Annotated in this window: 93 protein-coding genes, 8 tRNA genes, 12 rRNA genes and 2 pseudogenes (2 of these 115 running past the window's edge); 25 read left to right on the forward strand and 90 right to left on the reverse strand. The window is 56.0% G+C overall.

The window, feature by feature from the left end:
- Positions 1 to 1,154: the 5' portion of a tyrosine--tRNA ligase gene (gene tyrS / locus RF819_RS19975; RefSeq protein WP_078366573.1), read on the reverse strand. Its footprint begins 91 nt before the window's first position; only the first 1,154 of its 1,245 coding nucleotides appear in the window; it begins with the start codon at positions 1,152 to 1,154; the stop codon falls past the left edge of the window.
- 142 nt (positions 1,155 to 1,296) lie between these two features.
- Between tyrS and RF819_RS19980 the strand changes: the two genes are divergently transcribed.
- Both RF819_RS19980 and RF819_RS19985 read left to right on the forward strand, forming a co-directional pair.
- Positions 1,297 to 2,667, forward strand: coding sequence for a peptidoglycan DD-metalloendopeptidase family protein (locus RF819_RS19980; RefSeq protein ID WP_143541779.1), 1,371 nt, complete (start codon positions 1,297 to 1,299; stop codon positions 2,665 to 2,667).
- Between the two features lie 47 nt (positions 2,668 to 2,714).
- Positions 2,715 to 3,851: an anhydro-N-acetylmuramic acid kinase gene (locus tag RF819_RS19985; RefSeq protein WP_078367090.1), complete on the forward strand. Its 1,137-nt coding sequence runs from the start codon at positions 2,715 to 2,717 to the stop codon at positions 3,849 to 3,851.
- Positions 3,852 to 3,915: 64 nt separating this feature from the next.
- On the opposite strand, the gene erpA is transcribed toward RF819_RS19985, so the two are convergent.
- From erpA to rplM, 5 genes are all read right to left on the reverse strand, one after another.
- Positions 3,916 to 4,281 (reverse strand): iron-sulfur cluster insertion protein ErpA, encoded by a 366-nt coding sequence (gene erpA, locus RF819_RS19990; RefSeq protein ID WP_078366574.1) that lies wholly within the window; start codon positions 4,279 to 4,281, stop codon positions 3,916 to 3,918.
- A gap of 57 nt (positions 4,282 to 4,338) precedes the next feature.
- Complete coding sequence (locus RF819_RS19995) at positions 4,339 to 4,749, reverse strand: bactofilin family protein (RefSeq protein ID WP_078366575.1); 411 nt, start codon at positions 4,747 to 4,749, stop codon at positions 4,339 to 4,341.
- Positions 4,750 to 4,759: 10 nt separating this feature from the next.
- The gene (locus RF819_RS20000; RefSeq protein ID WP_242472690.1) at positions 4,760 to 5,479 is read right to left on the reverse strand and encodes a hypothetical protein; all 720 of its coding nucleotides are present in this window, start codon (positions 5,477 to 5,479) and stop codon (positions 4,760 to 4,762) included.
- 94 nt (positions 5,480 to 5,573) lie between these two features.
- A complete protein-coding gene (rpsI, locus tag RF819_RS20005; protein ID WP_078366577.1) occupies positions 5,574 to 5,966 on the reverse strand; it encodes a 30S ribosomal protein S9 in 393 nt (130 codons plus the stop codon).
- 9 nt (positions 5,967 to 5,975) lie between these two features.
- Positions 5,976 to 6,404 (reverse strand): 50S ribosomal protein L13, encoded by a 429-nt coding sequence (gene rplM, locus RF819_RS20010; RefSeq protein ID WP_078366578.1) that lies wholly within the window; start codon positions 6,402 to 6,404, stop codon positions 5,976 to 5,978.
- Positions 6,405 to 6,602: 198 nt separating this feature from the next.
- Here rplM and RF819_RS20015 point away from each other — a divergent pair, with 198 nt between their 5' ends.
- Positions 6,603 to 7,601, forward strand: a complete 999-nt coding sequence (locus RF819_RS20015; RefSeq protein WP_078366579.1) for a 23S rRNA (adenine(2030)-N(6))-methyltransferase RlmJ — start codon at positions 6,603 to 6,605, stop codon at positions 7,599 to 7,601.
- A 1-nt stretch (position 7,602) separates the two neighbouring features.
- On the opposite strand, the gene RF819_RS20020 is transcribed toward RF819_RS20015, so the two are convergent.
- The 5 genes from RF819_RS20020 to RF819_RS20040 form a co-directional block, all read right to left on the reverse strand.
- Positions 7,603 to 8,229 carry a 2-hydroxychromene-2-carboxylate isomerase gene (locus RF819_RS20020; RefSeq protein ID WP_078366580.1) on the reverse strand — a complete coding sequence of 209 codons (627 nt, stop codon included), beginning with the start codon at positions 8,227 to 8,229 and terminating at the stop codon, positions 7,603 to 7,605.
- Complete coding sequence (locus tag RF819_RS20025; RefSeq protein ID WP_078366581.1) at positions 8,226 to 8,474, reverse strand: DUF1289 domain-containing protein; 249 nt, start codon at positions 8,472 to 8,474, stop codon at positions 8,226 to 8,228. Before RF819_RS20025 ends, RF819_RS20020 begins: the two co-directional genes overlap by 4 nt.
- Positions 8,474 to 8,989 (reverse strand): YbaK/EbsC family protein, encoded by a 516-nt coding sequence (locus tag RF819_RS20030; RefSeq protein WP_078366582.1) that lies wholly within the window; start codon positions 8,987 to 8,989, stop codon positions 8,474 to 8,476. Before RF819_RS20030 ends, RF819_RS20025 begins: the two co-directional genes overlap by 1 nt.
- Positions 8,986 to 9,897 (reverse strand): hydroxymethylglutaryl-CoA lyase, encoded by a 912-nt coding sequence (locus RF819_RS20035; protein ID WP_078366583.1) that lies wholly within the window; start codon positions 9,895 to 9,897, stop codon positions 8,986 to 8,988. The genes RF819_RS20030 and RF819_RS20035 overlap by 4 nt, the downstream gene beginning before the upstream one ends.
- A gap of 109 nt (positions 9,898 to 10,006) precedes the next feature.
- Positions 10,007 to 10,570, reverse strand: a complete 564-nt coding sequence (locus RF819_RS20040) for a helix-turn-helix domain-containing protein (protein ID WP_078366584.1) — start codon at positions 10,568 to 10,570, stop codon at positions 10,007 to 10,009.
- 63 nt (positions 10,571 to 10,633) lie between these two features.
- On the opposite strand from RF819_RS20040, the gene RF819_RS20045 reads away from it, so the two are divergent.
- On the forward strand, positions 10,634 to 11,332 hold the full coding sequence (locus RF819_RS20045; protein WP_078367091.1) for an AzlC family ABC transporter permease: 699 nt from the start codon (positions 10,634 to 10,636) through the stop codon (positions 11,330 to 11,332).
- Between the two features lie 5 nt (positions 11,333 to 11,337).
- Positions 11,338 to 11,643: an AzlD domain-containing protein gene (locus RF819_RS20050; RefSeq protein ID WP_078366585.1), complete on the forward strand. Its 306-nt coding sequence runs from the start codon at positions 11,338 to 11,340 to the stop codon at positions 11,641 to 11,643.
- A 9-nt stretch (positions 11,644 to 11,652) separates the two neighbouring features.
- Here the strand turns inward: RF819_RS20050 and RF819_RS20055 are convergent, their stop codons facing one another.
- The 5 genes from RF819_RS20055 to RF819_RS20075 form a co-directional block, all read right to left on the reverse strand.
- Positions 11,653 to 12,582: a 2-hydroxyacid dehydrogenase gene (locus RF819_RS20055; protein WP_078366586.1), complete on the reverse strand. Its 930-nt coding sequence runs from the start codon at positions 12,580 to 12,582 to the stop codon at positions 11,653 to 11,655.
- Between the two features lie 109 nt (positions 12,583 to 12,691).
- Positions 12,692 to 13,282 (reverse strand): GNAT family N-acetyltransferase, encoded by a 591-nt coding sequence (locus RF819_RS20060; RefSeq protein ID WP_242472689.1) that lies wholly within the window; start codon positions 13,280 to 13,282, stop codon positions 12,692 to 12,694.
- A gap of 127 nt (positions 13,283 to 13,409) precedes the next feature.
- Complete coding sequence (locus tag RF819_RS20065) at positions 13,410 to 15,422, reverse strand: acetyl/propionyl/methylcrotonyl-CoA carboxylase subunit alpha (protein WP_078366587.1); 2,013 nt, start codon at positions 15,420 to 15,422, stop codon at positions 13,410 to 13,412.
- Between the two features lie 55 nt (positions 15,423 to 15,477).
- Positions 15,478 to 16,254, reverse strand: a complete 777-nt coding sequence (locus RF819_RS20070) for an enoyl-CoA hydratase/isomerase family protein (protein ID WP_078366588.1) — start codon at positions 16,252 to 16,254, stop codon at positions 15,478 to 15,480.
- A 23-nt stretch (positions 16,255 to 16,277) separates the two neighbouring features.
- Positions 16,278 to 17,900, reverse strand: a complete 1,623-nt coding sequence (locus tag RF819_RS20075) for a carboxyl transferase domain-containing protein (RefSeq protein ID WP_078366589.1) — start codon at positions 17,898 to 17,900, stop codon at positions 16,278 to 16,280.
- A gap of 127 nt (positions 17,901 to 18,027) precedes the next feature.
- Between RF819_RS20075 and RF819_RS20080 the strand changes: the two genes are divergently transcribed.
- On the forward strand, positions 18,028 to 19,083 hold the full coding sequence (locus RF819_RS20080; protein WP_078366590.1) for an AraC family transcriptional regulator: 1,056 nt from the start codon (positions 18,028 to 18,030) through the stop codon (positions 19,081 to 19,083).
- A 33-nt stretch (positions 19,084 to 19,116) separates the two neighbouring features.
- Here RF819_RS20080 and rbsK read toward each other — a convergent pair whose 3' ends face one another.
- From rbsK to deoC, 7 genes are all read right to left on the reverse strand, one after another.
- Positions 19,117 to 20,049, reverse strand: a complete 933-nt coding sequence (gene rbsK / locus RF819_RS20085) for a ribokinase (protein WP_078366591.1) — start codon at positions 20,047 to 20,049, stop codon at positions 19,117 to 19,119.
- 16 nt (positions 20,050 to 20,065) lie between these two features.
- On the reverse strand, positions 20,066 to 21,163 hold the full coding sequence (locus tag RF819_RS20090) for an aldose 1-epimerase family protein (protein WP_078367093.1): 1,098 nt from the start codon (positions 21,161 to 21,163) through the stop codon (positions 20,066 to 20,068).
- The gene (locus RF819_RS20095; RefSeq protein ID WP_078366592.1) at positions 21,163 to 22,170 is read right to left on the reverse strand and encodes an ABC transporter permease; all 1,008 of its coding nucleotides are present in this window, start codon (positions 22,168 to 22,170) and stop codon (positions 21,163 to 21,165) included. Before RF819_RS20095 ends, RF819_RS20090 begins: the two co-directional genes overlap by 1 nt.
- Before the next feature lie 13 nt (positions 22,171 to 22,183).
- The gene (locus RF819_RS20100; RefSeq protein WP_078367094.1) at positions 22,184 to 23,161 is read right to left on the reverse strand and encodes an ABC transporter permease; all 978 of its coding nucleotides are present in this window, start codon (positions 23,159 to 23,161) and stop codon (positions 22,184 to 22,186) included.
- Positions 23,162 to 23,171: 10 nt separating this feature from the next.
- A complete protein-coding gene (locus tag RF819_RS20105) occupies positions 23,172 to 24,740 on the reverse strand; it encodes a sugar ABC transporter ATP-binding protein (RefSeq protein ID WP_200223973.1) in 1,569 nt (522 codons plus the stop codon).
- A 5-nt stretch (positions 24,741 to 24,745) separates the two neighbouring features.
- Complete coding sequence (locus RF819_RS20110) at positions 24,746 to 25,798, reverse strand: autoinducer 2 ABC transporter substrate-binding protein (protein WP_078366594.1); 1,053 nt, start codon at positions 25,796 to 25,798, stop codon at positions 24,746 to 24,748.
- A 183-nt stretch (positions 25,799 to 25,981) separates the two neighbouring features.
- The gene (deoC, locus tag RF819_RS20115) at positions 25,982 to 26,650 is read right to left on the reverse strand and encodes a deoxyribose-phosphate aldolase (RefSeq protein WP_207160699.1); all 669 of its coding nucleotides are present in this window, start codon (positions 26,648 to 26,650) and stop codon (positions 25,982 to 25,984) included.
- Positions 26,651 to 26,992: 342 nt separating this feature from the next.
- On the opposite strand from deoC, the gene RF819_RS20120 reads away from it, so the two are divergent.
- Entirely contained in the window at positions 26,993 to 27,763 is a 771-nt protein-coding gene (locus tag RF819_RS20120; protein ID WP_158081318.1) for a DeoR/GlpR family DNA-binding transcription regulator, read from the forward strand.
- 194 nt (positions 27,764 to 27,957) lie between these two features.
- Here the strand turns inward: RF819_RS20120 and RF819_RS20125 are convergent, their stop codons facing one another.
- From RF819_RS20125 to RF819_RS20180, 12 genes are all read right to left on the reverse strand, one after another.
- Positions 27,958 to 28,617: an HAD family hydrolase gene (locus tag RF819_RS20125; RefSeq protein ID WP_078366596.1), complete on the reverse strand. Its 660-nt coding sequence runs from the start codon at positions 28,615 to 28,617 to the stop codon at positions 27,958 to 27,960.
- A 48-nt stretch (positions 28,618 to 28,665) separates the two neighbouring features.
- Positions 28,666 to 30,045, reverse strand: a complete 1,380-nt coding sequence (locus tag RF819_RS20130) for a patatin-like phospholipase family protein (RefSeq protein WP_143541780.1) — start codon at positions 30,043 to 30,045, stop codon at positions 28,666 to 28,668.
- A gap of 11 nt (positions 30,046 to 30,056) precedes the next feature.
- Positions 30,057 to 30,983, reverse strand: a complete 927-nt coding sequence (locus RF819_RS20135; protein ID WP_078366597.1) for an MBL fold metallo-hydrolase — start codon at positions 30,981 to 30,983, stop codon at positions 30,057 to 30,059.
- A gap of 68 nt (positions 30,984 to 31,051) precedes the next feature.
- On the reverse strand, positions 31,052 to 31,669 hold the full coding sequence (locus RF819_RS20140) for a retropepsin-like aspartic protease family protein (protein WP_143541781.1): 618 nt from the start codon (positions 31,667 to 31,669) through the stop codon (positions 31,052 to 31,054).
- Between the two features lie 269 nt (positions 31,670 to 31,938).
- On the reverse strand, positions 31,939 to 33,069 hold the full coding sequence (locus RF819_RS20145) for an acyl-CoA dehydrogenase family protein (protein ID WP_078366599.1): 1,131 nt from the start codon (positions 33,067 to 33,069) through the stop codon (positions 31,939 to 31,941).
- 30 nt (positions 33,070 to 33,099) lie between these two features.
- Positions 33,100 to 33,783 (reverse strand): SDR family oxidoreductase, encoded by a 684-nt coding sequence (locus RF819_RS20150; RefSeq protein WP_078366600.1) that lies wholly within the window; start codon positions 33,781 to 33,783, stop codon positions 33,100 to 33,102.
- 41 nt (positions 33,784 to 33,824) lie between these two features.
- Positions 33,825 to 35,006: an acetyl-CoA C-acyltransferase gene (locus RF819_RS20155; RefSeq protein WP_078366601.1), complete on the reverse strand. Its 1,182-nt coding sequence runs from the start codon at positions 35,004 to 35,006 to the stop codon at positions 33,825 to 33,827.
- 73 nt (positions 35,007 to 35,079) lie between these two features.
- Positions 35,080 to 36,930, reverse strand: coding sequence for a bifunctional isocitrate dehydrogenase kinase/phosphatase (gene aceK / locus RF819_RS20160; protein WP_078366602.1), 1,851 nt, complete (start codon positions 36,928 to 36,930; stop codon positions 35,080 to 35,082).
- 84 nt (positions 36,931 to 37,014) lie between these two features.
- Positions 37,015 to 37,668 carry a carbonate dehydratase gene (gene can, locus RF819_RS20165; protein ID WP_078366603.1) on the reverse strand — a complete coding sequence of 218 codons (654 nt, stop codon included), beginning with the start codon at positions 37,666 to 37,668 and terminating at the stop codon, positions 37,015 to 37,017.
- 151 nt (positions 37,669 to 37,819) lie between these two features.
- Positions 37,820 to 39,001 (reverse strand): isovaleryl-CoA dehydrogenase, encoded by a 1,182-nt coding sequence (locus RF819_RS20170; RefSeq protein ID WP_078366604.1) that lies wholly within the window; start codon positions 38,999 to 39,001, stop codon positions 37,820 to 37,822.
- A gap of 26 nt (positions 39,002 to 39,027) precedes the next feature.
- Complete coding sequence (locus RF819_RS20175; RefSeq protein WP_078366605.1) at positions 39,028 to 39,474, reverse strand: PaaI family thioesterase; 447 nt, start codon at positions 39,472 to 39,474, stop codon at positions 39,028 to 39,030.
- Positions 39,471 to 39,929, reverse strand: a complete 459-nt coding sequence (locus RF819_RS20180) for a MerR family transcriptional regulator (protein WP_078366606.1) — start codon at positions 39,927 to 39,929, stop codon at positions 39,471 to 39,473. Before RF819_RS20180 ends, RF819_RS20175 begins: the two co-directional genes overlap by 4 nt.
- A gap of 494 nt (positions 39,930 to 40,423) precedes the next feature.
- Between RF819_RS20180 and RF819_RS20185 the strand changes: the two genes are divergently transcribed.
- The gene (locus RF819_RS20185; RefSeq protein ID WP_143541782.1) at positions 40,424 to 40,840 is read left to right on the forward strand and encodes a hypothetical protein; all 417 of its coding nucleotides are present in this window, start codon (positions 40,424 to 40,426) and stop codon (positions 40,838 to 40,840) included.
- 139 nt (positions 40,841 to 40,979) lie between these two features.
- Positions 40,980 to 41,714 carry a hypothetical protein gene (locus RF819_RS20190; RefSeq protein ID WP_143541783.1) on the forward strand — a complete coding sequence of 245 codons (735 nt, stop codon included), beginning with the start codon at positions 40,980 to 40,982 and terminating at the stop codon, positions 41,712 to 41,714.
- A 349-nt stretch (positions 41,715 to 42,063) separates the two neighbouring features.
- Here RF819_RS20190 and RF819_RS20195 read toward each other — a convergent pair whose 3' ends face one another.
- The 8 genes from RF819_RS20195 to RF819_RS20230 all read right to left on the reverse strand — a co-directional run bounded on the left by RF819_RS20195 (position 42,064) and on the right by RF819_RS20230 (position 50,955).
- On the reverse strand, positions 42,064 to 42,939 hold the full coding sequence (locus RF819_RS20195; protein ID WP_078366609.1) for a M48 family metallopeptidase: 876 nt from the start codon (positions 42,937 to 42,939) through the stop codon (positions 42,064 to 42,066).
- A 23-nt stretch (positions 42,940 to 42,962) separates the two neighbouring features.
- Complete coding sequence (locus RF819_RS20200; protein WP_078366610.1) at positions 42,963 to 43,697, reverse strand: lysophospholipid acyltransferase family protein; 735 nt, start codon at positions 43,695 to 43,697, stop codon at positions 42,963 to 42,965.
- A gap of 97 nt (positions 43,698 to 43,794) precedes the next feature.
- The gene (gene gmhB / locus RF819_RS20205) at positions 43,795 to 44,364 is read right to left on the reverse strand and encodes a D-glycero-beta-D-manno-heptose 1,7-bisphosphate 7-phosphatase (RefSeq protein ID WP_078366611.1); all 570 of its coding nucleotides are present in this window, start codon (positions 44,362 to 44,364) and stop codon (positions 43,795 to 43,797) included.
- Positions 44,365 to 44,387: 23 nt separating this feature from the next.
- Positions 44,388 to 46,535: a glycine--tRNA ligase subunit beta gene (gene glyS, locus RF819_RS20210; protein ID WP_078366612.1), complete on the reverse strand. Its 2,148-nt coding sequence runs from the start codon at positions 46,533 to 46,535 to the stop codon at positions 44,388 to 44,390.
- Positions 46,532 to 47,554 carry a glycine--tRNA ligase subunit alpha gene (gene glyQ / locus RF819_RS20215; protein WP_242472953.1) on the reverse strand — a complete coding sequence of 341 codons (1,023 nt, stop codon included), beginning with the start codon at positions 47,552 to 47,554 and terminating at the stop codon, positions 46,532 to 46,534. Before glyQ ends, glyS begins: the two co-directional genes overlap by 4 nt.
- A gap of 129 nt (positions 47,555 to 47,683) precedes the next feature.
- Positions 47,684 to 49,264 carry an apolipoprotein N-acyltransferase gene (gene lnt / locus RF819_RS20220; RefSeq protein WP_078366613.1) on the reverse strand — a complete coding sequence of 527 codons (1,581 nt, stop codon included), beginning with the start codon at positions 49,262 to 49,264 and terminating at the stop codon, positions 47,684 to 47,686.
- 18 nt (positions 49,265 to 49,282) lie between these two features.
- Positions 49,283 to 50,149 carry a CorC family transporter gene (locus RF819_RS20225; RefSeq protein ID WP_078366614.1) on the reverse strand — a complete coding sequence of 289 codons (867 nt, stop codon included), beginning with the start codon at positions 50,147 to 50,149 and terminating at the stop codon, positions 49,283 to 49,285.
- A gap of 83 nt (positions 50,150 to 50,232) precedes the next feature.
- Positions 50,233 to 50,955 carry a GNAT family N-acetyltransferase gene (locus RF819_RS20230; RefSeq protein WP_078366615.1) on the reverse strand — a complete coding sequence of 241 codons (723 nt, stop codon included), beginning with the start codon at positions 50,953 to 50,955 and terminating at the stop codon, positions 50,233 to 50,235.
- Positions 50,956 to 51,068: 113 nt separating this feature from the next.
- On the opposite strand from RF819_RS20230, the gene RF819_RS20235 reads away from it, so the two are divergent.
- A complete protein-coding gene (locus RF819_RS20235; RefSeq protein ID WP_078366616.1) occupies positions 51,069 to 51,770 on the forward strand; it encodes an FFLEELY motif protein in 702 nt (233 codons plus the stop codon).
- A 52-nt stretch (positions 51,771 to 51,822) separates the two neighbouring features.
- Here RF819_RS20235 and rrf (RF819_RS20240) read toward each other — a convergent pair.
- From rrf (RF819_RS20240) to RF819_RS20370, 27 genes are all read right to left on the reverse strand, one after another.
- Positions 51,823 to 51,935, reverse strand: a 5S ribosomal RNA gene (rrf, locus tag RF819_RS20240).
- 159 nt (positions 51,936 to 52,094) lie between these two features.
- A 23S ribosomal RNA gene (locus RF819_RS20245) occupies positions 52,095 to 54,973 on the reverse strand.
- A gap of 377 nt (positions 54,974 to 55,350) precedes the next feature.
- Positions 55,351 to 55,426, reverse strand: a tRNA-Ala gene (locus tag RF819_RS20250).
- 48 nt (positions 55,427 to 55,474) lie between these two features.
- Positions 55,475 to 55,551, reverse strand: a tRNA-Ile gene (locus RF819_RS20255).
- A 104-nt stretch (positions 55,552 to 55,655) separates the two neighbouring features.
- Positions 55,656 to 57,190: ribosomal RNA gene (locus RF819_RS20260) — 16S ribosomal RNA — on the reverse strand.
- A gap of 335 nt (positions 57,191 to 57,525) precedes the next feature.
- Positions 57,526 to 57,638, reverse strand: a 5S ribosomal RNA gene (rrf, locus tag RF819_RS20265).
- A gap of 159 nt (positions 57,639 to 57,797) precedes the next feature.
- Positions 57,798 to 60,676 (reverse strand): 23S ribosomal RNA (locus RF819_RS20270).
- Between the two features lie 377 nt (positions 60,677 to 61,053).
- Positions 61,054 to 61,129, reverse strand: a tRNA-Ala gene (locus RF819_RS20275).
- A 48-nt stretch (positions 61,130 to 61,177) separates the two neighbouring features.
- A tRNA-Ile gene (locus tag RF819_RS20280) sits at positions 61,178 to 61,254 on the reverse strand.
- A 104-nt stretch (positions 61,255 to 61,358) separates the two neighbouring features.
- A 16S ribosomal RNA gene (locus RF819_RS20285) occupies positions 61,359 to 62,893 on the reverse strand.
- A 335-nt stretch (positions 62,894 to 63,228) separates the two neighbouring features.
- Positions 63,229 to 63,341: ribosomal RNA gene (gene rrf, locus RF819_RS20290) — 5S ribosomal RNA — on the reverse strand.
- 159 nt (positions 63,342 to 63,500) lie between these two features.
- Positions 63,501 to 66,378 (reverse strand): 23S ribosomal RNA (locus tag RF819_RS20295).
- Between the two features lie 377 nt (positions 66,379 to 66,755).
- Positions 66,756 to 66,831: transfer RNA gene (locus RF819_RS20300), tRNA-Ala, on the reverse strand.
- Between the two features lie 48 nt (positions 66,832 to 66,879).
- A tRNA-Ile gene (locus tag RF819_RS20305) sits at positions 66,880 to 66,956 on the reverse strand.
- A 104-nt stretch (positions 66,957 to 67,060) separates the two neighbouring features.
- Positions 67,061 to 68,595 (reverse strand): 16S ribosomal RNA (locus RF819_RS20310).
- Between the two features lie 335 nt (positions 68,596 to 68,930).
- Positions 68,931 to 69,043: ribosomal RNA gene (gene rrf, locus RF819_RS20315) — 5S ribosomal RNA — on the reverse strand.
- 159 nt (positions 69,044 to 69,202) lie between these two features.
- A 23S ribosomal RNA gene (locus RF819_RS20320) occupies positions 69,203 to 72,081 on the reverse strand.
- Between the two features lie 377 nt (positions 72,082 to 72,458).
- Positions 72,459 to 72,534 (reverse strand) — tRNA-Ala (locus RF819_RS20325).
- A gap of 48 nt (positions 72,535 to 72,582) precedes the next feature.
- Positions 72,583 to 72,659 (reverse strand) — tRNA-Ile (locus tag RF819_RS20330).
- 104 nt (positions 72,660 to 72,763) lie between these two features.
- Positions 72,764 to 74,298, reverse strand: a 16S ribosomal RNA gene (locus RF819_RS20335).
- The 16S, 23S and 5S rRNA genes sit together here with 8 tRNA genes alongside, the layout of an rRNA operon.
- 316 nt (positions 74,299 to 74,614) lie before the next feature.
- On the reverse strand, positions 74,615 to 75,709 hold the full coding sequence (locus tag RF819_RS20340; protein WP_078366617.1) for a protein-glutamate methylesterase/protein-glutamine glutaminase: 1,095 nt from the start codon (positions 75,707 to 75,709) through the stop codon (positions 74,615 to 74,617).
- A 6-nt stretch (positions 75,710 to 75,715) separates the two neighbouring features.
- Positions 75,716 to 76,390 (reverse strand): chemoreceptor glutamine deamidase CheD, encoded by a 675-nt coding sequence (cheD, locus tag RF819_RS20345; RefSeq protein ID WP_143541847.1) that lies wholly within the window; start codon positions 76,388 to 76,390, stop codon positions 75,716 to 75,718.
- Positions 76,391 to 76,481: 91 nt separating this feature from the next.
- A complete protein-coding gene (locus RF819_RS20350) occupies positions 76,482 to 77,345 on the reverse strand; it encodes a CheR family methyltransferase (protein WP_078366619.1) in 864 nt (287 codons plus the stop codon).
- Between the two features lie 21 nt (positions 77,346 to 77,366).
- Positions 77,367 to 77,861, reverse strand: a complete 495-nt coding sequence (locus RF819_RS20355; RefSeq protein WP_242472955.1) for a chemotaxis protein CheW — start codon at positions 77,859 to 77,861, stop codon at positions 77,367 to 77,369.
- A 20-nt stretch (positions 77,862 to 77,881) separates the two neighbouring features.
- On the reverse strand, positions 77,882 to 80,065 hold the full coding sequence (locus RF819_RS20360; RefSeq protein ID WP_078366621.1) for a chemotaxis protein CheW: 2,184 nt from the start codon (positions 80,063 to 80,065) through the stop codon (positions 77,882 to 77,884).
- Positions 80,066 to 80,109: 44 nt separating this feature from the next.
- Positions 80,110 to 80,472, reverse strand: a complete 363-nt coding sequence (locus RF819_RS20365; RefSeq protein ID WP_078366622.1) for a response regulator — start codon at positions 80,470 to 80,472, stop codon at positions 80,110 to 80,112.
- 16 nt (positions 80,473 to 80,488) lie between these two features.
- Positions 80,489 to 80,929 (reverse strand): hypothetical protein, encoded by a 441-nt coding sequence (locus RF819_RS20370; protein WP_078366623.1) that lies wholly within the window; start codon positions 80,927 to 80,929, stop codon positions 80,489 to 80,491.
- Positions 80,930 to 81,002: 73 nt separating this feature from the next.
- Between RF819_RS20370 and RF819_RS20375 the strand changes: the two genes are divergently transcribed.
- A complete protein-coding gene (locus tag RF819_RS20375) occupies positions 81,003 to 82,109 on the forward strand; it encodes a hybrid sensor histidine kinase/response regulator (RefSeq protein WP_078366624.1) in 1,107 nt (368 codons plus the stop codon).
- A 7-nt stretch (positions 82,110 to 82,116) separates the two neighbouring features.
- Positions 82,117 to 82,746 carry a response regulator gene (locus tag RF819_RS20380; RefSeq protein WP_078366625.1) on the forward strand — a complete coding sequence of 210 codons (630 nt, stop codon included), beginning with the start codon at positions 82,117 to 82,119 and terminating at the stop codon, positions 82,744 to 82,746.
- 9 nt (positions 82,747 to 82,755) lie between these two features.
- Here RF819_RS20380 and fliR read toward each other — a convergent pair whose 3' ends face one another.
- From fliR to fliF, 13 genes are all read right to left on the reverse strand, one after another.
- Positions 82,756 to 83,523, reverse strand: coding sequence for a flagellar biosynthetic protein FliR (gene fliR / locus RF819_RS20385; protein WP_078366626.1), 768 nt, complete (start codon positions 83,521 to 83,523; stop codon positions 82,756 to 82,758).
- 13 nt (positions 83,524 to 83,536) lie between these two features.
- Entirely contained in the window at positions 83,537 to 83,806 is a 270-nt protein-coding gene (gene fliQ / locus RF819_RS20390; protein WP_078366627.1) for a flagellar biosynthesis protein FliQ, read from the reverse strand.
- Between the two features lie 9 nt (positions 83,807 to 83,815).
- Entirely contained in the window at positions 83,816 to 84,553 is a 738-nt protein-coding gene (gene fliP, locus RF819_RS20395) for a flagellar type III secretion system pore protein FliP (protein ID WP_078366628.1), read from the reverse strand.
- A 49-nt stretch (positions 84,554 to 84,602) separates the two neighbouring features.
- Positions 84,603 to 84,914, reverse strand: a complete 312-nt coding sequence (locus RF819_RS20400; protein WP_078366629.1) for a FliO/MopB family protein — start codon at positions 84,912 to 84,914, stop codon at positions 84,603 to 84,605.
- Between the two features lie 6 nt (positions 84,915 to 84,920).
- Positions 84,921 to 85,358 carry a flagellar motor switch protein FliN gene (gene fliN / locus RF819_RS20405; RefSeq protein ID WP_078366630.1) on the reverse strand — a complete coding sequence of 146 codons (438 nt, stop codon included), beginning with the start codon at positions 85,356 to 85,358 and terminating at the stop codon, positions 84,921 to 84,923.
- Positions 85,348 to 86,352, reverse strand: a complete 1,005-nt coding sequence (fliM, locus tag RF819_RS20410) for a flagellar motor switch protein FliM (protein WP_078366631.1) — start codon at positions 86,350 to 86,352, stop codon at positions 85,348 to 85,350. Before fliM ends, fliN begins: the two co-directional genes overlap by 11 nt.
- 18 nt (positions 86,353 to 86,370) lie before the next feature.
- On the reverse strand, positions 86,371 to 86,955 hold the full coding sequence (locus RF819_RS20415) for a flagellar basal body-associated FliL family protein (protein ID WP_244899936.1): 585 nt from the start codon (positions 86,953 to 86,955) through the stop codon (positions 86,371 to 86,373).
- A gap of 109 nt (positions 86,956 to 87,064) precedes the next feature.
- A complete protein-coding gene (locus tag RF819_RS20420; RefSeq protein ID WP_078366632.1) occupies positions 87,065 to 88,177 on the reverse strand; it encodes a flagellar hook-length control protein FliK in 1,113 nt (370 codons plus the stop codon).
- Positions 88,174 to 88,638 (reverse strand): flagellar export protein FliJ, encoded by a 465-nt coding sequence (gene fliJ / locus RF819_RS20425; protein WP_078366633.1) that lies wholly within the window; start codon positions 88,636 to 88,638, stop codon positions 88,174 to 88,176. The genes RF819_RS20420 and fliJ overlap by 4 nt, the downstream gene beginning before the upstream one ends.
- A gap of 3 nt (positions 88,639 to 88,641) precedes the next feature.
- Complete coding sequence (gene fliI, locus RF819_RS20430; RefSeq protein WP_420853877.1) at positions 88,642 to 90,057, reverse strand: flagellar protein export ATPase FliI; 1,416 nt, start codon at positions 90,055 to 90,057, stop codon at positions 88,642 to 88,644.
- On the reverse strand, positions 90,044 to 90,739 hold the full coding sequence (locus RF819_RS20435) for a FliH/SctL family protein (RefSeq protein ID WP_078366634.1): 696 nt from the start codon (positions 90,737 to 90,739) through the stop codon (positions 90,044 to 90,046). Before RF819_RS20435 ends, fliI begins: the two co-directional genes overlap by 14 nt.
- 2 nt (positions 90,740 to 90,741) lie before the next feature.
- Positions 90,742 to 91,740, reverse strand: a complete 999-nt coding sequence (fliG, locus tag RF819_RS20440; RefSeq protein ID WP_078366635.1) for a flagellar motor switch protein FliG — start codon at positions 91,738 to 91,740, stop codon at positions 90,742 to 90,744.
- 48 nt (positions 91,741 to 91,788) lie between these two features.
- Positions 91,789 to 93,486: a flagellar basal-body MS-ring/collar protein FliF gene (fliF, locus tag RF819_RS20445; protein WP_078366636.1), complete on the reverse strand. Its 1,698-nt coding sequence runs from the start codon at positions 93,484 to 93,486 to the stop codon at positions 91,789 to 91,791.
- Between the two features lie 226 nt (positions 93,487 to 93,712).
- Between fliF and fliE the strand changes: the two genes are divergently transcribed.
- On the forward strand, positions 93,713 to 93,979 hold the full coding sequence (gene fliE / locus RF819_RS20450) for a flagellar hook-basal body complex protein FliE (protein WP_420853878.1): 267 nt from the start codon (positions 93,713 to 93,715) through the stop codon (positions 93,977 to 93,979).
- A gap of 72 nt (positions 93,980 to 94,051) precedes the next feature.
- On the opposite strand, the gene RF819_RS20455 is transcribed toward fliE, so the two are convergent.
- The 4 genes from RF819_RS20455 to RF819_RS20470 all read right to left on the reverse strand — a co-directional run bounded on the left by RF819_RS20455 (position 94,052) and on the right by RF819_RS20470 (position 97,212).
- The gene (locus RF819_RS20455; RefSeq protein ID WP_078366638.1) at positions 94,052 to 94,351 is read right to left on the reverse strand and encodes a flagellar protein FliT; all 300 of its coding nucleotides are present in this window, start codon (positions 94,349 to 94,351) and stop codon (positions 94,052 to 94,054) included.
- Between the two features lie 10 nt (positions 94,352 to 94,361).
- Positions 94,362 to 94,799: a flagellar export chaperone FliS gene (gene fliS / locus RF819_RS20460; protein WP_078366639.1), complete on the reverse strand. Its 438-nt coding sequence runs from the start codon at positions 94,797 to 94,799 to the stop codon at positions 94,362 to 94,364.
- A 63-nt stretch (positions 94,800 to 94,862) separates the two neighbouring features.
- Positions 94,863 to 96,278 (reverse strand): flagellar filament capping protein FliD, encoded by a 1,416-nt coding sequence (gene fliD, locus RF819_RS20465; protein WP_143541784.1) that lies wholly within the window; start codon positions 96,276 to 96,278, stop codon positions 94,863 to 94,865.
- A gap of 124 nt (positions 96,279 to 96,402) precedes the next feature.
- Positions 96,403 to 97,212 carry a flagellin N-terminal helical domain-containing protein gene (locus RF819_RS20470; protein WP_078366641.1) on the reverse strand — a complete coding sequence of 270 codons (810 nt, stop codon included), beginning with the start codon at positions 97,210 to 97,212 and terminating at the stop codon, positions 96,403 to 96,405.
- A gap of 313 nt (positions 97,213 to 97,525) precedes the next feature.
- Between RF819_RS20470 and RF819_RS20475 the strand changes: the two genes are divergently transcribed.
- The 3 genes from RF819_RS20475 (at position 97,526) to RF819_RS20485 (ending at position 106,457) form a co-directional block, all read left to right on the forward strand.
- Positions 97,526 to 98,329, forward strand: a complete 804-nt coding sequence (locus RF819_RS20475) for a flagellin N-terminal helical domain-containing protein (RefSeq protein ID WP_078366642.1) — start codon at positions 97,526 to 97,528, stop codon at positions 98,327 to 98,329.
- Positions 98,330 to 98,343: 14 nt separating this feature from the next.
- Positions 98,344 to 105,345: an O-linked N-acetylglucosamine transferase family protein gene (locus tag RF819_RS20480; RefSeq protein WP_078366643.1), complete on the forward strand. Its 7,002-nt coding sequence runs from the start codon at positions 98,344 to 98,346 to the stop codon at positions 105,343 to 105,345.
- A 125-nt stretch (positions 105,346 to 105,470) separates the two neighbouring features.
- Positions 105,471 to 106,457, forward strand: a complete 987-nt coding sequence (locus tag RF819_RS20485) for an IS481 family transposase (RefSeq protein ID WP_078366644.1) — start codon at positions 105,471 to 105,473, stop codon at positions 106,455 to 106,457.
- 35 nt (positions 106,458 to 106,492) lie between these two features.
- Here the strand turns inward: RF819_RS20485 and RF819_RS20490 are convergent.
- Positions 106,493 to 106,699, reverse strand: a pseudogene (locus tag RF819_RS20490) (transposase); the annotation flags it as partial.
- A gap of 49 nt (positions 106,700 to 106,748) precedes the next feature.
- Between RF819_RS20490 and RF819_RS20495 the strand changes: the two are divergent.
- Positions 106,749 to 106,901, forward strand: a pseudogene (locus RF819_RS20495) (transposase); the annotation flags it as partial.
- 196 nt (positions 106,902 to 107,097) lie between these two features.
- Here the strand turns inward: RF819_RS20495 and RF819_RS21175 are convergent.
- Entirely contained in the window at positions 107,098 to 107,796 is a 699-nt protein-coding gene (locus tag RF819_RS21175; protein ID WP_143541785.1) for a glycosyltransferase family A protein, read from the reverse strand.
- Positions 107,797 to 107,952: 156 nt separating this feature from the next.
- Complete coding sequence (locus RF819_RS20505) at positions 107,953 to 108,735, reverse strand: FkbM family methyltransferase (RefSeq protein ID WP_078366646.1); 783 nt, start codon at positions 108,733 to 108,735, stop codon at positions 107,953 to 107,955.
- Positions 108,736 to 109,277: 542 nt separating this feature from the next.
- On the opposite strand from RF819_RS20505, the gene flhD reads away from it, so the two are divergent.
- The 8 genes from flhD to flhA form a co-directional block, all read left to right on the forward strand.
- Positions 109,278 to 109,604: a flagellar transcriptional regulator FlhD gene (gene flhD / locus RF819_RS20510; RefSeq protein ID WP_078366647.1), complete on the forward strand. Its 327-nt coding sequence runs from the start codon at positions 109,278 to 109,280 to the stop codon at positions 109,602 to 109,604.
- Between the two features lie 11 nt (positions 109,605 to 109,615).
- Positions 109,616 to 110,161, forward strand: coding sequence for a flagellar transcriptional regulator FlhC (flhC, locus tag RF819_RS20515; RefSeq protein WP_078366648.1), 546 nt, complete (start codon positions 109,616 to 109,618; stop codon positions 110,159 to 110,161).
- 167 nt (positions 110,162 to 110,328) lie between these two features.
- Positions 110,329 to 111,186: a flagellar motor stator protein MotA gene (motA, locus tag RF819_RS20520; RefSeq protein ID WP_078366649.1), complete on the forward strand. Its 858-nt coding sequence runs from the start codon at positions 110,329 to 110,331 to the stop codon at positions 111,184 to 111,186.
- A gap of 18 nt (positions 111,187 to 111,204) precedes the next feature.
- Positions 111,205 to 112,155, forward strand: a complete 951-nt coding sequence (gene motB / locus RF819_RS20525; protein ID WP_078366650.1) for a flagellar motor protein MotB — start codon at positions 111,205 to 111,207, stop codon at positions 112,153 to 112,155.
- A gap of 69 nt (positions 112,156 to 112,224) precedes the next feature.
- A complete protein-coding gene (gene cheY, locus RF819_RS20530; RefSeq protein WP_078366651.1) occupies positions 112,225 to 112,614 on the forward strand; it encodes a chemotaxis response regulator CheY in 390 nt (129 codons plus the stop codon).
- Positions 112,611 to 113,273 (forward strand): protein phosphatase CheZ, encoded by a 663-nt coding sequence (locus RF819_RS20535; RefSeq protein ID WP_078366652.1) that lies wholly within the window; start codon positions 112,611 to 112,613, stop codon positions 113,271 to 113,273. The genes cheY and RF819_RS20535 overlap by 4 nt, the downstream gene beginning before the upstream one ends.
- A 96-nt stretch (positions 113,274 to 113,369) precedes the next feature.
- Positions 113,370 to 114,524, forward strand: a complete 1,155-nt coding sequence (locus tag RF819_RS20540; protein ID WP_078366653.1) for an EscU/YscU/HrcU family type III secretion system export apparatus switch protein — start codon at positions 113,370 to 113,372, stop codon at positions 114,522 to 114,524.
- On the forward strand, positions 114,521 to 115,343 hold the 5' portion of the coding sequence (gene flhA / locus RF819_RS20545) for a flagellar biosynthesis protein FlhA (RefSeq protein WP_078366654.1). The gene runs 1,265 nt beyond the window's last position; 823 of the gene's 2,088 nt are visible here — the first part of the coding sequence; the start codon lies at positions 114,521 to 114,523; its stop codon lies off the right edge, out of view. Before RF819_RS20540 ends, flhA begins: the two co-directional genes overlap by 4 nt.

The following is a 115,343-nucleotide window of genomic DNA, read 5'->3' on the forward strand; positions in this document are numbered from 1 at the left end:
TTGGCGTCGATGCGGACACCACCACCGTCGATCAGGCGGTTGCCTTCACCACTCGATGCGGCCAGCCCGGCCGATTTCAGCAAGGCACCAATGCCCAGCGCCGCACCACCTTCGCCCAGTGGCAGGCTGATTTCGGGGATCTCATCCGGGATACCGCCTTTGCTGCGGTTGATGAAGTCCTGTTCGGCCGCGTCGGCGGCGGCGGCCGAGTGGAAACGCGCGGTGATTTCTTTGGCCAGCGCCACCTTGGCGTCCTTGGGGTTGCGCCCGGCAGCCACCTCGGCCTTGAGGGTCGCAATCTGGGCCTCGGACTTGAAGCTCAAGAGCGTGTACCAGCGCCACATCAACACGTCGGAGATGCTCAGGCACTTGGCAAACATGGTGTTGGCGTCTTCGGAAATGCCGATGTAGTTGTTCTTGCTCTTGGACATCTTCTCGACGCCGTCCAGGCCTTCGAGCAGCGGCATGGTCAAAATGCACTGTGGCTCCTGGCCATACTCGGCCTGCAGCGTGCGGCCCATCAGCAAATTGAACTTCTGGTCGGTGCCACCCAGCTCCAGGTCACTCTTCAACGCCACGCTGTCATAACCCTGCATCAGCGGGTAAATGAACTCGTGCACGGCAATCGGCGTGCCGGCCTTGAAGCGGTCATGGAAGTCGTTGCGCTCCATCATGCGCGCCACGGTGTAACGGCTGGCCAGCTGAATCAGGCCACGAGCGCCCAGCGGGTCACTCCATTCGCTGTTGTAACGAATTTCGGTTTTGCTCGGGTCCAGCACCAGCGAGGCCTGGCGGTAATAGGTTTCGGCGTTGACCTTGATCTGCTCGGGGGTGAGTGGCGGGCGTGTGCTGTTGCGTCCCGACGGGTCACCAATCATGCTGGTGAAGTCACCAATCAAGAAGATCACCGTGTGGCCCAGGTCCTGCAGCTGGCGCATCTTGTTGAGCACCACGGTGTGGCCGATGTGGATGTCAGGCGCGGTGGGGTCCAGCCCGAGCTTGATGCGCAGTGGTGTGCCATTGGCGTGGGAACGCGCCAGCTTCTTGACCCACTCCTCTTGGGGGATCAATTCTTCACAGCCGCGCAGCGTCACCGCCAGCGCCTCACGGACGTGATCAGAAACGGTAAAGTCAGGGGTTTGGGTCGTAGTCATAAGGGTTTTCCCGCATGCATCCTGCGGGTAGGGGTTTATACTCAGTCGCTGTTTTAAGCGTGATTTTAAATGGGTGTTTTTCGGGGGTTTGAGCAGCTTTTGGTTGCACGCAATCCACGTACGCCAACAACAGGATGCTCCCTTGATCAACTCAGCCCTGAATCGTGGCCACGCCTTGCTGGTGAGCTCCGTGGCCACCGCCACCAAATACCCCAAACACCTTACCGCGATTGTCACTGCCACCTTGCTGGCAGGCGGCGGCGGCGCTTGGGCGCTGGCCTCGCTCGGGCCGGATGTGTCCGAGCTGCCAGTGCAGATGGTGCTGGAGGCGGTGCAACCCCAGTTGCCAACTGAGACGGCAGAACTTGGCGCCGCCTCCCTGAATCTCTACCGCTCAGACCTCACCCGCACCACCGACACCGCCGACACCTTGCTCAAGCGTTTGGGAGTGGATGATCCGCAGGCCGCGCAGTTCTTGCGCAGCAACCCGATGGTCAAGCAGGCTCTGTTCAGCCGCAGTGGCCGCCACGTCAGTGTTGAAACGGTGGACACCCACCGACTTGGCAAACTCAGCGCCCGTTGGAGCCCCGACGAGGGCACCCATTTCCAGCGCCTGGTGGTGGAGCGTGATGCCAAGGGGTTCAGCGCACGCCTGGAATCTGCTCCTCTGGTGGCCAGCACACGCTTAGCCAGTGGCACCATCCAATCCTCTCTGTTTGCGGCCACCGATGAAGCGGGCTTGCCCGATGTGGTGGCCAGCCAATTGGCTGAACTGTTCTCAGGCGACATCGATTTCCGCCGCGCACTGCGCAAAAATGACCGCTTCAACGTGGTTTACGAGGTGCTCGAAGGTGACGGTGAACGGCTGCGCACGGGACGCGTCCTGAGCGCCGAATTTGTCAACGCGGGCAAGGTGTTCCAGGCCATGTGGTTTCAGCCACCGGGCAAGGACAGCGCCGGGCAAGCCTACCGAGGCGGCTACTATGCCCTGGATGGCCGCAGCCTGCGCCGTGCTTTCCTGAGTGCACCCGTGGCCTTTTCGCGGGTCAGCAGCGGATTTGCCATGCGTTTTCACCCGATCCTGAACCAATGGCGACGCCACCTGGGCACTGACTTTGCAGCCCCCACCGGCACCCCAGCTCGCACCGTGGGTGATGGTGTGGTGAGTTTTGCGGGTGTTCAAAAAGGTTATGGCAATGTGATCTTCGTCCAGCACCGCAATGCCACCGAAACCGTGTATGCCCACTTAAGCAAAATTCTGGTCAAGCGCGGCCAGGCAGTGACACAAGGTGACACGATTGGTTTGGTTGGCTCGACCGGTTGGGCGACCGGCCCCCACCTGCATTTTGAGGTGCGTGTCGCCGGGGTGCAGCATGACCCGATGACCATGGCGCAAAAGAGCGAGACCGTGCCCGTACCCGCCGCCGCCCTGCCGGTCTTCAGACAGGTCGCCAACAATGTGAAGGCCCAGTTGCAGGCAGCGGCCAGCATACAGTCCACCCGCTTTGAGTGAGTGTCAGGGCGCGAGCCTGGCTTGATACCTTGGTGATTCGCAGCAGCATGGCAGAGTATTACATCGGCCTGATGTCGGGCACCTCGCTGGACGGGGTCGATGGTGTTCTGGTGGATTTCTCCGGCACCAAGCTCCGCATACTGGCACGCTCATCCCAAGCATTTGACGCCCAGTTCCGCACCGAACTGCTGGCACTCAACAGCCCGTCAGACGACGAACTGCACCGAGCTGCCCGCGCTGGCAACCAGATTGCGGCAGCCTATGCCCAGGTGGTCAATACCCTGCTCAGCCAAGTTGCCGCATCTGGAATAGGTGCCACCAACGTCTGCGCCATTGGCGCGCACGGCCAGACCGTGCGTCACCAGCCCCACAGGATATCCAACGAGGCATCGGGTGCGGGCTACACGCTGCAACTCAACAACCCGGCCCTGTTGGCCGAACTGACTGGTCTCACCGTGGTGGCCGACTTTCGCAGCCGCGACATCGCCGCCGGGGGCCAGGGCGCGCCGCTGGTGCCGGCATTTCACCAGCATGTGTTTGGACAGGCCAACACCATGGTGTCGGTGCTGAACCTGGGTGGCATCGCCAATGTGACGGTGCTGCCTGCCGACCCAAGCGAACCGGTGCTTGGGTTTGACTGTGGCCCGGGCAATGCCTTGATGGATGCCTGGTGCCAACAGCAGACCGGCCAGCCCTTTGACACCGGAGGCGCATGGGCCGCCAGCGGGCAGTGTCTGCCCGAGCTGTTGGCACAACTGCGTGACGAACCTTACTTCAACCAGGCCCCACCCAAAAGCACGGGCCGTGACCTGTTCAGCCTGAACTGGTTGCAGACCAAACTGCAGGGCTTTGCCAATGCACGCGGCCAGGATATCCAAGCCACCCTGACAGAATTGACCGCCAGCGCTTGTGTGGACTGCATCAACAACTATGCAAAAGAGAGCAAGTTGCTGGTTGTGTGCGGCGGCGGGGCCTTCAACACCGAGCTCTTGAGGCGCCTACAGGCCGGACTGCCTCAGCTACAGGTCGACACCTCGGACCATCTCGGCCTGCCTGCGCTCGACGTGGAGGCAGCCGCTTTTGCTTGGCTGGCTCGCCAGGCCATCCAGCGCCAAGCAGGCAACCTGCCCAGCGCCACCGGTGCTGCGGGCCCCAGGATCCTCGGGGCCATTTACCCGGCCTGAGCAGCACAGCCAGGCATAAAAAAACCGCCGAATAAGGCGGTTTTTTTGGGCCGTCAGGGCTTGATCAGGTCGAAAAGCTCGAGCCACAGCCACAGGTGCTGGTGGCATTGGGGTTCTTGATCACAAATTGGGCACCTTGCAGGTCTTCCTTGTAATCAATCTCGGCCCCGACCAGGTACTGGTAACTCATGGCATCGATCAACAACGACACACCGTTTTTGGTCATGGTGGTGTCGTCATCATTGACAATTTCATCAAAGGTAAAACCGTACTGAAAGCCAGAGCAGCCACCGCCCTGCACAAACACCCGCAACTTCAGATCAGGGTTGCCTTCTTCAGCAATCAGGTCAGCCACCTTCGCGGCCGCGCTGTCGGTGAACAGAATCGGGGCGGGCATTTCGGTTTGAATGGCTTCAGCAACAGCGCTCATACAGGTCTCCAGGAAATTGAGTGGGGCAATCCTACAACAAGTTGATCAACAGCAGGCTCACGGATTGTTTGCCGTCAATTTGAGTGTGGGCTTTTCCTCCAGCAGCTCCTGCACATCGTCGACGATGGGGCACAGACGTCCGTCCACCATGGCACCCTGGTGCATTTCGAGTATCTTGTAGGTCACATCACCCGTGATACGTGCCTTTGGCTGCAGCTCCAGCAAAACACGGGCATGCACCGGCCCACGTACCTGCCCGTTGACAATGACATGGTCCGCCAGCACTTCTCCGGTCACCACCGCCGACTCCGAGATCACCAGGATGCTGGGCTGCTCCGCCACACCTGTGACATTGCCCCGGATCTCACCATCCACACGGGAGCCGTCGCTGAAACTGAAATTGCCATCCAACTGGCAGCCCTGGGCAATCAGACTTTTGATGGGCGGTTGCTTCTTTTTATTGAACATGAGACACCTTTTAGGGGATGGGAGTGGTTTGCTGCGCACGCACAGTTTGCCCATTCAGCACTTTGACGGTGACCGATTTCACCAAGGTCTGTGCAGGCGGCGAATACACACCCTCAACCCGTCCGTATTGTTTGATTTTGACATTCAGAGCACCACCGACTGGGCTGCCCGTCCAGGCTTTGCCATCGGCCAGGCCTGCAAACACCAGCTCCAACCGACCTTCAAATTCAACCGGGTTTTTCACCCCTTGAATCACCAACACCTGCCACTTGAGATCACCAGAGGCCAAGCGCTCAGCCTGCAGCCCACGGATGGCCAGTGCGCCTGCGTTGCCGTCCACGGTTGGGATCAATTTCTCAAAAAAGCCCAAATCATCTTTGAGCCGCTGGTTCTCCAGCATCAATTGCCGGGTGGTCTCGGTCAGCTTGTCACTGGCGACCTTGGCCGTGGTCAACACCGTGTCGGCCGTATTGGCCACCGACTGGGCCTGATCACGCTCTGAGGTCAGGATCTCAATGCGTGCTTTGAGGGTTTCGTTCTCGAACTGCAGCTGTTGCAGTTGCGCCTTGCTGCCGTGGTCGACGCCAGCGATGTCCTTGCCAAGTTCAAACGCCCACAGGCTGATGGCGGCGCAAAATCCTGCCACCAGCGCAAACACCGCCCAGCGAAAGGGCCAAGGCAGCGCGCTGCGCACCGCCATGCGTGGCGCACTGACGGTGAGTCGTCGCATCAACAGTTTGAATCGCATCAGACTGACCCGGACATCAAAATGCAAACAGCCGCCAGAACTTGCATCCAGGCGGCTGTTGTGATCGAAGCAGAGATTAACGCTTGGAGAACTGCTTGCGACGGCGAGCACCGTGCAAACCGACCTTCTTACGTTCCACTTCGCGGGCATCGCGGGTCACGAAACCGGCTTTGCTCAACTCAGACTTGAGAGTCGCGTCATAGTCGATCAGGGCGCGGGTGATACCGTGGCGCACTGCACCGGCTTGACCCGACTCACCGCCACCAGCCACATTGACCATGATGTCAAAGGTTTCGGCGTGGTTGGTCAGCATCAGGGGCTGCTTGCAGATCATGATCGAGGTTTCGCGGCCAAAGAACTTTTGGATGTCTTTGCCGTTGACGACGATTTGGCCGGAGCCCTTCTTCAGGAAAACGCGGGCGACGCTGGATTTGCGACGGCCGGTACCATTGTTCCATTCACCAATCATGTGAGCTCCTTAGATTTCCAACACTTTGGGTTGCTGGGCAGTGTGCGGGTGCTCTGCACCACCGTACACCTTGAGCTTCTTGATCATGGCGTAGCCCAGGGGACCCTTGGGCAGCATGCCCTTGACGGCTTTTTCCAAAGCGCGGCCAGGGTGCTTGGCTTGCATGTCACGGAAGTTGGTGGAGCTGATGCCACCAGGGAAACCGGAGTGGCTGTAATACATTTTGTCGAGGGACTTGGCACCGGTCACGCGCAGTTGAGCTGCGTTGGTCACGATGATGAAGTCGCCGGTATCGACGTGAGGCGTGTAAATGGCCTTGTGTTTGCCGCGCAAACGGAGAGCAACTTCGCTGGCTACTCGTCCGAGGACCTTGTCGGTCGCGTCAATCACAAACCACTCGTGCACGACCTCAGCGGGTTTTGCGCTGAAAGTTGACATGAGATTTCTCTTTTCTACAGAGGGTTTGGAGGGCTCTTTTCCACGGTCGGCGTTCTTCTGATGAGAATCTCTTAGGTGGGGAATCACTCGGCACACGGCCCGTTGGGACGCTACTGAGACGCTTCGCCGCGGAGCCACAAAAGCGCTGCGAAGCCGAGCATTATACAAATTTCCTGGGCAACGCGGTAACATCGAAGGATGTTCAGTTATCGCCACGCCTTTCACGCCGGCAACCATGCCGATGTTCTCAAGCACACTGCCTTGCTGGCGGTGCTGCGCCACATGACCCAAAAGGACACGGCGCTCAACGTGTTTGACACCCATGCCGGAGCGGGCCTGTACCGACTGGACGGCGACTACGCCCAAACCAGCGGCGAGGCGGCCGATGGTTACCTCAAACTGCTGGCCGCCCTCGCGCCCTCGGCCTCTACAGAAAACAAGGCGCCAGCCCCCACCCCTCAAGGACAGGCCGCTACGAATAGTGCAGCAGCCAAACCTGGCGCAACCAAAAGCGCCAAGCCAGCCACCGTGGCCCCGGCGTTGCAGGACTACCTGGACCTGGTCGCCAGCTTCAACAAGGCCGGCAGCCACAAGGTGTACCCGGGCTCACCTTTCATCATCCACCACCTGCTGCAGGAGCGTGACCGGGATCGCCTCAAGTTGTTTGAGATCCACCCGACCGATGCCAAAACCCTGGGCGCCAACATCGCGCAGCTCAATGCCGGGCGCTCGATCGCGGTACTGCAGGAAGATGGTTTTGAAGGTCTTAAGAAGTTTTTGCCGCCACCGTCGCGCCGGGCACTGGTGCTGTGTGACCCGAGCTATGAAATCAAGAGCGACTACCCACGTGTGGTGGACATGCTGACCGACGCGGTCAAACGATTTGCCACCGGCACCTACATGGTCTGGTACCCGATCATCCCGCGCCCCGAAGCACACGACCTGCCGCGCAAGCTCAAAACCCTGGCCAACCGCGAAAAGCTGCCCTGGCTCAACGCCACACTCACCGTCAAATCCAGCAAGCTGGGCCACGACGAGGCCGGTGAGGTGGTGCGCCCCGGCCTGCCCGCCAGCGGTGTCTTTGTGATCAACCCGCCCCACACACTCAAAGCAGCGTTAACTGCCGCGTTGAGCCAAGCTGCGCAGTTTCTGGCGCAGGGCAAACACAAGGCGTTTGAGGTGGAGTCGGGCAACTAGCTTAGGGCCAGCTGCGAACCTGATCGGTAGCCGCCCAGGCACTGTTGAACCAGGCATTACCCTGCAGATAGGCCTTGAGCATCGGCAAGGCGTCCAGACCCCAGAACAGTTTGCCATCCACCTCGAAGGTGGGCACCCCGAACACCCCTTTGGCAATGGCATCGTCGGTATGGGCGCGTAACTGGGTTTTGACCAGCTCTTCATTGGCATCACGCTTGGGAGCCAGCTGCCCGGTCAGCGTCTGCAGGCGGTCTGCATCCGCCGCATCAGCCCCCCCTTGCCAGACATGGCGAAAAATCGTTTCGCACACATAACGGTTGGGTAAGCCGGACTCGCTGCAGGCCAGCGCCAAGCGCAGCAAGCCAATCGGGTTGAACGGATGCTGCGCTGGCAGTTGCAGCTCCAACCCATGTTGATGCGCCAGCCACAACACATGGCGGTAGGTCCATTCGCGTTTTCCGGGAATCTCGGCCGGACCCAGCTGGCCATGGTGTTTGAGCAGCGCGGCGAACAGCACCGGTTTGTAACTGACGCTGTAACTCTGCCCCATCAGCGCCTCGGGCAGGGTCTCAAACGCCAGATAGGCGTAAGGCGAGATGAAGTCCAGGTAAAACGTGATGTGTTTCATGCGCTGTGCTGCGCCAGGCGCGCCTCGATGTTGAGCCAGATGGCGCGGCGTTGCTGGCTGTCCGCATTGCCCCATACGCGGATTTCGTCCAGGGTACGCAGGCAACCCTGGCACAGTGCGGTGTCCTCGTCCATCTGGCACACCGACAGACAGGGCGACGGCACAGGATTGGGGTCATTTTGGCCTCTAGCCCTTATATCTAAAGCGCTAACAGCTAAAAACTTCATAGCATTCTGAGACAGCATCAAAGCACCTCCTGCAGCGCAATGTCAACGATGGGCGCGCCGGTCAGATGCGCCAGGTCATCGGGATGCAACTTGAACACCCCGTGCGGGTGGCCCGCTGCGGCCCAGATCTCTTCAAAACGCAGCAGGTCGCGGTCGATCAGTGTCACAGGCAACGTGGCATGGCCCACGGGGGACACACCACCAATCGAGAAGCCGGTGCTGGCCTTGACAAAGTCGGCGTCGGCGCGGCCGAGCTTCTGACCCTCAGCACACACCAGCGCCTGCACCTTTTTTTCATCAACCCGGCGGTCGCCCGAGGTGATGACCAACACAGCAGCGGCGTCGGGTTTGCGCTTGAAGATGATGCTTTTGGCGATTTGCCCGAGCTGGATGCCCAACGCGTCAGCCGCCTGCTGGGCGGTGCGGGCGGCGTCACTGAGCATCACTGGCGCATGCGGGTGGCCTTTGTCGCGCAGTACCTGGGTCACGCGTAACACGCCTTCGGGCAGGGGTTGGTGACGGGAGTTATTCATGATGTCAATCGTTTAGTGAACAGCGCTTTGCCAGCGCGTGAGTTGCTTGGGCGGCCCAGGTAATCGCTGATGAACTGGCCCGCGTTGATGAGTTGGTCCAGGTCAATGCCGGTCTCGATGCCCATGCCGTGCAACATATACACAACATCTTCAGTCGCTACATTCCCAGTAGCGCCTTTGGCATAGGGGCAGCCGCCCAGACCCGCCACCGAGGTATCAAACTGCCAAACACCCATCTGCAGGCAAATCAGGCTGTTGGCCAGCGCCTGGCCGTAGGTGTCGTGGAAATGGCCCGATACCTGGTTGATGTCAAAGTGCTTCAGAGTCGCCTCCACCGCACGCTGCACTTTCAAGGGGGTGCCCACCCCAATGGTGTCGGCCACACCCACATGCTGCACGCCGATGCCTTTCATGAGCCCGGCCAGGTAGTCCACCCGCTCGGGCGCTATCTCACCCTCGTACGGGCAACCCACAGTGCAACTCATGGCGCCGCGCACAAAAATGCCAGCCTCACGGGCGGCAGCCACCACCGGCGCAAAACGATCGATGCTTTCGGCCATGCTGCAGTTGATGTTTTTCTGGCTGAAGGCCTCGCTGGCGGAGCCAAACACCACAATTTCATCGGGCTTGGACAACAGGGCCGCCTCAAAACCTTTGAGATTGGGGGTCAGCACCGAGTAGCGCACACCCGGCTGGCGAGCGATGCCCGCCATGACCTCAGCGTTGTCGGCCATCTGAGGTACCCATTTGGGGCTGACAAAACTGGTGACTTCGATCTCTTTCAGGCCAGCGGCCTGCAGGCGGTGCACCAGCTCGATCTTGACCGCAGCGGGCACCAGCTGTTTTTCGTTCTGCAGGCCATCGCGTGGGCCCACATCGACCAGTTTGACTCGGAGAGGATAGGACATAAACAAATGCTCAAGCAAAGACGGACACGACAGCCCCGTCCAGTGACACCAACCGATGCAGTGTAGCCATGCGCCAACCGAGGTGTTGCCCGCAACAACCCTAGGCCCCCTAGGTGTAGTCCATCATCAGGATAGCGCGGGTATTGGGCTCCAACGCCTCGTAAGAATGGGCCGTGTCTGCGGGGTAGGACGCATAGTCCCCTGGCAGCAGCTCAATGGTTTTTCCGTCAGGACCGACGCTGGCTCGACCGCTCAGCAGCATCACATGCTCCACCGTTCCTGCCGCATGGGGGAGCGATATTTTGGAGATGCCGGGCTCGAAATCGATGCGGTAAATGTCCCGGCGAACCCGTGGGGGACACGCCGAGAGCAGAACCGCCTCGTACGCAGCATCTGTCGCACGCGTCGCCATCCCCTGCGAAGCACGGATCACTTGCACCGGCACAACTGGCGGGTCCAGCAAGCGGCTGAACGGCAGGTTCAAACCCATCGCCAGCGCCCACAGGCTTTCCAGCGATGGGTTGCCCACGCCCGCCTCCAGCTGGGAAAGGGTGGACTTGGCCACACCAGCCTTGCGGGCCAGCTCTGAAATCGACAACCCGGCCTGTTCCCGCTCACGTTTGAGCGCCGCTGCAATGGCTGGCAAAGGGCTTGTTTCAGATTCTTTTGACATGTTTTTTATAAAAAACGATTGTTCTGTTTGACATTAAAGATCGGTTCGTTCATTATATTGAACATGCGATCTTTATTCAAAACACTTGACCGCGCCACGCTGGGCGACATGGGTCTGGTCTGCCTGGCAGACGGCGTTGTGGGTATGTCATTTGGCGCCATTGCGGTCTCTGGCGGCTTGCCCCTGTGGTTTCCCGTGGCGCTGTCGATCCTGGTTTTTGCCGGTGGGGCGCAGTTTGCAACGGTAGGTGTGCTCTTGGCGGGCGGCGACCCTGTGACGGCGGCCATGACAGGCCTGGCGCTCAACGGCCGCCTGCTGGCTTACGGCCTGACCGTGTCCGAGTTGCTTGGCCAAGGCTGGATGGCGCGCCTGCTGGGGGCCCATTTCATTCTGGACGAGTCGGTGGCCTTTGCGATGAAACAAACCGACCCAGCAGCCAAACGCGCGGCGTTCTGGGTCTGCGGCATCCTGATTTTTGTGGTGTGGAACCTCGCAGTCCTGGCGGGAGCACTGGCGGGGCAAGCCATTGGCAGCGCCAGCAGCCTGGGTCTGGACGCGGCTTTCCCCGCCCTGTTGTTTGCCCTGGTCTGGCCTGCACTGTCCAACGGGACAACCCGTCGTCGGGTGTTGACAGGGGGCGCGCTGGCGCTGGCCAGCGCCCCGTGGGTGGCACCCGGCTTACCGGTGTTGGTGGCGCTGCTGGTGATCGTGCCATCTGCGCTGCGATCAGGCCAGTCCGCCACACCCCCAACGAAAGCGTGAACCCAATGCAGCAAGCCCTCTGGCTTCTGGCCATCGGCACACTGTGTTGTCGCGTGGCAGGCCCTTTTTTCGCCGATCAACTTCGCTTGACAACGCGTTGGCAAGCCTTGCTCTCAGAGGCGGCCATCGTGCTGCTGTGTGCGCTGGCCGCGGTGTCCAGCCTCTGGGATGGCGACCACTTTGCGGGATGGGCACGGCCCATCGGCGTTCTGGTCGGCATGCTCTTGGCCATGAGGCAGGCCGCTTTTCCCGTGGTGGTGGTGGCCGCTGCCTGTGTCACGGCAGGCTTGCGCTGCTGGGGTTTGGCCTGACGGATCCCGTCAATACCCCCGCCCTGGATCCACCACGCCTGTCACAGGCTGGCCTTGGCGCAGAGCCAGCATCTTCTGCATGATCTGTGCAATGCTGTCCATGACCAAGGTACGCGCCGAGGTGTGTGGTGTAAGGGTGATTTTGGGCTCGCGCCAGAACGGGTGCTCTGCGGGCAGCGGCTCGGTGCGAAACACATCAAGCAGTGCGCCAGACAGGTGGCCGCTTTGGATGAGCGCGAGCAGGTCCTCGTCCACCAGATGGGCGCCACGCGCCACGTTGATGACATAGCCCCCGGCTTGCAGGCGACTGAGCCGGTCGTGGTTGAGGATGTTGAGCGTGTCGGGGGTGAGCGGCAGCAGGTTGACCAGCACACGGCTGCTGGCCAGAAAGTCGTCGAGCTGCGCCGCACCCGAAAAGCCGCGCACACCAGGAATCGGCTTGGGTGAGCGGCTCCAGCCGTTGACCGGAAATTCAAAGTGGCACAACGCCTGCGCGACCCGCTCCCCCAACACACCCAGGCCCATCACGCCCACCGGAAAATCGCTGCGCTGACGCGGCTTGTAGTAGGTCCAGTGGCCAGCGCGGGCATCGTTGTCGTAGGCATTGAGGTCACGAAAGTGCCGGATGACACCCTGGCAGACGTACTCGGCCATCTGCACCGCCATGCCCGCGTCTTCCAGGCGCACCACCACAGCCTGGGGCGGCAGGCGCAATTTGAGCAGTGCGTCCACGCCAGCGCCGATGTTGAACACCGCTTGCAGCTGCGGCTGCTCGTCAAAAAACTGCTGTGGTGGCGCCCAGACCACCGCGTAGTCGGCGGGTGCGGCGCCGGGCTGCCAAACGGTGACCTCAGCCTGCGGAAAACTCGCACGCAAACCGGCCAGCCAGGGCTCAGGCTCGGTGTTGGTACAGCAAAAAGTGATTTGAAAGGTCGACATAAATACTCTGAATTTGATAGCTACTTACTGTTTATTGATAAGGGCTGCACCGCAAAAACTCACACAAACTCAACTGCAGAGTGAAAATCAGACAAACTTTTAGCTGATTTCAACTTCTGCGCTGCTTGGACCAGTTACGACGGGACAACCGGTAAAGCATTTGTCGGCGCAATGGGTTGCCCTCGGGCACCAACGGATGCTCGAAGTCGTCAGCAGGCTCACTGGACATCCCCAGTTTCGCCATCACGCGACGCGAATTGTGGTTGGATGGCACGGTATTGGCGACGATCTCCGTCAGCCCCAGATGCTCAAATCCGAATTGGAGCGCCGCCCCGGCAGCCTCTGGGGCGTAACCCTGGCCCCAGAAGCGGCGTGCCAGGCGCCAACCAACTTCCACAGCAGGTGTGAAATGTGCTTTGTAAGAGATACGCAGCAGACCAGCCGCCCCCATAAAGGCACCCGATTCTTTGGACTCAATGGCCCAAAAACAAAAGCCGTTTTCTGCCAAATGCATTTGTTGACGATTGATCCAACCCGTGATGGCCTGCGGTGAGGCGAAAGGCAGAAGATGCGCCATAACTTCTGGATCCACTGACATCGTAGAGAACGGGGCGTGATCCGAATCTTGCCAAGGACGCAAGATAAGGCGTGTTGTTGTCAGCACTTTTGGGCCTAGCCCAGTCATTGCGGGTTCTTGCATGGAACTATTGTCACGAGACTGGTCGATGTTAGACGAGGTAGATCAGCGCCAGTAGCGAAATAGATGCAGGAACCACATGCTCGCTTGCCCCCCTTTCACGCCACCCAAAACAACCTTACGTTGTCAGTCACACCGCAGCCACAGTCAGCCGGAGCAACTCCGCGCCCTCCACCACCTGGTCACCGGGGGCGTAGAGCAACTCGGCCACCACACCGTCCACCGGCGCGGTGATGGTGTGCTCCATTTTCATCGCATCCATCACCGCCAGGGCTTGGCCCTTTTTAACCGTTTCACCCGCCTGCACCGCAAACGACACAACTTTGCCAGGCATCGGTGCGGTCAGGCGGCCCACTTCGGCAGGCGCCTCACCGGCGTGCAGGAGCAAATCAATCGATATGATTTGTGTAGCACCATGCGCAGTGAATATATGGGCTACCTCGCCTTTTCTATATACATTCACAAGTAGCCGCTGGCCGCCAAACTGCAGATCAATGCCTTGTGGCGTGGCTGTGAAACTGAGCACACCCGCTGTCTCACCCACCTGCAAGGACAACGCGCCGTCGTGTAAATAGGTGAGCCCGGCCAACACTTGCTGACCGCCAAACGCAAACACAAAGCGGCGCGTGAAGACCCCATGGCTGCGCCAGCCGTCCGTTTTGCTGAAAGGGTCGGCCGTTTCGGTTGCCCGCTCGTCGATCAGGGTCTGTGCCACATCGGCGGCCGCGGCCAGGGCCAGGCCCACACGCTCCTGATGGAACAAGACCGCCGCCTCGCGCGGGATCAGGCCGGTGTCGAGAAGGGCCTGGGCAAAGGCGTCACTCTGCAGGACATGCCGCAAGAACTGCACATTGGTGCTCAAGCCAACGATGTGGGTCTGCGCCAGTGCGGTATCGAGCTGGGCCAGCGCCTGTTCGCGGGTATCACCATGCACGATGAGTTTGGCCACCATCGAGTCGTAAAACGGGCTGATGACATCCCCCTGGCGCACGCCGTCATCAAACCGCACCGGGCTGACGGCGAAGCTGCTGTGCGCAGGCTTGTGGTAAACGTCTAGGCGGCCGGTGGCGGGCAAGAAGTTGTTGTCGGGGGTCTCGGCGCAGATGCGCGCCTCGATCGCGTGGCCGGTGATGCGCAGCTGATCCTGGCGCAGCGGCAGCGGCTCACCACAAGCCACACGCAGCTGCCATTCAACAAGATCCAAACCGGTGATAGCCTCGGTGACCGGGTGCTCAACCTGCAGGCGGGTGTTCATCTCCATGAAGTAGAACCGCATGTCCTCAGGCCGCCCGTAACCACCGGGATGCTCGACGATGAACTCCACCGTGCCTGCACCTACATAAGCCACCGCCCGCGCGGCGGCCACCGCCACCTCACCCATGGCGCGGCGCAGCTCGGGCGTCATACCGGGCGCCGGGGCTTCTTCAAGCACCTTCTGGTGGCGGCGCTGCACCGAGCAGTCGCGCTCGAACAGGTAGACGTAGTTGCCCTGTGTGTCGCCAAACACCTGGATTTCGATATGGCGCGGGTTCTGCACGTATTTTTCGATCAGCACGACATCGCTGCCAAAGCTGTTGATGGCTTCGCGCTGGCAGGATTCGAGCGCAGCTTTGAAGTCCTCGGACCGGTCAACCACCCGCATACCCTTGCCACCACCACCCGCACTGGCCTTGATCAAGACGGGATAACCGATGTGATCAGCCTCATGCTGCAGCAGCGCCGTGCCCTGGGCGGTGCCGTGGTAACCCGGCACCAACGGCACCCCGGCCTTGTCCATCAGCTGTTTGGACTCGGCCTTCAAACCCATGGCCTGGATGGCCGATGCGGGCGGGCCGATGAACACCAGCCCGGCAGCCGCACACGCCTTGGCAAAGTCCTCGTTCTCGCTCAGAAAACCGTAACCCGGATGCACCGCCTGGGCGCCGGTGGCCAACGCAGCGTCAATGATGCGTTGCCAGCGCAGGTAACTGTCCTGCGGTGCGCTGCCGCCGATGTGGACGAACTCGTCACACGCCGCCACATGTTTGGCGTTGGCATCGGCATCCGAATACACCGCCACGGTTTTCACCCCCAGGCGGCGCGCGGTGGCGGCCACCCGGCAGGCGATCTCGCCTCTGTTGGCGATCAGGATTTTTGTGAACATCTACGTCTCCTTGGCGCCGCCGCCAAATGGTCAAAAAAGTGGCCAACTGCCCCGACTAACTGAGCCAGGACGGCTTTCGTTTGGCCAGGAAAGACGACACCCCTTCCCGACCCTCGTCACTCGCGCGGATGTCGGCAATACCGGCCACCGTGCGTGCGATCAAGGTAGCGTCAATGTCTTGGCCTGCCACCTCGTGCAGCAGCGTTTTGCAGGCCTTGACAGCATTCGGGCTGGCGTTCAGCAGCGCCTGGGTCAGTTCCGTCACCTTGGCATCAAGTTGCTCGGCGCTCGCCACCGCGTGCACCAGGCCGATGCGCAGCGCTTCAGCAGCGTCAAAACGCTCGGCGGTCAGGAAGTAGCGGTGTGCGGCACGTGCGCCCATGGCGCGAACCACGTACGGGCTGATGGTGGCGGGGATCAGGCCGAGCTTGACCTCGCTGAGGCAAAAGCCTGCCGTGTCCACACTCACCGCCATGTCGCAGGCGGCCACCAGGCCCAAACCGCCTGCGTAGACATCGCCCTGAATCCGCGCCACCGTCGGCTTGGGGCAGGTATAGATCACCCGCAGCATCTCGGCCAGCTGCGCAGCATCAGCCAGGTTCTCAGCATGGCTGTAGTCGGCCATACGGCGCATCCAATTCAGGTCGGCGCCCGCGCAAAACGCCGGGCCAACGGCTGCCAGCACGATGGCGCGCACCTGCGGGTCTTGGCTCAGTTGGGTGAAGGCTTGGGTGAGGTCGACAATCACCGCGTCGTTGAAGGCGTTACGAACCTCTGGGCGGCTCAGGGTGACGGTGCTCACCACACCGGTTTGAATGGTCAATGTGCTCATATTGGGTTTCTTTGTGGCGCTGATCACATCCGGAACAAGCCAAATTTGGTGTCCTCGATCGGCGCGTTGCGGCTGGCGCTCAGGCCCAGCGCCAGCACACGGCGCGTGTCAGCCGGGTCGATGATGCCGTCGTCCCACAGGCGGGCGGTGGCGAAATAGGGGTGGCCTTGGTCTTCGTATTGGCGGCGGATCGGGGCTTTGAAGGTTTCTTCGTCCTCCATGCTCCACTGGCCACCTTTGCCTTCGATGCCGTCGCGCTTGACGGTGGCCAGCACGCTGGCGGCTTGTTCACCACCCATGACGCTGATGCGGGCGTTGGGCCACATCCACAAAAAGCGCGGGCCAAACGCGCGGCCACACATGCCGTAGTTGCCAGCGCCAAAGCTGCCACCAATGATGACGGTGAACTTGGGTACGGCGGCGGTGGCCACGGCGGTGACCATCTTGGCGCCGTGGCGGGCGATGCCTTCGTTCTCGACCTTGCGCCCAACCATGAAGCCAGTGATGTTCTGCAAAAACACCAGCGGGATCTTGCGCTGGCAACACAGCTCGATGAAGTGGGCGCCTTTGAGCGCCGACTCACCAAACAGGATACCGTTGTTGGCGACGATACCCACCGGCATGCCTTCAATGCGCGCAAAACCGGTGACCAGCGTGGTGCCAAAACGCGCCTTGAACTCGTCAAAGTCCGAGCCATCAACGATGCGGGCGATGATTTCGCGCACATCAAAGGGTTTGCGGGTGTCAACCGGGATCACGCCGTACAACTCCTCTGCTGCGTATTTGGGAGCTACTGGCGCTTGATCAAAAAGGGCTTGAGGCTTGTTTTGATACAAATTCCTGACCGATTGCCGCGCCAGCGCTAGCGCATGCATGTCGTTTTGCGCCAGATGGTCGGCCACGCCTGACAGCCGCGTGTGCACATCACCGCCGCCCAGGTCTTCGGCGCTGACCACCTCACCGGTGGCGGCTTTGACCAGCGGCGGGCCACCCAGAAAAATCGTGCCCTGGTTCTTGACGATGATGGCCTCGTCACTCATGGCGGGCACATAAGCGCCGCCCGCGGTGCAGCTGCCCATGACCACCGCAATCTGTGCGATGCCCTGGGCACTCATGGTGGCCTGGTTGTAGAAGATGCGGCCAAAGTGGTCGCGGTCGGGGAACACCTCGTCCTGGTTCGGCAAATTGGCGCCGCCCGAGTCCACCAGGTAAATGCAGGGCAGACGGTTTTGCTGGGCGATCTCCTGCGCACGCAGGTGCTTCTTGACCGTCATCGGGTAGTAGGTGCCACCTTTGACAGTGGCGTCGTTGCAGACCACCATGCAGTCCACACCACTGACCCGACCGATGCCAGCCACGATGCCTGCGCCTGGGGCGCTATCGGAGCCATCGCGGTCAGGGTACAGACCCAGGGCAGCCAGCGGAGCGATTTCCAGAAACGGTGTGCCAGGGTCCAGCAGCATCTGCACCCGCTCGCGCGGCAGCAACTTGCCGCGCGCTGTGTGTTTGACGCGCGCCGCCTCACCGCCGCCCAGGGCGACCTGCGCGATCTTGGTCGTCAGATCATCCACCAGGCCACGCATGGCCAGGGCATTGCGCTGGAAATCGGCAGAGCGGGTGTTGAGTTGGGTGTCCAGAACCGGCATGGTTGTCCTTCACAAAGGCGGCAGTGACCCACACGCAGTGTGCAGGTGCGCCAGCATAGGCCAACGACGCAGCCCGCGCCAGCCAGTCAGGTTGCAAATACTGCCAACTGTGGTGATACTGCAAGGCATGAGCACCCACCTTGATGCCAAGCCACAGGCTCGCGCCATCACCCCCGGCCGTGCCGCAAAGGCGCTGACACCGATCGCCTTTGTGAATGCCATTGTGCTGGCCTACAGCCGCGCTGGTATGGACCCGTCACAGGCCCTGGCAGCGGCACAAATTGCGCCAGAACTTCTGGACGATCCAGCAGCCCGCATCACCGCCGCGCAGATGGAAAACATCTCGGGGCTGGCCATGCAGGAACTCGATGATGAAGGCCTGGGCTGGTTCAGCCGCCGCCTGCCCTGGGGCAGCTACGGCATGCTGGCGCGCGCCTCGATCAGCGCGCCCAACCTCGGAGTGGCTTTAAAACGCTGGTGCCGCCACCATGGGTTGATCACCGACGACATCACACTGAGCCTATCGGTCAGCGGCCACAGTGCCAGACTGACGATCACCGAAAACCGAGACCTGCAGGACTTGCGCGAGTTCTGCCTGGTGTCGGTGCTGCGCAACATCCACGGGCTGGCCTGCTGGCTGATCGACTCGCGCATCCCGCTCACCGGCGCGCAGTTTCCATTTAAACCGCCTGCCCACCAGGCTGTGTATTCAGTGCTTTTTTCGGCTCCAGCCCTTTTTACATCAGGGCCAGCAGCTATTGAATTTGATGCAATGTACCTGGCACAGCCGCTGCGCCGCGACGAGGCCGCTTTGCGCCAAATGCTCCAACGCGCGCTGCCGCTGACCGTGCTGCCCTACCGGCGCGACCGCCTGCTGGTGCAACGGGTGCGCCAGGCGCTGAGCAGCCAGCCCGAACACAGCCACAACGCCGAGGCTCTGGCCGCGCTGCTGCACCTGTCGGCACGCACCCTGCACCGCCAGCTCAAGGACGAAGGCGCGTCTTTGCAGGCGCTCAAGGACGAGGTACGCCAGGCCCGCGCCATCGAGCTGCTGCAACGCAGCCAGCGCCCGATCAAACAGGTGGCGCAAGCGGCCGGGTTTCAGAACGAGAAAAGTTTTATCCGCGCCTTCAAAGGCTGGACCGGGCGCTCGCCCGACCAGTTCAGGCGCGCAGGGCCTTAAAACTGCGGCTGCCTCAGAGGTGCAGCCCGGCGTTTACACACCGTATTTCTGGCAAAACGCAGCAAATCCCTCTGCACTGGCGTAGGACTTCTGGGTGCCCGGCTTGGTCACCGCATCTGCCGCATACAGTGCGGCCTTCTTGAGCGAGGACAACACATCGCCCGAAGCCACATAAAAATGGGCAAAACTGCCAATGTAGGCGTCTCCCGCACCGGTGGTGTCGATCGCTTTGATGCGGTCAAACCCGGGGATGAAATCTTGACGGTCTTGCGTCACCAGCATCGCGCCTTTTTTGCCCATCGTCACCACCACGGTCTTGATGCCTTTGGCAATCAGCACACGCGCTGCAGCGACCACTTGTTCGGTGTTTTCCGTTGGCATCTGGGTCAAGGTGGCCAGCTCGGTTTCGTTGGGGACAAGGAAACTGGCCTTGAGGCATTTGCTCAATTCGAGGTCCGGAGCCGCAGGCGCCGGGTTCAGCAGCGTCTCAATGCCATGGCGGGCGCCAAACTCAATGGCGTGGTAGACCGTCTCCAGCGGAATCTCCAGCTGCAAAATGATCAGCTTGCAGGTCTTCAGGTCGGCCTCAGCACGGTCCACATCGGCGGGCATCAGCTGGCCGTTGGCGCCTTTGATGATGAAAATGCAGTTCTCTGCGCTGGAGTCCACAAAAATCGGCGCCACACCACTGCTGGCACCCGGCACGGTGTCAACATAGCGCGCATCGATGCCGTTGTTGATGTAGTTCTGGCGTGTGTTGGGGCCAAACATGTCGTCACCCACCTTGGTCAGCATCAGCACATCGGCACCCAGGCGCGCTGCGGCGACCGCCTGGTTCGATCCCTTGCCGCCAAACCCCATGGAAAACTCGGGCGCTTCGATGGTTTCGCCTTTACGCGGCATACGGTCCGTGTAGGTGACGAGATCAACCATGTTGCTGCCAATGACTGCAATACGTCCTGCCATAACAATCCCCTTTTGGTTAAGCACTCGGTGTGTTCAGGCTGGTTATGGCCGCCTGAACCCCATCCGCCCCTTGGCGATCCAGATAACCCAGCCTGACCTTGAAATGTGCGGTCTCACCGCCAGCCAGGCTGCGCACATTGCCCTTGGCTTTCTCCGCCAGATAACCTTCGGGCTCGCAGCTTCCTGGCAACGCAAAGGCGCCCACCTCCTGGTCGGAATTGCACAGAATCCATCGGATCGTTTTGGGCATGTCCTTGGGTGACCAGGACATGTAGAAACCGTCTTGCTCAGGCCGACGCACCATCATGTGGGTCAGCCCGTTTGGGTCTGACTTGAGATGGCGGATGAAAAAAACCTGTTCCGGGTTGTACTGCGCGACGTCGTGCAACACCTCGGAGCGGTCCGGGTGTTTGGCCAGTTCGTCAATGAGGGCTTGGTACACCGGTGTCGGCTGAATGTGCCCTGGAATCGAGGTTCTGACACAGGTGTCGCTGGGGCTGAAATCTGCCGCCTGAAAGATCTTGCCGTCCTTCACTAGGCCGAAATTGACATGGCTGATGTACATCAGGTCCATGGGTGCACCAGACAAATTCTGGACCTTCATTTCCAGATCAAACAAGCTCTCGTTGGGGCGCAAAACAATCCGTGGTGTGGCCAGGTAATGGTTGCCAAAGCCCATGGCGTACTCCCATTCACTGACCAGCGCCACATAAAAACCGCCCTGGTCTTCACCACAGAGAATATGCGCCCGGTCCATCGGCGCACAAGGCATTTCGCCGTGCAACGCATGGGTGTCCTCGGGGGATGGGCAACCGTTGCGCAGCAGCCCGCTGTGGTAGGCGAAGCAGCCATAAGTCTGCAAAATGTCAGTGGCCGGGCGGGGCTGTTTGAACATGCTTTTCATGCCCAGGCTAACCCCGTCAAACACCGCCTCCCAGACCATCTGCCCCATGAACGGCAGCACGATCAGGTGGCCACGGTTGTTCTTCAGGCGCAGGGCTTCCACACCGCTGTCATACCTGAACAGGCTGACCGACATGTCACCAGCGGAGAAAACTTCCTGCTCGCTCGCCGTAAAAAACGATTTTTTCAGTTCAATGCTGATGTTTTGCATCATGATTTCCCCCGCCGTTTTTCCAGAACCATGTTGAGAATGATGACGCCCACGAGGAACGCCCCGAAGATGAAGTCGATCAGATGGATGCTGAAACGCATGATCTGGAACCCGCTGGAGAGGAACATCAGCGCCAGCACCGCGATGCAAATGCCCAGAACCCGCCCTTTGCCGCCCGCTGGGTTGGTTCCCCCCAAAACCGCAATCAACAGTGCCTGCAACAGGTAAGACGTGCCGTAGTCGGACTTCGCCGCATTCACCCGGGCAGAGAGCAGTATCCCCGCCATGCTGGCCAGCACGCCGCTCATCATGTAACTCAGGAACACCATCTTGTCGCGTTTGAGCCCTGCGAACAATGCCGCCTTGGCATTGGTGCCAATCAACATCAGGTTGATGCCAAAAACCGTTCTGGACAGAAGAAAAGCGATGGCGGAAGCGATCACCACAAAAATCAGGAACGGAATCGACACACCAAAAACAGTGCCCCCGCCGATCTCGGCCCAATACTTCGGAAACCCGGTGATGGCTGGCCCGCCGGTGATGACCAAGGCAAAACCCGTGAACAGCTGGCCGGTGCCGATGGTGGCCAGGATCGGCGTGATGCGCATGCGTGTGATCAGGAACCCATTCAAGGCACCTGCCAGTGTTCCGACTCCCAGCGCCAGGACCACTCCCACACCCACATGCATCAATTGCTGGCTGTCGGACATCGAGGTGTCGCTGCCAATGGTCTTTGAAAAATAGACACCCGCCAGAATCGCAGACAAGTTGGCGATGCCGATGATCGACAAATCAATGCCCCCGGTGAGCATGGCAATCATCATGGCGATCGACAACAGGCCGATTTCGGGAAACAGGAAAGAGATGGACTGAAAGTTGTAGTACCGCAGGAACTTGTCCGGCGACACGATGCTCATGGCCACGAAGATAAACACCGTGATCAGCACCAGCTGAGTCAGGTTGCTGTCGTGCTTCAAGAATCTGCGTGAATCAAAATCTGTAGTCATTTGGGCACCTCAATTACGTGCGACTCTTGCGGTCACGCTTGGCGGAGAAAGCTGTCGCCACGATCAGAATGGTCCCCAGGACCACCAGCTGCCAGGTGGTTTCGACCTTCATGAGGATCAGGCTGTTCTTGACCATCACCAGCATAAAAACACCCATCATGGTGCCGATCACGCTGCCGCTGCCGCCAAAAATCGAAGCGCCGCCCAGCACCACCGCCGCAATCACCTGCATGTCCATGCCAACAAAGTCACGCGGGTTGCACAGCCAGATCATGGAGGAATGCAACATCCCGGCGAAGCCAGCCAGAGCGCCACAAGCGCAATACACAAAGAAGGTGGTTTTTTTCAGGCTGAAGCCCACCCGGCTGGCCGACTCGGCCGAGCCCCCCATCGCATACACACTGCGCCCGAGCATGGTGTATTTCAGGATGATGTGAATCAGCAGCGCGACGCCGAGGTAGATCAGCAACATGCTGGTCATCCCTGAGGTGGTTCCGTCGGGTTTGACCACCGTGTAGATGTCCGACTTCGTGAAGTTGATCAACACCTTGGGAAACCGGTCAATGTTGATCATGCTGGTGCCAATGATGCCCAGAATCAGCCCGCGCACGATGCTGGCGGTGCCCAGCGTCACGATCAACGGGATCATCTTGAACCGGTAAACCAGCAGCGCATTGAATGCCCCCAGGGTCAAACCGATCAGGGTCGCGACGACAAAAGGAAGCAGCACTCCGTCGTATTGGGTCAGCAGCATGCCGTGGACCGTGAGAAACATGCCGGCCACTGCCACGGCCGGGAATGAGACATCAATCCCCCCGGAGATCATGACCAGCAACACGCCAAGCGCCATGATGCCAATGATGATGTTGCTCTGAAGCAGGCTGAACAGGTTGTCAAGATCCCAAAACGCCGGGTTCACGGCGCCAATCAAGATCATGGCCGCGATGATGATCAAACCAATGACGGCTTCGGAATTGCGGAAAAATTTCATGCTGACCACCTCAACCGAAGGATTTCAATTTGGCGTTGATCTCGTCTTCCGAAGTCTGGCTTGCCACCAGTTCCTCCAGGAAGCGCCCTTTGTGCATCATCACGATGCGGTTGCAGTTTTGGATCAACTCGGGAACGTCGTCGGAGATCATGATGACGCTCAAGCCGTTCTCCTGTTGGGTCAGGGCCCGGATGATCTTGTGAATCTCGGCTTTGGAGCCGACGTCCACACCAACTGTCGGACCGTTGAGGATCAGCACTTCTGCACCGGTCATGAGCCAGCGTCCAATCACCACCCGCTGGGCATTGCCCCCGGAGAGCTGATTGACCGGTTTTTCACCACTGGGCGTGGCGATCGTCAGTTTTTTGATCATCTCTGCGGCCAAGCTGGCAGCCTTCTCTCGGTCGATGACCAGATAACGCGACAGCCGCTCGTACATGGTCGACAACATGTTGCGGTTGATCGACTGGGTCGGAAAGATGCCTTCACTCAGGCGATCTTCCGGCACGTAAGCGATCCTGTGGTTGATCGCGTCCTGCACCGAACCGATCTTGACCGGCTGGTCGTTGAGACGGATCTCGCCGCTGAAACCCGTCATCAGACCAAACAAGGACAGCGCAAACTCGGTCCGCCCAGAGCCCAGCAGGCTAGAAATGCCCACAATTTCGCCTGGGAATATCTTGAAATTCAGATCTTCATAACTGCCGGGCAGGCTCAGATGGCGCACTTCCAGTCGCGGCACGACAGCGGTTGTTGCAGGCTTCCATTCAAAGTGATTGACTTCAATGTCGTGCCCGGTCATGTGTTTGGTGATCAGCGCTTCGGTGAAATCACGGGTCTGGCCGTCGGCAATCTTTCGCCCGTTGCGAATCACCGTGATGCGTTCACTGATGTCGAGCATTTCGCGCATCTTGTGACTGACAAACAGGATGGCGATACCTCTGCGCTGGATGTCGCGCACGATCTCAAACAGGGTCGTGATTTCTTTGCCGGTCAGGGCGGTTGTCGGCTCATCCATGATGATCAGACGCACGTCGTTCATCATCGAGCGGGCAATTGCAATCAGCTGTTTTTGCGCCGTTGGCAGGGTCTCGATCTTGGCATCCAGATCAATGTCCACCCCGAGGCGCTGCAAAGCTTCCGACGCCAGTTGGCGCGACTTCTTCCAGTTCACCCAAGTCCGCTTTTCGCGCAACTGGGTATTGATCGACAGGTTTTCCGCCACGGTCAGGTTGCCGAACAACGAAAAATCCTGATAGATCACCTGCACGCCGCTTGCAATCGCATCGACTGGTGATTTGGCAAAAAATGGCTTCCCATCGATCAGCATCTCGCCTTCATCCGGCTGGTAAACCCCGGAGATGACCTTGATGACGGTTGACTTCCCTGAACCATTCTCACCAGCAAGACAATGGATTTCACCCGGCATGATCCTGAGCGAAATCTGATCGAGTGCTTGCACCCCCGAGAATCTCTTGCTAACGTTTCTTAACTCGAGATAGGCATCTGACATTGATATCCCCCGGCTAACAGATCCAACGAAAACTGTGGGGCACTTCCCAACCGAAGCGCCCCACACACGGGTTAGAAGTTGTATTTGCCCATGTTTTCTTTGGTAACACCCACCCAGCCTTGTCCGTACAGCAGGTTAGGCTTCTTGGCATCCGGGCTGCTCAGGTTGCCATACCCTTCCAGGCCGAGGTTCAGACCAGCCTTGATCTGTGCCTTCTTGCCAGACAGTGTCATGACTGCCAGCTCATTCATCGCATAACCCGCAACAGCCGGGTCCCAGAACTGGATGTACTGGATGTTGTTGTTTTTCAGATATTCACCAGCCACCGACACCAGACCGGTCCCGGCGAAGAAGATCTTGCCGTTCAAGCCACGTTCAGCGATCAGACGGCCCGCGCCAGCCGAGGTGGGCATAGGACCACCGAGCACACCCTTGAGCTTGGGATACGTGGTCAGTGTTTCCTTGAGCTTGGTGTAGTCGGTGTTGGCGTCATCAGACGTTTCAAGGCGTTTGGTCACTTCCTGCATCTTGGGGAAGTTCTTCTTCTGGTAGGCCACGCCACCGTCAATCCACTCGTTTTGCGACTTGGAGGTTAGGCTGCCGACGGTGGCCACATACTGGCCTTCACCGCCCATCGACTTGGCCAGCACTTCCATCAGTTTGGCGCCATAGGCCAAGTTGTCAAAGGCTTCTAGTGTGAAGTCCGAGTTTTGCAGGTTGGAGGCTTCGTGCGCGATCACCACAATGCCACGATCACGTGCCTTTTTGAGAACAGGCTCAAGGGCTTCGACCGAGAAAGGCACAACACAAATAGCGTCCACACCTTGAGCAATCAGGTTTTCGATGATCTGCACCTGGGCAGCGGCATCAGCCTGAGAGGGACCCACCATCCAGGTGTCGTGGCCGGTATCGGCCTTGAACTGGTTGACGCCGTTGCGCATGCGGTCAAACCAAGCGATGCCATCCACCTTGACAACCGTGGCGATCGTGAATTTTTTCTTGGTGGCCGCCGCCGTGATGTCCTTACTGACTTTGCTGACGTCGACAGGTCCATTGCCAGCCGCATAAACAGAACTAGCACCCAGCATGGTGATTGCTGTAACGATGGAAAACAACTTCTTCATGTGTACCCCTCTATAGTTTGTCGGACATAAAAACTCAACTCACACTCAGCAGGAATACATCCTGTCGTCTACGACGGATGTACACGTCCACCAGCGCAAAAACAAGCGCAGATGAAGTCGTGTTGAAGTGCCCCAACCCGGAACAGGATGGATGGCAGAAATTTCACTTTGGACTCGCTCGGCTCAAGCGCCGATGATGGTCACGCTCAGACTGGCGCCAACCCTGGAAGCCCCGGCTTCAATCATGGCCAGCGCATCGGCCTGGCTGCGAACCCCACCCGAGGCCTTGACACCCACCAGCGGCCCCACCGTTTGGCGCATCAACGCAATATCTGCCACGGTGGCACCCGACTTACCAAAACCCGTGGAGGTTTTGACAAAATCCGCCCCAGCTTCAACGCTGAGTCGGCAAGCAGTTTCTTTTTGGGCGTCTGTCAACAAGCAGGTTTCAATGATCACCTTGAGGGTTTTGCCTGCGCACGCTTTTTTTACCAAAGCGATGTCATCTCGCACCAGGTCAAGATCACCGTCTTTCAGAGCGCCCACATTGATGACCATGTCGACTTCATCGGCACCGTTTTGGATGCAGGCCTGGGTTTCCTGAGCCTTGCACTCACTGAGCGTGGCGCCCAGCGGGAACCCCACCACACAACAAGTCAGAACCCCACTGCCTTTGAGTTTCTGGGCAACCAAAGGAACCCAGTAGGGATTCACGCACACCGAAGCAAACTTGAAGCGAATCGCCTCATCACATAAACGCTCCACTTCCACCCGCTGGGCGTCGGGCTTCAGGATGGTGTGGTCAATATAAGAGGCCAAGCTACGGTCATTCACCATCACTGTGTTTGTCATGCGCCACCTGTCAAATGTTGGGTTCAATGCATCTTTATTGAGATAAATGATACATCTAATGTTTGGATCTTCACATTTTTTGTTGAATGTTATTCACATTGATCGTAAAGTGCAAGCCATGCTTATTTTTCGAGGAAAGGCCCCACGACCAGACGCGTCGTTAGTGGCTCAGAATTTGCATGCCATGGTCTCCTGAAGAGGGTCCATATCAGAAGGGAAAAATGATGAATAAAAATGGCCAGGAAGTTTGTGCCGAGGTCCTTCGCAGCTGCAACGTCAGAGATACACACACGCCTGCTCTGTGCGTCGGACTCTGTTTTCTTCAGATGAAGGATGTCTGCCATGTTTGAGAAAAGGCGACAACGCATTGACAAGATATTGGCCCTGCTGGAAGTCAATCAGTCACTCCACATCCGCGATGTCGCTCAAATGCTCGAAGTGTCCGAGATGACACTTCGGCGCGACATCGCCCATGGGGACAACCGACTCCTCTATCTCGGTGGTTATCTGGTCAAGCCAGGAACGAACAAGGCCTCCCAGTACAGTCTGGACAGCGAAAAGGGCGTCGGGCTCAAGAACAAGCGTTGGGTCGGTCGCCTTGCAGCCGAACAGATCCAGAGTGGGGACTGCATCTTCATCGACTGCGGTACCACAACACCCCACATCGTGGCTGCCATGCCCAAAGACATCGAGTGCACGGTGATTTGTTATGCAAAGAACATTGCCTACCCACTCTCCAGCTTTCCCAACGTGACCTTGGTGCTGCTGGGCGGTGTCTACTACCCGTCATCAGCCACCTTTTACTGCGAAGAGAGTGTGGGTTACCTGAACAAATTCGGCATCAACAAAGCCTTTCTGTCCGCAGGCGGGGTCAGCCTGGAGCGAGGCATCAGCTGCTCACACCTGCACGAGGTGAAGATCAAGCAAGCCATCCTGGGTATCGCCATCAAGAAGATTCTGGTGGTGGATTCAGGCAAGTTCGGCCAGTTCCGTTCTGCCTTTTTCGCCGATTTTGCGCAGATCGATAGCGTGGTCACCGATTCAGGGATTGATGCCGAGACCGCTGCCAAGATCACCGACAGCCACACCGAGTTGCTGATCGCACAAGCCTAGTCCAACAAATCTCGTTGCGAACGTGCTTACAAAATCCTTACCACAAGTTTTTTCCCGAGCAACTCACAGTTTGTGTGGATAACTTTGTGCACCAGTCACAGAACAACCCGGCAAAGCCTTGTCTGGTGCGGCCTGCAACGCGATGCCAAAAAAATAAGCAGCAGGGACAAGTGCCAAAAATTAATAAAAAAATATCAGCTTGTCCCCAGCAAAACAGCCAGCTCAGTCATGTTAGGAAACAGCCGGTGCGCACCGGCCGCCAGCAAAGCCGGCCCCGCTTCCGGCAGTGGGCAGTAGGCCCAGACGGTGGCCCCCGCCGCCACACCAGCGGTGATACCGACCGTGGTGTCTTCGATCACCAGGCAATGCTCGGCGGGCACGTCAAGGTGCCGGGCCGCTGCCAGATACACGTCCGGCGCGGGTTTGGAGCGTGGCATTTCATGCCCGCTGAAAACGCGCCCCGCAAAAAAGTCCAGCAAGCCGACCTGGCCCAACATCATCTCGACCTTGAAACGATCCGCCCCTGAGGCGCACGCGATCTGACCGTCAAAGCGCGTGTGTGCGGCCTGCACCGCCGCGTCAGCACCGGCGATGATGGTCGCCCGGGCGCAAAGCGCCTCGTTACGGCGCTGGTAAAAGCGCTGCATCCAGTCTTCGGTCAACGGCTGGCCGGTGCGGCGTTCAATCTCGGCATGCTCCTCACGCACCGCCTTGCCGATGAAAAAAGCCATACATTCGGCCAGCGTCATGGACCAGCCACTCTCATCCAACATGTCACGCAACACACCACAGGTGATGGCCTCGCTGTCCACCAACACACCGTCACAGTCAAACAGAACCGCCTTAAAACTCATAGCTACTAACCCTTTAAATACGTGGGCTCTCGCCCAACTTCTCACAAATCACGGGACAACAGGTGTCGCCCCCAGATCCTTCAACAAGGACTGAAATTCCTTGGAACTGCGCAGCACCCGCCCACCCGCAGCCACCAGCCGCGTGACATCGTCGTTGGGCAGTGAAAACGCGGTGGGAATCTGCAGCAACACCCGGCGCTCGGCCATCTCGGGCGCGTCACTCAGGTTAACGTTGATGACATAAATCTTGGCATCTGGCGCAAACGGGTCGTCAGCACTGCGCTTGCGCAGCTCCTGGCGCCAGGCTTGGACGGTGTCGCGCAGCAGCTCCAGCGTCTCCTGGGTGGCGCGCCCGCCGGTGCCAAACAGCAGCGCGTCCATCACCTGCAAGGTGGTGGGCACCTCGTCGTGCGAGTCGATGTTTTCCGAGGCAGCCCGCTCGGCATTCACCGCGATGATCACGAGCTTCTCGATCGGTGTATCCGTCATCGGGCCGACCGCGCTGCGCAGGCCACCGTCGGCTTGCGAGCGATCCAGCAAACTGCGCAGGCCCAGGTTGTCAACCAGACCACCGTCCACCAGATGGATGTAGGGACGGGTGGAGGCGTCCAAGTAGGAGCGCTGGCTGTCACGCAACAGGCGCACGCGGTAGGCATCGGCCTCGGAGCTGGTCAGCGTCACCGGTTGGGCACAGGTGTCGCTGTAGTTTTTGAGTGTCATCGGGCTCAACGCAATCGGCACCGCGCTGGAGGCCGCCACCGCAAACGACAGTGGCACGCTGTTCAAATCGGAGCAGATCAGCGAGAACTGTCGCCAGCTGAACTCGAACCCAGAGCCCAGCGACAGGTCGGTGGCAGAGACCAGCAGCCCGGGATGGCCCGGGCGTTCGGTCAGGTCACCAAAGGTTTTGCCTTTGAACAGCTCGTCCAGGCGCCGCTCCAGCAGGTTGGACCGGCCAAACCAGGGCGAGGTCAGGTCGTACAGGTTGCGCACTTTGAGGGCGTAGCTGACCAGGTTGTCCTGGAAGTTCTTGCGCAGGAACTGGTTCTCAAAAGCCGGAAAAGTCTCACTGCCAAAGGCCGCGTAATACGCCGCCACGATGCTGCCGCCCGACACCCCACTGATCAGGTCCAGCTCGTCAATCAGACTGATGCTGTTGCCCTGCCATGGCACCTGAGTCTGGCGCAAGGCATCGAGCACGCCATAACCAAAGGCAGCGGCACGTGCGCCACCGCCCGAGAGGCTCACCAGCATCAGCATCTTGCGGTCTTGCGCGGGAGCCGCGTCACGCAGCGCTGCCTCACGGTCACCATACATTTTCATCGGCTGGTTCTGCCAGGGTCGCAGGCTGGAGCAGCCGCTCAGCAGCACCAGCACCATCAGCGCCAACATCCAGCGCCGCAAGGGTTTGACAATCACATCGGTCATCTGTGTCTGGGTCAGGTATTGAACAAGTGGGGGCCTTGCTGCCTGGCCGCGCCGGACGCCACCAGCTCGTCCACCAGCAACGCCAGCGCCTGCGCCAAAGGCAACTCGGCAAATTGCTGGTGCACCAATCGGGCCAGGTAGGGCGTGGCTTGCGCCCAGGCCAGCAGCTCGGATTGTTCCAAAGATTGGGCCTCCAGCAGCTTGAACTTGAGCAAGACCTTGGTGGCGTAGCGCAGATGTTGCTGCGGGTGGGCCACAAAACGCGCCAGCCGCTGGCGCGCCACACCCAGCGCCTGCGCCACATCGGTGAACGGCGCGCCGTGGCCGGGCACCACCCAGCGCGGCGCCAGCGCCTCGATCACATCGAGCGTGGCGGCCACCTCGTCAAAGGCGCCGTCGCCATCCAGCTCGGGGAACACCACGCCAAAACCTCGCTGCCACAAGGCGTCGGCCGACACCAGGGTGCGGCTCATCGGCTCAAACAAAATCACCGAATAGGTGTCGTGCCCCGGCGCGGCATGCACCTGCCACACCGCGTCACCCAGGGACAACTCGGAGCCCGGCACCAGCACCGCGTCAAAACCAAAACGCGGGCAGCTTTGCCCGGTGGGGGTGTAGCTCAATGCGTGCGGGTTCCAGTCGCGCACATACGCGGCCTGCCCGGGCGGGATCAGGGTGCGCAGTTGCGGGTAGGCCGCTTGTAATGCCACATTGCCACCACAGTGGTCACTGTGCAAATGGGTGTTGATCAGCACATCCAGCGCCCGGCCCTGCAGGCTGGCGGCCAGCAGGGCCAAGGTTTGCGGCGCATGGGTGCAGTAACCACTGTCGATCAACGCGGTGCCCGCCGCGCCCTGGATCACGATGTTGTTGGACGACAACCAGCCGCGCTCCAGCACAGTCAGCCCCGGGGGCAAGCCAGTGGCTGAGTTACTCATAAACAAAAATGGCCTCCAGCCCTTATAAAACAAGCGCAGATAGCTATCATTTTTTAAAAATGCAGAACCTAGCGCGCCCGCAGCACCATCTGCTTCTGGCCCAGGCTGATGTCAAATTTGGACAGGAACGACTGCCCCAGCAGCGCCTGCTTGTCGTCCCCCAAACTCAAGCCCACACCCACCTTGACGTTGCTGACACGCAGTGGGCCCAGCACCACCGTCACGCCGTCCACCACCCGGCCCGCTCGCTCGCCGTTGGCCGTGTGGAAGGTGGTGGGTACACCGCCGTTCACGCCTGCGGCCTGGGCCAGCGGCTCACTGACACTCACCAGCGAGGCACCGGTGTCCACCAGGAACATCACCTCGCGCCCGTTGATGCTGCCAGGGCTGTAGAAGTGGCCGTCTTGCGCCCGTGGGATGACCAGATCACCATTGGCCAGCACCTGCGACTGTTTGGGTTTGAGGTAATACGTCATCAAGCCATACACCAGGCCCATGACAGCAAACCAGAACAGCAGCATCGGGATCAGCCCGGTTTGGCGCGGCGCGGATGGTTTTGACGTCGCTTGGTGGCGCAGGTTGTTGTTCGAGAACGATCTGAACTTGTGGCGGGTGTCATTGAGCTGACGTTGTTTGTCGCGCTCGCGCTGCGCGTCCCGAAACCAGTCGCGGTCTTCGACACCCATGCTCAGGCAGCGCCCCGGCCAAGCAACCACCCTGCGGTGGCCATCGGCGCGCACACTTCAGAGAAAAAAATCTGCTTCATCACCCGCCTTGTCATGTGGTTGGGAGCTGAGCATTCTAGAAGTGCCACGGCGCCCTGGCCGACCACCAGGATGTCAACCTGGTTAACGCCCTGGGTGTCATTGACTTTGAACTCCGGCGACGGCCAGCAGACATTGCTTGCGACGTGTCTTGAGGACCAGAGACGCCCACCCGCTGAGCAGGCCCGCCCTCAGCCCAGCGCCCGCTGGATGATGATTTTTTGCACGTCACTCGTGCCTTCGTAGATCTGGCAGACGCGCACATCGCGGTAGATGCGCTCCACGGGGAAGTCGCTCACATAACCATAACCACCGAGCGTCTGGATGGCGGCGCTGCAAACTTTTTCAGCCATCTCGCTGGCAAACAGTTTGGCCATGGCCGCCTCCTTGAGGCAGGGGCGACCCGCATCACGCAGGCTGGCGGCGTGCCAGATCAGCTGGCGAGCCGCTTCGAGTTGGGTGGCACATTCGGCCAGACGGAAACCCACCGCCTGGTGGTTGAAGATGGCTGTGCCAAAGCTGCTGCGGTCTTTGGCGTAGGTGATGGCGACCTCCAGTGCACTGCGCGCCATGCCAACACTTTGTGCGGCGATGCCGATGCGGCCACCTTCCAAGCCACCCAGCGCAATGCCGTACCCCTCGCCCTCTTTGCCAATCAGGTTCTCTGCGGGCACACGGCAGTTGTCGAAGTTGATCTGCGCGGTGTCGCTGCTGTGTTGGCCCAGTTTGTCCTCCACCCGCGCCACCACATAACCCGGGGTGTTGGTCGGCACCAGGAACGCACTCATGCCCTTCTTGCCCGCGCCCTTGTCGGTCACCGCAATCACAATGGCCAGATCACCGTTTTTGCCGCTGGTGATGAACTGTTTGACACCGTTGATCAGATAACTGTCACCGTCTTTGACCGCCGTGGTGCGCAAGCCCGACGCGTCACTGCCGACATGCGGCTCGGTCAGGCAGAAGGCGCCCAGCATCTGGCCCTGCGCCAGCGGCTCCAGCCACTGCTTCTTTTGGGCAGCGTTGCCGTACTTCATCAGGATGGCGTTGACCGGGCAGTTGGTGACACTGATCACGGTGCTGGTACCGCCATCACCAGCGGCAATTTCCTCGAGCACCAGCGCCAGCGTCAGGTAGTCCATCCCGGCGCCACCGAGCTCCTCGGGCACACAGATGCCATAACAACCCAGCGCGGCCAGCCCTTGGTGCGCGGCTTTGGGAAAGGTGTGTTCCTTGTCCCAGCGGGCGGCGTGGGGCCAGAGTTCGGCTTGGGCAAAAGCGCGCACCGCGTCGCGCACCATTTCCTGGTCTTGGGTCAGCAGCATGGGGTCTCCGTTGCTTGTGTTGTGGGCTGTTTACCAACCCGCGAAGGGGCGGCCATCCCATTGCAGGTAAGGCACGTCGTCACAGCCGTGTATCGTCTTGCTGCTTTTGTGCTTGGCCAGCGTCTGGCGCAGGGCGGACACACTGTCTTGCACCGTCAGCGCCGCCGCCGATGTGCCCATGTCGGTCTGCACCCAGCCGGGGTGTAGCAGCAGAAACTGGGCACGCGGGTAGTCCGGCTGGGCGGCCACCACGGCCATGTTGAGCGCGGCCTTGCTGACCTTGTAGAGCCAGCCCCGGCTGCTGCGGCTGTCGCCGATGTGGCCCATGTCGCTGGACAAAAAGGCAAACTGCCCACCCGCCTCCTCGACCCAGGGCGCCACCTGGGGCAAGGCCTGCATGACCCCCAACACGTTGGTGTGCATCATCACGTCAAAGTCCTGCTGCGTTGGCGGCGAGATGGCGCCACCGGTCGAGAACACCCCGGCCACATACAGCGCCAGGTCCAGCTTCTCACCATCGAGCAGCCAGCTCAGGCCGCTGACACTGGCCGGGTCGGCCACATCCAGCTGGATGGTCTGCGCGCCCACATCCTTGAGCCGCGCCAGCCCGTCTGCGTCGCGCGCGGTGGCGATCACACGCTGGCCCGCATCCAAGTACTGGCGCACCAGCTCCAGGCCAATACCGCGCGAGGCGCCTATCACCAAAACATTCATGCCTCAAGCCCTTATTTTGATTGGGTCAGCAACTATCAAATTTATAACAATTCAAGCGCCACTGCGGTCGCCTCGCCGCCACCAATACACAGGGTGGCCACGCCCTTTTTCAGGCCACGTGCCTGCAAGGCATACAGCAAGGTGACCATGATGCGCGCGCCACTGGCGCCAATCGGGTGGCCCAGCGCGCAGGCGCCGCCGTTGACGTTGACCACCTCGTGGCCCAGGTTCAGCTCGTGCATCAGCGCCATGGCCACCACCGCAAAAGCTTCGTTGACCTCCCACAGGTCGACGTCGGCCACGCTCCAGCCCGCCCGCGCCAGCACCTTGTGCACCGAGCCGACCGGCGCGGTGGCAAATTTGGCCGGCTCCTGCGCATGAACCGCGTGTGCCACCAGTCGTGCCAATGGCTGGCAGCCGAACTTGGTGGCGGTGCTTTCCCGCATCAGCACCAGTGCGGCCGCGCCGTCGTTGATGCTGGAGCTGCTGGCGGCGGTGATGCTGCCGTCTTTTTTGAACGCGGGTTTGAGCGTGGGGATCTTGTCGAGTTTGATGCGGCCCGGCCCTTCGTCCACGCTGATCACCGTGTCGCCGTGGCGGCCCTTGACCGTGACCGGGGTGATCTCGGCGGCAAACGCACCCGATTGGATGGCATGTTGTGCACGGCTCACGCTGGCAATCGCATAAGCGTCCTGCTGGGCGCGGGTGAAGCCGTATTGGGCGGCGCAGTCTTCACCAAACGTGCCCATGGAGCGCCCGACCTCGTAGGCGTCCTCCAGGCCATCGAGCATCATGTGGTCAAAAATCCGGTCGTGGCCAATGCGGTAACCGGCCCGGCCTTTTTGCAGCAGGTAGGGGGCATTGGTCATGCTCTCCATACCGCCGGTGACCAGCACATCGGCGCTACCGGCCAGCAGCATGTCGTGGCCAAACATGGTGCTGCGCATGCCCGAGCCGCAGATTTTGGACAAGGTCACCGCGCCCGCGCTGATCGGCAAACCCGCCTTCAGTGCAGCCTGGCGCGCCGGTGCCTGGCCCTGGCCGGCGGGCAACACATTGCCAAACAGCACCTCATCCACCAGCGCCGGTGCAATCGCGGCGCGCTCAACCGCCGCGCGGATGGCGGCCGCACCCAGGTCATGCGCGGCGAGCGTGGCAAAGTCACCCTGAAAACTGCCCATCGGCGTGCGCGCGGCAGCCACAATCACAATCGCATCCGTCATAGAGTCTCCTTGGTATAAAAAGTGCCTCTAGCCCTTATTCAGTCAGGGCGAACAGCTATTAAAAACAAAGTTGCTACATCGACTCCGGCAACTCCGACTGGCGCGGGCTGACCACAAACCGTTTGCTCTGGTCATACGGGAACACGTCAAACATATGGCCTTGCTGGATGCGGTCCTTGTTTTTCTGCCAGAACGCCGGGTCCAGCAGGTTGGCATGGTGTTTCATGAACACCTCACGCACCGCCGGGTTGCCCAGCAGGAACGGGCCAAAGGTCTCGGGAAACACATCGTGCGGGCCAACCGTGTACCAGACCTCGCCCGACATCTCGTCTTCCTCACAACGCGGTTTGGGCACCTTGCGGAACACGCAGTCGGTGATGTATTCGATCTCGTCATAGTCGTAAAACACCACCTTGCCGTGGCGGGTGATGCCAAAGTTCTTCCACAACATGTCGCCCGGGAAGATGTTGGCGGCAATCAGGTCTTTGAGCGCGTTGCCGTATTCGATGACACCGTGCTCCAACTGGGCGCGGGCACTCTGGGCGGCGGGGCTGCTGTTGCTGGGGTCGGCACCACCGGCGTCAAAAGCGTCCTGCAAGTAGATGTTGAGCGGGATCATGCGCCGCTCGATGTAGACGTGTTTGAGGATGACCTCCAGCTGGCCATCCCCATCGCGGTCGCTGATCTCGAGCTGGCTGGGCGCCAGCTTCTCAATCTCGGCGATCAGCTCGTCGGTGAAACGGTTGCGCGGAAAAGCCACACCGCTGTACTCCAGCGTGTCGGCCATGCGCCCCACACGGTCGTGTTGTTTGACCAGCAGGTACTTGCCCTTGATCTGCTCGCGGCTGGTGTCCTTGGGCGGCGGGTAAAAGTCCTTTATGACCTTGAACACATAAGGAAAGCTGGGCAAATCAAACACCAGCATGACCATGCCCTTGATGCCCGGCGCAATGCGGAATTGGTCGGTGGAGTGGCGCAGGTGGTACAAGAAGTCGCGGTAAAACAGGGTCTTGCCTTGCTTGGCCAGGCCAAGTGCGTTGTACAACTCGTTGCGGGGTTTACGCGGCATCAGGCTGCGCAGAAACTGCACGTAGGCGCTCGGGATGTCCATGTCCACCATGAAGTAGGCCCGGGCAAAACCAAACAACACGTGCATGTCGTCATCGCCGTGCAGCACCGCATCGATGCGCAGCTGGGTCTCCGCCTGGTTGTACAAAATCGGCAGGGCAAACGGCTGCTCGGTAAACCCATTGATCAGCTTGCCAATGAGGTAGGCACCTTTGTTGCGGTAGAACAGGCTGCTGAGCACCTGGATCTGCAAGTTGGCGTGCACCTTGACGCGATCCAACATCGGCCGGATCACCCCCGTCACCAACGCGGCGTCGCGCGGCAGGTCTTCAAATTCGCGGCACAGGCCAAAGTCGAGCACCATCTGCTGCAACACCCCGGCCAAGTTGTCGAGCGTGGGGTAATACGCGCGGTAGGTGGGCTGTGCCTCGGGCGCATTGTTCTCGATGTACTCGGTGCTGACCACCGGGCGGAAAAAGATGAAGCTGTTCTGGAAATAACTGCGGTGCAGGATCTTGGTGGTGACCGAGTTGAAAAAGGTCTCGGCCAGCTCGGGCTGGAGGTGGTCTACCAGCAAGCCGATGTAATGCAGTTTGACCTGGTGCCATATGTCCATCGGCTGCTCACCGGCCTTGAACTCGCGCTCCAGCCGCATGAAGCATTCGCGCACGCGCAGGTCGTAGAACTCGATGCGTTCACGCTGGGCGCGCTGCTGACCGGCCCAGTCGGCGGTCTCAAAGCGTTGTTTGGCGCGGGCCGATTCGCTGCGAAACAGGTGGTAGTGGCGGTTGAAGCCATCCATCATGGCCTTGGCAATCTCGTAGGCCACAGGGGAGTCCAGTCGGGTCGGAAACATGTCTGCTCTCTTCTGTATAGCTATCAGGGCTTGAGGGATAAAGGCTACAACGCATTTTCATTAACAACCGACTGGTGGCCAGGCCTACAACCCCGGGCGCGGGTAACGCTTGAAGGCTTTGACAAAAATGTCGGTCACCTCGTGGCTGCCCTGCATGGTGACACCCAGGTCGTTGACCAGACCATCTTTCAGGCCGTAACACCAGCCGTGCACCGCCACTTTCTGGCCGCGCGCCCAGGCGTCCTGCAGCACATTGGACAGCGCCACATTGGCCACCTGTTCGATCACATTCATCTCACACAAGACGTCTTCCTGCTGCACCAGCGCCAGGTGGTCAAGCCGGCGGCGGTGGCGCAGCTTCACATCGTGCACATGGCGCAGCCAGTTGTCAGCCAGGCCCACGCGGGTGCCACGCAAGGCAGCCAGCACACCGCCGCAACCGTAATGGCCCACCACCATGATGTGCTCCACCTTGAGGTGGTCCACCGCGTACTGGATGACCGACAGGGCATTGAGGTCAGAGTGCACCACCACATTGGCGATATTGCGGTGCACAAACACCTCGCCCGGGTCCAGGCCGGTGATTTCGTTGGCCGGTACCCGGCTGTCGGCACAGCCGATCCACAGGTATTTGGGCGCCTGCTGTTGCGCCAGCCGGTCAAAAAATCCGGGGCGCTGCAACTGCATGTTGGCGGCCCAGAGGCGGTTGTTGTCGAGAAGGTTCTGCAGGGAAGACATGGTTTGACTTTTTTTGAGTATGAAAGGCTGAGATCAGTCTGTCATTTTGCCTAGAGGACCTTGCGCGAACATGTCTGCCGCCCTATAACCTCAATCCCCTTGGCGCCATGGGCCAGCTCCGACCCCATCCTCCCCGGCCCAGGTTAGGCGCTCAACAGGTCTCAGCAAACAGCTCGCGCCCAATCAACATGCGCCGGATCTCACTGGTGCCCGCGCCAATTTCATACAACTTGGCGTCGCGCCACAAGCGGCCCAGCGGGTACTCGTTGATGTAGCCGTTGCCACCAAAAATCTGCACACCCTCCCCCGCCATCCAGGTGGCTTTTTCGGCGCACCACAGGATCACCGAGGCGCAGTCCTTGCGCACCTGGCGCACATGCTCTAGCCCAAGCATGTCGAGGTTCTTGGCCACGGTGTAGGCGAATGAGCGCCCGGCCTGCAGCACGGTGTACATGTCGGCCACCTTGCCCTGGATCAGCTGGAATTCACCAATGCTCTGGCCAAACTGCTTACGGTCGTGGATGTAGGGCACCACGTTGTCCATCACACTTTGCATGATGCCCAGCGGCCCGCCGGTGAGCACCGCGCGTTCGTAGTCCAGCCCGCTCATGAGCACTTTGGCGCCCTGGTTCAGGCCGCCCAGGATGTGGGACTCGGGCACCTCGACGTTGTTGAAGACCAGCTCACCCGTGTGGCTGCCACGCATACCGAGTTTGTCGAGCTTTTGCGCCACGCTGAAACCCGGCATACCCTTCTCGATCAAAAAGGCGGTGACACCGCGTGCGCCGAGTTCGGGTTCGGTCTTGGCGTAGACCACCAGGGTGTCGGCATCGGGGCCGTTGGTGATCCACATCTTGCTGCCGTTGAGCAGGAAGTAGCCGCCCTTGTCCTGCGCCTTGAGCTTCATGCTGATCACATCACTGCCGGCGCCAGGTTCACTCATGGCCAGGGCGCCGACATGTTCACCACTGATCAGCTTGGGCAGGTACTTGGCACGTTGGGCTTCGGTGCCGTTGCGTTTGATCTGGTTCACACAAAGGTTGCTGTGCGCTCCGTAGCTCAGGCCCACCGAGGCGCTGGCGCGGCTGATCTCCTCCATCGCCACCATGTGCGCCAGGTAACCCATGTTGGCGCCGCCATATTCTTCCCCCACGGTGATGCCCAGCACACCGAGGGCGCCCATCTTGGGCCACAGGTCCATGGGAAACTGGTCGGTGCGGTCGATCTCGGCCGCACGGGGTGCGATCTCGGTCTGGGCGAAGTCTCGCACCGCATCACGCAGCGCGTCGACGTCGTCACCAAGCTGAAAGTTGAGTCCAGGCAGGTTGTTCATGGGGGGTGTCTCCTCGGGTCCAGGTTTTAGTAGTTTTTGGGCACCGGCATCACGGTCTGCTGCATCACCGCACACAGGGTCTGGGTGCCGTCGTCGGCAATGTGGCTGACCTCGGCGCTGGTGACGATGACGCGTTTGCCGTTCTTGACCACCCGGCCGGTGGCACACAACTCCCCACCGTGGCAGGCCGCCAGAAAATTGATCTTGTACTCCAGGCTGACCACCTCCGTGTCGGGCGGCGCCACGGTCAGCGCGGCGTAGCCCCCGGCGATGTCGGCCAGCGCACCCACCGCCCCGCCGTGGAACGAGCCATGCTGCTGGCTGGCCTTGTCAGAAAAAGGCAGGGTGACCACACATTCCCCCGGCACCACACGCAGCAGTTCGGCCCCCAGGTGGCGCATCAGGCCCTGGCGCTCCAAGCTGCGCTGCACACGTTGCAAAGGGGTTTCGGTGGGGGTGGTGGGTTGTGTCATGGGCTGTGGGTGGGCTGAGGGGTTGAGGGGCTGGGTTCACGGGAAGAGGCGGGCTTGGTGGGGGGCTGGCGCAAGGCTTTAGCCAACAGGGTTTTGGCTTCACGCTGGTGCACCTTGATCTCATCCAGATTGGCCTGGATGTCTGTCATCTGCGCCTCCAGCAGCTGTTGCTGCTGGCCCAGCACCTGCAGAAACCGCTCCAGCTGCGCGGCGGTGTCGCGCGGGCTGTCGTACATGTCGATGATGTCTTTGGCATCAGTCAGGGACAGGCCCAGCCGCTTGGCACGCAGCGTGAGTTTGAGGCGTGTGCGGTCACGCCCGCTGTAGATGCGGTTGCGCCCGCCGGGGCCTGTGCGCTCGGGCTGCAGCAGGCCCATGTCTTCATAAAAACGCATGGCCCGTGTGGTGAGGTCAAACTCTTTGGCCAGGTCGCTGATGCTGTAAGTCTGTGACATGAAAGGAAAAATTCGGGTGAACAAGGTCTTCTGACGTTGACGTAAACGTCAACTATTGGCCGGATTATGGCGTACAAACTTTGAGGGCGAGCTGACGGCGTGTTCCGGCTGAAGAAGCCATACTGTCTGGTGCAAAAACACCAGTTTTCCGATCCCATGGAATCTGCGGATTCAACGCTTGAGGTGTTGAGCAAGGGAACACACGCGAAACCCCCATTTGGGGGATGTTCAGGTCGCATACAGACAGTCACAATGCAGATAAAGCTGTGTGTCCGACTCCTCCTCAAGTGGGGGCATCCTGCACAAATCCGGGTTGTGCGGCTTACCGACTTCGTCGTTTTCAATATACCTTTATGTCGCGCCAGATATTTCGTCTAACTTATTGATTTGTATGAAAAATATCGATGACTTTTCGTGGCGTTATCTGACTTACTGCCAAGTTATCCCGCAAAATTGCGGGATAAATCAAAGTTATGCCTTCGGAATCTGACCTGATGTCCAAAAAGAAGCCGATCACCCAAACCGAGCTAGATATGGTCGCTCGCCTTAACTCCGAGCGCTTTTCCGCTGACGATCTGCTGGAGATTTCTGATGCTGTCCACGACATTCCCGAAGATCGCCGAGATTGGGAAGGAAGAATGTTTCTTCTTGCCAAACGCTTCCCTAGGCAGCACTACCGTGCAATGGCAGCGGACTACCGGCTCACAGCAATGTCCACACTCATCGCCAAGAACACATTGCCTCTCGGAGTGTTGCCGCAAGCTCCCGATGGCTCGCACATGGTCGGCGAATCCGTCTTTGAGGCTGCCGCAATGGAACCGCTTCTCCTGCGGGGGAATGAACCATTCTTTGAGCCAGAATCTTTTCGCCGACGCGTTCTTGAACTTACCGAAACTGATGGCAAGGCATAGCCCTGCGGTCCACCTGACGCTGCGCGATAAAGCCGCGCAGCCCCGGTGACCTCCACGTTAGGCCTCGCGAATGTCAGCCGATACGACTCACCCGGCGCTAATCCAGCCCTCGGACCAGAGTGCCTCCATCTGGAGGTACATGGACTTCGCGAAGTACGTGGCGCTGTTGCGGTCGAAGGCCCTCTACTTCTTCCGCATAGACAAGTTTGACGATCCGTTCGAAGGAACAATCTCCCGAGCCGAGTATGAAGACATCGTCGCCCGCGCAAAGAAGGGCGAGCAGGACGGAAGGCTACCGCCAGAATGGCGTGGCAAGTACTTTGATGTACTTATGCAGAACGCCAGAAACGGACGCCGCTCTTGCTACGTCAACTGCTGGCACTTCAACGAGGGTGAGTCTGAAGCGATGTGGCGCCTCTACTCGCAGTCCTCCTTCGCAATCGCAATCAAGTCGAGGTACTGCAAGCTTAGGGACGCCCTTCCAACTCCAAGCGAATCGGGCCGCCCGCACGTCGGCCCGATGCTGGGAAGGGTGACGTACCTCGATCATTTCAAGGAACAACTCCCAACCGGCAACCTCTTGGTCCCTCTCATGAACAAGCGACCTTCATTCCAGCATGAGCAGGAGTGCCGAGCGCTGATCTGGATCCCTGAACCGGATGACTATGTGCTCCATCCAGATCCAGATGCCATCTTCGCAAAGTACCCAGTCGGTCTGAGCATTGATGTCGATCTGCCAAGTCTTGTCGAGTTCACGGCCGTCTCGCCCCTCGCACCAAGCTGGTTCCTCGAGAGCGTGGCAGACGTCACCGTGCGTTACGGGTTTCAATGGCCCACCATTGCCTCTTCTCTAGCCGCAAAGCCATACATCTAAGCTGAGCAGCGAGGCCTAACCCTTCGCTCGAGCAGACCTCCACCGCCACAACACCTCCCAAATCCGCTGAAGGCGGGTAGCGGGGTTGCCGGGCGCAGAACCCATTCGCGTGATGTGAGAGACGGCACACCATGACAAGCGGCGAGACCTTGGCATCAGACCACCCCAAACCGTCGCCCGCGAGGGGGCCGGAGAACGGTAACCCCGCTACCCGCCTGGCGCCACGCGAACCCAAGCGCCAAACATCACAGCAAAATGCTATTTACTCAATAGCTACAAGCCCTTATATAAAAAGGGCCAGAGGCCATTTTCATCAATAAATCAAAAAGAGCCTCAAGATGTGCCCACCTCAATCCCACCTGGGCACAGCCTCACTCTTGAGCAAAGCGCGTTGCGCGGCGTAGTCGGGCACCAGAGTGCGCACGGTGTCCCAGAAGCGGGGGCTGTGGTCCATCACCCGCAGGTGGCTCAGTTCATGGGCCACCACATAGTCCAGCACCGACATCTTGAAGTGCACCAGCCGCCAGTTCAGGCGGATCGAGCCATCCACACGCGCACTGCCCCAGCGCGTGCCCGCGTTGCTGAGCGAGAGCTTTTTCCATTGCACACCAAGCAGCGGCGCAAAGTGGTCAAGCCGCTCCTGAAAAATACGCTTGGCCTGGCGCATCAGCCAGGCTTGCACCACGTCGCGGATCTGCTCGGGTGTGGCCTGGCGCGACAGGCTGATGCACAAAACCTGGCGCGTCTGCGCGGCCTGATCGGGCGCTGCGGCCACGTCCTCGGTCAACAGCTGGGCGCCAGCGGCGCCAAAGCGGTGTTCGGGGTCCAGCCGCAGGGTGAGGGTTTGGCCCAGAAACGGCAGCTCGGCGCCGTCCTGCCAGACGATGTGCTGGTCGGCCAGGCGGGTCTGGCGCTCGCGGCTGTCGTGCAACTTGCGCAGAATCCAGCTGGCTTTGGCCTGTAATGCGGCATCCACATCGCGCAGGGTGACCCATTTGGGCGCACGCACCGCCAGACCGTCCACGCTGACGCTGAAACCGATGCTGCGCCGCTGCCCGCGGTTAAAGGCATAGGCCACCCGGGTCTGGCCCAGCGACACCTCGCGGTTGGCCTGGGGATGGCTAAAGTCTGCTGCTTTTTTGGGAGCTACTGGCCCTTTTTCCACCTGGGCTGGGGGCTGATTTGGCTCAAACAAATCGAGCGTGAAGCGCAGCAGCGGGTGCATGACAGAACGCGTGCTCGCGTCGGTCAAGGATAGGCCTCGGGGTCGATGCGGCGCATTTCGGCCTCGATCCAGGCTTGGGCCTCACGCATCAGGGCTTTGGGGTCGCGCCCGGTGCTCTCCATCAGCGGGCCAATCGACACCCGCACCACACCGGGGTGTTTGACAAAACCTTGCTTGGGCCAGCAGCGGGCGGTGGCCACTGCAATCGGCACCACAGGCGCGCCGCTCTCCACCGCCAGCCGTGTGCCGGCCGTCTGGTAGGTGCCCTCTTCACCGCGCGGCATACGCGTGCCTTCGGGGAACATCATGACCCAGGTGCCCTGGCCGAGCAGGCGTTTGCCCTGCTCGATCACATGTTTCATGGCCACGGTGCGTGACTCGCGGTTGATGTGGATCATGTCCAGGCGCGCCATCGACCAGCCAAAAAACGGGATCTTGAGCAACTCGCGTTTGAACACAAAGGCCAGCGGGTGCGGCATGATCGTGGGCAACCACAGTGTCTCGAGCGTGGACTGGTGTTTGGACAACAACACCGCGGCGCTGGCTTTGCCCAGCGGCAGGTTCTCGTAACCCTGCACCTCCATGCGCACCCCCAGGATCACCCGGGTGCCCCACATCACAACACGAAACCAGTTCACCGCCACCCACCAGGCCGAAGCCCGTGAGGCCACGAAAGACACCAGCACAACACCGATGGTCCAGGGAATGACCGTGATGGCCATCCACAGCAAATGCAAAACCGAGCGAATCCAGGCCATCACAAGCCTTTTTGGGCACTAGCCCTTATCAATAAAGGGCTGATAGCTATCAATTTCATATTCTTCCAACACCCAAGCACAGGCACGTCTGTCCCCATCAACTGGCCTCGGCTTCACGGGCCAACAGGTGGTCAACAAAGGCCGACAAATCCGCATGCACCACGGTTTGGGCCGGAAACACATCGGGCAGGCTGCGGCCTTTGTGGACCTCACCCTTGCCGGTGAGCACCAGGTGCGGCTCACAACCCACGGCCACCGCCGCGACCAGATCACGCGCCGAGTCCCCCACTGCGGGCACCCCTTTGAGGTGGATGCCGTAGCGCTCACCCACCTGCTCAAACAGGCCCGGCGCCGGTTTGCGGCAGCTGCAGGCATCGTCGGGTGAATGGGGGCAATAAAAGATGGCGTCAATACGGCCACCCACGTCGGCCAGTTCCTGGTGCATCTTGGCGTGGATCTCGTTGAGGTCCGACACCTCGAACAGCCCGCGCCCCAGGCCCGACTGGTTGGACACCACCACCACATGCCAGCCCGCGTGGTTGAGCCGGGCAATGGCTTCGAGCGCGCCGGGCAAAGCCTGCCACTCGGCGGCCGACTTGATGTAGTCCAGGCTGTCGACGTTGATGGTGCCGTCTCGGTCCAGAATGACCAGTTTGTGGGGTGTCATGGTGTGTTGTTGCCTTGTTGGGGTCAGGCCGCCAGGCGCGAGAGGTCAGCCACCTGGTTCATCGCCTGGTGCAGGGTTTTGAGCAGACCCAGGCGGTTCAGGCGCAGGTCCAGCGCCTCGGCGTTGACCATCACATCCTCAAAAAACGCGTCCACCGGCACACGCAAAGCGGCCAGGGTTTGCAAGGAGGTCGCGTAGTCACCGGCGTCCAGCTGGGCCTGGGCACGTGGGGTGATGTCCTGCATGGCTGCGTAGAGCGCTTGCTCAGCAGGTTCTTGCAGCAGCAGTTCACTGACATGGGCGTCGGCCACGGCAGCGGCGTCGGCTTTTTTGAGGATGTTGCTGATGCGTTTGTTGGCTGCGGCGAGTGCCGGTGCTTCAGGCAAAGCAGCAAAGGCGCGCACGGCAGCCAGGCGCTTGGGCACCTCACCCAGGCGCTGCGGGCGCAGGGCCAGCACCGCGTCGACTTCGAGGGCGCTGAAGCCTTGCTCGCGCAGAGAGCCCGCCAGGCGGTCAAAGATGAAGTCGGTCAAGGCCACAGTGGGGTCGGCAATCTTGTCACCAAACACCGGAATGGCGGCTTCCAGCAACTCAGCCAGGCTCAGCGGCAAATCCTTTTCAACCAGCATGCGGATCACACCAAGCGCGTGGCGGCGCAGCGCAAACGGGTCTTTGTCACCCGTGGGCAGGTTGCCAATGCCAAACAGACCGACCAGGGTCTCCAACTTGTCGGCCAGGGCCACCACCACACCGGTCAGATTGCGGGGCAGATCGTCACCGGCAAAGCGGGGTTTGTAGTGGTCTTCAATCGCTTGGGCCACCTCGGTGCTCAGGCCGTCATTGAGGGCGTAATAAGCACCCATGATGCCTTGCAACTCAGGGAACTCACCGACCATGTCGGTCAGCAAATCGGTCTTGGCCAGACGTGCGGCGGTGTCGGCTGTTGTCACCAGATCAGACCCGGCGCCGGTGGACACCAGCAGCTCGGCAATGGCGCGGGCGATGTCGCAGACCCGCCCCATGCGTTCACCCTGGGTGCCGAGTTTGTTGTGGTAGACCACCTTGTCGAGCCCGGCCACACGTGAAGCCAGGGTCTTTTTGCGGTCTTGGTCATAGAAGAACTTGGCATCGGCCAGGCGCGGGCGCACCACACGCTCGTTGCCACCCACCACCGCGCTGGCATCCTGCGGGTTGATGTTGCTGACCACCAGGAACTGGTTGGTGAGCTTGCCTTGTGCATCAAGCAGCGGGAAATACTTCTGGTTGGCCTTCATGGTCAGAATCAGGCACTCTTGCGGCACGTCCAGAAACTCGGGCTCAAACTGGCACACCAGCACATGGGGGCGCTCTACCAGGGCCGTCACCTCGTCCAGCAAAGCTTCATCTTCAATAGCACGCACCCCATGTCCTACCTGGGCTGCAGCGGCTTTTAGCTGCTGAACGATGTCGGCACGGCGTTCGGCAAAACTGGCGATCACCGCACCGTCCTCTCGCAGGGTCTGGGCGTAGCTGTCGGCGTCTTCCAGCACCACCGGCGACTTGGTCGCCTCAAAACGGTGACCCTGGGTGCTGTTACCTGCTGTGAGGCCCAGCACCTTGACCGGCACCACGGTGTCGCCATGCAGCGCCACCAGACCATGGGCCGGGCGCACAAAGTTGACGCTGGTCCAGCCGGGCAGCTCGCAATCTGTCTCAAGCTGGTAACTCATGACCTTGGGGATCGGCAGCTTGCTCAGCGCCACGTCCAGCGCCTGCTGCAGGCCCACGTCCAGCGTGGCACCGCTGACCTGGCTGTCATAAAACAGCGCCTCGGCTTTGCCATCCACCGCCTTGCGCAAACCAGCGACCGCAAACACCGGGTCCGACACGTCCACACCGAGGGCCTGCAGCTTCTTGAGCAGCGCTGGCGTGGCCAGGCCGTTGGCATCCAGCCCGACGCTCACCGGCATCAGCTTTTGCTGCACGGCTTTGTCAGCCGCTTTGGCCGCCACATGGGTGATGTGGGCCGCCAGGCGGCGTGGCGAGGCAAACGGTGTCACCATCGACACGCCATTGGCCAGACCCAGCGCGCGCAGTTGCTCAGCCAACTGGCCGGCAAAAGCTTCACCCAATTTTTTGAGCGCCTTGGGGGGCAGTTCTTCAACAAACAGTTCAACAAGCAGGTTTCTCACAGGGCCACCTTCTGGGTCTCTTGGTTTTTATCGGTCAGCGCACTCCACATGAAGGCACGGCTCAGCTCGGCTTGGCGCGCAGCGTCGGTGACGGCATCGATGCCCTCGTTGCCCAGAACCAGGGCCGCAATCTGGCTGTCGGCCATCGGGTAACCCAGGCGGGCGCGGCTGTCGCGGTAACTTTGCGCCACACCGCGGGCCAGGTTGCGGATGCGGCCGATGTAGGCGGCGCGTTCGGTCACGCTGATGGCGCCACGGGCGTCCAGCAGGTTGAAGCTGTGCGCACACTTGAGCACCTGCTCATACGCGGGCAAGGCCAGCTGCACGTCCATCAGGTGTTTTGCCTGTTTTTCATGCGCGGTGAACGCGGTGAACAGGAAGTCGGCGTCGCTGTGTTCGAAGTTGTAGGTGGACTGCTCCACCTCGTTTTGTTTGTAGACGTCGCCGTAAGACAGCGTGCGACCGTCTGCCGCCGTGGTCCAGGTCAGGTTGTAGACGTTGTCCACACCTTGCAGGTACATCGCCAGGCGCTCCAGGCCGTAGGTGATTTCACCGGTGATCGGTTTGCAGTCGATGCCACCCACTTGCTGAAAGTAGGTGAACTGGGTCACTTCCATGCCATTGAGCCAGACTTCCCAGCCCAGGCCCCAGGCGCCCAGCGTCGGGTTTTCCCAGTCGTCTTCAACAAAACGGATGTCGTTTTTCTGCAAATCAAAGCCCAGCGCTTCGAGTGAGCCCAGGTACAGCTCCAGGATGTTGCTCGGTGCGGGTTTGAGCACCACCTGGTATTGGTAGTAGTGTTGCAGGCGGTTTGGGTTCTCACCATAACGGCCGTCTTTGGGGCGGCGGCTGGGCTGCACATAGGCCGCCTTCCAGGGCTCCGGCCCCAGGGCTCTCAAAAACGTGGCGGTGTGTGAGGTGCCGGCACCAACTTCCATGTCATAGGGCTGCAACAACGCGCAGCCCTGGGCGTCCCAGTAGGACTGCAGTTTCAAGATGATTTGCTGGAAGGTCAACATAAGTGGGTTGCGCCGGTCTGATTGGCGCTTGGAGTTTCAAACAGACACACCGCCAGGCGATGCGCCAAACCGCAATTTTACGGGCTTCGTCTGGCCCCACCTCTCGAGCGCCGGGGGAACAGGCCCGATTTAAAAACGCGGTGACGACCAGCGCCGCCAGGCGGCGCCCAACACGATGCCCATCGCCAGCAGCCACAACGGCCACTGGCCAAACCGGGACACCCAGGCCGCATAGGGCGTGATGCCCGAGCGCCCCTGCACCGTGCCGTGCAGCGCCGCGGCGGTATGCGGAGCCAGCGCTTGCAGCACCTGCCCTTGGCGGCTCACGATGGCGGTCTGCCCGGTGTTGGTGGCCAGCAAAAACGGACGGTCAAATTCGAGCGCACGGGTGCGGGCAATGTGCAGATGCTGGTCCATGGCCAGGTGTTCACCAAACCAGCCCAGGTTGCTGAGGTTGACCAGGATGGTCGGCGCGGTTGAAGCGTCCACAAACTGGGTCGCCATCTCTTCGCTGAACAGGTTTTCAAAACAGATGCTGGTGGCCAGACGCTGCCCCTGCCAATCAAAGCTGGGCTGGGGCAGCCCTCCCCGATTGAAGTCACCCAGCGGGATGTGCATCATGTCGATGAACCAGCGAAACATCGGCGGGATGAACTCGCCAAAAGGCACCAGGTGGTGTTTGTCGTAGCGCCAGGGGGTGGTTTGCCCAGGCGCAAAACCCACCACCGAGTTGGTATAGCCCTCTGACAGACCACCGAGCGGCAAACCCACCAGCGCCGCCTGCTGGCCGCTGGCAAAACGCTGCTGCAGCGCCTGCCAATAACCCTCGGGCAACTGTTGTGGCAATACCGCAATCGCCGTTTCGGGCGTGATGATGAGTTCACTTTGGCTGGCTTGCAACTGCGCGCCGTACCAGCGCAAGGCCTTGAGCACACCGGTGGCGGGCTCGAACTTCTCCTCTTGGGCGATGTTGCCTTGCAACAGCGTGACGCTGAGCTTGCCTCGATCAAGCCCCGCAGAAGCGGGCCAGACCAGCGGCAAACCAACAACCACCAGGACCAGCAGCACCGTGGCCCCCTTGTGTTTGGCGCGTGTCCCACCCAGCAGCGTCACCAGCACAGCGGCCAACCAGGCGGCCAGCCAGCTCACACCGTACAGGCCAACCCAGGGCAACCAGGCCTGCAAAGGCCCATCAAGCTGCGCGTAGCCCACCGCCCCCCAGCCAAAACCGGTCAACCACTGCCCTCGAGCCAGTTCAGCCAACAACCACAAGGATGCAAAAACAAGATCACTCAGCCCTTTATTGATAAGGCCCAGATGCCAAAACATCCATGAAACAGCGGCGTAATACAGGGCCAAGGCACCCGCCAGCGCCAACACCGCCAGAACTGCCAGCGGCGCAGGCAAACCGCCATAGGTGTGCATGGACACAAATAACCAGGCAAAAGTCAGTGACAACCAGGCCAGCGTGAACAACCAGCCGCCCCAGGCCGCTTCACGCGCGGTACGGCACCGTGTGAGCAAGGCCACCAACACGGCCATGGACACCAGCTGCAGCCACCAGACCGGCTGGCCGCGCGTGAGTCCCAGAAAATGGAGAGCGTCTGGCGTAGCGAGAGGCCAGGCCAGGCTGGCCGCCTGAAAGGCACCTGCGGCCAACAGCAGCAGCCAGCGGATCAGGGGCGTCGAACGACGCGGTGTTTCAAACAAGACCTGCCCCGCCCAAGTTCAGGCCGGATTCTGCGGCACAGGCGAGACCTTGAACCACTTCACCGCACCGCCTTTGGTGTGCAGGACGGCAAAGTCCAAGCCGGACATGATGTGATGTTCACCCCGTTTGGGCACATGGCCCATCTCGTGGGCAATCAGCCCGCCGATGGTTTCGAAATCGTCTTCGGGGTCGGTGCTGTCGAGGGTCACACCAAAGGTGGCTTCCACACGTTCAATCAAGGTGTCACCACTGACGCGGTAGGTGCGGTCCGCCAAGCCGAAGATGTCGCCCTCGTCATCGTCCAGATCAAACTCGTCTTCGATCTCACCCACAATTTGTTCCAGCACATCCTCGATGGTGATCAATCCGGCAACCCGGCCAAACTCGTCGATCACGATCGCCAGGTGGTTGTGGTTACTCTGGAAATCACGCAGCAGGTCGTTCAAGCCTTTGCTCTCGGGCACAAACACCGCCGGTCGCAACAAAGCACGGATGTTGAGGTCAGGCGCACGCTGGAGTTTGAGCAGGTCCTTGGCCATCAGAATGCCGATGATGTTCTCGCGTTCCCCCTCAAACACCGGGAAGCGGGAATGCGCGGTATCGATCACACCGTGCATCATCACGTCATAGGGGTCCTCGATGTTGACCAACTCCATGCGGGGGGTGGGCACCATCACATCCCCTGCCGTCATCTCGGCCATGCGGATGACGCCTTCAAGCATCTTGCGCGAATCTGCGCCTATGAGCTGATTGTGTTCAGCATCTACCAGGGTCTCGATGAGCTCGGCGGTGGAGTCAGGACCGGGGTTGATGAATTCCGCGACTTTTTGCAAAAAGGTGCGGGTGTCTTCCCGTTCAGGACGGGCAGGGTAAGGGTCGGACACGGCCAGGGCGGCAGGACATGCGGTTGTTGAACAAGCCTCTAGGATACCGGATTACGCCGCCAACCCTCATGCGCCATGTCAGATCATTCGCTGGGGCTGTCTTCTTTGGCGGGGCGCCAGGCGTGCTGGAATCGCCCAATCGTGTCCCAGAACTGTTTGGCCTGGGCCTTGAGGTGGTAATTGGCCTGGGCCAAATGCTCTTCCATGATCTCGGTCACCTGGGTTTGGAAGGTCGCCGGTGTCAAGCGCAGGTATGCCTCGGATTCAGAGCCATCACGCACCACCGTCGCACCACCCCGGCGCGCGATTTTCAGCATGGCGGTGTTTTCACTGAGCACATGCACATACATGGCGGTCACACCTTCATTGCGAGCGTGCATGACGGCGCGCTCGAACAGGCGTGCACCATAACCCCGCCCACGCACATGCTCGGAAACCGACACACCAAACTCGGAAGACGCGCTGACACGATCAGCACTCGAATACGCCAAGTGCGCCATGCCAATCAACTTGAGGCGCCGGTTGTAGATGCCAAAAATTTCGTCACGCTCAAAATTAAGGCCATCCACGTACGCCTGAATCTGCGCATCCTTGGCGGTAAAACCAAAACGGAAGTACCGATCCTGGGGGCTCAAGGCCAATAGGTGTTCACCAATGCGTCCGCGATGGTTCTCACCCAGCGAGCGTATCGGCACCATCAGGTCGGCCGGCCGAGCTACAACGGTCTTTTTCTCAAGATGCACCGCACCTCTGGATGGCCGAGCGCGGCTCTCGGTATCGTCGGTGGAGGTGATCGTTTCAAGCATCCCGCGAATATACGGGTTTCCACTAGTGTCTTCACACTAAATCAAAACAATGTAGCAAGACGTGGGGTGTTTCCCACACCACGGCCCCCTTTGCATCCTAAACTGTGCTTCCGATGGAAGCGTCCACACGAATCAGGGAAGCGTTGGCACAGGTCTCCGAGCTGCGCGGGATGGCTTTACACAACCCGGCATTGTCCAGCGCTGTGTCGGAAGTCAAGGCGATACAAGCCAGACGCTTTGCCGACACTTACCAAGACATGTTGGCGTCGCCAGTCTATTCAGGCTGCGCCACTTTTTTTCTGGAAGAGTTGTACAGCGAACGTGATTACAGCCGCCGTGACGCCCAGTTTGCGAAAGTGGCTGCCGCCATCCAGCACACCTTCCCTGCTCAGGTTGTCGAGATTGCCGTCACGCTGGCCGAACTTCACCATGTGACAGAAGCACTTGATTTGGAGATGGCCCAGAGCTGGATAGATTTAGACCACCTACCAACGCCTGCAGCACGTTATCAAGCGTGTTGGCGCAGAGTGGGCCAACAGCCCAAACGCCAATGGCAACTCAACACGGTATTGGGCATCGGTAGCGAGTTAAGCGTCTTGACCCGCAAAGTGGGCTTGCGCTGGTTGTTGAAGATGATGCGTAAACCGGCCGAACTGGCTGGCCTGGGCAATTTGCAGAGCTTTCTTGAAACAGGGTTCGATCACTTCGGCAGTCTCGCCAAAGACCCTGATGCAGTGAAGACGTTTCTGGTTGCCATCCAAAAGCGTGAAAGCGAATGGATCAACGGGCTGTTTGAAGACCGCGGCGATATCTGAAACACAAAAAAAAAACGCCCAGTCAAGAGACTGGGCGTTTCTGGCGTTGGGAGCCTGACGATGACCTACTTTCACACGGGAATCCGCACTATCATTGGCGCAGAGGCGTTTCACTGTCCTGTTCGGGATGGGAAGGAGTGGAGCCACCTCGCTATGGTCGTCAGGCAAAACTTTTTATCTTATTGACGTTTTTGGTGTCAATAGGATCAATTTATAGAGCTAATCAGCTTTTGTCTTGTTAGACACCAGGTGTTGCCACCTGGATTTTGAATGCGTCAACTTGGCATAACTTCCTTGATTGCGTTGTCGGCAAATCAAAGTTATAGGGTCAAGCCGCACGAGCAATTAGTATCGGTTAGCTCAATGCATTGCTGCACTTACACACCCGACCTATCAACGTCCTGGTCTTGAACGACTCTTCAGGGGGCTCAAGGCCCCGGCAGATCTCATCTTGAAACGAGTTTCCCGCTTAGATGCTTTCAGCGGTTATCTCTTCCACACATAGCTACTCGGCAATGCCACTGGCGTGACAACCGATACACCAGAGGTGTGTCCACTCCGGTCCTCTCGTACTAGGAGCAGGCTTCCTCAAATCTGCAGCGCCCACGGAAGATAGGGACCAAACTGTCTCACGACGTTTTAAACCCAGCTCACGTACCTCTTTAAATGGCGAACAGCCATACCCTTGGGACCGGCTACAGCCCCAGGATGAGATGAGCCGACATCGAGGTGCCAAACACCGCCGTCGATATGAACTCTTGGGCGGTATCAGCCTGTTATCCCCAGAGTACCTTTTATCCGTTGAGCGATGGCCCTTCCATACAGAACCACCGGATCACTATGTCCTGCTTTCGCATCTGCTCGACTTGTCAGTCTCGCAGTTAAGCACGCTTATGCCATTGCACTATCGTCACGATGTCCGACCGTAACTAGCGTACCTTCGAACTCCTCCGTTACGCTTTGGGAGGAGACCGCCCCAGTCAAACTGCCTACCATGCACTGTCCCCGATCCCGATAAGGGACCTAGGTTAGAACCTCAAACACACCAGGGTGGTATTTCAACGTTGGCTCCATAGAATCTAGCGACCCTACTTCAAAGCCTCCCACCTATCCTACACAGATCTGTTCAAAGTCCAATACAAAGCTACAGTAAAGGTTCATGGGGTCTTTCCGTCTTTCCGCGGGGAGATTGCATCATCACAAACATTTCAACTTCGCTGAGTCTCTGGAGGAGACAGTGTGGCCATCGTTACGCCATTCGTGCAGGTCGGAACTTACCCGACAAGGAATTTCGCTACCTTAGGACCGTTATAGTTACGGCCGCCGTTTACTGGGACTTCAATCAAGAGCTCTCACCCCATCATTTAATCTTCCAGCACCGGGCAGGCGTCACACCCTATACGTCCACTTTCGTGTTTGCAGAGTGCTGTGTTTTTAATAAACAGTCGCAGCCACCGATTTTTTGCAACCTCATTGGGCTCCAGGAGTAAATCCCTTCACCTACTAAAGGCACACCTTCTTCCGAAGTTACGGTGTCAATTTGCCGAGTTCCTTCTCCAGAGTTCTCTCAAGCGCCTTAGAATACTCATCTCGCGCACCAGTGTCGGTTTGCGGTACGGTCGTGTGTAGCTGAAGCTTAGTGGCTTTTCCTGGAAGCAGGGTATCACTCACTTCGGCAGCAAGCTGCCTCGTTATCACCCCTCATCTAAGCCCGGCGGATTTACCTACCAGGCACGACTACAGGCTTGAACCAACATATCCAACAGTTGGCTGAGCTAACCTTCTCCGTCCCCACATCGCACTACACATCGGTACAGGAATATTGACCTGTTTCCCATCAACTACGCATCTCTGCCTCGCCTTAGGGGCCGACTCACTCTACGCCGATGAACGTTGCGTAGAAAACCTTGCGCTTACGGCGAGGGGGCTTTTCACCCCCTTTAACGCTACTCATGTCAGCATTCGCACTTCTGATACCTCCAGCACGCTTTACAACGCACCTTCACAGGCTTACAGAACGCTCTCCTACCACGTGCAATAAATTGCACATCCGCAGCTTCGGTAACTGGCTTAGCCCCGTTACATCTTCCGCGCAGGACGACTCGATCAGTGAGCTATTACGCTTTCTTTAAATGATGGCTGCTTCTAAGCCAACATCCTGACTGTTTTAGCCTTCCCACTTCGTTTCCCACTTAGCCAATTTTAGGGACCTTAGCTGGCGGTCTGGGTTGTTTCCCTCTTGAGTCCGGACGTTAGCACCCGGTGCTCTGTCTCCCAAGCTGTACTCGTCGGTATTCGGAGTTTGCATTGGTTTGGTAAGTCGCCATGACCCCCTAGCCAAAACAGTGCTCTACCCCCAACGGTAATACTTGAGGCACTACCTAAATAGTTTTCGGAGAGAACCAGCTATTTCCAAGTTTGTTTAGCCTTTCACCCCTATCCACAGCTCATCCGCTAGTTTTGCAACACTAGTCGGTTCGGACCTCCAGTACCTGTTACGGCACCTTCATCCTGGCCATGGATAGATCACTTGGTTTCGGGTCTACACCCAGCGACTAATTCGCCCTATTCGGACTCGATTTCTCTACGGCTTCCCTATTCGGTTAACCTTGCCACTGAATGTAAGTCGCTGACCCATTATACAAAAGGTACGCAGTCACCCTTGCGGGCTCCTACTTTTTGTAAGCATGCGGTTTCAGGATCTATTTCACTCCCCTCCCGGGGTTCTTTTCGCCTTTCCCTCACGGTACTAGTTCACTATCGGTCAATGATGAGTATTTAGCCTTGGAGGATGGTCCCCCCATATTCAGACAGGATTACACGTGTCCCGCCCTACTTGTCGCAAACTCAGTACCACACATCTCTTTTCGCATACAGGGCTATCACCTGCTATGGCCAGACTTTCCAGACTGTTTTGCTAAGAGTTGTGCTATCACTTGCAGGCTTCTCCGATTTCGCTCGCCACTACTTTCGGAATCTCGGTTGATGTCTTTTCCTCGAGCTACTGAGATGTTTCAGTTCACCCGGTTCGCCTCGCATGACTATGTATTCATCATGCGATACCTTTGCAGGTGGGTTTCCCCATTCGGAAGTCTCCGGATCAAAGCTCATTTGCCAGCTCCCCGAAGCTTATCGCAGGCTATCACGTCCTTCGTCGCCTATCATTGCCAAGGCATCCACCACATGCTCTTATTCACTTGACCCTATAACTTTGATCTTTCTTGCGAAACACCATCGTTTTATCAAGGAATGTTTGACAGGTCTCTCACCTGTCGCGTTATGCCGTATTCAATTTAACTTGAATAACTCGAATTTCAAACGTGAAGTCTGATATTCATTTTGACGCAATCAAAATTTGTCACTAGCGGCACGGTATGCACGAAACCTTTACGAATGTGCACTTTCCGCTAGTAACGCTGATTAAACTCTATAAATTGTTAAAGAACAGCCACCAACCCCAAAGGGTCAGTCTATGTTGATCAAGCTATCTTGATCAACACTAAAATTACCTCGAGCAATCATACTCAAAGTAACTTTAGTGTTGAATAAACACACAGCAAATAAGAACCATTAAAAATGTTGGTGGAGGTGACAGGACTCGAACCCGCTACCTACTGCTTGCAAAGCAGCCGCTCTCCCAGCTGAGCTACACCCCCCAAGCCAGAATATCGTTGGACAACCCGGTTAACCGAACCCTTCGACATTGGTGGGTCTGGTTGGTCTCGAACCAACGACCCCCGCCTTATCAAGACGGTGCTCTAACCAACTGAGCTACAGACCCAAGTCGGTCACTTGGGACCATGGTTATTCACCGCAGTCGTCAGCGACAACCTTCCAACAACCGATAAGTGTGAGCGTTCAATTTGAGAAGCTAAATGTTTCCAGAAAGGAGGTGATCCAGCCGCACCTTCCGATACGGCTACCTTGTTACGACTTCACCCCAGTCACGAACCCTGCCGTGGTAATCGCCCTCCTTGCGGTTAAGCTAACTACTTCTGGCAGAACCCGCTCCCATGGTGTGACGGGCGGTGTGTACAAGACCCGGGAACGTATTCACCGTGACATTCTGATCCACGATTACTAGCGATTCCGACTTCACGTAGTCGAGTTGCAGACTACGATCCGGACTACGACTGGCTTTATGGGATTAGCTCCCCCTCGCGGGTTGGCAACCCTTTGTACCAGCCATTGTATGACGTGTGTAGCCCCACCTATAAGGGCCATGAGGACTTGACGTCATCCCCACCTTCCTCCGGCTTGTCACCGGCAGTCTCATTAGAGTGCCCAACTAAATGTAGCAACTAATGACAAGGGTTGCGCTCGTTGCGGGACTTAACCCAACATCTCACGACACGAGCTGACGACAGCCATGCAGCACCTGTGTTACGGCTCTCTTTCGAGCACCCCTCTATCTCTAAAGGGTTCCGTACATGTCAAAGGTGGGTAAGGTTTTTCGCGTTGCATCGAATTAAACCACATCATCCACCGCTTGTGCGGGTCCCCGTCAATTCCTTTGAGTTTCAACCTTGCGGCCGTACTCCCCAGGCGGTCAACTTCACGCGTTAGCTTCGTTACTGAGTCAGTAAAGACCCAACAACCAGTTGACATCGTTTAGGGCGTGGACTACCAGGGTATCTAATCCTGTTTGCTCCCCACGCTTTCGTGCATGAGCGTCAGTACAGGTCCAGGGGATTGCCTTCGCCATCGGTGTTCCTCCGCATATCTACGCATTTCACTGCTACACGCGGAATTCCATCCCCCTCTACCGTACTCTAGCCTTGCAGTCACAAATGCAGGTCCCAGGTTGAGCCCGGGGATTTCACATCTGTCTTACAAAACCGCCTGCGCACGCTTTACGCCCAGTAATTCCGATTAACGCTCGCACCCTACGTATTACCGCGGCTGCTGGCACGTAGTTAGCCGGTGCTTATTCTTACGGTACCGTCATGAGCCCCTCGTATTAGGAGAAGCCTTTTCGCTCCGTACAAAAGCAGTTTACAACCCGAAGGCCTTCATCCTGCACGCGGCATTGCTGGATCAGGCTTGCGCCCATTGTCCAAAATTCCCCACTGCTGCCTCCCGTAGGAGTCTGGACCGTGTCTCAGTTCCAGTGTGGCTGGTCGTCCTCTCAGACCAGCTACAGATCGTCGCCTTGGTGAGCCTTTACCTCACCAACTAGCTAATCTGATATCGGCCGCTCCAATCGCGCGAGGTCTTGCGATCCCCCGCTTTCATCCATGGATCGTATGCGGTATTAGCACAGCTTTCGCTGCGTTATCCCCCACGACTGGGCACGTTCCGATATATTACTCACCCGTTCGCCACTCGCCACCAGGATTGCTCCCGTGCTGCCGTTCGACTTGCATGTGTAAGGCATGCCGCCAGCGTTCAATCTGAGCCAGGATCAAACTCTATAGTTCGATCTTGAATTTTTTGTGCATTGCTGCACAACTCATAAATTGGAATCAACGTGAACTTCATTTCTGAATTTCACATCTTTTTTACTTCATGAGCGTTTGTAAGCCAATTAAGACTTAGTTCCAAAGAACTTGAGCCCCTCGCTTCAAACGCCCACGCTTATCGGCTGTATGTTTTTAATGATCTCAAAAGCAGCTTGTCGCTACTTTCTTTTTTTGCTTCGCCGTGATCAGCGAAGCCTTGTATTCTACAACGCTTTTTTGCGTTTTTCTTAAAAATCTTCATGATCTCTAAGAAAAACGCCCAGTCAAGAGACTGGGCGTTTCTGGCGTTGGGAGCCTGACGATGACCTACTTTCACACGGGAATCCGCACTATCATTGGCGCAGAGGCGTTTCACTGTCCTGTTCGGGATGGGAAGGAGTGGAGCCACCTCGCTATGGTCGTCAGGCAAAACTTTTTATCTTATTGACGTTTTTGGTGTCAATAGGATCAATTTATAGAGCTAATCAGCTTTTGTCTTGTTAGACACCAGGTGTTGCCACCTGGATTTTGAATGCGTCAACTTGGCATAACTTCCTTGATTGCGTTGTCGGCAAATCAAAGTTATAGGGTCAAGCCGCACGAGCAATTAGTATCGGTTAGCTCAATGCATTGCTGCACTTACACACCCGACCTATCAACGTCCTGGTCTTGAACGACTCTTCAGGGGGCTCAAGGCCCCGGCAGATCTCATCTTGAAACGAGTTTCCCGCTTAGATGCTTTCAGCGGTTATCTCTTCCACACATAGCTACTCGGCAATGCCACTGGCGTGACAACCGATACACCAGAGGTGTGTCCACTCCGGTCCTCTCGTACTAGGAGCAGGCTTCCTCAAATCTGCAGCGCCCACGGAAGATAGGGACCAAACTGTCTCACGACGTTTTAAACCCAGCTCACGTACCTCTTTAAATGGCGAACAGCCATACCCTTGGGACCGGCTACAGCCCCAGGATGAGATGAGCCGACATCGAGGTGCCAAACACCGCCGTCGATATGAACTCTTGGGCGGTATCAGCCTGTTATCCCCAGAGTACCTTTTATCCGTTGAGCGATGGCCCTTCCATACAGAACCACCGGATCACTATGTCCTGCTTTCGCATCTGCTCGACTTGTCAGTCTCGCAGTTAAGCACGCTTATGCCATTGCACTATCGTCACGATGTCCGACCGTAACTAGCGTACCTTCGAACTCCTCCGTTACGCTTTGGGAGGAGACCGCCCCAGTCAAACTGCCTACCATGCACTGTCCCCGATCCCGATAAGGGACCTAGGTTAGAACCTCAAACACACCAGGGTGGTATTTCAACGTTGGCTCCATAGAATCTAGCGACCCTACTTCAAAGCCTCCCACCTATCCTACACAGATCTGTTCAAAGTCCAATACAAAGCTACAGTAAAGGTTCATGGGGTCTTTCCGTCTTTCCGCGGGGAGATTGCATCATCACAAACATTTCAACTTCGCTGAGTCTCTGGAGGAGACAGTGTGGCCATCGTTACGCCATTCGTGCAGGTCGGAACTTACCCGACAAGGAATTTCGCTACCTTAGGACCGTTATAGTTACGGCCGCCGTTTACTGGGACTTCAATCAAGAGCTCTCACCCCATCATTTAATCTTCCAGCACCGGGCAGGCGTCACACCCTATACGTCCACTTTCGTGTTTGCAGAGTGCTGTGTTTTTAATAAACAGTCGCAGCCACCGATTTTTTGCAACCTCATTGGGCTCCAGGAGTAAATCCCTTCACCTACTAAAGGCACACCTTCTTCCGAAGTTACGGTGTCAATTTGCCGAGTTCCTTCTCCAGAGTTCTCTCAAGCGCCTTAGAATACTCATCTCGCGCACCAGTGTCGGTTTGCGGTACGGTCGTGTGTAGCTGAAGCTTAGTGGCTTTTCCTGGAAGCAGGGTATCACTCACTTCGGCAGCAAGCTGCCTCGTTATCACCCCTCATCTAAGCCCGGCGGATTTACCTACCAGGCACGACTACAGGCTTGAACCAACATATCCAACAGTTGGCTGAGCTAACCTTCTCCGTCCCCACATCGCACTACACATCGGTACAGGAATATTGACCTGTTTCCCATCAACTACGCATCTCTGCCTCGCCTTAGGGGCCGACTCACTCTACGCCGATGAACGTTGCGTAGAAAACCTTGCGCTTACGGCGAGGGGGCTTTTCACCCCCTTTAACGCTACTCATGTCAGCATTCGCACTTCTGATACCTCCAGCACGCTTTACAACGCACCTTCACAGGCTTACAGAACGCTCTCCTACCACGTGCAATAAATTGCACATCCGCAGCTTCGGTAACTGGCTTAGCCCCGTTACATCTTCCGCGCAGGACGACTCGATCAGTGAGCTATTACGCTTTCTTTAAATGATGGCTGCTTCTAAGCCAACATCCTGACTGTTTTAGCCTTCCCACTTCGTTTCCCACTTAGCCAATTTTAGGGACCTTAGCTGGCGGTCTGGGTTGTTTCCCTCTTGAGTCCGGACGTTAGCACCCGGTGCTCTGTCTCCCAAGCTGTACTCGTCGGTATTCGGAGTTTGCATTGGTTTGGTAAGTCGCCATGACCCCCTAGCCAAAACAGTGCTCTACCCCCAACGGTAATACTTGAGGCACTACCTAAATAGTTTTCGGAGAGAACCAGCTATTTCCAAGTTTGTTTAGCCTTTCACCCCTATCCACAGCTCATCCGCTAGTTTTGCAACACTAGTCGGTTCGGACCTCCAGTACCTGTTACGGCACCTTCATCCTGGCCATGGATAGATCACTTGGTTTCGGGTCTACACCCAGCGACTAATTCGCCCTATTCGGACTCGATTTCTCTACGGCTTCCCTATTCGGTTAACCTTGCCACTGAATGTAAGTCGCTGACCCATTATACAAAAGGTACGCAGTCACCCTTGCGGGCTCCTACTTTTTGTAAGCATGCGGTTTCAGGATCTATTTCACTCCCCTCCCGGGGTTCTTTTCGCCTTTCCCTCACGGTACTAGTTCACTATCGGTCAATGATGAGTATTTAGCCTTGGAGGATGGTCCCCCCATATTCAGACAGGATTACACGTGTCCCGCCCTACTTGTCGCAAACTCAGTACCACACATCTCTTTTCGCATACAGGGCTATCACCTGCTATGGCCAGACTTTCCAGACTGTTTTGCTAAGAGTTGTGCTATCACTTGCAGGCTTCTCCGATTTCGCTCGCCACTACTTTCGGAATCTCGGTTGATGTCTTTTCCTCGAGCTACTGAGATGTTTCAGTTCACCCGGTTCGCCTCGCATGACTATGTATTCATCATGCGATACCTTTGCAGGTGGGTTTCCCCATTCGGAAGTCTCCGGATCAAAGCTCATTTGCCAGCTCCCCGAAGCTTATCGCAGGCTATCACGTCCTTCGTCGCCTATCATTGCCAAGGCATCCACCACATGCTCTTATTCACTTGACCCTATAACTTTGATCTTTCTTGCGAAACACCATCGTTTTATCAAGGAATGTTTGACAGGTCTCTCACCTGTCGCGTTATGCCGTATTCAATTTAACTTGAATAACTCGAATTTCAAACGTGAAGTCTGATATTCATTTTGACGCAATCAAAATTTGTCACTAGCGGCACGGTATGCACGAAACCTTTACGAATGTGCACTTTCCGCTAGTAACGCTGATTAAACTCTATAAATTGTTAAAGAACAGCCACCAACCCCAAAGGGTCAGTCTATGTTGATCAAGCTATCTTGATCAACACTAAAATTACCTCGAGCAATCATACTCAAAGTAACTTTAGTGTTGAATAAACACACAGCAAATAAGAACCATTAAAAATGTTGGTGGAGGTGACAGGACTCGAACCCGCTACCTACTGCTTGCAAAGCAGCCGCTCTCCCAGCTGAGCTACACCCCCCAAGCCAGAATATCGTTGGACAACCCGGTTAACCGAACCCTTCGACATTGGTGGGTCTGGTTGGTCTCGAACCAACGACCCCCGCCTTATCAAGACGGTGCTCTAACCAACTGAGCTACAGACCCAAGTCGGTCACTTGGGACCATGGTTATTCACCGCAGTCGTCAGCGACAACCTTCCAACAACCGATAAGTGTGAGCGTTCAATTTGAGAAGCTAAATGTTTCCAGAAAGGAGGTGATCCAGCCGCACCTTCCGATACGGCTACCTTGTTACGACTTCACCCCAGTCACGAACCCTGCCGTGGTAATCGCCCTCCTTGCGGTTAAGCTAACTACTTCTGGCAGAACCCGCTCCCATGGTGTGACGGGCGGTGTGTACAAGACCCGGGAACGTATTCACCGTGACATTCTGATCCACGATTACTAGCGATTCCGACTTCACGTAGTCGAGTTGCAGACTACGATCCGGACTACGACTGGCTTTATGGGATTAGCTCCCCCTCGCGGGTTGGCAACCCTTTGTACCAGCCATTGTATGACGTGTGTAGCCCCACCTATAAGGGCCATGAGGACTTGACGTCATCCCCACCTTCCTCCGGCTTGTCACCGGCAGTCTCATTAGAGTGCCCAACTAAATGTAGCAACTAATGACAAGGGTTGCGCTCGTTGCGGGACTTAACCCAACATCTCACGACACGAGCTGACGACAGCCATGCAGCACCTGTGTTACGGCTCTCTTTCGAGCACCCCTCTATCTCTAAAGGGTTCCGTACATGTCAAAGGTGGGTAAGGTTTTTCGCGTTGCATCGAATTAAACCACATCATCCACCGCTTGTGCGGGTCCCCGTCAATTCCTTTGAGTTTCAACCTTGCGGCCGTACTCCCCAGGCGGTCAACTTCACGCGTTAGCTTCGTTACTGAGTCAGTAAAGACCCAACAACCAGTTGACATCGTTTAGGGCGTGGACTACCAGGGTATCTAATCCTGTTTGCTCCCCACGCTTTCGTGCATGAGCGTCAGTACAGGTCCAGGGGATTGCCTTCGCCATCGGTGTTCCTCCGCATATCTACGCATTTCACTGCTACACGCGGAATTCCATCCCCCTCTACCGTACTCTAGCCTTGCAGTCACAAATGCAGGTCCCAGGTTGAGCCCGGGGATTTCACATCTGTCTTACAAAACCGCCTGCGCACGCTTTACGCCCAGTAATTCCGATTAACGCTCGCACCCTACGTATTACCGCGGCTGCTGGCACGTAGTTAGCCGGTGCTTATTCTTACGGTACCGTCATGAGCCCCTCGTATTAGGAGAAGCCTTTTCGCTCCGTACAAAAGCAGTTTACAACCCGAAGGCCTTCATCCTGCACGCGGCATTGCTGGATCAGGCTTGCGCCCATTGTCCAAAATTCCCCACTGCTGCCTCCCGTAGGAGTCTGGACCGTGTCTCAGTTCCAGTGTGGCTGGTCGTCCTCTCAGACCAGCTACAGATCGTCGCCTTGGTGAGCCTTTACCTCACCAACTAGCTAATCTGATATCGGCCGCTCCAATCGCGCGAGGTCTTGCGATCCCCCGCTTTCATCCATGGATCGTATGCGGTATTAGCACAGCTTTCGCTGCGTTATCCCCCACGACTGGGCACGTTCCGATATATTACTCACCCGTTCGCCACTCGCCACCAGGATTGCTCCCGTGCTGCCGTTCGACTTGCATGTGTAAGGCATGCCGCCAGCGTTCAATCTGAGCCAGGATCAAACTCTATAGTTCGATCTTGAATTTTTTGTGCATTGCTGCACAACTCATAAATTGGAATCAACGTGAACTTCATTTCTGAATTTCACATCTTTTTTACTTCATGAGCGTTTGTAAGCCAATTAAGACTTAGTTCCAAAGAACTTGAGCCCCTCGCTTCAAACGCCCACGCTTATCGGCTGTATGTTTTTAATGATCTCAAAAGCAGCTTGTCGCTACTTTCTTTTTTTGCTTCGCCGTGATCAGCGAAGCCTTGTATTCTACAACGCTTTTTTGCGTTTTTCTTAAAAATCTTCATGATCTCTAAGAAAAACGCCCAGTCAAGAGACTGGGCGTTTCTGGCGTTGGGAGCCTGACGATGACCTACTTTCACACGGGAATCCGCACTATCATTGGCGCAGAGGCGTTTCACTGTCCTGTTCGGGATGGGAAGGAGTGGAGCCACCTCGCTATGGTCGTCAGGCAAAACTTTTTATCTTATTGACGTTTTTGGTGTCAATAGGATCAATTTATAGAGCTAATCAGCTTTTGTCTTGTTAGACACCAGGTGTTGCCACCTGGATTTTGAATGCGTCAACTTGGCATAACTTCCTTGATTGCGTTGTCGGCAAATCAAAGTTATAGGGTCAAGCCGCACGAGCAATTAGTATCGGTTAGCTCAATGCATTGCTGCACTTACACACCCGACCTATCAACGTCCTGGTCTTGAACGACTCTTCAGGGGGCTCAAGGCCCCGGCAGATCTCATCTTGAAACGAGTTTCCCGCTTAGATGCTTTCAGCGGTTATCTCTTCCACACATAGCTACTCGGCAATGCCACTGGCGTGACAACCGATACACCAGAGGTGTGTCCACTCCGGTCCTCTCGTACTAGGAGCAGGCTTCCTCAAATCTGCAGCGCCCACGGAAGATAGGGACCAAACTGTCTCACGACGTTTTAAACCCAGCTCACGTACCTCTTTAAATGGCGAACAGCCATACCCTTGGGACCGGCTACAGCCCCAGGATGAGATGAGCCGACATCGAGGTGCCAAACACCGCCGTCGATATGAACTCTTGGGCGGTATCAGCCTGTTATCCCCAGAGTACCTTTTATCCGTTGAGCGATGGCCCTTCCATACAGAACCACCGGATCACTATGTCCTGCTTTCGCATCTGCTCGACTTGTCAGTCTCGCAGTTAAGCACGCTTATGCCATTGCACTATCGTCACGATGTCCGACCGTAACTAGCGTACCTTCGAACTCCTCCGTTACGCTTTGGGAGGAGACCGCCCCAGTCAAACTGCCTACCATGCACTGTCCCCGATCCCGATAAGGGACCTAGGTTAGAACCTCAAACACACCAGGGTGGTATTTCAACGTTGGCTCCATAGAATCTAGCGACCCTACTTCAAAGCCTCCCACCTATCCTACACAGATCTGTTCAAAGTCCAATACAAAGCTACAGTAAAGGTTCATGGGGTCTTTCCGTCTTTCCGCGGGGAGATTGCATCATCACAAACATTTCAACTTCGCTGAGTCTCTGGAGGAGACAGTGTGGCCATCGTTACGCCATTCGTGCAGGTCGGAACTTACCCGACAAGGAATTTCGCTACCTTAGGACCGTTATAGTTACGGCCGCCGTTTACTGGGACTTCAATCAAGAGCTCTCACCCCATCATTTAATCTTCCAGCACCGGGCAGGCGTCACACCCTATACGTCCACTTTCGTGTTTGCAGAGTGCTGTGTTTTTAATAAACAGTCGCAGCCACCGATTTTTTGCAACCTCATTGGGCTCCAGGAGTAAATCCCTTCACCTACTAAAGGCACACCTTCTTCCGAAGTTACGGTGTCAATTTGCCGAGTTCCTTCTCCAGAGTTCTCTCAAGCGCCTTAGAATACTCATCTCGCGCACCAGTGTCGGTTTGCGGTACGGTCGTGTGTAGCTGAAGCTTAGTGGCTTTTCCTGGAAGCAGGGTATCACTCACTTCGGCAGCAAGCTGCCTCGTTATCACCCCTCATCTAAGCCCGGCGGATTTACCTACCAGGCACGACTACAGGCTTGAACCAACATATCCAACAGTTGGCTGAGCTAACCTTCTCCGTCCCCACATCGCACTACACATCGGTACAGGAATATTGACCTGTTTCCCATCAACTACGCATCTCTGCCTCGCCTTAGGGGCCGACTCACTCTACGCCGATGAACGTTGCGTAGAAAACCTTGCGCTTACGGCGAGGGGGCTTTTCACCCCCTTTAACGCTACTCATGTCAGCATTCGCACTTCTGATACCTCCAGCACGCTTTACAACGCACCTTCACAGGCTTACAGAACGCTCTCCTACCACGTGCAATAAATTGCACATCCGCAGCTTCGGTAACTGGCTTAGCCCCGTTACATCTTCCGCGCAGGACGACTCGATCAGTGAGCTATTACGCTTTCTTTAAATGATGGCTGCTTCTAAGCCAACATCCTGACTGTTTTAGCCTTCCCACTTCGTTTCCCACTTAGCCAATTTTAGGGACCTTAGCTGGCGGTCTGGGTTGTTTCCCTCTTGAGTCCGGACGTTAGCACCCGGTGCTCTGTCTCCCAAGCTGTACTCGTCGGTATTCGGAGTTTGCATTGGTTTGGTAAGTCGCCATGACCCCTAGCCAAAACAGTGCTCTACCCCCAACGGTAATACTTGAGGCACTACCTAAATAGTTTTCGGAGAGAACCAGCTATTTCCAAGTTTGTTTAGCCTTTCACCCCTATCCACAGCTCATCCGCTAGTTTTGCAACACTAGTCGGTTCGGACCTCCAGTACCTGTTACGGCACCTTCATCCTGGCCATGGATAGATCACTTGGTTTCGGGTCTACACCCAGCGACTAATTCGCCCTATTCGGACTCGATTTCTCTACGGCTTCCCTATTCGGTTAACCTTGCCACTGAATGTAAGTCGCTGACCCATTATACAAAAGGTACGCAGTCACCCTTGCGGGCTCCTACTTTTTGTAAGCATGCGGTTTCAGGATCTATTTCACTCCCCTCCCGGGGTTCTTTTCGCCTTTCCCTCACGGTACTAGTTCACTATCGGTCAATGATGAGTATTTAGCCTTGGAGGATGGTCCCCCCATATTCAGACAGGATTACACGTGTCCCGCCCTACTTGTCGCAAACTCAGTACCACACATCTCTTTTCGCATACAGGGCTATCACCTGCTATGGCCAGACTTTCCAGACTGTTTTGCTAAGAGTTGTGCTATCACTTGCAGGCTTCTCCGATTTCGCTCGCCACTACTTTCGGAATCTCGGTTGATGTCTTTTCCTCGAGCTACTGAGATGTTTCAGTTCACCCGGTTCGCCTCGCATGACTATGTATTCATCATGCGATACCTTTGCAGGTGGGTTTCCCCATTCGGAAGTCTCCGGATCAAAGCTCATTTGCCAGCTCCCCGAAGCTTATCGCAGGCTATCACGTCCTTCGTCGCCTATCATTGCCAAGGCATCCACCACATGCTCTTATTCACTTGACCCTATAACTTTGATCTTTCTTGCGAAACACCATCGTTTTATCAAGGAATGTTTGACAGGTCTCTCACCTGTCGCGTTATGCCGTATTCAATTTAACTTGAATAACTCGAATTTCAAACGTGAAGTCTGATATTCATTTTGACGCAATCAAAATTTGTCACTAGCGGCACGGTATGCACGAAACCTTTACGAATGTGCACTTTCCGCTAGTAACGCTGATTAAACTCTATAAATTGTTAAAGAACAGCCACCAACCCCAAAGGGTCAGTCTATGTTGATCAAGCTATCTTGATCAACACTAAAATTACCTCGAGCAATCATACTCAAAGTAACTTTAGTGTTGAATAAACACACAGCAAATAAGAACCATTAAAAATGTTGGTGGAGGTGACAGGACTCGAACCCGCTACCTACTGCTTGCAAAGCAGCCGCTCTCCCAGCTGAGCTACACCCCCCAAGCCAGAATATCGTTGGACAACCCGGTTAACCGAACCCTTCGACATTGGTGGGTCTGGTTGGTCTCGAACCAACGACCCCCGCCTTATCAAGACGGTGCTCTAACCAACTGAGCTACAGACCCAAGTCGGTCACTTGGGACCATGGTTATTCACCGCAGTCGTCAGCGACAACCTTCCAACAACCGATAAGTGTGAGCGTTCAATTTGAGAAGCTAAATGTTTCCAGAAAGGAGGTGATCCAGCCGCACCTTCCGATACGGCTACCTTGTTACGACTTCACCCCAGTCACGAACCCTGCCGTGGTAATCGCCCTCCTTGCGGTTAAGCTAACTACTTCTGGCAGAACCCGCTCCCATGGTGTGACGGGCGGTGTGTACAAGACCCGGGAACGTATTCACCGTGACATTCTGATCCACGATTACTAGCGATTCCGACTTCACGTAGTCGAGTTGCAGACTACGATCCGGACTACGACTGGCTTTATGGGATTAGCTCCCCCTCGCGGGTTGGCAACCCTTTGTACCAGCCATTGTATGACGTGTGTAGCCCCACCTATAAGGGCCATGAGGACTTGACGTCATCCCCACCTTCCTCCGGCTTGTCACCGGCAGTCTCATTAGAGTGCCCAACTAAATGTAGCAACTAATGACAAGGGTTGCGCTCGTTGCGGGACTTAACCCAACATCTCACGACACGAGCTGACGACAGCCATGCAGCACCTGTGTTACGGCTCTCTTTCGAGCACCCCTCTATCTCTAAAGGGTTCCGTACATGTCAAAGGTGGGTAAGGTTTTTCGCGTTGCATCGAATTAAACCACATCATCCACCGCTTGTGCGGGTCCCCGTCAATTCCTTTGAGTTTCAACCTTGCGGCCGTACTCCCCAGGCGGTCAACTTCACGCGTTAGCTTCGTTACTGAGTCAGTAAAGACCCAACAACCAGTTGACATCGTTTAGGGCGTGGACTACCAGGGTATCTAATCCTGTTTGCTCCCCACGCTTTCGTGCATGAGCGTCAGTACAGGTCCAGGGGATTGCCTTCGCCATCGGTGTTCCTCCGCATATCTACGCATTTCACTGCTACACGCGGAATTCCATCCCCCTCTACCGTACTCTAGCCTTGCAGTCACAAATGCAGGTCCCAGGTTGAGCCCGGGGATTTCACATCTGTCTTACAAAACCGCCTGCGCACGCTTTACGCCCAGTAATTCCGATTAACGCTCGCACCCTACGTATTACCGCGGCTGCTGGCACGTAGTTAGCCGGTGCTTATTCTTACGGTACCGTCATGAGCCCCTCGTATTAGGAGAAGCCTTTTCGCTCCGTACAAAAGCAGTTTACAACCCGAAGGCCTTCATCCTGCACGCGGCATTGCTGGATCAGGCTTGCGCCCATTGTCCAAAATTCCCCACTGCTGCCTCCCGTAGGAGTCTGGACCGTGTCTCAGTTCCAGTGTGGCTGGTCGTCCTCTCAGACCAGCTACAGATCGTCGCCTTGGTGAGCCTTTACCTCACCAACTAGCTAATCTGATATCGGCCGCTCCAATCGCGCGAGGTCTTGCGATCCCCCGCTTTCATCCATGGATCGTATGCGGTATTAGCACAGCTTTCGCTGCGTTATCCCCCACGACTGGGCACGTTCCGATATATTACTCACCCGTTCGCCACTCGCCACCAGGATTGCTCCCGTGCTGCCGTTCGACTTGCATGTGTAAGGCATGCCGCCAGCGTTCAATCTGAGCCAGGATCAAACTCTATAGTTCGATCTTGAATTTTTTGTGCATTGCTGCACAACTCATAAATTGGAATCAACGTGAACTTCATTTCTGAATTTCACATCTTTTTTACTTCATGAGCGTTTGTAAGCCAATTAAGACTTAGTTCCAAAGAACTTGAGCCCCTCGCTTCAAACGCCCACGCTTATCGGCTGTATGTTTTTAATGATCTCAAAAGCAGCTTGTCGCTACTTTCTTTTTTTGCTTCGCCGTGATCAGCGAAGCCTTGTATTCTACAACGCTTTTTTGCGTTTTTCTTAAAAATCTTCATGATCTCTAAGAAAAACGCCCAGTCAAGAGACTGGGCGTTTCTGGCGTTGGGAGCCTGACGATGACCTACTTTCACACGGGAATCCGCACTATCATTGGCGCAGAGGCGTTTCACTGTCCTGTTCGGGATGGGAAGGAGTGGAGCCACCTCGCTATGGTCGTCAGGCAAAACTTTTTATCTTATTGACGTTTTTGGTGTCAATAGGATCAATTTATAGAGCTAATCAGCTTTTGTCTTGTTAGACACCAGGTGTTGCCACCTGGATTTTGAATGCGTCAACTTGGCATAACTTCCTTGATTGCGTTGTCGGCAAATCAAAGTTATAGGGTCAAGCCGCACGAGCAATTAGTATCGGTTAGCTCAATGCATTGCTGCACTTACACACCCGACCTATCAACGTCCTGGTCTTGAACGACTCTTCAGGGGGCTCAAGGCCCCGGCAGATCTCATCTTGAAACGAGTTTCCCGCTTAGATGCTTTCAGCGGTTATCTCTTCCACACATAGCTACTCGGCAATGCCACTGGCGTGACAACCGATACACCAGAGGTGTGTCCACTCCGGTCCTCTCGTACTAGGAGCAGGCTTCCTCAAATCTGCAGCGCCCACGGAAGATAGGGACCAAACTGTCTCACGACGTTTTAAACCCAGCTCACGTACCTCTTTAAATGGCGAACAGCCATACCCTTGGGACCGGCTACAGCCCCAGGATGAGATGAGCCGACATCGAGGTGCCAAACACCGCCGTCGATATGAACTCTTGGGCGGTATCAGCCTGTTATCCCCAGAGTACCTTTTATCCGTTGAGCGATGGCCCTTCCATACAGAACCACCGGATCACTATGTCCTGCTTTCGCATCTGCTCGACTTGTCAGTCTCGCAGTTAAGCACGCTTATGCCATTGCACTATCGTCACGATGTCCGACCGTAACTAGCGTACCTTCGAACTCCTCCGTTACGCTTTGGGAGGAGACCGCCCCAGTCAAACTGCCTACCATGCACTGTCCCCGATCCCGATAAGGGACCTAGGTTAGAACCTCAAACACACCAGGGTGGTATTTCAACGTTGGCTCCATAGAATCTAGCGACCCTACTTCAAAGCCTCCCACCTATCCTACACAGATCTGTTCAAAGTCCAATACAAAGCTACAGTAAAGGTTCATGGGGTCTTTCCGTCTTTCCGCGGGGAGATTGCATCATCACAAACATTTCAACTTCGCTGAGTCTCTGGAGGAGACAGTGTGGCCATCGTTACGCCATTCGTGCAGGTCGGAACTTACCCGACAAGGAATTTCGCTACCTTAGGACCGTTATAGTTACGGCCGCCGTTTACTGGGACTTCAATCAAGAGCTCTCACCCCATCATTTAATCTTCCAGCACCGGGCAGGCGTCACACCCTATACGTCCACTTTCGTGTTTGCAGAGTGCTGTGTTTTTAATAAACAGTCGCAGCCACCGATTTTTTGCAACCTCATTGGGCTCCAGGAGTAAATCCCTTCACCTACTAAAGGCACACCTTCTTCCGAAGTTACGGTGTCAATTTGCCGAGTTCCTTCTCCAGAGTTCTCTCAAGCGCCTTAGAATACTCATCTCGCGCACCAGTGTCGGTTTGCGGTACGGTCGTGTGTAGCTGAAGCTTAGTGGCTTTTCCTGGAAGCAGGGTATCACTCACTTCGGCAGCAAGCTGCCTCGTTATCACCCCTCATCTAAGCCCGGCGGATTTACCTACCAGGCACGACTACAGGCTTGAACCAACATATCCAACAGTTGGCTGAGCTAACCTTCTCCGTCCCCACATCGCACTACACATCGGTACAGGAATATTGACCTGTTTCCCATCAACTACGCATCTCTGCCTCGCCTTAGGGGCCGACTCACTCTACGCCGATGAACGTTGCGTAGAAAACCTTGCGCTTACGGCGAGGGGGCTTTTCACCCCCTTTAACGCTACTCATGTCAGCATTCGCACTTCTGATACCTCCAGCACGCTTTACAACGCACCTTCACAGGCTTACAGAACGCTCTCCTACCACGTGCAATAAATTGCACATCCGCAGCTTCGGTAACTGGCTTAGCCCCGTTACATCTTCCGCGCAGGACGACTCGATCAGTGAGCTATTACGCTTTCTTTAAATGATGGCTGCTTCTAAGCCAACATCCTGACTGTTTTAGCCTTCCCACTTCGTTTCCCACTTAGCCAATTTTAGGGACCTTAGCTGGCGGTCTGGGTTGTTTCCCTCTTGAGTCCGGACGTTAGCACCCGGTGCTCTGTCTCCCAAGCTGTACTCGTCGGTATTCGGAGTTTGCATTGGTTTGGTAAGTCGCCATGACCCCCTAGCCAAAACAGTGCTCTACCCCCAACGGTAATACTTGAGGCACTACCTAAATAGTTTTCGGAGAGAACCAGCTATTTCCAAGTTTGTTTAGCCTTTCACCCCTATCCACAGCTCATCCGCTAGTTTTGCAACACTAGTCGGTTCGGACCTCCAGTACCTGTTACGGCACCTTCATCCTGGCCATGGATAGATCACTTGGTTTCGGGTCTACACCCAGCGACTAATTCGCCCTATTCGGACTCGATTTCTCTACGGCTTCCCTATTCGGTTAACCTTGCCACTGAATGTAAGTCGCTGACCCATTATACAAAAGGTACGCAGTCACCCTTGCGGGCTCCTACTTTTTGTAAGCATGCGGTTTCAGGATCTATTTCACTCCCCTCCCGGGGTTCTTTTCGCCTTTCCCTCACGGTACTAGTTCACTATCGGTCAATGATGAGTATTTAGCCTTGGAGGATGGTCCCCCCATATTCAGACAGGATTACACGTGTCCCGCCCTACTTGTCGCAAACTCAGTACCACACATCTCTTTTCGCATACAGGGCTATCACCTGCTATGGCCAGACTTTCCAGACTGTTTTGCTAAGAGTTGTGCTATCACTTGCAGGCTTCTCCGATTTCGCTCGCCACTACTTTCGGAATCTCGGTTGATGTCTTTTCCTCGAGCTACTGAGATGTTTCAGTTCACCCGGTTCGCCTCGCATGACTATGTATTCATCATGCGATACCTTTGCAGGTGGGTTTCCCCATTCGGAAGTCTCCGGATCAAAGCTCATTTGCCAGCTCCCCGAAGCTTATCGCAGGCTATCACGTCCTTCGTCGCCTATCATTGCCAAGGCATCCACCACATGCTCTTATTCACTTGACCCTATAACTTTGATCTTTCTTGCGAAACACCATCGTTTTATCAAGGAATGTTTGACAGGTCTCTCACCTGTCGCGTTATGCCGTATTCAATTTAACTTGAATAACTCGAATTTCAAACGTGAAGTCTGATATTCATTTTGACGCAATCAAAATTTGTCACTAGCGGCACGGTATGCACGAAACCTTTACGAATGTGCACTTTCCGCTAGTAACGCTGATTAAACTCTATAAATTGTTAAAGAACAGCCACCAACCCCAAAGGGTCAGTCTATGTTGATCAAGCTATCTTGATCAACACTAAAATTACCTCGAGCAATCATACTCAAAGTAACTTTAGTGTTGAATAAACACACAGCAAATAAGAACCATTAAAAATGTTGGTGGAGGTGACAGGACTCGAACCCGCTACCTACTGCTTGCAAAGCAGCCGCTCTCCCAGCTGAGCTACACCCCCCAAGCCAGAATATCGTTGGACAACCCGGTTAACCGAACCCTTCGACATTGGTGGGTCTGGTTGGTCTCGAACCAACGACCCCCGCCTTATCAAGACGGTGCTCTAACCAACTGAGCTACAGACCCAAGTCGGTCACTTGGGACCATGGTTATTCACCGCAGTCGTCAGCGACAACCTTCCAACAACCGATAAGTGTGAGCGTTCAATTTGAGAAGCTAAATGTTTCCAGAAAGGAGGTGATCCAGCCGCACCTTCCGATACGGCTACCTTGTTACGACTTCACCCCAGTCACGAACCCTGCCGTGGTAATCGCCCTCCTTGCGGTTAAGCTAACTACTTCTGGCAGAACCCGCTCCCATGGTGTGACGGGCGGTGTGTACAAGACCCGGGAACGTATTCACCGTGACATTCTGATCCACGATTACTAGCGATTCCGACTTCACGTAGTCGAGTTGCAGACTACGATCCGGACTACGACTGGCTTTATGGGATTAGCTCCCCCTCGCGGGTTGGCAACCCTTTGTACCAGCCATTGTATGACGTGTGTAGCCCCACCTATAAGGGCCATGAGGACTTGACGTCATCCCCACCTTCCTCCGGCTTGTCACCGGCAGTCTCATTAGAGTGCCCAACTAAATGTAGCAACTAATGACAAGGGTTGCGCTCGTTGCGGGACTTAACCCAACATCTCACGACACGAGCTGACGACAGCCATGCAGCACCTGTGTTACGGCTCTCTTTCGAGCACCCCTCTATCTCTAAAGGGTTCCGTACATGTCAAAGGTGGGTAAGGTTTTTCGCGTTGCATCGAATTAAACCACATCATCCACCGCTTGTGCGGGTCCCCGTCAATTCCTTTGAGTTTCAACCTTGCGGCCGTACTCCCCAGGCGGTCAACTTCACGCGTTAGCTTCGTTACTGAGTCAGTAAAGACCCAACAACCAGTTGACATCGTTTAGGGCGTGGACTACCAGGGTATCTAATCCTGTTTGCTCCCCACGCTTTCGTGCATGAGCGTCAGTACAGGTCCAGGGGATTGCCTTCGCCATCGGTGTTCCTCCGCATATCTACGCATTTCACTGCTACACGCGGAATTCCATCCCCCTCTACCGTACTCTAGCCTTGCAGTCACAAATGCAGGTCCCAGGTTGAGCCCGGGGATTTCACATCTGTCTTACAAAACCGCCTGCGCACGCTTTACGCCCAGTAATTCCGATTAACGCTCGCACCCTACGTATTACCGCGGCTGCTGGCACGTAGTTAGCCGGTGCTTATTCTTACGGTACCGTCATGAGCCCCTCGTATTAGGAGAAGCCTTTTCGCTCCGTACAAAAGCAGTTTACAACCCGAAGGCCTTCATCCTGCACGCGGCATTGCTGGATCAGGCTTGCGCCCATTGTCCAAAATTCCCCACTGCTGCCTCCCGTAGGAGTCTGGACCGTGTCTCAGTTCCAGTGTGGCTGGTCGTCCTCTCAGACCAGCTACAGATCGTCGCCTTGGTGAGCCTTTACCTCACCAACTAGCTAATCTGATATCGGCCGCTCCAATCGCGCGAGGTCTTGCGATCCCCCGCTTTCATCCATGGATCGTATGCGGTATTAGCACAGCTTTCGCTGCGTTATCCCCCACGACTGGGCACGTTCCGATATATTACTCACCCGTTCGCCACTCGCCACCAGGATTGCTCCCGTGCTGCCGTTCGACTTGCATGTGTAAGGCATGCCGCCAGCGTTCAATCTGAGCCAGGATCAAACTCTATAGTTCGATCTTGAATTTTTTGTGCATTGCTGCACAACTCATAAATTGGAATCAACGTGAACTTCATTTCTGAATTTCACATCTTTTTTACTTCATGAGCGTTTGTAAGCCAATTAAGACTTAGTTCCAAAGAACTTGAGCCCCTCGCTTCAAACGCCCACGCTTATCGGCTGTATGTTTTTAATGATCTCAAAAGCAGCTTGTCGCTACTTTCTTTTTTTGCTTCGCCGTGATCAGCGAAGCCTTGTATTCTACAACGCTTTTTTGCGTTTTTCTTAAAAATATTTGTTTTAATTTTTCTCCAACCAACGCAGCACTTTCACTAGACGCGATAACGATCCGGACTAGCTTTTACTCTCGAGATGAGCGCCTGCGCAATCTCTGCCGGCGGCAACACTTCGTCAGCAGCCCCCTGCAAAATGGCCTCCCTCGGCATGCCAAACACAATGCACGAGGCCTCATCTTGGACATAGTTGTAGCTCCCGGCATCCTTCATCTCCCGCAATGCCTTCGCCCCGTCATTTCCCATCCCCGTCAGCAAAACACCATAAGCGTTGCGGCCAGCGATTTTAGCCGCTGACTTAAACAGTACTTCAACTGATGGCTTGTGGCGATTGACCGGCTCACCGTCCTCCACGACAGCGAGGTAGTTAGCACCGCTCCGATCAACACGAAACTGCAGTCCTCCTGGCGCTATATAAGCATGTCCTGGCAACAGCCTTTCGCCATTGACAGCCTCTTGCACAGCAAGTTTACTTAGTCCATTCAAACGCGCTGCAAACGTTTTGGTAAAGCCTGGCGGCATGTGCTGCGTAACCAACACCGCAGGAAAATCAGCAGGCAACCGAATCAAAATCTCCTTGATCGCTTCAGTCCCCCCTGTGGAAGCACCAATAAAGACCAACTTTTCAGTAGAAAAGCTGTTTCTTGTTGCAACAGTAGGTGGAATGACGGAAACACGCTCACGCAACACAGCACCATCACTTGGCGATACAGTCGCTGCGCGGCGTACATTGGCCTTTGCCGCAACACGCACCTTCTCAACAATTTGATCAGACAAATCACTGAGGCCATCAACAACCCCGATCCTAGGCTTTGACACAAAGTCAACAGCCCCCAACTCCAGCGCCCTCATTGTTGCCTCTGCACCATGCTCAGTCAGCGTAGAAATCATCACCACGGGAGTTGGCCGTAAACGCATCAACCGCGCCAAGAAATCAAGCCCATCCATACGCGGCATTTCGATATCAAGAGTAATGACATCTGGGCTCAATTCTCGAATCATCTCCCGCGCCATCAACGGATCGTTAGCAACACCAACACACTCCATGTCCATCTGACGATTGACGATTTCAGAGAGCAAACTTCGAACCAACGCGGAGTCATCAACGACCAAAACACGGATTTTCTTCACCAAGACCCCTCAAAACAAATCAACAGAGCCGCCAGAAGTCGAACGAACAACCGTTGCAGCGTTTCCTTTTCGCTCTTCCACAGCAAGTGTTTCTGGATGAGCGTGAGCCAATCGCTTGACAAGCGCTTTACCAGAAGCAGGAAAAAAACAAACTTTTCTAGGATGGATGTCCAAGACATCCTGCGACACAACGGGTATGCGCTCTGTCGCCAAGTAATCAAGCACAAATTTGGTATTTCTTTCGCCGACATTCATCGAGGTAAATCCCGCCATCACTTGGGCACCTCCAAAAACCTTGGCCTGCATGGACTCCCTGCGAGCCCCCGACTTCAACAGATGATTGATGAGTAGCTCCATGGCGTAGGACCCATAGCGCCCCCCACCTTCTGCACCATCACCGTCTGGCAACATGAAATGATTCATCCCTCCAGAACGAACCCGGCTATCCCAAATGCAAGCTGCGATACATGACCCCAAAACCGTCATCACCATCAGGTCTTCGCTAGAAACAAAGTACTCCCCCGGCAAAACTTTGACCGCGTCATATTGAAAGTGGTGGTCGGCGTAAAAAAAGGAGGCTTCACCCGGGCTACGCGCCAGCGACTTCAAGCGATCAAGCTGGGAAACACGCCCGCCGATCGGCAACTTCGCTCTTCCTTGTGCGTCGTCAGTCTGATAGGACATTCGACCTAAACCGGAAGAAGGTGAATTCATAAGAGGCTACCGTATTGGCTAAAGAAAAAGAATGTGGCGTGAAGCAACAAGCACTGCAGACTCAGACTCTCTCATAAACAGTCTTACCTCTCAAAACAAAGAGATCACGGGACTCACTAAAGTTCTCTGCATGTCCAACAAACAACAAGCCCCCCGGAGACATGACTCGATGAATACGCTCAAGCACACTCCTCTGCGTAGGTCCATCAAAATAAATCATGACATTGCGACAAAACACCACATCAAACAACTCCTGAAATGGCCAAGAGTCGCGAACCAAATTTACAATTTTGAAATCCACCAACTTTTGCAGCTCTGGCTTAACTCTCACCATGCCGGAATTAGCCCCCTTGCCACGCAAAAAAAATTTCCGGAATTGATCATTATTAATATTTCTCAAGTTCTCAATTCTATAAATTCCGTTTGCCGCTGTCGCAAGCACTTTCGAATCAATGTCACTTGCAACCAAAGATAAACCAGGATTTGCACCCAATGCATCAATCGCCGTCATCAATATGGAATATGGCTCCTCCCCTGTTGAAGCCGCACAACACCAAATCTTCCATTTGCTTTTCTGTTTGTGATGCGTTAAATACTCAGAAAATATTTTGAAGTGATGATCCTCACGAAAAAATGATGTGAGGTTAGTCGTTAATGCATTAATGAACTCCTGCCACTCAGGGCCGTCACTGGACTCCAGCCACCCGAGATATTCATTAAAACTTCGGTACCCGGTTTCACGCAAACGTCGCGACAAGCGGCTGTAAACCATTGCATGCTTGCCATTGTGTAGACTGATACCTGCACGCTGATAAATAAGTTTCTGAACTCTATCAAAATCAGCATTGGTCCAAGCGAACTCCCTGCCCTGTGCGTCAGCTGAGTTGCCGTCACGGAGTGTTGTAAATGCCAGCGAATCGGTCATGGAACGCTATTGATCAGATCATCAAGTAACAGCGACAAGACTCATATCCAAGCCAGACATCAGCTTTTCGATATCCAAAAGAATCAACATTCTGTCATCCAACGAACCCAATCCGATGATTGCATCAGAATCAATTATGCTGTCAATATCTGGAGCGCCTCTCATCTGATCTGGCACAAGCCCCATTACATCGCTCACTGAATCAACAACAATTCCAACAATACGCTGGTGAAGATTCAAAATGATTACAACTGTAAATGCATCATATACAGCATTAGCGCAATTGAACTTAAGACGCATGTCAACTATCGGAACAATCGTTCCTCGCAAATTAACCACTCCTTTTATAAAGGATGGGGCATTCGCAATACGCGTAGGAGGCTCATACCCGCGAATTTCTTGAACCTTCAGTATATCAATACCATACTCTTCACGATCAAGCCTAAAAGTCAAATATTCACAAACCTTTGCACTTGATTCGCCGGAAACTTTCTCCATACCAATTGACTCATTCATAAATTAAACCTATTTGAGAATCAATGACGTGAACGACGCACCAAGGCACCAGTATCTAAAATCAAAGCCACCTTACCATCACCAAGGATAGTAGCACCAGAGACATTGGGAACTTTCCGGTAATTTGATTCAAGGTTCTTTACAACGACTTGCTGCTGTCCTAACAACTCATCCACAAGCAGAACAACTCGACTGCTGTCAGCCTCGATAACAACCATAATGTCACTGACCTTATCTGAGTTATACCTTGGCACCTGAAATACCTTCTCTAACTCAATCACAGGCATATATTCATCACGCACCTTAACCAACTGCGCGCCCTGTCCCACTGTGCTGACTGCATCAGATTTGACTTGGAATGACTCAACCACCGACGACAAAGGCAAGATATAAACCTCATCACCAACACCGACCGACATACCATCCATGATCGCCAAAGTCAGCGGCAACCGAACAGACACCTTCATACCATTGCCTTCGGAGGACTCGATCTCTACAGTGCCATTCAGTGACGCAATATTTCGCTTCACAACGTCCATGCCAACGCCACGACCCGAAACATCCGTGACAGCTTCTGCGGTCGAAAAGCCAGGTGCAAATATCAGTTGCCAAACTTCAGCATCGGACATTTGGTCTGAGACATCAAGCCCACGCTCTCGGGCCTTTGCCAAGATCTTTTGCCTTGACATGCCTTTACCATCATCCCGAACTTCGATCACGATCGAGCCCCCCTGATGCGACGCGGAAAGCGTGATCGTTCCCGTCTCAGGCTTCCCGGCTCGAATGCGCTCCTGAGGACTCTCGATACCGTGATCACAACTGTTTCTAACCAAGTGGGTCAACGGGTCGGTGATTTTTTCTACGAGACCTTTGTCCAATTCTGTTGCCTCACCCTGGGTCACGAAGTCAACCTTTTTCCCAAGCTTGCTCGCCAGATCACGCAGCATCCGGGGAAAGCGGCTAAACACGATGGACATCGGAATCATTCGGATTGACATGACAGATTCCTGCAGATCGCGGGTATTCCGATCAAGATCTGTCAATCCGGTCAACAATTGCTGGCAAACGGCGGGATCCAACGCTCTGCTGTTCTGTGCCAACATCGCCTGAGTGATCACCAGTTCTCCTACCAAGTTGATCAGTTGGTCCACCTTGCTGATAGCCACCCGAATCGTCGCGGCCTCAGGCTGTACCGCACTCACCGCAGGCCCCTTGGGGGCACTTTGAACCTTGGCCACCGCACTCACATCCATCACTGGAGAAGCAGCGATCGTTGACACGTCAGTCGCGTGCTGTTGCGGAGCACCGGGAGCCCCATCAAAAAAACCAAAAATCGGCGCGTCGGAAGCCCCTTTCACGGAGGGTTCAGGCACAACTACAGTAGGAGACGTCATTGGTTCCTGATGCACACCCGAAGCGCCAGATCCGGGAATATCGGCAATAACAACATGCTCCCGAGAGACATGGAACGCGAACAAATCCAACAAATCTTCATTGGAAGACGTTGTCTGCACTTCGAAAACTCGAGTATCCGCAGGAGTTCCAGACTGTGTCACAGGCTTGATACCCCCCAATCCCGGAATATCGCGAAACAACTCGACAATGGCTTCGGCCTGAGTAGGCTGATCCAACTTGACCAGTCGAATCTCCAGATGACGCTGTTCACCACTTTTCAGCACAGCCACCTCAGCCGGAGCCGACTGCAGGACAACTGCAGGCTCAGCAGCTACAACCTTGACAGGCTCGGGAGGTTTGGCGACTGGGGTAACTGGAACATCCTCCCCTGCCACCAAAGCTCGAATTCGGCTGACGAGTCCCGCCGTGGCAGGTCCTTGACCAACATTTCCAGATTGATGGCAAGCCAACAAACCGCGCGAAGCATCAGCAGACTCCAGCAGGACGTCAACCATTGCCGCGTTTGGCTTGAGCTCGTGTCGCCGAAGTTTGTCCAGCAGCGACTCCATTTGATGGGTCAGTTCTGCCACATCAGAAAAACCGAAAGTTGCCGCACCACCTTTGACAGAATGGGCACAACGAAAAATCCCATTGAGCTCTTCGTCGTCAGCCGTCTCCAGATTCAGACCCAGCAGCATCTGCTCCATCAAATCCAGATTTTCACCAGCTTCCTCAAAAAATATCTGATAAAACTGGCTCAGGTCAAAGTCGGCACTGGACCCACTGCTCTCATGATGCGTTTCAGCCATGTCTATCTCCAGAAAACCAATTGATTACACGGACGAAAGCGCCGTTACTTGATAACTTTCTTGATCACTTCGATCAGCCGATTCGGATCAAACGGCTTGACCAACCACCCGGTTGCACCAGCCGCTCGCCCGGCCTGCTTCATGAGATCACTGGACTCGGTGGTCAGCATCAAGATAGGTACTGTTTTGAATTGCGGATGCTCACGCAACTTTCGCGTCAAACTCAGACCGTCCATACGCGGCATGTTTTGGTCCGTGATCACCAGATCTATTGGCTGGGCTTGCGCCTTCTCATAAGCATCTATGCCGTCAACCGCTTCAACGACTTGATACCCGGCGCCAACCAAGGTAAATGCCACCATCTTGCGCATGGATGGTGAATCATCGACAGTGAGAATGACAGGCATGGGTACTCCAACAATATCAAAAAAGCTCAACCGAACCCGCCTGCATTTCATCCTGAGTTACAGGGTTGGGGCGGTCCGGCACATCTTCCACAAAAGGAACGGCTTCACCATCCTCGGAGCCCATGGAGTCCGAGGCCAGACGGTAAGCACACCCCTGCAAAATCTTGGAGGTATGAATGATCAACTGGGAAGCCATATCCTGAAACTGCAATTCAGTCAGTGCGGCATGCAGACCAGCTCGCACACCTTCGAGCTCTTGCATGGCGATCAACGCAGGGTCAGACAGATCGGCACTCGCCGCTGTAAATCTCTGCATCAGGTTTTCCATGGTGTGGGTCAGCAAGCCATCCAGCCGTTTCAAGTCATGAACCACCACCAACAACGAATCCTGTACTTCAGCCACCAGCATGACCGGCAATGCCACAGTAGGGGTCGAAAATGTTGGCTGAAGTGACATTTGAAATGGAATCTCCGTTCAGAGCACCTTAAAACAAGCAGAATCAGGCCTGCGGACAATCATAGCGCCAATCATGCTCAACGAAAATCAAAAAAAACACGCCGGATTACGTGTGCTCCATCTGGAAGACTCGGCGTCCGACCACCTGTTAGTCAAGCGTGAATTCCAAAAATCGGGAGCACCCGTCGACATCATGCGCGTGGAGAACCTGCAAACCTTCAGGAACGCGCTTCTTGAGAATAACTTTGATGTAATTTTGGCGGATTATCGTCTTCCCGGCCTCACTGCGCTAGACGCCTGGACATTGATGAATGATTTGTCCGTGCGCCTGCCCTTTGTGTTGCTGTCTGGCGCCATCGGGGAAACTGCCGCAGTCCAGGCCATCCAGGCTGGCATCAGCGACTATCTGCCCAAGGAAGACCTTTCCAAACTTCGCCATGTGACACAGCGCGCGATTGAAATGCACCACATTGTGTTGGCCAGAGAGCAGGCTGATGCAGAGCTCAAACAATCTCAAAAACAACTCGCCAGCTTTGCCGAGCAGCTTCAATCCACCATAGAACAGGAACGCGCCGCCATCGCACGCGAGATCCACGATGACATCGGTGGCTCACTGGCGGCCATCCGTTTTGACCTGGCTTGGGTGGCAAGACATGTGTCAGAGACAAGCGTGCTGGCCCATGTCCAAGCCGCCACAGACATGTTGCAGCATGCGGTGGAGGCCAGTCAACGCATCATGATGAACCTGCGACCGGCCATCCTGGACCAGGGCCTGGTGGCTGCCATCCACTGGCTCGGTGACAGCTTCTCTCGCCGCACCGGCATTTCCACCCAGATCAAAGCGGAATTGACCAACGACTCCCTGTCCAAAGACATCCAGCTCACCGCCTACAGAACCGCCCAAGAAGCGCTGACCAATGCCAGCAAATACGCAGAGTGCACAAACGTCAAGATTGAACTGACGGGGGATGAGCATTTTCTGACCCTTGAGGTGGCCGACAATGGGCGGGGCATGACCGATCAACACACCGGCGCTTCAGGAGGATTCGGGCTCACAGGCCTCAAGGAGAGAGCCAAAACGGTCGGCGGCTGGCTCGATGTCAGCACCCAACGGGGCCACGGCACAGCGATCACCCTGTCCATCCCCCTCAGTGACAACTCAACCATCAAACAGGAGTGATGAGCTCATGATTCGCGTCATTTTGTGCGACGACCACGCCATGATCCGGCGCGGCATCAAAGAAACGCTCTCTGAAGCGGTGGACATCCAGGTTGTTGCCGAAAGTGGCTCCTACTCAGAGGTCCGCGAAGTTTTGCGCGCCCACCCTTGCGACGTGCTCGTCCTCGACATCAACCTGCCAGGTCGGGGTGGACTGGAGGTGCTGGCCAGTTTGCGCGAGGTGGACTCGCCCATCAAAGTCCTGATGGTGTCCATGTTCCCGGAGGACCAATACGCCATTCGCTGCCTGAAAGCGGGGGCACAAGGCTACTTGAACAAAGCGGGCGACCCCGCTGACCTGATCACGGCCGTGCGTACCGTGGCCCAGGGGCGCAAATACGTCACCGCCAATGTGGCCCAAATGCTGGTGGACAACCTCAACACGCCAGAGAACACCAGCGCTCACGCAAGCTTGTCAGAGCGTGAGTTGCAAACCCTGTTGAAAATTGCATCGGGCAAACGGCTGTCCGACATTGCCGAAGAGCTCATGCTGAGCCCCAAAACTGTCAGCGTCTACCGGGCACGCGTGCTGGAAAAACTCAAACTGACCAACAACGCCGAAATGACGGTGTATGCCATTCGCAACGGCCTGGTCTGAGAGAAACCGCTAACGGATCGCAAACACCTCTATGGCCCGCTGCATCAGCGCCATCACCGGCTCGTCCAACATCGGCAAGGTGGCTGCCATGCCAATCAAGCCCACCGACAAGGTCACCGGAAAACCGATGGCGTAGATGTTCATTTGAGGTGCCACCCGCGACACAATGCCCAGCGCCAGATTGGCAAACAGCAACATGCCGACCATCGGCAAGGCAATCCACAGCCCGCTGGCAAACAGGTCCACCCCCAAATCGAGCACCTTCATCTGCTTTAAGGCCTCCAGAAAGTTCTGATCCACCGGGAAGTTCTGAAAACTCTTGATCACTGCCATCAACACCAGCAGATGGCCATTCATCACGACAAACATGAACAGGGTGGTTTGGCCAAAAAAACGTGCCACGGCGCTGGCCTGGGTGTTCAAGCTGGGGTCAAAAAAGGAGGCGAAACTCAGTCCCATCTGAAACCCCACCACCTCACCGGCCAGTTCTACTGCGGAAAACACCACACGAATCGCAAAACCGATGGCCAGGCCCACCCCCACCTGCTGCATCACGGCCCCCAAGGCAGCGCTGTCAGTGATGCTGATCACCGGTTGCTGCCCCAAGCTCGGCTGCGCTGCCAGCGCCACAAAAAAAGCCAAGCCAATGCGGGCGCGGACAGGAAAAGACCTGGAAGACAACACCGGCGCCGAGGTAAACACCGCCAAGGTGCGCAAAAAGGGCCAGATCAGGGGCGACAGCCAGGCTGTCAACTGCGCTTCTGTGAAGGTGATCATGGCTGAAGCCAGCTCACATCACCGCCGACGGGATGGCCTCGATGGTGCGCCGGATGTACTCCACCAAGGTGGTCAGCATCCAGGGCCCAGCCAATGCAAATACAGCAATCGCCGCTATCAATTTTGGAACAAAGGCCAGGGTGGCCTCGTTGATCTGCGTCACCGCCTGAAACAGGCTGACCAGCAAACCCACCACCAGAATCACCCCCAACAACGGGGCTGACACCATCAACATCATCCACAGGGCATCTTGCCCCATGGTCAGAACCATTTGTGCGTTCATGGGCGCCCCTCAGGTGACAAAACTGGCCGCCAAGGAACCGATCAGCAGGTTCCAGCCATCGGCCAGCACAAAAATCATCAGCTTGAACGGCAATGCCACCAGCACCGGCGACAACATCATCATGCCCAGCGACATCAACACGCTGGCCACCACAATGTCGATCACCAGAAAGGGAATGAAGATCATGAAGCCGATCTGGAAAGCTGACTTCAGCTCGCTGATCACAAAAGCCGGAATCAAGACCCGCATGGGCGCTGTGGTGGCATCGGTGTTGACATCGAGCTTGGCCAGTTTGACGAACAGCGCCAGGTCAGATTGGCGCGTCTGTTTGCTCATGAAGGCGCGCATGGGCGCCTCGGCCTTGGGCAAAGCCTGCTCAAACGACAAAGTATTGTTGCTGTAGGGCAGGTAGGCGTCGGCATAGACCTTGTCCAGGGTCGGCCCCATGACAAACAGGGTCAGGAACAAGGACAAGCCCACCACCACCTGGTTTGGCGGTGCCGACTGTGTACCGAGCGCCTGCCGCAACAGCGACAACACAATCACGATGCGGGTGAAGCCCGTCATCATCAACAGAATGGCCGGCAGAAAAGACAGCGCCGTGAAAAACAGCAGCGTCTGAATCGGCACGGAAAAACTCACACCCGAACCACCTGTTCCCACCAACAAGGGCAACTGGGCATTGCTCTGGGCCAGCCCCAGCGTGTGCAGACTTAATAGAAAAATTGCCGTCAAGCCCTTTACCATCAAGGCTCTTTCGCTATTATTTTTAATAAAGACCATCAACAACTCACTCTCACACCTGAATGGCCGATGGGTCTGGCGCGTGAGCGGCGTCCGCGCTCCCCGAGCCTGCGGCGCTGGTATGCAGGCAGGTGATGTTCTGCGCCGTAACCCCTAAAGTGAGCCAGACGCGTGCGTCAGGTGGTCCGACCTCAACGGTGACCACCCGCTGGTGCGGCCCCACGGCCACGGCAGAGATCACCTTGGCACTGACCGCCCCTCCCACCACACCGACACCGAAGCGGCGCTGCAACCACTTCAACCCAAACGGAATGGCGGCCAGCACCGCTATGGCCAAAACAAGCGGAAACCATGCGGACAACATCGTTGATCAACCTTTGCTGACCCGGCGCAAACGCTCTGACGGCGTCACCACGTCGGTCAGGCGAATACCAAACTTGTCGTTCACCACCACCACCTCGCCCTGGGCGATCAGGTAGCCATTGACCAGCACGTCCATCGGCTCACCGGCCAGTGCGTCGAGCTCGACCACCGACCCCTGACCAAGCTGCAGAATGTGCTTGATCGGCACCTTGGTGCGACCCAGCTCCACCGACAACAAGACCGGAATGTCCAGCACCCGGTTGATGTCGTTGATCGGCGCATCGCTGTTGTACCCGGAAGACGACGAGTGGTTGCGTGGCAGGTCTTCAGACAACACCCCCCCCGACTCTGGGGCGGCCGCAGTGTCCGTGCTTTTTTGCTCCATCAAGGCCTCGGCCCAGTCGGCCAGGCCGTCGTCTTCTGCCGGTTTGTCATCAGTTGCCATAGTGATCACCTTTCCAGTTGAGGTCGTTGTTCCTCAAGCATTTTTCAATTTTGAGAGCATACTTTGCATTGTGTGTGCCGTACTGGCACTCAAACAGTGGCACACCGTCGACCTTGGCCTGAATTCGGTGCTGGCGGTCCAGTTCGATGAAGTCGCCCGGTTTCATGGCCAGCAACTGCTCAACCGTTGCATCCGCGTGCGCCAGCTCGGCCACCAGCACCACCTCAGCCGCCTGAATCTCCTGTGTCAGCACATTGACCCAGCGACGGTCCACCTCCATGGAGTCGCCCTGGGTGGAGGAATACAACACGTCGCGAATCGGCTCCAGCGTCGCATAGGGCATGCAGAAATGGATGGCCCCTGTGATTTCTCCAATTTCGAGATGGAACGAGGTCGACACCACAATTTCACTGGGTGTGGCGATGTTCGCAAACTGCGGCTGCATTTCGGAGCGCTGGTAATCCAGCTCCAGCGGGTAAATGCCCAGCCAGGCCTTTTTGTACTCTGCAGTGATCACATCCACCAGCCGGTTGATCACACGTTGCTCGGTGGCGGAAAAATCGCGTCCTTCAATCCGCGTCTGAAATTTGCCTATGCCACCATACAACGACTCGATCACCCCAAACACCAGCGCCGGCTCACACACTACCAGACCACTGCCGCGCAGGGGCCGGATCGCCACGATGTTGAAGTTGGTTGGCACCGCCAGTTCGCGCAAAAACGCGCTGTAACGCTGCACTGTGACCGGGCCGACCGAAATTTCCGGGCTGCGGCGGATGAAGTTGAACAAACCCACGCGCAAGTTGCGGGCAAAGCGCTCGTTGACAATTTCCATCGTGGGCATACGCCCACGCACGATGCGCTCCTGGCTGGAGATGTTGTAGGCACGAACCTCACCGGTCTCTGCCACCTCTTCTGACAGCTTCTGGCTCTCCCCCGTCACGCCCTCCAGCAGGGCATCCACTTCTTCCTGGGATAAAAACGATTCACTCATGGCCAACCCGGCAAGTCATCATTGAACAATCAGGCTGGAAAACAGCACCGCCACCACCGGGTATTGCACAGGCGCCTTTTTGCGCACTTTCTTGCCCGGCACCGGCTCGGGCTCCGGCTCACCGCCGCCAAACGGCCTGGAACACTCCACCAGGATGTCGTCAATCAGTTTCTGCTTGCCCTCTGCCGACAGCAAATCGTCGGCGGAACGCTGTGACAACAGCATCAAGATGCCGCTGCGAATGGTCGGCATGTAAGCCTTGACGGTGTCCACCGCTTTCGCGTCAAGCACTTCCAACGTGATGCCAACCTGGGCCACACGCTCACCACCCGGGTCTGCCAGATTGACCACCATGTTGTCCATGGGTAAATAAACCGGTGGTGTTTTAGCCGCATCATGGGCCGCCGTTGCATGCGCTGCCGGCTCGGCGCCGCCCTCTTCATCGGCCGCAGCCGCCGCAGCACGCTGCTTGCTGATCACAAAAAAGGCACCGCCCCCGCCCAGCACCAACAGCAGGACAACGCCGACGATGATGATCAACATCTTCTTGCTCTTGGCAGGTTTGGCAGCCTCTGCCCCAGCTGCTTCAGGTTTGGTCGCCACGTTGGTTCCTTTGGTGCTTCAACACAGTCATTATTGGGTTGGCCTGCCATTCTGATGACCCGAAAAGCCATCCAAGCACGCCGCATCTGTCCTGTTAGCGAGTCTAACGTCACACATACAGATCCAGTGCTCGTCCCACCGACGGATTGCCTGGGCGAGCGGCGGCGGCCTGCACCGGCTCCAAACTCACCACCGTGGACTGGCGCGGAGCGGGTCGGGGCTGACGACCCTCACTGGGTGTGTTGCCCTGGCCCGACGTGCCGACCGACATACCGGTCAACTGCAAACCCTCGCCCGACAACATGGTCTTGAGTTGGGCCGAGGCACTCTCCAGCGCCTGGCGCACATCGGGCTGGTTGCTGCGGAAATCCACCTGGGTCTGATCCCCGTCGATCGAAATGCGCACCTCTACAGGCTCAAAACCCAAACCATCCAGCGTCAACTCGGCATTTTGCACACCTTGGGTCGCCCAGTAACTCACGGTCTCGGCCACGGGGGTGTCCGGCACCACCGCCGAAGCAGCAGCAATTTCATAGGTAGGACTGATACCCAGACGGTCTGCCACCGCCCCACCCGAAGCCCCCTCCAGACTGGTACGCACTGGCCCGTTGGTCGGCTTGCCGTCCCGGCGCTCTGCCGCGATGGCCGAGACGTCGACGGTCAAGAGGGCGTTGGTCACACGGTCGCTCTCTGGCGCGGCCTGCATCACCTGATGGCCGGGTTGCAAACGGGCCTCGCGCGACTCCAATTGCCCCTGCAAAGCGGCATGCGACTGAGCTGCGCGACGGCTGTTCAGCAAACTGCTCACATCCGACGCCACGGCCGGTGTCGCGCTGGCAGCTGTTGCCGCTACCTCACCCACGTTCGCGGCCAGGCTTTTGTCTGCACTGCCTTTGCCGCCGAGCAGCGCAGGCGTGACAGGAGGCGCTGCAGCTGGAACTAAATTGATAGCTATCAGCCTTTGACCATCAAGGGCTAGAGGCACATTTTGTGCATCATCCTTGCCTGAGGTCAAATCATCCCCTGCGGTGGGCTGGCTGGCATCTGACGGCAGACTCTGGGCATCAGGCGTTGACAGAGAGGACATCAGGTCGGCAAAACCGCCGCCTTCGCCGCCCTGCCCGCCCGTGCCTGCGGTGCGACCATTCGCAGCCTTGCCTCGGCCAGCTTCGGTGGTGGTCGTTTTGGCCCCTTCCGGAGCGCGGGTGGATTCGATGCTCATGTGTCATTCTCAGCATGAAGGCGCTGTTGGCGCTGTGATTGTTGGCTGGCAAACTCATCCATCTGCTTTTGTTCCTGGCGCTGGCGGGTTTTGGCCATGGCCAAACGGCGGGTCGCCAGCACCTGTTTGAAGCTGCCGAGCCGACATTCGGCCTGCAGCAGCAGTTGCCGAGCGGCCTCGATCCGTTGTGCGTGGTTGGCCAGCACCCCCTCTTGCATCTGGATCGCCTGATCCAGCCGCCCGATGAACTGGTAGTGGTGGCGCAGCATCTCTGGCGTGGTGCTGATTTGCGCCCCCTGCAACCAACGCTGCTCGGTCTCCACCGCGTATTGCTGGAGCTGTTGCATCTGGTCTTGGGCATGGGCTTGGGCGTGCAAGATGTTTTGCAAGTTCGCCTGCGCCTCGTCCCGCCGGGTGGTGGCCAGGTCGATCGCCAGCAACAGGGTCTTTTGTCCGGACATGGCTTACCTGCGTGCCACCGGGGTCAGGGCATCTTGCATGCCGTCCAGGCTGGCGGCCATGGGGGCAGCCTCAAACATGTCCTGCTGCAGGAACTGCACCATGGGCTCATGCAAGGCAATCGCCTCGTCCAGCGCCGGGTCAGACCCAGCGGCATAGGCACCAATCTGCACCAGATCACGCGCTTTTTCGTACCGCGAATACACCGCCTTGAAGTTGCGCGCCAGCTCAAAATGTTCGCGCGACACCACGTTGTGCATCACCCGCGAGGCAGATTGCTCGATATCGATGGCCGGGAAATGCCCAGCCTCGGCCAGGGTACGCGACAACACGATGTGGCCATCCAGAATGGCGCGTGCTGCATCCGCAATCGGGTCCTGCTGGTCGTCCCCTTCGGACAACACGGTGTAAAAGGCGGTGATCGAGCCCACACCATGCAGCCCATTGCCACTGCGCTCCACCAGATGGGGCAGCTTGGCAAAACAGGACGGCGGGTAACCTTTGGTAGCGGGCGGCTCACCAATGGCCAGGGCAATTTCGCGTTGTGCCATGGCGTAACGGGTGAGGGAGTCCATCAACAGCAACACATGTTTGCCTTTGTCGCGAAAACTCTCGGCCACGGCGGTGGCGTAGGCGGCGCCCTGCATGCGCAGCAAGGGTGGCGCATCTGCGGGAGCGGCCACCACCACCGAGCGGGCCCGGCCCTCTTCACCCAGAATGTCTTCGATGAATTCCTTGACCTCGCGGCCCCGCTCACCAATCAGGCCCACCACAATCACGTCGGCTTGGGTGTAACGCGCCATCATGCCCATCAGCACACTTTTACCCACACCCGAGCCCGCAAACAGGCCCAGCCGCTGGCCACGCCCCACCGTCAACAAGGCATTGATGGCACGCACCCCGGTGTCCAGCGTGACCCGCACCGGGTCACGGTCCATGGCGTTGATGGGTTGGCGGTCCAACGGAATGGAGGACACCCCCGACAACAGGCCCTTGTAGTCCATCGGTCGCCCCTGCGCATCCACCACCCGCCCCAGCAAGCCATCGCCCAGTGGCAGGCGCAGCGCACCCAGGCTGCTGGTGCGCTCACTTTGACGACGCTCGCCCAACCGGGGCGCCACCACATAGGCCGGGGCGGGCTCAACACTGGCGCCGCTGGACAGACCGTGGACGTCCCCCGCAGGCATCAGAAAAGCACGGTCGCCGGAAAATCCGACCACCTCGGTGAGCACCGGCGCCTGCCCCTTCATGCGAACCCAGCATTGCGAACCCACCGGCACACGGATACCCACGGCCTCCAGCACCAGACCGGCCAGACGCGTCAACGTGCCGCGCATCTCCAGACTGGTTCCAACTTCCACCCGCTTTTGGGCATCGGCCAGAAAGTGGGCCCACTTCAGGGTGGCTTCAGGCGGATTCACCAGGAACCTCCCAAGTGCTGCTGAGACCCAAGGTGGCCACAGCACGCTGCCAGCGTTTTTGCAGGGTGCCGTCAATCACCGTACCGGCAGATTCCACCAGGCAACTACCGGGCAACAGCTCCGGGTCAGCGCGCAGGCTCAAACCGATACCGGCAAAGTTGGTCTGGATCTGTGGACCCAGCGCGGCCAAGTCCTGCGGGTGGAGTTTGACCACCGCTGTTTTGAACTCGGCACCGAGCAGGCCAATCGCCTCGGTCAGCACCGGCATCACCACCGCCGGGTTCACCGACACTTCGTGACGCAGCACCTGGCGGGCGAGTTCACAAGACAGCGCCAACACGCCTTGGGCCATGGCCTGCTCAGCCGCCTGCTGTTCCTGCTGGGCCGCCTCGAACAGTGCTGTCAGCTTGTCTGCGGCTTCTTGCGCCTGATTGTCCAAAAAAGCCTGCATTTGCTGTTGCAATTCAACCTGCGCCTGCAGCTTGCCTTGCTCCACGCCAGCGGCATAACCTTCTTGGTAGGCCTGCTGCAACTGCGACTCGGTTTGGGCGGCAGCGTCTTGCTCTTCGCGTGCTTTGGTTTTGGCTGCCAATAGCTGGGCAGCCGTATCCATGGCACGAAACTGCCACTGCTGGACCGCACTGATTTCTTCACCGGGGATAAAACGGGCGTAATTGTTCATGCTCATACCATTGCATCATCACCGCCACCGCCAATCACGATGGTGCCCTCGTCGGCCAGACGCCGCACGGTTTTCAGGATTTCCTTTTGCTGCGCCTCCACCTCGGACAGCCGCATCGGCCCGCGCGACTCCAGGTCTTCGCGCAGCGACTCGGCCGCGCGCGAGGACATGTTCGAGAGAAATTTCTCCTTGAGCTCTGGCTGCGCGCCTTTCAGTGCCACGATCAGCACATCGGAAGACACCTCCTTGAGCACGGTCTGGATCGCCTTGTCGTCGAGTTTGATCACATCGTCAAAGACAAACATCTTGTCCATGATCTTCTGCGCCAGATCGGGGTCATGGTTGCGAATGGACTCGATCACCGTGCCTTCAATGGCGGTGCCCATCAGGTTGATCATCTCGGCGGCTGCCTTGATGCCGCCCAAGGACGATTTGCGCATCTTGTCGCCACCCGCGAGCACCTTGAACAATACCTCGTTGAGGTCCTTCAAAGCGGTCGGCTGGATGCCTTCCATGGTGGCCACCCGCAACATGACCTCGTTGCGTTGGCGTTCTGTGAAGAACTTCAGGATGTCGGTGGCTTGGTCAAAGTCCAAATGCACCAGAATGGCGGCCACGATCTGCGGGTGTTCATTACGCAGCAACTCGGCCACGCTGGAGGGCTCCATCCATTTCAGGCTCTCAATGCCCGAGACGTCGCCACCCTGCAAGATGCGGTCAATCAACAGCGCCGCCTTGTCATCCCCCAGCGCGCGTTTGAGCACCGAGCGCACATAGTCACCCGAGTTCGACACCAGCAAACTCTGCGCAGCGGCAATGCTGGTGAATTTGTCCACCACCTCGGTGACACGCTCTCGCGTGATGGTTTTGGTTTTGGCGATGGCTTCGCCGAGTTTTTGCACCTCTTTGGGCGACAGATGCTTGAACACCTCTGAGGCCTCGGCTTCGCCCAGAGACATCATCAGGATGGCTGCATCTTCCAGACCGTCAGATTGCGACATGGTTTACGTTTCCCCGGTTCATTGCCTGGCGGATTGGGGGCAAGGCCGTCAAGCCGGCGCCTCGCCATTGATCCAGGTTTTGACAATATTAGCAACTGCGGCCGGGTTGTCACGCGTTAGTTTGCGCGCCTCTTCCAGAGCGAGATCACTGGCGCTTGGCTCATTGGACAACAAACCAGCTGCGGCAGGGCCAGCCAGCATGGGGCGATCGGGCTCATCCGACTCGATCGCATCCAGGCCACCCGCAGACGGGGTCTTGAGCTCTTGCATCGGCTGCGCCATCACTTTGAGCGCTGGCCGAATCGCCCCCATCAGCACCAAAGCAGCAAACAACAAGGTGCCCAGCGGCCAAGCCAAACTGCGCGCCAGATCCTGCACCTGCGGCTGCTGCCACAGCGGCACGTCATCAATAGACACCTTGTCCAGCGTGAACGGGGCGTTGACCACATTCACCGAGTCACCACGGTCTGCACTGAAACCAATGGTTTCGCGAACCAGTGCGGTCATTTTCTCGAGCTGGGCATCGGTCAAAGGCACGGTCGAGGTTTTGCCCTTGGCATCGGTGGTGGTCTGGTGGTTGAGCACCACTGCTGCGCTGATGCGCTTGATCATGCCGGTGCTGCCGCGCACCACCCGTATCGTCTTGTCCACCTCGTAGTTGATGATGGATTCTTTTCTGCCACCTGTGCCAGCAGCGGCGTTGGCGCCGTTGGCGGCGGCCGGGGTTTGAGCCGCTCCGTTGATGGGCGCTGCCGTCGGGCCGGGTGGCTGGTTGGTCACCGCCCCCGGCACACCGGTGGGCAACGCGTTGGCAGCGGCGTTGGTGCTCTCCAGCAATTGCTGGCTGCGGATGGCCGCCGCATCGGTGGTCTGGTTGGGCTTGAACAACTCCGAGGTGGACTCGGTTTGCGAAAAATCCAGCTCAGCTGTGACCTGGGCGCGCACATTCTGGCGCCCCACCACTGGCTCCAAAATGTCCAAAATGCGTTTGCTGTAGAGCTGCTCAATCTGTTGGACATGCTGCAACTGCTGGGCGTCTGCACCCATGCCCAACTCACCTTCTGGCGTGGCAGACAGCAGTTTGCCGGTGTCGTCCAACACACTCACCGCTTTCGGGTCCATCTCAGGCACGCTGGAGGACACCAGGTGAATGATGCCCGCCAACTGGGCCCGGTCCAGGGAGCGTCCTGCATTCATGCCCACCACAACCGAGGCCGAAGGTTTCTGCTGCTCCCTGAAAAAACCGTTCTGATTGGGCAAAGCCAAGTGCACCCTGGCGCTTTGCACCGAGGACAGCGCCTGAATGGAGCGAGTTAACTCACCCTCCAGACCCCGCTGAAAAGTCAGCCGCTCCTGGAACTGCGTCATGCCAAAGCGATTGGCTGTATCCATCAGCTCAAAACCGGTGATGGCCCCTTTGGGCAAACCCAAGGAGGCCATTTTGAGACGTGTGTCGTAGACCTTGTCCGCCGGCACCAGAATGGCACCGCCACCCTCGGCATATTTATAAGGCACATTCAAGGTGGTGAGCTGCGCCACGATGGCGCCGCCGTCTTTGTCAGCCAGGTTGGCGTACAAAACGCGCCATTCAGCTTGGCGCCCCATCACCAAACCCACCACACCAATCATCACAAACAGCACTACGCCTACAGCCAGGCGCATTTTTTGGCCTTGGTCCAGCATCGCCAGGCGTTGGCTGAAGCTGGGATTGACAGAAATGGCTGGCAGAGCAGTGGCGGCGGGCATGGGGGTCTTCCGTAAGAGGGGTGCTTGACGCAACTCGGATGCCGATGATTATTTGACACACCCCTGAAAACATGAGCTTGATAAGACCGTGTTTTACCCCCCACTTCACATTTATGTTTTGACAGGGGCACTCTAGCATCCCTCCATCCCAACCTGCGGGCACCCAAACGCCATGAACCTCAAACTCACTCCCAACACCATGCCACTCAGCAGCCTGCGGCCCACCATGCCCGGCGGCAAAGCAGCAGGTCAGGTGGCGGGTGCCGAGTCGGAAGGTTTTGCCGGGGCTTTAAAAAGTGCACTGGGCTCGGTAAGCGCCGCGCAGAACGAATCGGCCCGCTTGCAAAAAGAAGTGCAACTAGAGAACCCCAAGGTCAGCCTAGAAGAGACCATGGTGGCGATCCAGAAAGCACAGATCGGCTTTCAGGCCACCTTGCATGTCCGAAACCGGATGGTGCAGGCCTACACCGACATCATGAACATGCAAGTCTAGGCTTACATACAAAAATAGCTGCTAGCCCTTGATCCACAAGGGCTAGCAGCTATTGATATGAGAGCTCTCAGGTCAGTGCAAATACGCCCGCTGACCTTCTAGGTTCTGCTCGCAGTGGGTCAACCAGGGCTCAGCCAGATAACGGATCTGCGCATCGTTGTTGAGGATACGCTGCATGATGCGGGTCTTCTCAGCACGCTGCTCCGGCAGCAACTGCTCGGAACTGGCACGTGAGCGCAACTGCTCAATCAGCACCGCGCAAGCACCTTCAAAGTGAACCACCTGCTCCCAGTCTTCCGATTTGGCAGCATCCAGCATGCGCGCACTGCTGTCTTCGATGGCTTTGTAAAAGTCAATGAGTTGTTGTGACATAAAAATTTCCTCACGACTGGTAAGACCGGACGGCATCGTCGCCTTCAATCTGACGCCAACCATCAACAATAGGTTGAATTAAACGGCTAACTTCATCAACGAGCGAGACGTCATTGCGGAAATTGGCCTCCGTCAAACGCAACGTGCAAATGTCGTAAACGACTCTCAGATTAAGAGCCAGTTCCCCGCCACGTTCTGTGTCCAAACCAGCTTTTAAACCTTCTTCCAAAATACGAACAGCGTGTCCAATCGCCATCCCCTTGGCAACAACGTCCCCGTTGATCATGGAGACTCTCGCAGTAGCCAACGATTGCAGCAGCGCGTCGTACAACAATCCAACCAACTGATAAGGACTGGCGGAAGCAACAGAAGTTTCTACCGCTACATTTTTGTAGGCGTTAGCCGCTCTAAAAGTGTTGGCTGATCTCATGCTGATGGATGTGAACATTTCATGTGCCTTTGATGTACCTGATAAGTTCTATATCGGCACATACAGGCAAAAATGAACAACCTAACCAGTAGATTTATTCCATTGTGAGATTTGTGAGCTCATATACGAACTCAAAGCATTCCATTGCACCATTTGACGGTCTAGGGCTGAGTACTGCCTTAACAGCTGAGCCTCAACGGTAGAAGCACGTGCTTCTACCTTGTCCTGGTCGTCACTATTGCGATCAATGGCACCTTGAATGGCGGCCGATTTGGCGGTGACCCCACCGTCAAAAGCTACCATACCTCTTGCAAAATCGCGGACCTTTAAGCCAAACCCATTCGTGCTTGCATCAGAGTTGTTGGTGGTAAACAGATTTTGCAAATTTGTCATATCCAGCTTGGCCGCGTTCAGCTTCGTGGCATTGATTGTCAAAGAGCCATCTTTTTGCCGCTCCAGACCAATTTCCGACAGGTTGGAGAAGCTTGACCCGGTGCTGTTCGAGCCCAACATCGACCGCAAAGCGGTCTGCAACCCCAGCGTTGTGGAGTCCCCTTGAAGCGGCCCGCCCGTCTTGGTGGCTGCCACGTATTTTGTCGCGTCTGCAATGGTTTGGTTCAATGCGTTGTAAGCGTCAACAAAAGTTTGAATATTCTTTTGTACAGCGTCCAGGTCTTGCGTTACCGCAATATCGACCGCCGAAGCGGTCGTTTGTAGCAACTGCAAAGACACGCCGGGCATCACATTTGTCATAGCATTGGTTGATGAAGTGAGTGCGACACCGTTCACCTCCAGACTGGCATCCTGCCCGGACTGCCCCATGAACATGCCACTGGAAGAAGGCGCGGTCACCGTCGAGTCAGTAAACCCATAGGCCGAAAGTGCGGCATTGCCACCTGTAGGGGTGATGCTAAACCCGCTGGCAGCGCCAGTACTTTTGGAGCGAACCACCAAACGTTCACTGGTGCCATCGTTGAGCACCGAAGCCGTCACCCCGGCATTAGCCGAGTTGATGGCGGCCGCAATGACACTGACCGAGTCCGTCGCAGACACAGTGACAGAAGCAGCCGAAGTAGAGCCCGCGGTAAAGGAACTCCCCGACCAGGTACCTAGCTGAATCGACAGCGTCCCCGTCGCCCCCACGGCAGAACCAGTAGTCACACCCGTAGAGGTGACTGCCTGTACCTGGGCCAACTGCGACACCTTAACCGACATGGCCGTAGATACAGCAGTCGAACCAGCGGTCACATTGACTGCTGCGGCATTGGATGAAGTCGCCTTTTGCGCATTCCAGCCACTCTTTGAGGCCAATACGGCAGCTGCGTCACCCAGCGCCGCGACCTGAGACTTGATCTTTCCATAAACGCTCAGTTGAGTCTGATACTTGGTAGCTGTCGTTTGCAGGGCAACCAAAGGTTGACGCTCAATGGCCACAAGCTGTGACACGATGCTTTTAACGTCCAGCCCACTACCAACTCCCGTTGAAGAAATAGCCATGATCTGCTCCAGTCCTTTCAAGTTCAGCCGTTTTGAAAAAGCAAAACGGCGACCCCGACATTGTGGCCGGAGTCGCCTGAACCAAATCTCATATCACCGGCAAAAACCGGTGCCATCTCACTCCTTACCGCAATAACGCCAACACCGACGATGGCTGTTGATTGGCTTGCGCCACCATGGCCGTACCAGCCTGTTGCAGCACCTGGGCACGTGACAGCGAAGCAGTTTCCTGCGCGTAGTCTGCATCCATGATGCGCCCACGAGCAGCAGCAGAGTTTTCAGACGACACTCGCAAATTGGCAATCACCGTGTCAAACCGATTTTGCGTAGCACCCCATGTAGAACGCGCGGTGTTCACACTCTTAATATCCGCATCCAACAGAGAAATCTGCGCAAAAGCCGCGCTTGATGCAGTTCCTAAAGTGGTTGCAGTACCCGCAAATGATGTTCCTGCAACGGTGATCTGATCGTTGGCAGCAGTGCTGTTTGCGCCAACTTGGAAAGTAAAAGAACTGGCTGTATTTGTCACAGACAAACCGTTGAACGTTGTCGCGGCAGCAACCCGGGTATTTTCAGCCGCCAACAATTTGTATTCTTCATCCAACGACGAAATATCCGAAGAGGTGTTGGTGCCATTGGAGGCTTGCACCGCCAATTCACGCATGCGCTGCAGGTTGTTTGTGATCACACCCAACGCCCCTTCCGCCGTTTGCGCCAGCCCAATGGCATCGTTGGCGTTACGTATCGCAACATTCATACCCTTGGTCTGTGCATTCATACGCTCCGCAATGGCCAAGCCTGCAGCGTCGTCTTTTGCACTGTTGACGCGCAAGCCTGACGACAAACGAGCCATGGCGACGGACAGAGAATTCGTTGTGCTGGCCAAGCTGCGCTGAGCACTGATCGAATTGATGTTGGTGTTGATGGTGGACATAAAAGGCTCCTTAAAAAGTAAACAAATCCAGTTCCTTGGCCGATCTAAGTGCCAACTTGACAAATGGCACTCATGACCGGGGCTACCAAGATAGCTATCCGGACGACGAGCCCTTTTTGGAACCCGTTGAAGTAGTTTTCGGCGCTCCAATGCCATAACTTGAGAAGAATTCGGAAATAAATCGCAACCAGCCGGTCAAAAGGGGAGATAAGACCGCTTTAGTCGCCGCTTATCAGACTTAAGACCACCGCAGCTGTTTCGCACAATTTGGCTACCGGTTGTCCGCCTATCACCTTGCTTCACGGAGTACTTCATGTCCACCATCAACACCAACATCAATTCGCTCAATGCTCAGCGCAATCTGGCCGGCACAACGAACTCTTTGGCTATTTCCATGGCCCGCTTGTCATCAGGCTTGCGCGTCAACAGTGCAAAAGACGACGCTGCAGGCTTGGCCATCGCAGAGCGCATGAACACCCAGACGCGGGGCATGAATGTGGCCATACGTAACGCAAATGATGGCATTTCTTTGGCACAAACTGCAGAAGGCGCCCTCGGGGCCATCTCGAACAATCTACAGAGAATGCGGGAACTAGCAGTGCAAGCCGCCAACGGAACCAATACCTCGACAGATATTCAATCATTGGATGAAGAATTCAAGTTGTTGGTTGCTGAAAACACCCGGGTTGCTTCGGCTACAAAGTTCAATGGATTGAACGTCATTGCGGCTGCAACTTTTTCATTCCAAGTCGGTGCCAATAGCACTGCCAACGATACGATCGCTGTCGCCGGATCGTCATATTCGGGTACAGCGACTGCTTTGGGCACAGCAACGAGCACAGCCTTTGCACAGATCTCTCTTTTGGATGCAGATATCAATGCAGTGACAAGTGCACGTGCAACGTGGGGTGCCACTCAAAACCGTTTTGATACGGTAATAGCCAACTTACGCGTGTCGTCTGAAAACTCTGCGGCCGCACGTGGGCGCATCATGGACGCAGATTACGCCCAAGAAACCGCCAATTTGTCACGGGCTCAAGTCTTGCAACAAGCAGGCACGGCCATGGTTGCACAAGCCAATTCGTTGCCGCAGTCTGTCCTGCAGTTGCTGAAATAGCTAATATTGGTTTCATGAACAAAGCCCGCCGTCAGTCGACTCGCCAGAAAACACCCAGCCAGCAAGGACATCAAACTCTGAGCAAGTTGTTTGCAGAGAAGCAAACGGATGAAGCTGAAAAGCTGGCACTGGATTTGACGCAACGCGCTCCAAATGACGGATTCGCTTGGAAAGTGCTCGGGGCCATATATCAAAACCAGGGCCGCTACCAAGAATCGGTCGACGCAAGCCGCCAAGCGATTGCATTTTTACCCGAAGACCCGGCTACGCTCAACAACCTAGGGACTTCCCTGATAGGGTTGGGGGAAATTGACGAAGCGCAGGCATATATTGAACAAGCTTTGTCTCTGGCACCTGATTACGCCAAAGCCGCGACAAATTTGGGGATCGTCTTGCGGCTGCAGGGCCGCCTTTTGGCGTCTGAAAATCAATGCAGGCGAGCCGTCACGTTGGCCCCCAGCTACGCTCAGGCTCACATGGCCTTAGGCAATGCCTTGGAACTGCAAAACAAGCTTAGCCAAGCGCTGGACAGCTATCGCAATGCTCTGCGGCTCAGTCCTGAAGAGGTCACACTGTACAGTGATGTACTGAATTTGCTAAGCCTAAATGACAGAGTAACAGCGGCTGAGCTAATGCAAGCGCATATGGCTTTTGGAGAGCGCTTTGAGCCACAGCTGCAAATCCAACAAAAGCCACTCAACAACAATCTGGATCCGCACCGCCCACTGCGTGTTGGTTTCGTCACCAGTGACCTCTATAACCATGCTTTGGCAAATTACCTTGAGCCTCTGTTCAAAGGATTGGCAGCCAAGCAATCACTGCAATTGCATGTTTACTATTCTGGCACCTTAGAAGATGCCATCACGCTGCGAATTCGGGGGCTCTTTGCTTATTGGCACGATGCATCACAATTAAACGATGCTCAGTTAGCAGACCAAGTTCGCTTTGACCAAATAGATATTCTGGTTGACCTGAATGGTCACACACTCCCAAATCGCTTGCTCACCTTCGCCCGCAAGCCAGCGCCCGTTCAAATGAGTTGGATTGGCTATTTAGGCACCACCGGATTGAGGTCAATGGACTATTACGTTGCCGATCCATGGTGGATACCGCCTGGGGAAAGGGCTCAGCAGTTTGCTGAGAAACTGGCTTATTTGCCACGCGCTATGGTTTTTGAGCCCGATCCATTGGCACCGCCGGTCAATGTTTTGCCGGCACTGACCAATGAATTTGTCACTTTTGGTAGCTTTAACCGGCTCAACAAACTCAACCACACCGTGATTGTCACCTGGGCCGAAATACTCAGGCGGCTGCCAACTGCCAAGTTGCTGTTTGGCGGCATTGCCATTGAATTCCAAGAAGATTTGCTCAGCAAATTTGAGCTTGAAGGAGTCACTCGAGAGCGCCTGAAATTCTTGCCGCGCGCCGTGACGCATGAGTATTTGGCACTTCACCATCAAGTTGATTTGTGCTTGGACACATTCCCGTTTGGCAGCGGGGCAACCTCGGCTCACGCTGCCTGGATGGGGGTGCCAACCCTCTGCTGGATGGGAGACAAACCGGCTAGCCGATTTGGGGCAACACAAATGCACCATCTTGGTCTGGACGACTTTATTGCCAACAACTCGCAGGAGTTCATTGCCTTGGCTTGTGAATGGGCAAACCGGCCAACCGCGCTGGCAGCAGTCAGGGCCGGGCTGCGAGAAAGGTTTGTCAAGTCGCCGCTATGTGATTTTGAGAGTTTTGCAGCTCACTTTGAAGCCTTGTTCCGCACTGTCTGGCAGCGCTGGTGCACGGGCAAAGCTGCAGAGTCGGTAACCATTGGATGCCACGTGACAGATATGTCTCGCGACAACCCGGCATTGGCCCAGGAACCCTCTGCGCTGGAGCAGGAGAATCTCAATAACCTATACCAACAACAGCGCTACAAAGAGGCTGAAACGCTGGCCAGAGAGCTGATTGCCAGATTTCCAGATCACGGCCTTGCGCGCAAGATTCTGGGTGCAGTTCTGCATCATTTGGGTCGGTTCAAAGAGTCGCTGGTGGCTCATAAAACGACCGTGCAATACCGGCCCAACGATTACGAAACACATTTCAATTTGGCATGTGAGTTGCAGCAGCAAGGATTTTTTGACGAAGCGGTCAAGAGCTATGTTTTGGCACTTGGACTGCAACCCAATAATCCAACCGCTTACAACAATTTGGGCAATATTTTCAAAACCATGGGGCTGAATGCCCAGGCAGAAAGCTACTGCAGACAAGCGCTTGCCTTGCAACCTCTCATGGAAAAGGCGCACAACAACTTGGGCAACGCACTGCATGCGCAAGGGAAATATGTTGAGGCCGTTGCAAGCTACAGACAGGCACTGGCATTAAAACCCGATTGGGCTGAGGCGCACAACAACCTGGCCATTGTGCTCAAAGACATGGGCGACAGTGATGCTGCACAAGCAGCTTACCGTGCTGCACTGAAGCTCAAGCCGGATTGGGCGGCCGCGCATAGCAACCTGCTGTTTTGCTTGAGTCTTGACGTGAACACCACACCACAAGAACTGCATGACCATCACATGGCATTTGGTACGCGGTTTGAATCAAAACAAACCAGTCTGAGGTCGCAACCAACCGACAGCAAAGACCCAAATCGCCAACTCAAAGTTGGCTTTGTTTCTGGGGATTTTTATGACCATGCCTTGGCCAATTTTTTTGAGCCTTTGTTCAGAGAGCTCAGTAAATCGCCGGGCTTGGAGCTGCATGCTTATTACGTTCACATTTACGACGACACCGTGACACGGCGTTTGAACGATAGTTTTAAGGCATGGAATCAGGTTTGCGCCCTCTCCGAAACGGCTCTGGCTGAAAAAATTGCGGCCGATGGCATCGATATCCTGTTTGACCTATCAGGCCACTCGGCGCACAACCGATTGCTCACCTTTGCCATGAAACCGGCGCCGATTCAGGTGAGCTACCTGGGCTATTTGGGAACCACGGGCCTGAAGGCCATGGACTATTTCCTGTGTGACAAAGCCTGGCTACCGCCAGAGCTGGCTTGGCAACTGGCAGAGAAGCCCGCCTATTTGCCGTCGGCGGTGGTGTTTCAGCCAAGCGAGTTGGCTCCCGCTGTGAATGAGTTGCCTGCGCTGGCCAACGGCTATGTGACCTTTGGCAGCTTCAACCGACCCAACAAAATCAATGCCTCGATGGTGATGTTATGGAGCATGTTGCTGCGCGATATGCCAACAGCACGCCTGGTGTTTGGCGGCATGCCGCAAGACAGCCAGAATGCATTGCGCGAGAGCTTTGCAAGCGAAGGTATTGCCGTGGACCGGTTGACCTTTTTTGAGCGCTCCAATTTGCCAAGTTATCTGGCCTTGCATCATCACGTTGATTTTTGTTTAGACACTTACCCCCATGGTGGTGGCGCCACGACCGCTCATGCCGCTTGGATGGGCGTGCCCTCTCTGTGTCTGGCTGGCGAAACACCTGCGAGCCGCTTGGGTGCCATGGAAATGCATCACCTGGGTTTGGATGGTTTTGTGGCCGCCAGCATTGAAGACTACTTGGAAAAAGCGCAATACTGGGCGACACACTTGGACGAACTGGCCCGCATTCGCACCAAAATGCGAGATACTTTTTGCCGATCAGCCCTTTCCCAGTATGGCTTGCACGCTCACGATTTTGAGACTACGCTACGTACCATGTGGCAGCGCTGGTGTAACGGTCTACCTGCAGATGCCATAGACGTGGCCCCTTCAGAGTCCACAACGCAGGCGCTCTCGGAGCAGCATATGGAAGAAGCACCGTCGCCGGCAGAAATCAATGCACTGGTGGATTTGTTTGAAGCCAAAGATCACACCGCCAGTCTGGCGCTTGCAGGCAGCCTGACGCGGAAATACCCCCGCGCAAGCTTTCCTTGGAAAATTCTTGGTTTTACCTATCAGGCGCAAGAAAAATATGTCGAGTCTATTGAACCCTTGCAACGATCTCTGGAGCTTAACCCTGACGACGCGATAGCCCACAACAACTTAGGGATGGCGCTGGTAGCCCAGAATCTCGCTGAAGAAGCACTGCAACACTTTCAGCAAGCCGTGGGCCTCGACCCTGGGTATGGCAAAGCACATGTCAATTTGGCCATGGTGCTGCAGTTTCAGGGCCATTTGGATTTGGCGGAAAGCAGCTGCAAAACTGCCATTGCGTTGGATGAACACGATGCCTCGGCATACATCCAGCTTGGCAAGGTGCTTGAAGAAAAAGGCTCCCTCTCCCAGGCCCAAGCCTGCTACTACCTTGCCGACATGGCGCACGAACCCCGGCGCCATGTGGCTCACAGCAACGTGTTGTACCTGCTCAGCCATGACGTGCTGATCGAACCCCAGCATTTGTTTGAAGAACATGTTGCTTTCGGCACGCGGTTTGAGACACCTTTGCTGGCACAACAACCAACCCATACCAACACCAAAGACCCAGCACGGGATCTGGCCATTGGCTTTGTTTCAGGTGACTTCAACCACCACGCCCTGGCCAATTTTCTGGAGCCGCTTTTTGAACAGTTTTCACAAAAAAGTGGCCTAATTCTTCACGCTTTTTATACACAAAACAAGGAAGACGACTTCACACAACGCATGCGCGGACAGTTTGCCAAGTGGCACAACGTGGCAAACCTTGACGATGAACAACTGGCTGAGCACATCCGTGCTGAAAAGATTGACATCCTGATAGACCTGAGCGGCCACACTGCCAAAAACAGACTGCTGACGTTTGCCCGCAAACCGGCACCTATTCAAGCCAGTTGGCTAGGCTACCTAGGCTCAACAGGTCTGAAATCGATGGATTACTACATCAGCGATGCCTATTGGCTCCCACCCGGTGAGCTTGACTGGCAATTTGTTGAAAAAGTGGCTTACCTGCCATCGGCGGTCACATTCCAGCCCTACGCTTTGTGCCCCCCCGTAAGCGCCCTGCCCGCACTTAGCCACGGAGCCATTACCTTTGGCAGCTTTAACCGCGCCAGCAAAATCAATACTTCCGTGACTGCACTTTGGGGCATGCTGTTGCGCAGCATCCCATCGTCACGTTTGCTTCTTGGCGCTATAGAAAAGGAAGCTCAAGATGAGCTACTACAAAGCTTTTCAGTTGAACATGTCGATGCAAACAGAATTCGGTTTTGCCCACGTGTAGCCACACTTGACTACCTGGCACTGCATCAGCAAGTTGACATTTGCCTTGACACTTTCCCCCATGCCGGAGGTGCCACAACGGCCAACGCGGCCTGGATGGGCGTGCCAACTTTGGGCCTGGCAGGACAAACACCGGCCAGTCGCTTCAGTGCCACACTGATGCATCAGTTGGGACTGGACGACTTTGTGGCAGGAAGCATTGAAGAGTTTGTGCACATAGGGCGATATTGGTCTCAGCACATTGACGCGTTGGCCCAACTTCGCGCCGATATGCGCCAGCGTTTTGCGGTCTCGATGCTGGGTCAACCGGAAAAATTTGGTGAAGCGTTTGAGGCCATGCTTCGCACCATGTGGGAGAACTGGTGTGATAGTGCTGAAGTGCAAAGCATCGCAGTGGAGAACTTCAATCCAACCATCAGCAACCACATGGCGCGGATGGAACGATCCTTGCCAGAGATGCCATCTGTCGTGGTAATCAGCGCCAGCAAACTACATGAGGCTGCATTCTGGGAGCAATCGGCGTTGGGGCAGTCACTGCGCCGACTTTGCCAGCAAGGCGAGAGGATCAGTGTAGACATCGCTTTTGACAATGCCCGCGGACTGCCTGAGATATTCAACGCGGCCATAGGGCGCTCCAAAGAGGATGACATTCTTGTTTTTGTGCATGACGATGTCTGGCTTGACGAATACAACTTCTCGCAAACAGTGGCGGAGGGGCTACAACAGTTTGATGTGATTGGGGTCGCCGGCAACAAACGTCGTTTGCCAAATCAACCCGCTTGGTGTTTTGTAGATCAGCAGTTCACTTGGGAGAACAAGAGCAATCTCAGTGGTCAAGTGAGCCACGGTGCAAGTGCTTTCGGTCAGTTGTCAGATTTTGGCGAGATGCCTGTCGCTTGTGAACTGTTGGATGGTGTGTTTCTTGCCGCTCGCAAAAACACTTTGACCGTCAATAAGGTGCAATTTGATCCACAGTTTGACTTTCACTTCTACGACCTAGATTTTTGTTGCAACGCCAGAGAATCGGGGTTAACACTTGGAACCTGGCCGATTCATCTCACTCATCAAAGTGGCGGAGCTTTTGGTTCGCTAGATTGGCAACGCAGTTTTTTACGTTATCAAAACAAATTAAATGCAGCGCCGTTACCCATGAAACAAACCCCTCTGCACGACAAATATAATTTGGATTTGTTCAAAATAATCCCTATGGGATTGAAAAAAATTGTGGAAGTGGGTTGCAGCAGCGGTGCTCTTGCCAATGCCTATTTAAAAAGCAATCCGAACTGCGAATACATTGGGATAGAAATTGACTCGGAGTATGCCGCCGTAGCACGTCAATTCTGCAGCAAAGTTCTAGTTGTAAATATTGAAAATATCAACGAAAAAGATTTTCAGGATTTATGCACAGCGGATGCATGGATATTTGGTGATGCTCTTGAGCATCTTTACGATCCATGGAGTGTTCTTAAGCGAATCAAAAAGCACTCCCCCCCTGGAACTCTTATTTTATCTTGCATACCTAATGCACAACATTGGAGCTTGATTGCCAATCTTGCCCTAGGCACCTTCAGATATCAAGATAGCGGGTTATTAGATCGAACACATATAAGATGGTTTACCCGTCTAACCATGATTGAACTTTTTGAGTCCACAGGATTTAGTATTCTTGAGGGCTTTCCGAGAATTTTTGATGAGCCGGGCAGGGATCAAATATTACCTTATCTAGGATCACTCGTTAGTTCACTGGGTGGGGATGCTGACAATGCAATGCTAAATTACACGCCTCTGCAGTACATAATAAAAGCAATTTCAAGCAACAGAAATATAATAGATAGCCGATAAGAAAATATAACTATTTGTCGCATCCCGGACGATTGCATAGACTCTAGGCGCTACCCACTTTTCGTTGCCCGAGCGGCGATGGCAGAGTTGGTAGCCCAACTCAAAGCATCCGGGAAAGACGCGACATGAACATCAAGCTGCACAAAAAGGCACGAACCACACCTGCCATTCGTGAGGAGATTGCCACCAGCACGGAGCCCGCCAGTATCTTGGCCCTGCGCTATGGGGTGAGCCTGTGCACCATCTACAAGTGGCAAAGGCGTGAAGTCTTCACCGACAAAAGTCACACAGCAGAGCGACTGCAGACAACCCTCACGCGAGAGCAGGAATTCATTGCCGTGGAGCTGCGCAAGACCTTGTTGCTGCCCTTGGATGATCTGTTGGCGGTCATGCGCGAATTTGTCTGCAAGGATGTCTCTCGCTCTGGCCTGGATCGGTGCTTGCGCCGCCATGGTGTGGGCAGCCTCAAAGCCATGCTGCCCGCCACCCCCAAAGAGCCTCACAAAGGCTTCAAGGCCTATGAGCCGGGCTACTTGCACATGGATGTGAAGTACCTGCCGCAGATGATTTATGAGAGCAAACGCAGCTACCTGTTTGTGGCCATCGACCGAGCCACACGCTGGGTGTTTGTGCAGATCAAAGCAGACAAGAGCGCGCGCAGTGCCAGCAGCTTTTTGAAGGCACTGCACAAGGCGTGCCCGATCAAGATCCAAAAGCTGCTAACTGACAACGGCAAGGAGTTCACGGACCGCTTGTTTGCCAGGCGTGAGCGTGAACCCAGCGGGGAGCACGAGTTTGACCAACTGTGCCAGGCACTGGGCATTGAACACCGATTGACCAAGCCTAGAACGCCCAAGACCAATGGCATGGTGGAGCGTTTCAATGGTCGCATTGCCGATGTCCTCAAGACCCACCGCTTCAACAGCGCCCAGGACATGGCGCAGACGCTGATTCGCTATGTGGCCTTGTACAACCATCAATTACCCCAGTCAGCCCTCAAAAGCAAAACCCCCATGCAGGCCATGAAAGACTGGTACGCTTGCCAGCCTCAGCTATTCCACCGACGTCCATATTGCGTATTCCAGGCGATGGCGGACAGCATTCCATTTTGAAGGCGGACACCCCAGCAGTGTCCTGAGCGCTAGTGCTCAGCGGTGGTGACGCCTTCGCGCACTCCAGTGTCAATTTCCTGTTTGCGAACCCATTCATGCAGGGTTTGGGGCACGCAGCCGATCTTGGGGGCGATGGACTCGATGGTCGCCCACAAGGAGGCATATTCGCCACGGTGCTCTTGCACCATGCGTACCGCGCGTTCGCGCACTTCCGGGGAAAAACGGTTTGATTTCTTGCTCATCGCTCCATCTTCTCAAAGTGGGGAGCATCCTCAAAACCCGGGGCGATTCAAGGCAGGTATTCGTGCCAAGGTGGAGCACCCGTTTCGGGTGATCAAGCGCCAGTTTGGCTACGTCAAAACACGCTACCGAGGTTTAAAGAAGAACGCGGCGCAGATTGCTACGCTGTTTGCGTTGTCCAATTTGTGGATGGCACTAGCATGAGCGCGCCCAAAATGGGCCAAAGGGGCCACAACGGGGCACTAAAACCGTGAAAGTGACGATGGCGAATGCGGTAACACATCTGGGTTTGAGTTATTCAGACCATCCCTAAATACCCTCCAGCCCAAGCAACTTGAGTGACAGAAGGATCTGACAATCAGGCTAAAAAAGGAGGCTACTGGTTGCAGGGCATTTCAATTTAACTCAGATGTGACCATCCGTTTTCTCTTGATGCAGAAGTATAGTAATTTCTCTCAGCAAGCGGCATTGGATCATTAATTAACCATGGAGTGTGCTGCACTTCATAGCCCTGTCCGCCTACTCGAATAGCTTTAAAAAATGCAACTGGAGAATAATATTGCTTATTAAAAAGATGCAGTGTCGTATCCACTGGCGCATTATATACATCCTCTTCAGCCTTAGCCCTCCAAAATTGAGACTCCCATTCATATGCAGAGTATAATTTCCCATCCACATTCAGAACAGAGTTATTCAAGTTATGCAAAGATAATGCAGACCCAACCTTTGCCACTCGATATTTATGCGAAAGTTGCAAAAAACGAAAAACAAAATCATCAGCCAGTCTATCAAAGATAATATCTGGATCGCTATAAATAAAACACTCTGCAGCAAACATATGGTAAACAGAATTTTCAATAAACCAACGAGGTCCATTATTCTTATCACTATAGATGGGAAAAACCTGCGGACAGTTCTGATTTATAGTTGACAAAAAACTACAAAGCGGCGGAAATGTTGAACACTGATCGACCACATATATGTTTGTGAATTTATTCTCAATAAATTTTTGAATTAGATTCTTTAAATACGTAAGTTGGTTATAAGAATTAATTACAACCGGAATTGTTCGCCTCAGAACCATTTCTTGAACATTCATATTTTTCTCGATATAAACTTCATCGCCTGAAGATAATGTGTTGATTTTATTACAGCCCGCTCATCTTTCGATTTATTTTCATTCACGACACCTTAGACGTCACTATTTTCATGCGACTTAGATGAAAAATCAAATATGCTCCAACTCGAAACAGAATTAACTACATTTGATTGTTGAAAAAAATTTAAACAACTCTTCCTGAACAATAGAACTTCGAAAAATATCTCTTTTTAAGAAAATTAAGTTGTACTGCCCCTCATACTCAAAGTCTCGTGCAACTGGCACAAATCCATTATTCATCATAAATTCAATAACATCCACATCCAATCTCTGATTTTTCCAGTAAGATTGACTCTCAACTTCAACAAAAACCATTGACGTTCTACCCAATATCTTAACAGCACCACTTAACACCTCATGCGCATACCCCTCAACATCTATCCATATTGCAAGACTCTCATCTGGCATGACTGCATCAAAAAATAGATTGTCAATTGTATTAACCGGAACCTCTATTTCTTCATAGTCAACATTATCTCGAACTCTCTTCAGTATCGAGTTATTTCCTCTTACCGCATGCACACTTTGCCCATTAACCGATTTTTGCAAATTAAATTTAATTTTTCCCGCACTGTCACCAATAGCCAAATGAATACAGTCAACACCATCTTCTTCAACAGCGCCTTTGAATAAGTTGAAATTGTATGGATTAGCTTCAAATGCACAAAAGCTACAATCAGGTAATTTTATTTTTGCTTCTCTTGAAAATTTTGCATCAAAGGCACCTATTTCAAAAAAATATTTCGGCCTCGTCTTCACAACTAGATTTTGAAAAAAATCAAATAGAATTTCTGCTGTTTTTTCTCGTCTTTTGTAACCATCTGAAATAACCGAGTTCATTAGCAGAACCAGCTTTACAAAGTCAATATCTGTTTGCATTTAATCTTCCTATTTTAATATTTCGCCACTTTTACTATAAAGATGGCACCGATGCTTGGTTATAGCAATTACAAAAAGTGACAAGGAAACCGAAGCTCGCCCCCCCCCAGATGCCGCTTCAGCATGGACCGAGGCATTGACTTGCCTCCAATCTCAATTATGGATTTAGAGCAAAGATGGACACCTCCGCCGATACAGGCAGTCAAATCTTTTGCCCACCATTAGAACGTCATACGAGGATCTTGAAATTTAAATTCACAGCAAAAGGATACGGACTGACGGAAACATGAAATGCGGAAAAAGCAGAATTTTCTCGCTTCTTTTCAGCCTCTGCACGATTGCCAACACATTAACAAGCCGACACCCACCAGCCTTGTCAGGCAATCTCCTACAAGACCCATGGACTTCCCCGACACCTGCAACATCCAAACACTGATTCAAGTTTTTGGACCAGGCTTCCAGAATCGGTTCCAAGGTGATGAACACGGCAATTAGGCCGCAAACACTATCCAATTGATTGACCTATTTTTCTGGAGCCGACCATGAACGACGACCAACTCTCCCGGGAAATCCGTGATGCCAACCTCACCTATCTGATGTTGGCGCAAAACGTGATTCGCCGCGACAAGGCTGAGGCATTGTTCCGCTTGGGCATCTCGGAAGAATCGGCCGACATGATTGCGATGTTGTCACCGGCGCAGATCCTGAAGATTGCGTCGAGCCCGATGTTGCTGTGCCGCTTCCGGGTGGATGACGACATGGTCTGGAACCTGTTGACCAACCACACCGCCGCCAAAGTTGACAACGATGCCACCACCAAACTCCATGCCAGCATTTTGATGGCAGGCCGCTTTGGCGAAGCCCTGTAAGGAGTTGCACCATGGCCACGACATCGACCAAAAGTGTTCTGAACGACTCCAAGCAAGTGGAACGCGCTGTGGCGCTGATCCAGCTGGGCGCGCGCCTGCAGGTGTTGGAGAGTGAAACCAACCTGTCCTACGAGCGGCTTCTGCGCCTGTACAAAGAGGTGGCAGGCAAGTCACCCTCCAAAGGCCAGCTGCCGTTTTCTACCGACTGGTTCCTGACCTGGCAGCCCAACATCCACGCCTCGCTGTTTTTGAACACTTATGAATACCTTAACAAGGTCAGCGCCCTGGAAGACATTGAGGCGATCATGAAGGCCTACCGCCTGTACAGCGAGCAAATCGCCACCTGCGGCGTGGAGCCGCTCTTGAGCATCACCCGCGCTTGGCGTTTGGTGAAGTTTGTCGACAACCACATGTTGGCCATGACCAAGTGCAGCAAGTGCGGCGGGCATTTTGTCAGTGAGCCCTATGAGAATTCACGGCACTTTGAATGCGGCCTGTGCACCCCGCCAGCGCGCGCTGGCAAGGGGTCTGCGGGTGGTGGTATCTTGCTGCACTGATTTTGCTTCTATTTATATAGCAAATAGCCCATACCCGATAAGGGGTATGGGCTATTTTTTTATATATCTCAAGTCACCCGAAAGCGGGACGATATGATAGAGATGCAGGACGCGCCATGCGTGCGACCCCACTTCCCTAACAATCGCACTTCTTAAGTAACCCGCCTATGTTCGTTATTGTTGGTTGGCTGATCGTGATGGTGTGCGTCTTTGGCGTGTACATCTTTCACGGCGGCAACATCATGGTGGTCCTGAAGGCTCTGCCATTTGAGTTGATCACCATTGGTGGCGCCACCTTGGGCGCGTTTGTGGCCAACAACCAGATGAAGGTCATCAAGTCCAGCATCAAAGGTCTGGGCACTTGCTTCAAAGGCAGCAAATACACCAAAGCCCGCTACATGGATTTGCTGGCCTTGCTCTACGACATCTTGCAGAAGGCCCGCAAGGAAGGCCTGATGGCCATTGAAAAAGATGTCGAAGATCCGCACTCTTCCGAAATTTTCAAAAAACATGGCGATGTCGGCCACGACCACCACGTGGTGGAATTCATCACTGACTACTTGCGCATGATGGTCTCGGGCAACCTGAACGCCCACGAAATCGAGTCGCTGATGGACAGCGAAATCGACACCCACCACGCCGAAGAGCATGCTGCAGTAGCCGCACTGCAACGTGTGGCAGGCGGCTTGCCAGCGTTTGGTATCGTGGCCGCTGTGCTGGGGGTGGTGAACACCATGGGCTCGGTGGGGCAGCCACCGGCCGTGCTGGGTGGCATGATTGCATCGGCCTTGGTGGGCACGTTCCTGGGTATCTTGCTGGCTTACGCGTTTGCTGAGCCACTGGCCGGCCTGCTGGAGCAAAAGGTGGAGGAAGCAGGCAAAGAATTCCAGTGCATCAAGACGACCCTTCTGGCCAGCATGCAAGGGTATAACCCGGCAACGGCAATCGAATTTGGCCGCAAGGTGCTGTACTCGACCGAACGCCCGACTTTTGGTGAACTGGAAGCGTTCGTCAAAAAGAAATAGTTCAAGTAACGGACCAGCATGGCAACCGACGCCAAAAAACTACAGCCGATCATCATCAAGCGGGTGAAAAAGGCCGGCCATGTTGCCCATGGCGGCGCTTGGAAGATCGCCTACGCCGACTTTGTGACCGCCATGATGGCGTTTTTTCTGCTGATGTGGCTGCTGGGCAGCACATCAGAAGGGGACAAGAAAGGCCTGTCAGACTACTTTTCCTCCCCCTTGAAAGTCGCCATGGAAGGCGGCCCGGGTGCCGGCGCCAGCCAGAGTGTGATCAACGGTGGCGGAAACGACCTGACACAAACCGCCGGTCAGTCCAAACGAGGCGACGGTGCCAGCCCTGCAGCACGCAAACTCTCAGGGGAACAGGACCGGGTATCGCGCGCCCGAAAAGATGCACAACAAATGGCCCAGTTGAGCGCCAAGATCAGCGCCCTGATATCCAGCAATCCCAAACTGACGGAGTTCAGTGAACAGATCAAGCTGACCATCACACCCGATGGTCTGCAGATCCAGATCGTGGACGATCAGAAACGCCCCATGTTTGACAGCGGCAGCGCCAGCGTCAAACCTTATATGCGCGACATCCTGCAACAAATTGGGCTGGCGCTGGTGGACGTGGACAACAAACTCAGCATCGACGGGCACACGGACCAGACACCGTATGCCAGCGGTGTACGTGGCTACAGCAACTGGGAACTCTCTGCGGACCGAGCCAATGCATCCAGACGTGAACTGATGTCTGCCGGTGTGCCCGACGACAAGGTGGCACGCGTCATGGGCTTGGCTTCGAGCGTCTTGCTGGACGAACAAGATCCGCGCAGTCCATCCAATCGTAGAATCAGCATTACCATCTTGACTCGAGAAGCAGAAGAACGCCTGCTGGGAGCCAGGCGGGTGGATAACGCAGCGACAACTGAAAATGCAACAAAACCGGATCAAACAGGTGTTGCCCCCACTGTCAATCCCTAAGCTTACGTGACATCATGATCGGAAATCACTTTATGACAATTCCAGTTTGCGCCATTGAAAGGTCCCCCTATGGCCAATGATCTCAAGTTCTTGGTGGTTGACGACTTCTCCACCATGCGGCGCATTGTGCGCAATCTGCTCAAGGAAATTGGCTACTCAGAGGCGGATGAAGCCGAAGATGGTGTGGTCGCGCTCAACAAATTGCGAAACTCAAGCTTTGATTTTGTGGTGAGCGACATCAACATGCCCAATATGAACGGGTTTCAGTTGCTCAACGAAATCAAAAAAGACGACAAGCTCAAGCACTTGCCAGTCTTGATGGTGACCGCCGAGGCCCGCAAGGAAGATATTGTGATGGCCGCGCAGCAAGGCGCTGCGGGCTACATCGTCAAGCCGTTCACCAAAGCCACGCTGGAAGACAAAGTCAATCTGATCCTGTCGAAGCTGGGGATGAAATGATCGGCGGCACTGCTTCCAGCTCTGCGGCCAACACGCCCGAATTGTCCCAAGACATTCACCATCGCATCGGTGTTCTCACGCGCCAGTTGCATGACTCGCTGAATGGTTTGGGGCTGACAGACAAGGTCAAAGACTGGGCAGAAGAGATTCCTGACGTCAAAAGCCGTCTGTCCTACATTGCCCGACTGACCGGTGAAGCTGCAGAAAAAGTGCTCAACAGTGTGGATCAAGCCAAGACACACCACGACTACATTGCGGCAGAGACGCGCCGCATTGGCGCACTGATTGTCAAGGACCCGGTCGCAGCCGTGGCCAAAGGCCATGTGATGAACTTCATCACCGATGTGGAAGAAGCCACCAAACACATTGACAAGAACCTGACCGACATCATGATGGCGCAAGACTTTCATGACCTAACCGGACAGGTGATCTCCAAGGTCGTCAATCTGGCGGCCAACATTGAACAGCAGCTGGTTCAGCTGCTGATCGTGACGGCTCCGACGCCGCCAGTGAACAAACCGACTGAAACAGCCGCAAGCACTTTTGTGGTGCATGAACACCCCGTTCTGCAGGGTCCCGTGGTCAACCCCGAAGGTAATCCCGACGTGGTCAAGGGCCAGTCCGAAGTGGACGATTTGCTCGCCAGCCTGGGCTTCTAACACGGGCAGAAACAAGCAGGGAAACGCCCTGCTTATCGCGCTTTAGTTCCAGAAGCGCAAAAAGACAATGGGAAGAACACGAGGTGTCTTCCCAACATGGAATCCAGCAGTCAAGATCGCAACTTACCCGCATCCGAACGCAAGCTTCAAAAAGCGCGTGACGACGGCCAAGTAGCACGTTCACGCGATTTGGCGCACCTGGCGGTATTGGGTGGCGGCGCAGTGACACTGATGGCCTTGGCACCAACCATGTTTGGGCAGCTCAAGACCCACATGGGGCTGCAACTGCTGTTTGATGCACAAACCCTCAAAGACCCGATGATCATGGTGAACCGGCTGGGCGCCATGACAGCTGTGGGGCTGGTGGCCAGTGCCGTGTTTGCCGCCATCGTCAGTGCCATCGCGATCCTCGGCACCGTTGCGACGGGTGGCTGGGTGACCAGCCTGAAACCCATCACACCAGACTTCAGTCGACTCAACCCACTCTCGGGTTTTGGCCGTTTGTTCACCAAAGACAAGGCCACCGAAGTGGGCAAGATGACATTCATCGCCTTGATGTTGCTTCTAGTGGGCTTCAACTACCTCAAGGGTGGCCTCGACACCCTGGGCGCACTCGTGCTACAGCCCTCAGCCAAATCCTTGAGTTACCTAGCCGACTGGATCACCACGGGCATGGGCCTGATGCTGTTGGTGGTGCTGGTGGTTGCGATGGTGGATGTGCCACTGCAGTCTTTCCTGCACAAATCGCGCATGAAGATGTCTCACCAGGAAATGAAACAGGAAAGCAAAGAGTCTGACGGCAACCCCCAAATGAAGGGCCGCATGCGCCAGCGCCAGCGCGACATCGCCAATGGCAACAGCATCTCCAAAGTGCCCAAAGCCGATTTTGTGCTGATGAACCCAACCCACTACGCTGTGGCGATCCAATACGACGACAAAACCATGCCGGCCCCGAGAGTCATTTCCAAAGGTGCGGACCTGCTGGCCTTCAAGATCCGTGACCTGGCCAAGGAAAACGCGATCCCCGTGCTGCAATCCCCCATGCTGGCGCGCGCTTTGTATGCCAATGCAGAGATCGACCAGGACATCCCTACCAGCCTGTACACCGCTGTCGCCCAGGTGCTGGCCTACATCTACCGGCTCAAAGCCGCCATGCGCGGCGACGGCCCCCTACCAGGCGAGGTGCCCGTGCCCTTTGTGCCACCGGAACTGGACCCTCTGTCCAAAGTGATTGCGGCTGAAACACCATGAATACAAGCCTCAACACCGTCAAGACCTGGTTTGGCAACAACTCCGCGCTGATGCAGGGAGCGGCAGCCCCCATGCTGGTGGTGGCCATTTTGTCGATGATGGTGCTGCCACTGCCGCCCTGGATTCTGGACACCTTCTTCACCTTCAACATCGCTGTGGCGCTGATGGTGATGATGGTCGCAGCCTACATGCTCAAGCCACTGGACTTTGCCGCCTTTCCGGCGGTGTTGCTGCTCACCACCTTGATGCGGCTGTCCCTCAACGTGGCGTCTACCCGCGTGGTGCTGCTGGAAGGCCATACCGGACCGGGAGCAGCCGGTGCGGTGATTGAGGCCTTTGGCCACTTTTTGATTGGCGGCAATTTTGCTGTCGGTCTGATTGTGTTCTCCATCCTCGTTGTTATCAACTTCATAGTGGTTACCAAAGGTGCAGAGCGGATCGCAGAGGTTTCTGCTCGCTTCGCACTGGATGCCATGCCTGGCAAACAGATGGCGGTGGATGCTGACCTGAACGCTGGCCTGATCGATGAGAAGGAGGCCAAACGCCGCCGCGCCGAAGTGTCTGAAGAAGCGGACTTCTTCGGCTCGATGGACGGTGCCTCGAAATTTGTGCGTGGTGATGCGGTGGCGGGCATCCTGATCTTGCTGATCAACATTTTTGGCGGCTTCACGGTTGGTGTGCTGCAACATGGCCTGAGCGCCTCGCAAGCCGCCGACGCCTACATTCTGCTGGCGGTGGGTGATGCGCTGGTGGCCCAGATTCCAGGCTTGCTGATCTCGGTAGCCGCTGCCATGGTGGTGTCACGTGTCGGCAAGGAGC

The sequence above is a fragment of the Rhodoferax fermentans genome, from assembly GCF_002017865.1.
Taxonomy (GTDB): domain Bacteria; phylum Pseudomonadota; class Gammaproteobacteria; order Burkholderiales; family Burkholderiaceae_C; genus Rhodoferax; species Rhodoferax fermentans.

Bases quoted from the DNA above. Each gene is read 5' to 3' on its own strand.
- RF819_RS19985 (WP_078367090.1), top strand. From the start codon at position 2,715: ATGGCAGAGTATTACATCGGCCTGATGTCGGGCACCTCGCTGGACGGG.
- erpA (WP_078366574.1), bottom strand. From the start codon at position 4,281: ATGAGCGCTGTTGCTGAAGCCATTCAAACCGAAATGCCCGCCCCGATT.
- RF819_RS19995 (WP_078366575.1), bottom strand. From the start codon at position 4,749: ATGTTCAATAAAAAGAAGCAACCGCCCATCAAAAGTCTGATTGCCCAG.
- RF819_RS20000 (WP_242472690.1), bottom strand. From the start codon at position 5,479: ATGCGACGACTCACCGTCAGTGCGCCACGCATGGCGGTGCGCAGCGCG.
- rpsI (WP_078366577.1), bottom strand. From the start codon at position 5,966: ATGATTGGTGAATGGAACAATGGTACCGGCCGTCGCAAATCCAGCGTC.
- rplM (WP_078366578.1), bottom strand. From the start codon at position 6,404: ATGTCAACTTTCAGCGCAAAACCCGCTGAGGTCGTGCACGAGTGGTTT.
- RF819_RS20015 (WP_078366579.1), top strand. From the start codon at position 6,603: ATGTTCAGTTATCGCCACGCCTTTCACGCCGGCAACCATGCCGATGTT.
- RF819_RS20020 (WP_078366580.1), bottom strand. From the start codon at position 8,229: ATGAAACACATCACGTTTTACCTGGACTTCATCTCGCCTTACGCCTAT.
- RF819_RS20025 (WP_078366581.1), bottom strand. From the start codon at position 8,474: ATGCTGTCTCAGAATGCTATGAAGTTTTTAGCTGTTAGCGCTTTAGAT.
- RF819_RS20030 (WP_078366582.1), bottom strand. From the start codon at position 8,989: ATGAATAACTCCCGTCACCAACCCCTGCCCGAAGGCGTGTTACGCGTG.
- RF819_RS20035 (WP_078366583.1), bottom strand. From the start codon at position 9,897: ATGTCCTATCCTCTCCGAGTCAAACTGGTCGATGTGGGCCCACGCGAT.
- RF819_RS20040 (WP_078366584.1), bottom strand. From the start codon at position 10,570: ATGTCAAAAGAATCTGAAACAAGCCCTTTGCCAGCCATTGCAGCGGCG.
- RF819_RS20045 (WP_078367091.1), top strand. From the start codon at position 10,634: ATGCGATCTTTATTCAAAACACTTGACCGCGCCACGCTGGGCGACATG.
- RF819_RS20050 (WP_078366585.1), top strand. From the start codon at position 11,338: ATGCAGCAAGCCCTCTGGCTTCTGGCCATCGGCACACTGTGTTGTCGC.
- RF819_RS20055 (WP_078366586.1), bottom strand. From the start codon at position 12,582: ATGTCGACCTTTCAAATCACTTTTTGCTGTACCAACACCGAGCCTGAG.
- RF819_RS20060 (WP_242472689.1), bottom strand. From the start codon at position 13,282: ATGCAAGAACCCGCAATGACTGGGCTAGGCCCAAAAGTGCTGACAACA.
- RF819_RS20065 (WP_078366587.1), bottom strand. From the start codon at position 15,422: ATGTTCACAAAAATCCTGATCGCCAACAGAGGCGAGATCGCCTGCCGG.
- RF819_RS20070 (WP_078366588.1), bottom strand. From the start codon at position 16,254: ATGAGCACATTGACCATTCAAACCGGTGTGGTGAGCACCGTCACCCTG.
- RF819_RS20075 (WP_078366589.1), bottom strand. From the start codon at position 17,900: ATGCCGGTTCTGGACACCCAACTCAACACCCGCTCTGCCGATTTCCAG.
- RF819_RS20080 (WP_078366590.1), top strand. From the start codon at position 18,028: ATGAGCACCCACCTTGATGCCAAGCCACAGGCTCGCGCCATCACCCCC.
- rbsK (WP_078366591.1), bottom strand. From the start codon at position 20,049: ATGGCAGGACGTATTGCAGTCATTGGCAGCAACATGGTTGATCTCGTC.
- RF819_RS20090 (WP_078367093.1), bottom strand. From the start codon at position 21,163: ATGCAAAACATCAGCATTGAACTGAAAAAATCGTTTTTTACGGCGAGC.
- RF819_RS20095 (WP_078366592.1), bottom strand. From the start codon at position 22,170: ATGACTACAGATTTTGATTCACGCAGATTCTTGAAGCACGACAGCAAC.
- RF819_RS20100 (WP_078367094.1), bottom strand. From the start codon at position 23,161: ATGAAATTTTTCCGCAATTCCGAAGCCGTCATTGGTTTGATCATCATC.
- RF819_RS20110 (WP_078366594.1), bottom strand. From the start codon at position 25,798: ATGAAGAAGTTGTTTTCCATCGTTACAGCAATCACCATGCTGGGTGCT.
- deoC (WP_207160699.1), bottom strand. From the start codon at position 26,650: ATGACAAACACAGTGATGGTGAATGACCGTAGCTTGGCCTCTTATATT.
- RF819_RS20120 (WP_158081318.1), top strand. From the start codon at position 26,993: ATGTTTGAGAAAAGGCGACAACGCATTGACAAGATATTGGCCCTGCTG.
- RF819_RS20125 (WP_078366596.1), bottom strand. From the start codon at position 28,617: ATGAGTTTTAAGGCGGTTCTGTTTGACTGTGACGGTGTGTTGGTGGAC.
- RF819_RS20130 (WP_143541780.1), bottom strand. From the start codon at position 30,045: ATGACCGATGTGATTGTCAAACCCTTGCGGCGCTGGATGTTGGCGCTG.
- RF819_RS20135 (WP_078366597.1), bottom strand. From the start codon at position 30,983: ATGAGTAACTCAGCCACTGGCTTGCCCCCGGGGCTGACTGTGCTGGAG.
- RF819_RS20140 (WP_143541781.1), bottom strand. From the start codon at position 31,669: ATGGGTGTCGAAGACCGCGACTGGTTTCGGGACGCGCAGCGCGAGCGC.
- RF819_RS20145 (WP_078366599.1), bottom strand. From the start codon at position 33,069: ATGCTGCTGACCCAAGACCAGGAAATGGTGCGCGACGCGGTGCGCGCT.
- RF819_RS20150 (WP_078366600.1), bottom strand. From the start codon at position 33,783: ATGAATGTTTTGGTGATAGGCGCCTCGCGCGGTATTGGCCTGGAGCTG.
- RF819_RS20155 (WP_078366601.1), bottom strand. From the start codon at position 35,006: ATGACGGATGCGATTGTGATTGTGGCTGCCGCGCGCACGCCGATGGGC.
- aceK (WP_078366602.1), bottom strand. From the start codon at position 36,930: ATGTTTCCGACCCGACTGGACTCCCCTGTGGCCTACGAGATTGCCAAG.
- can (WP_078366603.1), bottom strand. From the start codon at position 37,668: ATGTCTTCCCTGCAGAACCTTCTCGACAACAACCGCCTCTGGGCCGCC.
- RF819_RS20170 (WP_078366604.1), bottom strand. From the start codon at position 39,001: ATGAACAACCTGCCTGGACTCAACTTTCAGCTTGGTGACGACGTCGAC.
- RF819_RS20175 (WP_078366605.1), bottom strand. From the start codon at position 39,474: ATGACACAACCCACCACCCCCACCGAAACCCCTTTGCAACGTGTGCAG.
- RF819_RS20180 (WP_078366606.1), bottom strand. From the start codon at position 39,929: ATGTCACAGACTTACAGCATCAGCGACCTGGCCAAAGAGTTTGACCTC.
- RF819_RS20185 (WP_143541782.1), top strand. From the start codon at position 40,424: ATGTCCAAAAAGAAGCCGATCACCCAAACCGAGCTAGATATGGTCGCT.
- RF819_RS20190 (WP_143541783.1), top strand. From the start codon at position 40,980: ATGGACTTCGCGAAGTACGTGGCGCTGTTGCGGTCGAAGGCCCTCTAC.
- RF819_RS20195 (WP_078366609.1), bottom strand. From the start codon at position 42,939: ATGCACCCGCTGCTGCGCTTCACGCTCGATTTGTTTGAGCCAAATCAG.
- RF819_RS20200 (WP_078366610.1), bottom strand. From the start codon at position 43,697: ATGGCCTGGATTCGCTCGGTTTTGCATTTGCTGTGGATGGCCATCACG.
- gmhB (WP_078366611.1), bottom strand. From the start codon at position 44,364: ATGACACCCCACAAACTGGTCATTCTGGACCGAGACGGCACCATCAAC.
- glyQ (WP_242472953.1), bottom strand. From the start codon at position 47,554: ATGTTGACCTTCCAGCAAATCATCTTGAAACTGCAGTCCTACTGGGAC.
- RF819_RS20230 (WP_078366615.1), bottom strand. From the start codon at position 50,955: ATGCTTGAAACGATCACCTCCACCGACGATACCGAGAGCCGCGCTCGG.
- RF819_RS20235 (WP_078366616.1), top strand. From the start codon at position 51,069: ATGGAAGCGTCCACACGAATCAGGGAAGCGTTGGCACAGGTCTCCGAG.
- cheD (WP_143541847.1), bottom strand. From the start codon at position 76,390: ATGTCCTATCAGACTGACGACGCACAAGGAAGAGCGAAGTTGCCGATC.
- RF819_RS20350 (WP_078366619.1), bottom strand. From the start codon at position 77,345: ATGACCGATTCGCTGGCATTTACAACACTCCGTGACGGCAACTCAGCT.
- RF819_RS20355 (WP_242472955.1), bottom strand. From the start codon at position 77,861: ATGAATGAGTCAATTGGTATGGAGAAAGTTTCCGGCGAATCAAGTGCA.
- RF819_RS20360 (WP_078366621.1), bottom strand. From the start codon at position 80,065: ATGGCTGAAACGCATCATGAGAGCAGTGGGTCCAGTGCCGACTTTGAC.
- RF819_RS20365 (WP_078366622.1), bottom strand. From the start codon at position 80,472: ATGCCTGTCATTCTCACTGTCGATGATTCACCATCCATGCGCAAGATG.
- RF819_RS20370 (WP_078366623.1), bottom strand. From the start codon at position 80,929: ATGTCACTTCAGCCAACATTTTCGACCCCTACTGTGGCATTGCCGGTC.
- RF819_RS20375 (WP_078366624.1), top strand. From the start codon at position 81,003: ATGCTCAACGAAAATCAAAAAAAACACGCCGGATTACGTGTGCTCCAT.
- RF819_RS20380 (WP_078366625.1), top strand. From the start codon at position 82,117: ATGATTCGCGTCATTTTGTGCGACGACCACGCCATGATCCGGCGCGGC.
- fliR (WP_078366626.1), bottom strand. From the start codon at position 83,523: ATGATCACCTTCACAGAAGCGCAGTTGACAGCCTGGCTGTCGCCCCTG.
- fliQ (WP_078366627.1), bottom strand. From the start codon at position 83,806: ATGAACGCACAAATGGTTCTGACCATGGGGCAAGATGCCCTGTGGATG.
- fliP (WP_078366628.1), bottom strand. From the start codon at position 84,553: ATGGTAAAGGGCTTGACGGCAATTTTTCTATTAAGTCTGCACACGCTG.
- RF819_RS20400 (WP_078366629.1), bottom strand. From the start codon at position 84,914: ATGTTGTCCGCATGGTTTCCGCTTGTTTTGGCCATAGCGGTGCTGGCC.
- fliN (WP_078366630.1), bottom strand. From the start codon at position 85,358: ATGGCAACTGATGACAAACCGGCAGAAGACGACGGCCTGGCCGACTGG.
- fliM (WP_078366631.1), bottom strand. From the start codon at position 86,352: ATGAGTGAATCGTTTTTATCCCAGGAAGAAGTGGATGCCCTGCTGGAG.
- RF819_RS20420 (WP_078366632.1), bottom strand. From the start codon at position 88,177: ATGAGCATCGAATCCACCCGCGCTCCGGAAGGGGCCAAAACGACCACC.
- fliJ (WP_078366633.1), bottom strand. From the start codon at position 88,638: ATGTCCGGACAAAAGACCCTGTTGCTGGCGATCGACCTGGCCACCACC.
- RF819_RS20435 (WP_078366634.1), bottom strand. From the start codon at position 90,739: ATGAACAATTACGCCCGTTTTATCCCCGGTGAAGAAATCAGTGCGGTC.
- fliG (WP_078366635.1), bottom strand. From the start codon at position 91,740: ATGTCGCAATCTGACGGTCTGGAAGATGCAGCCATCCTGATGATGTCT.
- fliF (WP_078366636.1), bottom strand. From the start codon at position 93,486: ATGCCCGCCGCCACTGCTCTGCCAGCCATTTCTGTCAATCCCAGCTTC.
- fliE (WP_420853878.1), top strand. From the start codon at position 93,713: ATGCCCGGCGGCAAAGCAGCAGGTCAGGTGGCGGGTGCCGAGTCGGAA.
- RF819_RS20455 (WP_078366638.1), bottom strand. From the start codon at position 94,351: ATGTCACAACAACTCATTGACTTTTACAAAGCCATCGAAGACAGCAGT.
- fliS (WP_078366639.1), bottom strand. From the start codon at position 94,799: ATGTTCACATCCATCAGCATGAGATCAGCCAACACTTTTAGAGCGGCT.
- fliD (WP_143541784.1), bottom strand. From the start codon at position 96,278: ATGGCTATTTCTTCAACGGGAGTTGGTAGTGGGCTGGACGTTAAAAGC.
- RF819_RS20470 (WP_078366641.1), bottom strand. From the start codon at position 97,212: ATGTCCACCATCAACACCAACATCAATTCGATCAGTGCTCAGCGCAGC.
- RF819_RS20475 (WP_078366642.1), top strand. From the start codon at position 97,526: ATGTCCACCATCAACACCAACATCAATTCGCTCAATGCTCAGCGCAAT.
- RF819_RS20480 (WP_078366643.1), top strand. From the start codon at position 98,344: ATGAACAAAGCCCGCCGTCAGTCGACTCGCCAGAAAACACCCAGCCAG.
- RF819_RS20485 (WP_078366644.1), top strand. From the start codon at position 105,471: ATGAACATCAAGCTGCACAAAAAGGCACGAACCACACCTGCCATTCGT.
- RF819_RS21175 (WP_143541785.1), bottom strand. From the start codon at position 107,796: ATGAATGTTCAAGAAATGGTTCTGAGGCGAACAATTCCGGTTGTAATT.
- RF819_RS20505 (WP_078366646.1), bottom strand. From the start codon at position 108,735: ATGCAAACAGATATTGACTTTGTAAAGCTGGTTCTGCTAATGAACTCG.
- flhD (WP_078366647.1), top strand. From the start codon at position 109,278: ATGAACGACGACCAACTCTCCCGGGAAATCCGTGATGCCAACCTCACC.
- flhC (WP_078366648.1), top strand. From the start codon at position 109,616: ATGGCCACGACATCGACCAAAAGTGTTCTGAACGACTCCAAGCAAGTG.
- motA (WP_078366649.1), top strand. From the start codon at position 110,329: ATGTTCGTTATTGTTGGTTGGCTGATCGTGATGGTGTGCGTCTTTGGC.
- motB (WP_078366650.1), top strand. From the start codon at position 111,205: ATGGCAACCGACGCCAAAAAACTACAGCCGATCATCATCAAGCGGGTG.
- cheY (WP_078366651.1), top strand. From the start codon at position 112,225: ATGGCCAATGATCTCAAGTTCTTGGTGGTTGACGACTTCTCCACCATG.
- RF819_RS20535 (WP_078366652.1), top strand. From the start codon at position 112,611: ATGATCGGCGGCACTGCTTCCAGCTCTGCGGCCAACACGCCCGAATTG.
- RF819_RS20540 (WP_078366653.1), top strand. From the start codon at position 113,370: ATGGAATCCAGCAGTCAAGATCGCAACTTACCCGCATCCGAACGCAAG.